Origin of the sequence: Bacillus sp. AM1(2019) (assembly GCF_009906915.1) — a bacterium.
GTDB lineage: Bacteria > Bacillota > Bacilli > Bacillales > Bacillaceae > Bacillus > Bacillus velezensis.
The window spans coordinates 167501-281900 of record NZ_CP047644.1 but is presented as its reverse complement, the minus strand read 5'-3'; the positions used below and the strand labels follow the sequence as shown (position 1 = coordinate 281900).

Annotated in this window: 128 protein-coding genes, 8 tRNA genes, 3 rRNA genes and 2 pseudogenes (2 of these 141 cut by a window edge); 29 read left to right on the top strand and 112 right to left on the bottom strand. The window is 43.8% G+C overall.

What is annotated here, in order from left to right; translation table 11 throughout:
- On the top strand, window positions 1-216 hold the 3' portion of the coding sequence (gene glpT / locus GNE05_RS01645) for a glycerol-3-phosphate transporter (RefSeq protein WP_003156725.1). Its footprint begins 1119 nt before the window's first position; the window shows 216 of its 1335 coding nt (coding positions 1120-1335); its start codon lies off the left edge, out of view; the stop codon is at window positions 214-216.
- 95 nt (window positions 217-311) lie between these two features.
- Window positions 312-1199, top strand: coding sequence for a glycerophosphodiester phosphodiesterase (locus GNE05_RS01640; RefSeq protein WP_007408993.1), 888 nt, complete (start codon window positions 312-314; stop codon window positions 1197-1199).
- A gap of 181 nt (window positions 1200-1380) precedes the next feature.
- On the opposite strand, the gene GNE05_RS01635 is transcribed toward GNE05_RS01640, so the two are convergent.
- Complete coding sequence (locus tag GNE05_RS01635; RefSeq protein ID WP_014720665.1) at window positions 1381-1629, bottom strand: DUF2651 family protein; 249 nt, start codon at window positions 1627-1629, stop codon at window positions 1381-1383.
- A 67-nt stretch (window positions 1630-1696) separates the two neighbouring features.
- The gene (locus GNE05_RS01630) at window positions 1697-2899 is read right to left on the bottom strand and encodes a hypothetical protein (protein WP_160182346.1); all 1203 of its coding nucleotides are present in this window, start codon (window positions 2897-2899) and stop codon (window positions 1697-1699) included.
- A 347-nt stretch (window positions 2900-3246) separates the two neighbouring features.
- Here GNE05_RS01630 and GNE05_RS21475 point away from each other — a divergent pair.
- Window positions 3247-3354, top strand: a pseudogene (locus GNE05_RS21475) (glycerophosphodiester phosphodiesterase); the annotation flags it as partial.
- Window positions 3352-3492 (top strand): annotated as a pseudogene (locus GNE05_RS01625) (glycerophosphodiester phosphodiesterase family protein); the annotation flags it as partial. The pseudogenes GNE05_RS21475 and GNE05_RS01625, both read left to right, overlap by 3 nt.
- Before the next feature lie 68 nt (window positions 3493-3560).
- Here GNE05_RS01625 and GNE05_RS01620 read toward each other — a convergent pair.
- Both GNE05_RS01620 and GNE05_RS01615 read right to left on the bottom strand, forming a co-directional pair.
- A complete protein-coding gene (locus GNE05_RS01620; RefSeq protein WP_029973956.1) occupies window positions 3561-5450 on the bottom strand; it encodes a glycosyltransferase family 2 protein in 1890 nt (629 codons plus the stop codon).
- Window positions 5451-5854: 404 nt separating this feature from the next.
- Window positions 5855-7474 (bottom strand): glutamate/serine transporter AimA, encoded by a 1620-nt coding sequence (locus GNE05_RS01615; RefSeq protein ID WP_015239073.1) that lies wholly within the window; start codon window positions 7472-7474, stop codon window positions 5855-5857.
- A gap of 185 nt (window positions 7475-7659) precedes the next feature.
- Here GNE05_RS01615 and GNE05_RS01610 point away from each other — a divergent pair, with 185 nt between their 5' ends.
- Window positions 7660-7920, top strand: coding sequence for a hypothetical protein (locus GNE05_RS01610; protein ID WP_025284161.1), 261 nt, complete (start codon window positions 7660-7662; stop codon window positions 7918-7920).
- 45 nt (window positions 7921-7965) lie between these two features.
- Here GNE05_RS01610 and GNE05_RS01605 read toward each other — a convergent pair whose 3' ends face one another.
- The 12 genes from GNE05_RS01605 to GNE05_RS01550 all read right to left on the bottom strand — a co-directional run bounded on the left by GNE05_RS01605 (window position 7966) and on the right by GNE05_RS01550 (window position 18126).
- The gene (locus tag GNE05_RS01605; protein ID WP_060563005.1) at window positions 7966-8664 is read right to left on the bottom strand and encodes a YqeB family protein; all 699 of its coding nucleotides are present in this window, start codon (window positions 8662-8664) and stop codon (window positions 7966-7968) included.
- Between the two features lie 109 nt (window positions 8665-8773).
- Window positions 8774-9022 carry a sigma-G-dependent sporulation-specific acid-soluble spore protein CsgA gene (locus GNE05_RS01600; protein WP_007408989.1) on the bottom strand — a complete coding sequence of 83 codons (249 nt, stop codon included), beginning with the start codon at window positions 9020-9022 and terminating at the stop codon, window positions 8774-8776.
- A gap of 80 nt (window positions 9023-9102) precedes the next feature.
- Complete coding sequence (locus GNE05_RS01595; protein WP_007408988.1) at window positions 9103-9579, bottom strand: DUF4879 domain-containing protein; 477 nt, start codon at window positions 9577-9579, stop codon at window positions 9103-9105.
- A gap of 103 nt (window positions 9580-9682) precedes the next feature.
- Window positions 9683-9862: a hypothetical protein gene (locus GNE05_RS01590; protein WP_032865246.1), complete on the bottom strand. Its 180-nt coding sequence runs from the start codon at window positions 9860-9862 to the stop codon at window positions 9683-9685.
- 13 nt (window positions 9863-9875) lie between these two features.
- Window positions 9876-11018 carry an ABC transporter permease gene (locus GNE05_RS01585; RefSeq protein ID WP_160182345.1) on the bottom strand — a complete coding sequence of 381 codons (1143 nt, stop codon included), beginning with the start codon at window positions 11016-11018 and terminating at the stop codon, window positions 9876-9878.
- Window positions 11015-12202 (bottom strand): ABC transporter permease, encoded by a 1188-nt coding sequence (locus GNE05_RS01580; RefSeq protein ID WP_160182344.1) that lies wholly within the window; start codon window positions 12200-12202, stop codon window positions 11015-11017. The genes GNE05_RS01585 and GNE05_RS01580 overlap by 4 nt, the downstream gene beginning before the upstream one ends.
- 8 nt (window positions 12203-12210) lie before the next feature.
- Window positions 12211-13146 carry an ABC transporter ATP-binding protein gene (locus GNE05_RS01575; protein ID WP_160182343.1) on the bottom strand — a complete coding sequence of 312 codons (936 nt, stop codon included), beginning with the start codon at window positions 13144-13146 and terminating at the stop codon, window positions 12211-12213.
- Between the two features lie 141 nt (window positions 13147-13287).
- Complete coding sequence (locus GNE05_RS01570) at window positions 13288-13932, bottom strand: response regulator (protein ID WP_022552514.1); 645 nt, start codon at window positions 13930-13932, stop codon at window positions 13288-13290.
- 4 nt (window positions 13933-13936) lie between these two features.
- Entirely contained in the window at window positions 13937-15067 is a 1131-nt protein-coding gene (locus tag GNE05_RS01565; RefSeq protein ID WP_160182342.1) for a sensor histidine kinase, read from the bottom strand.
- Between the two features lie 10 nt (window positions 15068-15077).
- On the bottom strand, window positions 15078-15791 hold the full coding sequence (locus GNE05_RS01560) for a YjjG family noncanonical pyrimidine nucleotidase (RefSeq protein WP_021495325.1): 714 nt from the start codon (window positions 15789-15791) through the stop codon (window positions 15078-15080).
- Window positions 15792-15883: 92 nt separating this feature from the next.
- Window positions 15884-17269 carry an amino acid permease gene (locus tag GNE05_RS01555; RefSeq protein WP_014416788.1) on the bottom strand — a complete coding sequence of 462 codons (1386 nt, stop codon included), beginning with the start codon at window positions 17267-17269 and terminating at the stop codon, window positions 15884-15886.
- Between the two features lie 425 nt (window positions 17270-17694).
- Window positions 17695-18126, bottom strand: coding sequence for a MarR family winged helix-turn-helix transcriptional regulator (locus GNE05_RS01550; RefSeq protein ID WP_160182341.1), 432 nt, complete (start codon window positions 18124-18126; stop codon window positions 17695-17697).
- 195 nt (window positions 18127-18321) lie between these two features.
- On the opposite strand from GNE05_RS01550, the gene GNE05_RS01545 reads away from it, so the two are divergent.
- The 3 genes from GNE05_RS01545 (at window position 18322) to GNE05_RS01535 (ending at window position 20344) form a co-directional block, all read left to right on the top strand.
- Window positions 18322-18726: a CidA/LrgA family holin-like protein gene (locus tag GNE05_RS01545; RefSeq protein ID WP_038461162.1), complete on the top strand. Its 405-nt coding sequence runs from the start codon at window positions 18322-18324 to the stop codon at window positions 18724-18726.
- Window positions 18696-19388, top strand: coding sequence for an LrgB family protein (locus GNE05_RS01540; RefSeq protein ID WP_160182340.1), 693 nt, complete (start codon window positions 18696-18698; stop codon window positions 19386-19388). The genes GNE05_RS01545 and GNE05_RS01540 overlap by 31 nt, the downstream gene beginning before the upstream one ends.
- 110 nt (window positions 19389-19498) lie before the next feature.
- The gene (locus GNE05_RS01535; RefSeq protein ID WP_014416784.1) at window positions 19499-20344 is read left to right on the top strand and encodes an aldo/keto reductase; all 846 of its coding nucleotides are present in this window, start codon (window positions 19499-19501) and stop codon (window positions 20342-20344) included.
- Between the two features lie 52 nt (window positions 20345-20396).
- On the opposite strand, the gene GNE05_RS01530 is transcribed toward GNE05_RS01535, so the two are convergent.
- Entirely contained in the window at window positions 20397-21563 is a 1167-nt protein-coding gene (locus GNE05_RS01530; RefSeq protein ID WP_053285461.1) for a DUF4885 family protein, read from the bottom strand.
- Window positions 21564-21697: 134 nt separating this feature from the next.
- Here GNE05_RS01530 and GNE05_RS01525 point away from each other — a divergent pair, with 134 nt between their 5' ends.
- Window positions 21698-22579 (top strand): hypothetical protein, encoded by an 882-nt coding sequence (locus GNE05_RS01525; RefSeq protein ID WP_104679039.1) that lies wholly within the window; start codon window positions 21698-21700, stop codon window positions 22577-22579.
- A 76-nt stretch (window positions 22580-22655) separates the two neighbouring features.
- Here GNE05_RS01525 and GNE05_RS01520 read toward each other — a convergent pair whose 3' ends face one another.
- The 15 genes from GNE05_RS01520 to GNE05_RS01450 form a co-directional block, all read right to left on the bottom strand.
- Window positions 22656-23318, bottom strand: a complete 663-nt coding sequence (locus GNE05_RS01520; RefSeq protein WP_014416781.1) for an ABC-2 transporter permease — start codon at window positions 23316-23318, stop codon at window positions 22656-22658.
- The gene (locus GNE05_RS01515) at window positions 23296-24168 is read right to left on the bottom strand and encodes an ABC transporter ATP-binding protein (RefSeq protein ID WP_021495330.1); all 873 of its coding nucleotides are present in this window, start codon (window positions 24166-24168) and stop codon (window positions 23296-23298) included. The genes GNE05_RS01520 and GNE05_RS01515 overlap by 23 nt, the downstream gene beginning before the upstream one ends.
- A gap of 474 nt (window positions 24169-24642) precedes the next feature.
- On the bottom strand, window positions 24643-27606 hold the full coding sequence (locus GNE05_RS01510; RefSeq protein WP_014416779.1) for an SIR2 family protein: 2964 nt from the start codon (window positions 27604-27606) through the stop codon (window positions 24643-24645).
- A gap of 169 nt (window positions 27607-27775) precedes the next feature.
- A complete protein-coding gene (locus GNE05_RS01505; RefSeq protein ID WP_014720653.1) occupies window positions 27776-27928 on the bottom strand; it encodes a hypothetical protein in 153 nt (50 codons plus the stop codon).
- Window positions 27929-28366: 438 nt separating this feature from the next.
- Complete coding sequence (glmS, locus tag GNE05_RS01500) at window positions 28367-30169, bottom strand: glutamine--fructose-6-phosphate transaminase (isomerizing) (protein ID WP_003156758.1); 1803 nt, start codon at window positions 30167-30169, stop codon at window positions 28367-28369.
- A gap of 431 nt (window positions 30170-30600) precedes the next feature.
- Complete coding sequence (gene glmM, locus GNE05_RS01495) at window positions 30601-31947, bottom strand: phosphoglucosamine mutase (protein WP_007408011.1); 1347 nt, start codon at window positions 31945-31947, stop codon at window positions 30601-30603.
- 17 nt (window positions 31948-31964) lie between these two features.
- Window positions 31965-33404 carry a CdaA regulatory protein CdaR gene (locus GNE05_RS01490; protein ID WP_021495334.1) on the bottom strand — a complete coding sequence of 480 codons (1440 nt, stop codon included), beginning with the start codon at window positions 33402-33404 and terminating at the stop codon, window positions 31965-31967.
- Window positions 33397-34218, bottom strand: a complete 822-nt coding sequence (gene cdaA / locus GNE05_RS01485; RefSeq protein ID WP_003156763.1) for a diadenylate cyclase CdaA — start codon at window positions 34216-34218, stop codon at window positions 33397-33399. The genes GNE05_RS01490 and cdaA overlap by 8 nt, the downstream gene beginning before the upstream one ends.
- 165 nt (window positions 34219-34383) lie before the next feature.
- The gene (rsiW, locus tag GNE05_RS01480) at window positions 34384-35010 is read right to left on the bottom strand and encodes an anti-sigma-W factor RsiW (RefSeq protein WP_003156765.1); all 627 of its coding nucleotides are present in this window, start codon (window positions 35008-35010) and stop codon (window positions 34384-34386) included.
- 13 nt (window positions 35011-35023) lie between these two features.
- Window positions 35024-35587, bottom strand: a complete 564-nt coding sequence (gene sigW, locus GNE05_RS01475; RefSeq protein ID WP_003156766.1) for an RNA polymerase sigma factor SigW — start codon at window positions 35585-35587, stop codon at window positions 35024-35026.
- A gap of 229 nt (window positions 35588-35816) precedes the next feature.
- Window positions 35817-35888: transfer RNA gene (locus GNE05_RS01470), tRNA-Gln, on the bottom strand.
- Window positions 35889-35892: 4 nt separating this feature from the next.
- A tRNA-Tyr gene (locus GNE05_RS01465) sits at window positions 35893-35977 on the bottom strand.
- A gap of 19 nt (window positions 35978-35996) precedes the next feature.
- Window positions 35997-36069, bottom strand: a tRNA-Thr gene (locus GNE05_RS01460).
- Between the two features lie 5 nt (window positions 36070-36074).
- A tRNA-Val gene (locus tag GNE05_RS01455) sits at window positions 36075-36150 on the bottom strand.
- A 3-nt stretch (window positions 36151-36153) separates the two neighbouring features.
- Window positions 36154-36225: transfer RNA gene (locus GNE05_RS01450), tRNA-Glu, on the bottom strand.
- A 180-nt stretch (window positions 36226-36405) separates the two neighbouring features.
- Here GNE05_RS01450 and GNE05_RS01445 point away from each other — a divergent pair.
- The 12 genes from GNE05_RS01445 (at window position 36406) to GNE05_RS01390 (ending at window position 49964) form a co-directional block, all read left to right on the top strand.
- Window positions 36406-36858 (top strand): 2-thiouracil desulfurase family protein, encoded by a 453-nt coding sequence (locus tag GNE05_RS01445; protein ID WP_014416775.1) that lies wholly within the window; start codon window positions 36406-36408, stop codon window positions 36856-36858.
- 18 nt (window positions 36859-36876) lie between these two features.
- Window positions 36877-37353, top strand: coding sequence for a GNAT family N-acetyltransferase (locus GNE05_RS01440; protein ID WP_007408015.1), 477 nt, complete (start codon window positions 36877-36879; stop codon window positions 37351-37353).
- Window positions 37354-37452: 99 nt separating this feature from the next.
- A complete protein-coding gene (gene murQ, locus GNE05_RS01435; RefSeq protein ID WP_061861787.1) occupies window positions 37453-38382 on the top strand; it encodes an N-acetylmuramic acid 6-phosphate etherase in 930 nt (309 codons plus the stop codon).
- Between the two features lie 127 nt (window positions 38383-38509).
- Complete coding sequence (locus GNE05_RS01430) at window positions 38510-39877, top strand: PTS transporter subunit EIIC (RefSeq protein ID WP_160182339.1); 1368 nt, start codon at window positions 38510-38512, stop codon at window positions 39875-39877.
- A gap of 18 nt (window positions 39878-39895) precedes the next feature.
- Window positions 39896-41179 (top strand): penicillin binding protein PBP4B, encoded by a 1284-nt coding sequence (gene pbp4b / locus GNE05_RS01425; RefSeq protein WP_160182338.1) that lies wholly within the window; start codon window positions 39896-39898, stop codon window positions 41177-41179.
- Window positions 41180-41225: 46 nt separating this feature from the next.
- Window positions 41226-43139, top strand: a complete 1914-nt coding sequence (locus tag GNE05_RS01420) for a glycoside hydrolase family 3 protein (RefSeq protein ID WP_061861785.1) — start codon at window positions 41226-41228, stop codon at window positions 43137-43139.
- Between the two features lie 15 nt (window positions 43140-43154).
- Window positions 43155-44399 carry an exo-beta-N-acetylmuramidase NamZ family protein gene (locus tag GNE05_RS01415; protein WP_017419292.1) on the top strand — a complete coding sequence of 415 codons (1245 nt, stop codon included), beginning with the start codon at window positions 43155-43157 and terminating at the stop codon, window positions 44397-44399.
- Window positions 44400-44536: 137 nt separating this feature from the next.
- Window positions 44537-46132 (top strand): bacillibactin transport transcriptional regulator Btr, encoded by a 1596-nt coding sequence (btr, locus tag GNE05_RS01410; protein WP_160182337.1) that lies wholly within the window; start codon window positions 44537-44539, stop codon window positions 46130-46132.
- Between the two features lie 87 nt (window positions 46133-46219).
- Window positions 46220-47176: an ABC transporter substrate-binding protein gene (locus GNE05_RS01405; RefSeq protein ID WP_003156778.1), complete on the top strand. Its 957-nt coding sequence runs from the start codon at window positions 46220-46222 to the stop codon at window positions 47174-47176.
- Between the two features lie 19 nt (window positions 47177-47195).
- The gene (locus tag GNE05_RS01400; RefSeq protein WP_160182336.1) at window positions 47196-48203 is read left to right on the top strand and encodes a FecCD family ABC transporter permease; all 1008 of its coding nucleotides are present in this window, start codon (window positions 47196-47198) and stop codon (window positions 48201-48203) included.
- Between the two features lies 1 nt (window position 48204).
- A complete protein-coding gene (feuC, locus tag GNE05_RS01395; RefSeq protein ID WP_032870282.1) occupies window positions 48205-49215 on the top strand; it encodes an iron ABC transporter permease FeuC in 1011 nt (336 codons plus the stop codon).
- Window positions 49212-49964 (top strand): alpha/beta hydrolase, encoded by a 753-nt coding sequence (locus tag GNE05_RS01390; protein WP_160182335.1) that lies wholly within the window; start codon window positions 49212-49214, stop codon window positions 49962-49964. The genes feuC and GNE05_RS01390 overlap by 4 nt, the downstream gene beginning before the upstream one ends.
- Here GNE05_RS01390 and GNE05_RS01385 read toward each other — a convergent pair.
- The 5 genes from GNE05_RS01385 to GNE05_RS01365 all read right to left on the bottom strand — a co-directional run bounded on the left by GNE05_RS01385 (window position 49953) and on the right by GNE05_RS01365 (window position 55946).
- Window positions 49953-50894 (bottom strand): bile acid:sodium symporter family protein, encoded by a 942-nt coding sequence (locus GNE05_RS01385; protein WP_094031904.1) that lies wholly within the window; start codon window positions 50892-50894, stop codon window positions 49953-49955. The genes GNE05_RS01390 and GNE05_RS01385 overlap by 12 nt on opposite strands.
- 150 nt (window positions 50895-51044) lie before the next feature.
- On the bottom strand, window positions 51045-52478 hold the full coding sequence (locus tag GNE05_RS01380; protein WP_061890401.1) for a SulP family inorganic anion transporter: 1434 nt from the start codon (window positions 52476-52478) through the stop codon (window positions 51045-51047).
- Between the two features lie 231 nt (window positions 52479-52709).
- Window positions 52710-53756 carry a zinc-dependent alcohol dehydrogenase gene (locus GNE05_RS01375; RefSeq protein ID WP_003156784.1) on the bottom strand — a complete coding sequence of 349 codons (1047 nt, stop codon included), beginning with the start codon at window positions 53754-53756 and terminating at the stop codon, window positions 52710-52712.
- The gene (locus GNE05_RS01370) at window positions 53731-54681 is read right to left on the bottom strand and encodes an inositol monophosphatase family protein (RefSeq protein ID WP_060562965.1); all 951 of its coding nucleotides are present in this window, start codon (window positions 54679-54681) and stop codon (window positions 53731-53733) included. The genes GNE05_RS01375 and GNE05_RS01370 overlap by 26 nt, the downstream gene beginning before the upstream one ends.
- Complete coding sequence (locus GNE05_RS01365) at window positions 54678-55946, bottom strand: aspartate aminotransferase family protein (RefSeq protein ID WP_015416683.1); 1269 nt, start codon at window positions 55944-55946, stop codon at window positions 54678-54680. Before GNE05_RS01365 ends, GNE05_RS01370 begins: the two co-directional genes overlap by 4 nt.
- A 229-nt stretch (window positions 55947-56175) precedes the next feature.
- On the opposite strand from GNE05_RS01365, the gene GNE05_RS01360 reads away from it, so the two are divergent.
- Complete coding sequence (locus GNE05_RS01360) at window positions 56176-57387, top strand: MFS transporter (RefSeq protein WP_201741794.1); 1212 nt, start codon at window positions 56176-56178, stop codon at window positions 57385-57387.
- Between the two features lie 95 nt (window positions 57388-57482).
- Here GNE05_RS01360 and rrf read toward each other — a convergent pair.
- The 7 genes from rrf to GNE05_RS01325 all read right to left on the bottom strand — a co-directional run bounded on the left by rrf (window position 57483) and on the right by GNE05_RS01325 (window position 63731).
- Window positions 57483-57598: ribosomal RNA gene (rrf, locus tag GNE05_RS01355) — 5S ribosomal RNA — on the bottom strand.
- Between the two features lie 50 nt (window positions 57599-57648).
- A 23S ribosomal RNA gene (locus GNE05_RS01350) occupies window positions 57649-60578 on the bottom strand.
- A 233-nt stretch (window positions 60579-60811) separates the two neighbouring features.
- Window positions 60812-62361 (bottom strand): 16S ribosomal RNA (locus GNE05_RS01345).
- Together the 16S, 23S and 5S rRNA genes with 3 tRNA genes alongside form the textbook arrangement of a ribosomal RNA operon.
- 301 nt (window positions 62362-62662) lie before the next feature.
- Window positions 62663-62739, bottom strand: a tRNA-Pro gene (locus GNE05_RS01340).
- 16 nt (window positions 62740-62755) lie between these two features.
- A tRNA-Arg gene (locus GNE05_RS01335) sits at window positions 62756-62832 on the bottom strand.
- Between the two features lie 32 nt (window positions 62833-62864).
- A tRNA-Gly gene (locus GNE05_RS01330) sits at window positions 62865-62939 on the bottom strand.
- A 582-nt stretch (window positions 62940-63521) separates the two neighbouring features.
- On the bottom strand, window positions 63522-63731 hold the full coding sequence (locus tag GNE05_RS01325; RefSeq protein WP_021494575.1) for a LexA family protein: 210 nt from the start codon (window positions 63729-63731) through the stop codon (window positions 63522-63524).
- A 327-nt stretch (window positions 63732-64058) separates the two neighbouring features.
- On the opposite strand from GNE05_RS01325, the gene GNE05_RS21110 reads away from it, so the two are divergent.
- Window positions 64059-64247: a hypothetical protein gene (locus GNE05_RS21110; protein ID WP_053285373.1), complete on the top strand. Its 189-nt coding sequence runs from the start codon at window positions 64059-64061 to the stop codon at window positions 64245-64247.
- A gap of 177 nt (window positions 64248-64424) precedes the next feature.
- Here GNE05_RS21110 and GNE05_RS01320 read toward each other — a convergent pair whose 3' ends face one another.
- From GNE05_RS01320 to GNE05_RS01235, 20 genes are all read right to left on the bottom strand, one after another.
- Window positions 64425-65552 carry a Rap family tetratricopeptide repeat protein gene (locus tag GNE05_RS01320; RefSeq protein WP_021494571.1) on the bottom strand — a complete coding sequence of 376 codons (1128 nt, stop codon included), beginning with the start codon at window positions 65550-65552 and terminating at the stop codon, window positions 64425-64427.
- A gap of 135 nt (window positions 65553-65687) precedes the next feature.
- The gene (locus tag GNE05_RS21105) at window positions 65688-65867 is read right to left on the bottom strand and encodes a hypothetical protein (RefSeq protein ID WP_007410112.1); all 180 of its coding nucleotides are present in this window, start codon (window positions 65865-65867) and stop codon (window positions 65688-65690) included.
- A gap of 24 nt (window positions 65868-65891) precedes the next feature.
- The gene (locus GNE05_RS01315) at window positions 65892-66425 is read right to left on the bottom strand and encodes a hypothetical protein (RefSeq protein ID WP_053285374.1); all 534 of its coding nucleotides are present in this window, start codon (window positions 66423-66425) and stop codon (window positions 65892-65894) included.
- A 283-nt stretch (window positions 66426-66708) separates the two neighbouring features.
- Window positions 66709-67863 (bottom strand): N-acetylmuramoyl-L-alanine amidase, encoded by a 1155-nt coding sequence (locus GNE05_RS01310; protein WP_053285375.1) that lies wholly within the window; start codon window positions 67861-67863, stop codon window positions 66709-66711.
- Window positions 67864-67917: 54 nt separating this feature from the next.
- On the bottom strand, window positions 67918-68181 hold the full coding sequence (locus GNE05_RS01305; RefSeq protein WP_053285376.1) for a phage holin: 264 nt from the start codon (window positions 68179-68181) through the stop codon (window positions 67918-67920).
- A gap of 12 nt (window positions 68182-68193) precedes the next feature.
- Window positions 68194-68472, bottom strand: a complete 279-nt coding sequence (locus GNE05_RS01300) for a hemolysin XhlA family protein (RefSeq protein WP_025284124.1) — start codon at window positions 68470-68472, stop codon at window positions 68194-68196.
- A gap of 70 nt (window positions 68473-68542) precedes the next feature.
- Complete coding sequence (xepA, locus tag GNE05_RS01295; RefSeq protein WP_053285377.1) at window positions 68543-69445, bottom strand: phage-like element PBSX protein XepA; 903 nt, start codon at window positions 69443-69445, stop codon at window positions 68543-68545.
- A gap of 95 nt (window positions 69446-69540) precedes the next feature.
- Window positions 69541-69705, bottom strand: coding sequence for an XkdX family protein (locus GNE05_RS01290; protein WP_053285378.1), 165 nt, complete (start codon window positions 69703-69705; stop codon window positions 69541-69543).
- Complete coding sequence (locus tag GNE05_RS01285) at window positions 69702-70040, bottom strand: XkdW family protein (protein WP_053285379.1); 339 nt, start codon at window positions 70038-70040, stop codon at window positions 69702-69704. The genes GNE05_RS01290 and GNE05_RS01285 overlap by 4 nt, the downstream gene beginning before the upstream one ends.
- A gap of 11 nt (window positions 70041-70051) precedes the next feature.
- Window positions 70052-71149, bottom strand: a complete 1098-nt coding sequence (locus GNE05_RS01280) for a hypothetical protein (RefSeq protein ID WP_053285380.1) — start codon at window positions 71147-71149, stop codon at window positions 70052-70054.
- A 2-nt stretch (window positions 71150-71151) separates the two neighbouring features.
- Window positions 71152-71424 (bottom strand): hypothetical protein, encoded by a 273-nt coding sequence (locus GNE05_RS01275; RefSeq protein WP_053285381.1) that lies wholly within the window; start codon window positions 71422-71424, stop codon window positions 71152-71154.
- Entirely contained in the window at window positions 71421-71999 is a 579-nt protein-coding gene (locus tag GNE05_RS01270; protein WP_073982316.1) for a YmfQ family protein, read from the bottom strand. The genes GNE05_RS01275 and GNE05_RS01270 overlap by 4 nt, the downstream gene beginning before the upstream one ends.
- Window positions 71983-73029: a baseplate J/gp47 family protein gene (locus GNE05_RS01265; RefSeq protein WP_053285383.1), complete on the bottom strand. Its 1047-nt coding sequence runs from the start codon at window positions 73027-73029 to the stop codon at window positions 71983-71985. The genes GNE05_RS01270 and GNE05_RS01265 overlap by 17 nt, the downstream gene beginning before the upstream one ends.
- Window positions 73022-73447: a DUF2634 domain-containing protein gene (locus GNE05_RS01260; protein WP_053285384.1), complete on the bottom strand. Its 426-nt coding sequence runs from the start codon at window positions 73445-73447 to the stop codon at window positions 73022-73024. The genes GNE05_RS01265 and GNE05_RS01260 overlap by 8 nt, the downstream gene beginning before the upstream one ends.
- A 12-nt stretch (window positions 73448-73459) precedes the next feature.
- Window positions 73460-73726, bottom strand: a complete 267-nt coding sequence (locus tag GNE05_RS01255; RefSeq protein WP_053285385.1) for a DUF2577 family protein — start codon at window positions 73724-73726, stop codon at window positions 73460-73462.
- Window positions 73723-74703 carry an XkdQ/YqbQ family protein gene (locus GNE05_RS01250; protein ID WP_053285386.1) on the bottom strand — a complete coding sequence of 327 codons (981 nt, stop codon included), beginning with the start codon at window positions 74701-74703 and terminating at the stop codon, window positions 73723-73725. The genes GNE05_RS01255 and GNE05_RS01250 overlap by 4 nt, the downstream gene beginning before the upstream one ends.
- A gap of 13 nt (window positions 74704-74716) precedes the next feature.
- On the bottom strand, window positions 74717-75376 hold the full coding sequence (locus tag GNE05_RS01245; RefSeq protein WP_025284113.1) for a LysM peptidoglycan-binding domain-containing protein: 660 nt from the start codon (window positions 75374-75376) through the stop codon (window positions 74717-74719).
- Complete coding sequence (locus GNE05_RS01240; protein ID WP_073982157.1) at window positions 75369-80675, bottom strand: phage tail tape measure protein; 5307 nt, start codon at window positions 80673-80675, stop codon at window positions 75369-75371. The genes GNE05_RS01245 and GNE05_RS01240 overlap by 8 nt, the downstream gene beginning before the upstream one ends.
- A 42-nt stretch (window positions 80676-80717) precedes the next feature.
- A complete protein-coding gene (locus tag GNE05_RS20925; RefSeq protein ID WP_223198305.1) occupies window positions 80718-80849 on the bottom strand; it encodes a hypothetical protein in 132 nt (43 codons plus the stop codon).
- 41 nt (window positions 80850-80890) lie between these two features.
- On the bottom strand, window positions 80891-81340 hold the full coding sequence (locus GNE05_RS01235) for a phage tail assembly chaperone (RefSeq protein WP_053285389.1): 450 nt from the start codon (window positions 81338-81340) through the stop codon (window positions 80891-80893).
- A gap of 151 nt (window positions 81341-81491) precedes the next feature.
- On the opposite strand from GNE05_RS01235, the gene GNE05_RS01230 reads away from it, so the two are divergent.
- The gene (locus tag GNE05_RS01230; protein ID WP_073982158.1) at window positions 81492-81581 is read left to right on the top strand and encodes a putative holin-like toxin; all 90 of its coding nucleotides are present in this window, start codon (window positions 81492-81494) and stop codon (window positions 81579-81581) included.
- Between the two features lie 288 nt (window positions 81582-81869).
- On the opposite strand, the gene GNE05_RS01225 is transcribed toward GNE05_RS01230, so the two are convergent.
- The 17 genes from GNE05_RS01225 to GNE05_RS01145 all read right to left on the bottom strand — a co-directional run bounded on the left by GNE05_RS01225 (window position 81870) and on the right by GNE05_RS01145 (window position 94476).
- On the bottom strand, window positions 81870-82313 hold the full coding sequence (locus tag GNE05_RS01225; protein ID WP_053285390.1) for a phage tail tube protein: 444 nt from the start codon (window positions 82311-82313) through the stop codon (window positions 81870-81872).
- Window position 82314: 1 nt separating this feature from the next.
- Window positions 82315-83715 carry a phage tail sheath family protein gene (locus GNE05_RS01220; RefSeq protein ID WP_053285391.1) on the bottom strand — a complete coding sequence of 467 codons (1401 nt, stop codon included), beginning with the start codon at window positions 83713-83715 and terminating at the stop codon, window positions 82315-82317.
- Entirely contained in the window at window positions 83716-83907 is a 192-nt protein-coding gene (locus GNE05_RS01215) for a YqzN/YkzM domain-containing protein (RefSeq protein WP_088461988.1), read from the bottom strand.
- Window positions 83904-84341: a phage tail terminator family protein gene (locus tag GNE05_RS01210; protein ID WP_053285393.1), complete on the bottom strand. Its 438-nt coding sequence runs from the start codon at window positions 84339-84341 to the stop codon at window positions 83904-83906. Before GNE05_RS01210 ends, GNE05_RS01215 begins: the two co-directional genes overlap by 4 nt.
- A 14-nt stretch (window positions 84342-84355) precedes the next feature.
- The gene (locus GNE05_RS01205; protein ID WP_053285394.1) at window positions 84356-84859 is read right to left on the bottom strand and encodes an HK97 gp10 family phage protein; all 504 of its coding nucleotides are present in this window, start codon (window positions 84857-84859) and stop codon (window positions 84356-84358) included.
- Window positions 84856-85218: a DUF3599 family protein gene (locus GNE05_RS01200; protein ID WP_053285395.1), complete on the bottom strand. Its 363-nt coding sequence runs from the start codon at window positions 85216-85218 to the stop codon at window positions 84856-84858. The genes GNE05_RS01205 and GNE05_RS01200 overlap by 4 nt, the downstream gene beginning before the upstream one ends.
- Window positions 85215-85607 (bottom strand): protein YqbG, encoded by a 393-nt coding sequence (gene yqbG / locus GNE05_RS01195; protein WP_053285437.1) that lies wholly within the window; start codon window positions 85605-85607, stop codon window positions 85215-85217. The genes GNE05_RS01200 and yqbG overlap by 4 nt, the downstream gene beginning before the upstream one ends.
- A gap of 5 nt (window positions 85608-85612) precedes the next feature.
- Window positions 85613-85963 carry a YqbF domain-containing protein gene (locus GNE05_RS01190; protein WP_053285396.1) on the bottom strand — a complete coding sequence of 117 codons (351 nt, stop codon included), beginning with the start codon at window positions 85961-85963 and terminating at the stop codon, window positions 85613-85615.
- Window positions 85964-85974: 11 nt separating this feature from the next.
- Window positions 85975-86910 carry a phage major capsid protein gene (locus tag GNE05_RS01185; RefSeq protein WP_053285397.1) on the bottom strand — a complete coding sequence of 312 codons (936 nt, stop codon included), beginning with the start codon at window positions 86908-86910 and terminating at the stop codon, window positions 85975-85977.
- A gap of 29 nt (window positions 86911-86939) precedes the next feature.
- Window positions 86940-88115 carry an XkdF-like putative serine protease domain-containing protein gene (locus GNE05_RS01180; protein ID WP_053285398.1) on the bottom strand — a complete coding sequence of 392 codons (1176 nt, stop codon included), beginning with the start codon at window positions 88113-88115 and terminating at the stop codon, window positions 86940-86942.
- A 23-nt stretch (window positions 88116-88138) separates the two neighbouring features.
- Window positions 88139-88783 (bottom strand): hypothetical protein, encoded by a 645-nt coding sequence (locus GNE05_RS01175; protein ID WP_053285399.1) that lies wholly within the window; start codon window positions 88781-88783, stop codon window positions 88139-88141.
- Between the two features lie 43 nt (window positions 88784-88826).
- Window positions 88827-89744, bottom strand: a complete 918-nt coding sequence (locus tag GNE05_RS01170; protein WP_053285400.1) for a phage head morphogenesis protein — start codon at window positions 89742-89744, stop codon at window positions 88827-88829.
- Window positions 89728-91275: a phage portal protein gene (locus GNE05_RS01165; protein ID WP_053285401.1), complete on the bottom strand. Its 1548-nt coding sequence runs from the start codon at window positions 91273-91275 to the stop codon at window positions 89728-89730. The genes GNE05_RS01170 and GNE05_RS01165 overlap by 17 nt, the downstream gene beginning before the upstream one ends.
- Window positions 91241-92587, bottom strand: coding sequence for a PBSX family phage terminase large subunit (locus GNE05_RS01160; RefSeq protein WP_053285402.1), 1347 nt, complete (start codon window positions 92585-92587; stop codon window positions 91241-91243). The genes GNE05_RS01165 and GNE05_RS01160 overlap by 35 nt, the downstream gene beginning before the upstream one ends.
- Window positions 92587-93468, bottom strand: coding sequence for a phage terminase small subunit (gene terS, locus GNE05_RS01155; protein ID WP_053285403.1), 882 nt, complete (start codon window positions 93466-93468; stop codon window positions 92587-92589). The genes GNE05_RS01160 and terS overlap by 1 nt, the downstream gene beginning before the upstream one ends.
- 83 nt (window positions 93469-93551) lie before the next feature.
- The gene (locus GNE05_RS01150) at window positions 93552-94082 is read right to left on the bottom strand and encodes a YfbU family protein (protein WP_053285404.1); all 531 of its coding nucleotides are present in this window, start codon (window positions 94080-94082) and stop codon (window positions 93552-93554) included.
- Between the two features lie 145 nt (window positions 94083-94227).
- Window positions 94228-94476 carry a hypothetical protein gene (locus GNE05_RS01145; RefSeq protein ID WP_053285405.1) on the bottom strand — a complete coding sequence of 83 codons (249 nt, stop codon included), beginning with the start codon at window positions 94474-94476 and terminating at the stop codon, window positions 94228-94230.
- Between the two features lie 203 nt (window positions 94477-94679).
- Between GNE05_RS01145 and GNE05_RS01140 the strand changes: the two genes are divergently transcribed.
- The gene (locus GNE05_RS01140; protein ID WP_053285406.1) at window positions 94680-94877 is read left to right on the top strand and encodes a hypothetical protein; all 198 of its coding nucleotides are present in this window, start codon (window positions 94680-94682) and stop codon (window positions 94875-94877) included.
- A gap of 23 nt (window positions 94878-94900) precedes the next feature.
- On the opposite strand, the gene GNE05_RS01135 is transcribed toward GNE05_RS01140, so the two are convergent.
- The 31 genes from GNE05_RS01135 to GNE05_RS00995 form a co-directional block, all read right to left on the bottom strand.
- Window positions 94901-96238 (bottom strand): ParB N-terminal domain-containing protein, encoded by a 1338-nt coding sequence (locus GNE05_RS01135; RefSeq protein ID WP_053285407.1) that lies wholly within the window; start codon window positions 96236-96238, stop codon window positions 94901-94903.
- A 128-nt stretch (window positions 96239-96366) separates the two neighbouring features.
- A complete protein-coding gene (locus GNE05_RS01130; RefSeq protein WP_053285438.1) occupies window positions 96367-96849 on the bottom strand; it encodes a hypothetical protein in 483 nt (160 codons plus the stop codon).
- 718 nt (window positions 96850-97567) lie between these two features.
- The gene (locus GNE05_RS20920) at window positions 97568-97738 is read right to left on the bottom strand and encodes a hypothetical protein (RefSeq protein WP_053285408.1); all 171 of its coding nucleotides are present in this window, start codon (window positions 97736-97738) and stop codon (window positions 97568-97570) included.
- A 531-nt stretch (window positions 97739-98269) separates the two neighbouring features.
- On the bottom strand, window positions 98270-98842 hold the full coding sequence (locus GNE05_RS01125) for a hypothetical protein (protein ID WP_053285409.1): 573 nt from the start codon (window positions 98840-98842) through the stop codon (window positions 98270-98272).
- 262 nt (window positions 98843-99104) lie between these two features.
- Complete coding sequence (locus GNE05_RS01120) at window positions 99105-99266, bottom strand: hypothetical protein (RefSeq protein WP_014304372.1); 162 nt, start codon at window positions 99264-99266, stop codon at window positions 99105-99107.
- A 176-nt stretch (window positions 99267-99442) separates the two neighbouring features.
- Entirely contained in the window at window positions 99443-99829 is a 387-nt protein-coding gene (locus tag GNE05_RS01115; protein ID WP_053285410.1) for an ArpU family phage packaging/lysis transcriptional regulator, read from the bottom strand.
- Between the two features lie 102 nt (window positions 99830-99931).
- A complete protein-coding gene (locus GNE05_RS01110; RefSeq protein ID WP_053285411.1) occupies window positions 99932-100366 on the bottom strand; it encodes a hypothetical protein in 435 nt (144 codons plus the stop codon).
- Complete coding sequence (locus GNE05_RS01105) at window positions 100363-100626, bottom strand: hypothetical protein (protein WP_053285412.1); 264 nt, start codon at window positions 100624-100626, stop codon at window positions 100363-100365. Before GNE05_RS01105 ends, GNE05_RS01110 begins: the two co-directional genes overlap by 4 nt.
- A gap of 21 nt (window positions 100627-100647) precedes the next feature.
- A complete protein-coding gene (locus GNE05_RS01100; RefSeq protein WP_053285413.1) occupies window positions 100648-100932 on the bottom strand; it encodes a hypothetical protein in 285 nt (94 codons plus the stop codon).
- A gap of 46 nt (window positions 100933-100978) precedes the next feature.
- Window positions 100979-101200 (bottom strand): hypothetical protein, encoded by a 222-nt coding sequence (locus tag GNE05_RS01095; protein WP_053285414.1) that lies wholly within the window; start codon window positions 101198-101200, stop codon window positions 100979-100981.
- A 39-nt stretch (window positions 101201-101239) separates the two neighbouring features.
- Complete coding sequence (locus tag GNE05_RS01090; RefSeq protein ID WP_053285415.1) at window positions 101240-101443, bottom strand: XtrA/YqaO family protein; 204 nt, start codon at window positions 101441-101443, stop codon at window positions 101240-101242.
- A gap of 71 nt (window positions 101444-101514) precedes the next feature.
- The gene (locus GNE05_RS01085) at window positions 101515-101790 is read right to left on the bottom strand and encodes a hypothetical protein (protein ID WP_053285416.1); all 276 of its coding nucleotides are present in this window, start codon (window positions 101788-101790) and stop codon (window positions 101515-101517) included.
- Entirely contained in the window at window positions 101783-102034 is a 252-nt protein-coding gene (locus GNE05_RS01080; RefSeq protein WP_053285417.1) for a DUF3850 domain-containing protein, read from the bottom strand. Before GNE05_RS01080 ends, GNE05_RS01085 begins: the two co-directional genes overlap by 8 nt.
- Entirely contained in the window at window positions 102031-102210 is a 180-nt protein-coding gene (locus GNE05_RS01075; RefSeq protein ID WP_053285418.1) for a hypothetical protein, read from the bottom strand. Before GNE05_RS01075 ends, GNE05_RS01080 begins: the two co-directional genes overlap by 4 nt.
- Window positions 102211-102344: 134 nt before the next feature.
- Window positions 102345-103037, bottom strand: a complete 693-nt coding sequence (locus GNE05_RS01070) for a hypothetical protein (protein ID WP_053285419.1) — start codon at window positions 103035-103037, stop codon at window positions 102345-102347.
- Entirely contained in the window at window positions 103007-103465 is a 459-nt protein-coding gene (locus GNE05_RS01065) for a RusA family crossover junction endodeoxyribonuclease (RefSeq protein ID WP_053285420.1), read from the bottom strand. The genes GNE05_RS01070 and GNE05_RS01065 overlap by 31 nt, the downstream gene beginning before the upstream one ends.
- A gap of 96 nt (window positions 103466-103561) precedes the next feature.
- Complete coding sequence (locus GNE05_RS01060) at window positions 103562-103744, bottom strand: hypothetical protein (RefSeq protein WP_053285421.1); 183 nt, start codon at window positions 103742-103744, stop codon at window positions 103562-103564.
- Between the two features lie 14 nt (window positions 103745-103758).
- Window positions 103759-105057, bottom strand: a complete 1299-nt coding sequence (gene dnaB, locus GNE05_RS01055) for a replicative DNA helicase (RefSeq protein ID WP_053285422.1) — start codon at window positions 105055-105057, stop codon at window positions 103759-103761.
- On the bottom strand, window positions 105032-105313 hold the full coding sequence (locus GNE05_RS01050; protein ID WP_053285423.1) for a replicative helicase loader/inhibitor: 282 nt from the start codon (window positions 105311-105313) through the stop codon (window positions 105032-105034). Before GNE05_RS01050 ends, dnaB begins: the two co-directional genes overlap by 26 nt.
- 5 nt (window positions 105314-105318) lie before the next feature.
- On the bottom strand, window positions 105319-106074 hold the full coding sequence (locus GNE05_RS01045; RefSeq protein WP_053285424.1) for a hypothetical protein: 756 nt from the start codon (window positions 106072-106074) through the stop codon (window positions 105319-105321).
- A gap of 200 nt (window positions 106075-106274) precedes the next feature.
- Window positions 106275-106976 (bottom strand): MBL fold metallo-hydrolase, encoded by a 702-nt coding sequence (locus tag GNE05_RS01040; protein ID WP_053285425.1) that lies wholly within the window; start codon window positions 106974-106976, stop codon window positions 106275-106277.
- A complete protein-coding gene (locus tag GNE05_RS01035) occupies window positions 106973-107902 on the bottom strand; it encodes a recombinase RecT (RefSeq protein WP_053285426.1) in 930 nt (309 codons plus the stop codon). The genes GNE05_RS01040 and GNE05_RS01035 overlap by 4 nt, the downstream gene beginning before the upstream one ends.
- Window positions 107895-108146, bottom strand: a complete 252-nt coding sequence (locus tag GNE05_RS01030; RefSeq protein ID WP_053285427.1) for a hypothetical protein — start codon at window positions 108144-108146, stop codon at window positions 107895-107897. Before GNE05_RS01030 ends, GNE05_RS01035 begins: the two co-directional genes overlap by 8 nt.
- The gene (locus GNE05_RS01025; protein ID WP_053285428.1) at window positions 108143-110131 is read right to left on the bottom strand and encodes an AAA family ATPase; all 1989 of its coding nucleotides are present in this window, start codon (window positions 110129-110131) and stop codon (window positions 108143-108145) included. Before GNE05_RS01025 ends, GNE05_RS01030 begins: the two co-directional genes overlap by 4 nt.
- Window positions 110128-110313: a hypothetical protein gene (locus tag GNE05_RS01020; RefSeq protein ID WP_053285429.1), complete on the bottom strand. Its 186-nt coding sequence runs from the start codon at window positions 110311-110313 to the stop codon at window positions 110128-110130. Before GNE05_RS01020 ends, GNE05_RS01025 begins: the two co-directional genes overlap by 4 nt.
- A 112-nt stretch (window positions 110314-110425) precedes the next feature.
- The gene (locus GNE05_RS01015; RefSeq protein ID WP_053285430.1) at window positions 110426-110620 is read right to left on the bottom strand and encodes a hypothetical protein; all 195 of its coding nucleotides are present in this window, start codon (window positions 110618-110620) and stop codon (window positions 110426-110428) included.
- 159 nt (window positions 110621-110779) lie between these two features.
- A complete protein-coding gene (locus GNE05_RS20915) occupies window positions 110780-110956 on the bottom strand; it encodes a hypothetical protein (RefSeq protein ID WP_162838276.1) in 177 nt (58 codons plus the stop codon).
- Between the two features lies 1 nt (window position 110957).
- A complete protein-coding gene (locus GNE05_RS01010; RefSeq protein ID WP_053285431.1) occupies window positions 110958-111236 on the bottom strand; it encodes a hypothetical protein in 279 nt (92 codons plus the stop codon).
- Between the two features lies 1 nt (window position 111237).
- Complete coding sequence (locus GNE05_RS01005; RefSeq protein ID WP_038455948.1) at window positions 111238-111504, bottom strand: helix-turn-helix domain-containing protein; 267 nt, start codon at window positions 111502-111504, stop codon at window positions 111238-111240.
- A gap of 85 nt (window positions 111505-111589) precedes the next feature.
- Complete coding sequence (locus GNE05_RS01000) at window positions 111590-111784, bottom strand: helix-turn-helix domain-containing protein (protein ID WP_053285432.1); 195 nt, start codon at window positions 111782-111784, stop codon at window positions 111590-111592.
- Between the two features lie 67 nt (window positions 111785-111851).
- Window positions 111852-112085 (bottom strand): helix-turn-helix domain-containing protein, encoded by a 234-nt coding sequence (locus GNE05_RS00995; protein WP_053285433.1) that lies wholly within the window; start codon window positions 112083-112085, stop codon window positions 111852-111854.
- Window positions 112086-112235: 150 nt separating this feature from the next.
- Between GNE05_RS00995 and GNE05_RS00990 the strand changes: the two genes are divergently transcribed.
- From GNE05_RS00990 to GNE05_RS00975, 4 genes are all read left to right on the top strand, one after another.
- The gene (locus GNE05_RS00990; protein ID WP_224994200.1) at window positions 112236-112571 is read left to right on the top strand and encodes a helix-turn-helix domain-containing protein; all 336 of its coding nucleotides are present in this window, start codon (window positions 112236-112238) and stop codon (window positions 112569-112571) included.
- A gap of 231 nt (window positions 112572-112802) precedes the next feature.
- Window positions 112803-113411: a hypothetical protein gene (locus GNE05_RS00985; protein ID WP_053285434.1), complete on the top strand. Its 609-nt coding sequence runs from the start codon at window positions 112803-112805 to the stop codon at window positions 113409-113411.
- A gap of 78 nt (window positions 113412-113489) precedes the next feature.
- Complete coding sequence (locus GNE05_RS00980; RefSeq protein ID WP_053285435.1) at window positions 113490-114020, top strand: ImmA/IrrE family metallo-endopeptidase; 531 nt, start codon at window positions 113490-113492, stop codon at window positions 114018-114020.
- Window positions 114007-114400, top strand: the beginning of a protein-coding gene (locus GNE05_RS00975; protein WP_053285436.1) for a tyrosine-type recombinase/integrase. 785 nt of this gene lie beyond the right edge of the window; the window shows 394 of its 1179 coding nt (coding positions 1-394); it begins with the start codon at window positions 114007-114009; the stop codon falls past the right edge of the window. The genes GNE05_RS00980 and GNE05_RS00975 overlap by 14 nt, the downstream gene beginning before the upstream one ends.

Genomic DNA, 114400 nt, shown 5'->3' with positions numbered 1-114400 from the left:
GACCTTGCGCCTAAAAAAGCGGCGGGAACGGCAGCCGGCTTAACCGGGTTTTTCGGCTACATCGGAGGCTCTGCTTTCGCCAACGCCATCATGGGTTATGTCGTAGACCGCTTTGACTGGAACGGCGGCTTTATCATGCTTATCTCCTCATGCGTGCTGTCCATCGTCTTCTTGGCTATGACGTGGAATACGGGCAAGCGGGCGGAGCATGTGTAAGAAAACAACATAAAAGATTAATATTTTTGCAGTACAGCATTTACAACGATTTTCTACACTAGAGACAGATATTGATTTTTAAGGGGGAAGAAAACATGCGGAAACATAAATTGTTTGCTTTGGTATTGCTTTCATTCGGTTTATTGTCATTCATCGTCACGCCTGTATCGGCGGCGGGAAAAGGAAACCTCTTGTCTCCTGACAGAATTTTGACCATTGCCCATCGCGGTGCTTCGGGGTATGTCCCGGAGCACACGATCCTTTCTTATGAAACTGCGCAAAAAATGAAGGCTGACTATATTGAGCTGGATTTACAAATGACAAAAGACGGCAAGCTGATCGTCATGCATGATGAAAAATTGGACCGCACCACAAACGGACAAGGCTGGGTGAAGGATCATACATTAGCCGAGATTCAAAAGCTCGACGCCGGCTCTTGGTTCAATAAGGCCTATCCGGAAAAAGCAAAACCGCAATACGCCGGACTTCGCGTTCCCACACTTGATGACGTGTTAAAACGGTTCGGCAGACATGCAAACTATTATATTGAAACAAAGGCGCCCGAAACATATCCGGGTATGGAAGAAAAACTGATCGCTTCACTGAAAAAATACAAATTGGCAGGTAAGCATGCGAAACTTGGACAAGTTATCATTCAGTCTTTCAGCAGGGACAGCCTTCTGAAAATCAAACAGCTCGATCCGAAACTTCCCGCCGTCCAATTGCTTGAAGCGGAACAGATGACGTCAATGACTGACGCAGATTTAACGGACATTAAAACATATGCCGTCGGAATCGGACCGGATTACAAAGCGCTGAACGCTCAAAATGTCCGAAACATTCGCAGCCACGGCCTTCTGCTTCATCCTTATACCGTGAACAGCGAGGCGGACATGCGCCGTCTGCTGAATTGGGGCGTAACCGGTGTGTTTACCAACTATGCGGATATATTCCAAAAGGTTAAAAAAGAATACAAATCATAAAGCCAGCATGGGTTCGGAGATGATGCCGAACCCGTGTTTTTTTGCCCGATAATGCAAACGCATCATGGGTTATGTAGCGGGCGGAGCATATTATTAAAAGGCTGAGACTCACCTTAATTGTAAAAAGGTATCACTGTAATGATGAATTACTTGTGATACCTTTTTAAACAAAAGGATATAATTATTTATTTCTATTATCTATTTTCTTTCTTATACTATTTGTAATAGACGATAATACAAGTGATACTAAACCATAGACAACCACCCATCCCCAGAAGGATAGATTAAAAACAGTGAACATTAATATGACTGAAACAACTATACTGACAAGCGGCATTATATACACTTTTTTGAAAATATAAGTGAATATAATCGATAAGACGATAATAGAAAGTGGTAAAATACCAAAAGCAAGATCTAGCTCATCCATTATTATTCTCCTTTGTGAATTTAATTTCCCCTTAAGTATACTCACTCAGCTGTCTAGCCATTTATATCTAATCACTCCATATTTCTTTGTTTTTCTTAATCATAAAAAAGTCATATTCAGAAACATGGGCATTGTTAATAATTTTTTCAAGTCCTCTGATAGGAGTAGATTTTAATTTTTTTCCGTTTTTATAAGAGTAAGAATTAATCACATATTTCCCGCCCTTGCTTATTTCTAACAAGAAAATTTTAGACTCGTCAAAATAAGTGAATTTTGCTTGGTTTTCAAATTTTGTCGACCTATTTAACGGGATTTTTTTTCCCGGCTTCATACTTTTCAGATCGAAAGTATAAAGTATTGAATTAGCTGCCAAATGATATAAAGTGTCATTTTTCACAAAAAAGTTATTAGTGGAAAGAGGAATTGCCAGTTGAGAAATTTCCTCAGGGATATTATAGCTGCCTAAAGGAAAAGCCCCTTTGTACTTATTATGCTTTAAATCAATTTCTGCTACTTTGAATTGTACTTTGTTTGATTTATCCGTTTGGTTATATAGTATAAAAAAGGCTGAGCTTTTTTTAACTATTATCTGTGAATAAACACTCCAATTTTCTTCATTTAATATAGGAATTGTTGTTCCTTTCCCTACTGTAACTTTATCTTTATCTATTTTAATACCCTGAAAAGTCGGTGTTTTGATTGAAGAATCTTCATTTATCACGTAAATATATTCACCGTCATTACCGGTACTTGTATAGAAACCCGGAATAATCTTTTCATGAAATCCACTGCCGTTACCCCATCTGATTAAACTATTATAATGGTTTTCACCGACTCCTTGATTATTCAAAAAATAAAAGATATTTTCTTTTATTAAATGGCCTGATGATTGCCCATAACTTGTATGTACTTGATGTTGCATCGGGAATTTTTTAAAGTTATCGCCTATCATATAAACTTCTTTTTTGTCCTGTCTAACTATGTTTTTTTCATCTTGTGCAATGGTTCCAACTTCAATAGCATCTCCTTTTACAGCTGTTGCTTTTCCTTTTTCATCAATATATACAGTATAACTCCCATCTTTAGGGTAATCTATTGTAGCTGAATAATATATAGCTGCAATTTTATCATTCAAGAAATTCTTTTCTTTTTCTGTTTCAGTTTGTTTAACATCAGAAACTGTATTAGTATATTTAAAAGTTCCGATACATATAAATATACCTATTAATACTATGACCGCAATTATAATTAACCACTTAATTTTGTTCAAATATAATCTCACTCCTTAAAATAATAATGACTCCCTAAATAAACTTAGGGAGTGACGATGCAGAATGTTACAAAAAATTTTCGCTTTTTCATACTTATTACCATCAACTATTTGTTTATTTTTCTATATTTTAATTTATTATACAATTATTGCAAACACAACTTGCGTACTGTATTTTCTCTGTGGTTAATTATTTGTTTTGTCTCTAAAACTTTGACTTGGAGTACAGGAAAACGGATGAAGTTACGGAGAAGAAAGAAACACATAAAAGATTAATAGTTGCCCAACATATCTTTTACATTCATTGTTTAATATGGAAGACAGTTATTGATAAGGCGGAAGAAAACATGCGGAAACATAAGTTGTTTGCTTTAGTATTGCTTTCATTCGGTTTATTGTCACTCATCGTCACGCCTGTATCGGCGGTGGGAAAAGGAAATCTTTTGTCTCCTGACAGCCACGGCCTTCTGCTTCATTCTTACACCGTAAACAGCGAAGCGGACATGCGCCGTCTGCTGAATTGGGGCGTAACCGGTGTGTTTACCAACTATTCGGATATATTTAATTTTGTTAAATCTAATAGGGATCAATAGGTTTACGAATCTAAAGATTTCAAAACAAAAACTGCACGTATATCGCGTGCAGTTTTATAATATTAATTTTAAATATTTCTCCCTTTAAATAACGGTCTTAGTATATTCTTAACTTTTGCTTTAATAGATTTGCCCTTATAAATAACAGGAACACTTTGTTGCAAATGACCAATAATCACTTCTGCATTCTTTTTTAGCTTAATTTGTTTTAACTCCTGCTTAGTTACTTCAAAACTAAAATCATATGACATTTTTTTTCGGGTAGAATCTTTAAGTACCACATCAGGTTTAAACACAAGAAACCTTCCAAAATTCACCTGGAAAGAATTTTGTTCTCCAAAACTTAAATCTGTTTCACAATCAAAATGTCCTTTAATCCTAGAACCGCTGCAGGTTAACACAAAGTTTTTAAAATGTAACATTTGATGTTTAACAACAAGAGAAAGATTACCCCATTTAGTTAGATACGAGTTTATAACGATAGGTTCTTTACATCCTTTTGCAATATAAGAAGCATTTTTTAAATAAACGCTTTCTTTCGATTTTAATCTCAATGATTTCGTATAATCTTCTATCTTACTAATTAATCTTAAATCTAATATACCATCTTCGCTATTTAAATGGAGTAAAGATTCTATAGAAATATATGCATAAAAATAAGTAACTTTTTCTTTTTTTATAATTTGCGTATCTATTTCAAAAGGATATTTTTTTTCAAAAAGGCTTCTATAAGCTGGAAATGAAATTGTTTTATCTTTTTGTTCTCTCAAAGAGACTTCGATAAATAAACGCTCATTTGAGGAGTCAACATGTGAATGATAACAAAAACCCTCTAACAAAACGGCATTCTCTAATTTCTCTATTTTTGTTATTTCTCCTTCAAATTTATTATTACGATGAAAGGAAATGGACTCATGCAAGGCCAAATTGTATGCTAATTCTGGTTTTGGATAGACCTTCCCATGTTGTACTACCATGTTACCAGGTTGTTTTTCAGCGTACCAGAAAGCAATTAAATCCTCCAATTGTCCTTTCTCAATTAAACGTAATAAGAGTTTATGGCGGGAAGAAAACTGCTGGTAGTAATCTAAGTATTGGTACTTGTCAAGCATTTTCTTTAATGTATTAAAAATATAGATTTTATCTTCAATTAGAAAAGACTTTGAAATCAGAGCGCTTAACTCCACTTCCATAATCCTTTCCCAGTAATGAAAGAAAATCAGCCGTTTTTTATCTGTTTCAAGGTTCAGTAATTCAATAGATGCCAATGTTTCTTCGATTCTGAACATAAAACTTTTACCTGATAATGGTTTCTTAGTAAGTTGAACCCTTCCTATTGTTTGATGATTGGTCAAATAATAACATGGGTAATCTTTAACAAGGGCTATGGAATTTGAATATGCATACGCTTGAATCATAAACGGTTGATCTTCTCCTAGAGAGAAGTGTTCCGGAAAACGAATATTATGTTTAATTAATAACTCCCGTTTAAATAGCTTTTGAGCACTCATAGTAAAAAGAGCATTGGAACCAGGGAAGGAAAAACAATCTGGATTCTTTTTAAATACAGCCACAGGAACACCTCTATTAATTCCTTCATAACGGCCGATAATTATATCACTTTGATACTGAACTATTTTTTCTTCCATCTTTTCTAAAGCTTCAGGTCCTAAATAATCATCTCCGTCTAGAAAATAAATATAATCACCTGTTGCTGCTTCTATAGCTTTGTTCCTCGGTCTGCCAGGTGCGCCGCTATTCTGCTGGTGAATTACTTTAATAAACTTGTACTTGCTCATGTATTCATCTAAAATATTACCGCTTTTATCAGTTGAACCATCATTTACACAGATAATTTCAAGTTTGTCCTCTCCAACTGTTTGGTTCACTACGCTATCGAGACAATCTCTAATTGTGTTTTGATCATTATAAACCGGAATAGCTACAGTAAATATCATCTTTTTTCTCCTTAATTATTGTTTCCTATATAAAAACAAGTCCAGAATTATTCGAATCCAATTTTAAAAGTTTACCATAATTTCTTTCTTTTATAAATATGGGTTAAAAATTTTAATGTGTTTTTAAACCTAGCCACCGTAATCTAGATAATAAGATGGAATATTTCCAGTAATTAAATCGAATTTTCCATAAGATCCCTAACAAATGCTTTGATTCATTTCTCTTTGAATTTGGAAAGCTCACTTCATTTAATCCTAAATACGATACTTTGCGGATTTTTAATTTTACCCATAAAAAAACACCTCTAAGTCGTTTTCAGGTATGATACCTGCTTTTCAACTTAAAGGTGCCTTTGTCCTGCGCTTACAGGCCCAGACTCTCAAAAACTTCAACTTTTTATAACTTATTCTTTTCCGGCAGCTGCTTCCGCCTGTCCGCCTTTTAATTGATCGTTGATTGCTTTGGCGTCTTTCAAATACTCAGTCTTGAATCCGCTCTTCAGCGCCCACGCATAGAAGGCAAGGGCAACGATTGCGATCAGCCCCATATCCCAGCCGTACGGAATGATGTTCAGACCGCCGAATTTTTCACTTCCGAGCCATGAAATGACCATCATGCTGAGCAGATAGACAACCATCCAGACGCCGCCTTTAAAGTTTCTGCGGAATCCTTTCCACTTCGCTTTCGCTTGGTAGTAGAAATAAATCGGAAGGCCGATCAAAATGATAAACAGCACCTGCCCTGTTAACGGCCAGCGCGCCCAATACAGCACGAGAGACGCGAACACGAAGCCGAGCGGTGCAACCACGCTGAGGCCTTTCAGACGGAGAGGCCGGTACAAATCCGCCGCCGTCCGCCGCAGCGTCATCACCGTCACGGGACCCGTGATATAAGAAATCAGCGTCGCAACGGAAATGATTTCAGCAAGCACGCCCCATCCTCTGAATAAAAACAGAAAGATAAACGATACGATCAGGTTGAAAATCATCGCTTGGCGCGGCACGCCGTACAGCGGATGAAGCTTTCCGAAAATGCTCGGCATATATTTATTTTTTTCCATGCCGTAAATCATGCGGGACGTCGTAGCGGTATAAGTAATACCCGTTCCTGACGGAGATACGAACGCATCCGCATAAAGAATAATGACAAGCCAGTTGATATTCAATGCGATCGCCAAATCGGCAAATGGAGAGTTGAAGTTCAGGTGACTCCAGCCGTGAACGATCATGGAAGGTTCAACCGCACCGATAAATGCGATTTGCAATAGGACGTAAATGACGGTTGCGACCAGCAGCGAACCGACAACCGCAATCGGAATCGATTTGCCGGGATTTTTTGCTTCTCCGGCCATGTTAATCGGGCTTTGAAACCCGTTAAACGCAAATACGATACCTGATGTGGCCACCGCCGTCAGCACGCTTGCCCAGCCGTTCGGTGCAATGCTTGAACCGGATGTGAAGTTTCCGCCGTGAAAACCGGTAAACAGCAGCGCTCCGATTGTCAGCCCCGGAATAATGATTTTAAAGATGGTAATCAATGAATTCGCTTTTGAAAATAAGTTAACTGTCCAATAATTCAGTAAAAAGTAAATAATCAGTAATACGGATGCGAAGCCGAGCCCCTCTCCCGTAAGAGTGCCGTTGTGAACGAGATTGCTTGTCCATTTTGCCCATTCCCACGGCCATGAGCTCATGTATTGAACAGACGCAACCGCTTCCACCGGAATAACGGAAACAATCGCAATCCAGTTTGCCCATCCTGCGATAAATCCAATAAATGATCCATGAGAATATTGAGTATATTTTACCATTCCCCCGGCTTCCGGGAACATTGAACCCAATTCACTGTAAGAAAGTGCGATAAACAAAATAACGATCATACCGATAATCCAGGAAATAATTGCGGCAGGTCCCGCAATCTGAGCCGCCCGCCACGCCCCGAATAACCAACCGGAGCCAATCATCGACCCAAGTCCGACCATCATGAGTGCAAACGTTCCCATTCTGCGATGTAATTGATTCATAAAGTTAACACCTTTCAATTAAAATATGACTCCAGAGCTATCATATATTTATAATATTATTCTGAAAATAGTTTTGTCAATCTTTATCGCATTAAAGCAGAAAGCCAAAATTACCCTTCCGATGTTTAAACAGCCGTTAAGCGGGAATAACTACTGCAAGCCAGAAATAGAAAGGAGTTTTTATCGTGAAACAAAAACTGCTCATTTCAGGACTTGCCGTGTCGACTGTCGGAGTGACTTCCTACCTGCTCAAAGATAAATCAAACCGCCAAAAGGTGATGAGCTTTATCCGCAATATGAAAACATCGCTCTCCGGGAAGCAGGATATTGAATCATTCCCCGTCAACAAAGCAGGCAACCCGCATCCCGAAGATATTGAAGATAACAAAATGGTATCCGAAGGCTCCATGTACCCGGTTCAATATTATGATGACAAGAAGAAATAATCTGTTCCCGGGCTGCCCGGCCGTATCAAACGGCGGCAGCTTTTTTTATGCAGACGGCGTTTGATAGATCCGCCAATATTGGCGCGACCCTTTCTCCCGCACGGTAATGCCCAGTTTGGATATTTCCGCTTTCAGCTCTTTCGCATCAGCCTTTTCCTCCTCTTTCAGCGCCTTTTCTCTCGCTTTTAAAAGAGCATTTGCCCCTGGCTCCAAATCCGGCGTGTCCGGCACCCACCGTTTGTATTCTTCTTTAAAAGGATCTTCCGTCCCCAGCCAGACATACCCATGCGCGCGAAACGCATCAGCCGCTTTTTCAACCGCGGGCTCAAGCTTCTCCCGAAAAAGCTCCTGCCCTTCAGTCCCCAATAAGACAAGATGCTTTTCATCCGTAAACACACCGGAAATGCTGTCTTTCGAAAACACGCTTTCTTCATTATATATGGTTAAGGACACCTCGCTGTCCGTCACGACTGCCACAAGAGTTTCTTTAAAAGCTGCCCGCGTCAGCCACACTCCCCCGATTAAGCCGATAACGGCGGTTGCAGCCGCAGCCTTCCATCCGTGAAAAGAAGCGATAATGTCCAGCGGCCCGTGAAAAGGCAGCCAATCCAATGTTACGGCCCACTTCGCAATGACCGGCAGAAACCATCCGATGACCAGCCCCAATAATGGCGGCACCAGAAAAACCAAAGCTTTTTCAACCGATGACAACTCAAGAACCGTCTGTTTTTTTATTTCGTTCATGTTTCTCCTCCGTCTGTGTTTTTCACAACTATCCATTATACAAAGGGTTGGATGATTCTGTAAACTGTTTCCGAAACAATAAAAAGCCTCCCGACCGCCGGGAGGCTTTTTAAAACAGGAGCTCATATACTTCATTCAATTCCATCGTGCGCTTCTCATCCTGCTCGTTCTCAGCATATTTGATTTCCTTTTCAAGCACCTGATTCAGCGCATCCATTTCCAAATCATTTAGATCTTTCACAAACTCGCCCTCATTTGCATAATGCTTCACCTGAAGCTTTTTATAAATCCCTCGGCACACATCATGCTCCAAGTGGTTCGAAAGCGACTCGCGCAAATATCCGAGTGTCCTGTCCATCATGTAAGCCCTCCCTTTTCTATAGGAATAGCTTCCCGGAAAGAGAGAAAAACTATACATGAAAGCACCGAACGGCTGTTTTAACTCTGTACCTGAATGGAGAAAAATCCGCTGCTTAACGGCGTGTACGGCCCGTTCAGCCCCGTTGCGGAGAAAGAGAACGTTCCTGAACTGACATAAGAAAGAGGAACACTGTAATATTTAATGTAGCCTGTAACGATATTGCCGTTTTTCGTATATTCATCTTCCAGCGCTTTTGACGTAAGATTTGTAATATTCGTTCCGTTGTTAAACGCCTGGATCGTGTTATTGTTCGGATACCCTTGGAAATATACGGCTAAATAACCCGTTGTACCCTTCATCGGTTTTGATGCGCTGATTTGGTTCGGCCCGATATTTTCCCATTGGTAACTCTGACCGTCAGACGTCACACCGATAATACGGATTTGTGTTAAAGCAGGAGCCGGCGCCGCAGACGCTGATGGAGCCCACAACCCGCTCACAAGCAACAAAACAGCGGCGGCCGCCGCGAATAGCATAACGAGTCTCTTTTTCATGTTTCTTCCCCCTCTTATTCTTTTCTTAGAATCCTATACTATTTTACACGATTTACAAGGAAAAAGATTACATTTTATAAAAGAGTCCGGAACACTTTGTGAACTAGATATGAAACGCTCTTGAAACGCCGTTGATCATGAGAAAGATGCCGCAGATTCTTAACACGACTCTCGAACTTCTGTCATCTTTACCGAAAAAGGTTTTTCCGAGCCGCCCGATCCATACGTTCATTGCAACTCCCGCGAGCAATTCTATGATTCCGATCATTTCTGCCATATACAAAGCAGCCACCCTTCTAACCGTTTTTTTTCATATGACGGCTTATCATATAAAGTGATAAGACCAATGACGCTGCACCGACAGCAAGAAACAGGCTCAGCGGCACGATCTGCATGCTGCCTCCGCCATTGTTTTGAAATGCGCCGATCGCCCATTTTTCAGGAGTAAACAACGACAGCATGCGCATGTACTCCGGAGCCGCGTCTAATGTGAAGAAAGCCCCTCCCAATAAACCCGTGACAGCTATAAAAACGGAAGCAAGCGACGTGAATTGCTTTTGGCTCTTCATGAACGGTATCACGGCCATCGTTACAGCAGTCAGCGCAAACGAGCAGGCCGCAAGCACCGCTCCCGCAGCAAAAACATGATCAGCAAAACGGATATGCAGCATGAATGTTCCGGCAGCGAGGATCACGATAATATGGAGAAGTCCGAAAAGATACGCCGCCGCAAACTTAGAGATTGCATATGCCGTATAGGAAACGGGCGTGCTCAGCAATCTGTCATATGTATGATTTTCTTGTTCATCTATAAATGATCGCAGGCTTTGGACTGCAACGAACCAGATAAACATCACTAAAAATCCGATAAGTCTGTCGGCTGCCTGTCCGCCTTCATAAACGTGATGGCGGTCAACATTGACGGCGGAATGACCCTGAATATCCTTCAAGAGATCAGTTGCCGCCTGCTTCCCGTCGGTGTGCAGCGTGCGGGATATCACTTTTGCATCGCGGACTATTTTTTTCAGCGCGCCCGCCTGCTGCGCAATCAGCTGCTCTGTCAAAACAGCATCACCCTTTTCTTCATTCTGAATAAATGAAACGTTCAATTCATCTCCGGAAAATAATGTCTCTTCAAAATCAGAGCCGATCAGCAATCCAAAGGGTATATCCTGATGATGAACCTTTGTTTTTAATACGTCCTCCGTGACCTTCGTGACTTTTATATGGCCGGCTTTCTGAATCATTTTCATAAATTGCGCTGAATAGGCGCTCTGATCCTCATCAGCTACATATACTTCCTTCTGCTGACTGCCATCCGCAGAAAAGGAAAAGAAATATGTGAGAAGGAGCGGGGCGGAAATCGTCGCAAAGATGGCAGCCCGATTTTGCAGCATCAGTTTCAGCTGATGTCTGATCATGAATAACAGCTGCGTCATGAAACAGCCTCCTTCCGTTTAAACACCCAGATGGTCAAACATAAAAACACGGCGCCGATGGCGGCAAGCTCTGCCAAATCCGTCGAAATACCGCTCAGACCGGCATGCTGCGTGACACTGACATAGCTGTTGATCGCTTTGCCGTTCGGTATCAGTTCCTGCACGATTTTCAAACTATCAGGCAAGCCGTCTTTTGCGATAAAGCTTCCGCCTAAAAAACTGAATCCGTATAAAATGGGAGCCGCCATGCTTGAGACGGTCTCGTGGTTTTTTGCAGTAAACCCCCAAAGAAGCACGATACTGCCGATCGCAAATGAATAAACAATCGTAACCAGTAATATTTCAAACAAATTGCCCCATTTTACCTGATACAAGATGCTGCTTGCGATGATGACGGCAGCCATTTGCATAAGGATGGCAAGCATGATTCCCAAAAGCTTACCCGCCACGTACTGGATACGTAAAACAGGCATTGATTTGATTCTGAATAACGTGCGCTGCTGTCTCTCTTCCACTATCCCGTGAATAAGCGCAAACGCGGTCATAATGGAGAACATGACGACCATTGCGATTGAATAATACTGCATCGCATCAATCGGAGCCGCGTGATTGCCGGCCGACTGTTTCGGAATGGTGACAGCCAGTTCACGTTCACCCGAAAGGCCGCTGATGATTTTGCGGGCATCTCCCTTTGACAGATGTCCCGACTGCTTCAGCACCGCTTTTTCTTCACTGATCTCCGCTTTTACTCTGGTGACAAACGAATCGGCCATCATTTCCACAATGTCTCCGTTTACAGTGCCTTGTTGGTCCGAGATGACTTTGATACTTGTTTTTTCATTGTGTTCTGCCGCTTTTGCAAAGCCTTTCGGCACGTATACAAAAACGGAGACTTTGCCGCTTTCGACAAGCTGTTTCCCTTCTTGGTAACTGCCTATGTCTTTTACACGGATGAGATCAGTTTGTTTCAGCACGTCATTCTTTAATACGTCGCCCAAAGAACTCTCCGCGTGATCCGCATTATAAAACGCGGTCTGAAATGGCTTCACTTTCGAATCGCCGTGAAAAACCGTTCCTAAAATAAAAATCATCAGTGCCGGAAACAGAATCAGTTTTATATAGAAAGACTTTGCTCCGGCCAATAACCGAAAATCTAATAAAATCAGCCTGAATAATATTTTCATGACGCCCCCTATGAATCCCGCAGCGTTTTTCCGGTGAGCCGGAGGAAAATGCTTTCCAGATTGGCTTCCTCGAAATGAATGCCCTTAATGGTGATACCGGTTTTCCTGATATCATCCGCAATATCAAGGATATTGCGATCTGCCGCAGAGACGAGCATCGTAATGGTCTGCTGGCTGACAGCAGCCTCGGCAACACCGGGAATGCGGCGGATTTTTTTAACGGCGTCATCATTCAGCCCCTCTGCATTCACGATCAGGGTATCAGAGGCTTTGGCTGACTGCTTCAATTCGTCTTTCGTCCCGCAGGCAATGATTGAGCCGTGATCCATGATCGCCGCTTTTTCACAGAGGTATTCGACCTCTTCCATGTAATGACTCGTGTAGATGACGGTCATCCCTTTTTCTTGATTTAACGTCTTCACGGTTTCAAGAATATGGTGTCTGGATTGCGGATCAATTCCGACGGTCGGTTCATCTAAAATGAATAGTTTCGGTTCATTCATTAGCGCGGCCCCGATATTCACCCGTCTTTTCATGCCGCCTGAAAATTCAGATATCCTTTGATGTCGCTGTTCCTTTAATTCGATGATGTCCAGCACTTCATCAACCCGTTTACAAAGTTCCTTACCGGAAAGTCCGTACAGACTCCCGAAAAAAGCCAAATTATCCTTTGCGCTTAACGCTTGATATAAAGCGATTTCCTGCGGGACGACTCCCATCACTTTTTTTATGGCCGCAGGCTGCTCCTGTAATAAGGTTCCGTCAATGCAGATTGTTCCGCCCGTCGGCGGGAGCACGGTGCTGATCATCGACACCGTTGTTGATTTACCGGCGCCGTTTGGTCCCAGCAGGCCGAATATCTCGCCTTTTTCGACGCACAGTGATATATGATTGACAGCGGTAAAATCGCCGTACTTCTTTGTCAAATCCGTTAATTCGAGCATTCGTGCAGCACTCCTTGTGTCATGTCTGCATTTATTCTACTCTCGGCAATCCTTGTTTTCTATTCACTTTCGTAATCGATATGGATATTACTTTCGTCATATGTTTAGTGATAAAAAGGGAGAGAGGAGGGTGAAGCGGGGTTATAGCAATTTTTGCAAATATAAAGTAAGCTCGGTTCTGTTTGACACTTCAAGTTTATCGAGGATTCTGGATACATAGTTTTTCACAGTGCCTTCAGTCAGAAATAAGTCTGCGGCAATGCGTTTATTGCTTTTGCCTTCCATAATGTGTTTCGCCACATCAAGCTCTCTCGGCGTGAGAATCTCCGTCAGCTTTGACTGCGGCTCTTCCTGCACCGCAGGGATCTCCATATTGTTCAGCGCTTTTACGACGGAAACCGTGATTTTGGGATTCAGCATCATCTTCCCTTCATAAACGGCTTGAAGGGAGGCGATAATTTCATCTGAATCAGCATCCTTCAAGAGATAGCCGTCGGCTCCGCTTTTCAGCCCGGCAAAAATATAGTGATCATCTTCAAACGTTGTCAGAATGATGACTTTTACGGACGGATATCGCGCTTTTACCGCTTTTGTCGTTTCGATTCCGTCCATACCGGGCATTCTGATATCCATCAAAATCACATCGGTTTCGGATTGAGAAAGCATCCGGAGAACCTCTTCGCCGCAAGAAGCCTCTCCCGATATTTGAATTCCTTCGTGAAGACTCAGAATCATTTTCAGCCCCTCTCTCACAATGGACTGGTCGTCTGCGATCATGACATTCACTTGATTATTCCTCCTTGCATGGAATCCTTATTTTCACGTCAAAACCCGTTTCCTTCCCAGACGAGAAAACAGCCTCTCCGCCAAGTGCGGCTGCTCTTTTCTCAATTCCTTTCAGACCATTTGATTTTATGATCGTTCCGCAGGCTGAGCCGTTATTATGAATATGCGCCAATATCATGTTTCGGTTTTTTTGAATCCGGACAGAAACATATGAAGCATGTCCATGCTTTATCGCATTCGTAATCGTTTCCTGAACGGATTGATAAAGACAATGCTGCACATCCGGCTGTTCCGCTTCTATGGCCGCATCCATCTCCAGCTCGAAGCGTATGCCTCCCGCCTCTTGAAAATGGCTGAAAATGTCACGAAGCTCTTGCTCAAATCCCCGCCCCGGCAAAGAGCCCTGCAGCAGCATAACGGCCTGGCGAAGCTTTAAAATGGATTCTTTCGTAAGATCATGCGCCTTATGAATGATCTGCTTCACTTTGTCCGGCTGATGCCCGGCTGTCTTCCCGGCAAATTCCAAATTCATTTTCAGAGCAGCCAGATAATGACCGAGAGAATCATGCAGCTCCTGCGCAATTCTTGTTCTTTCTTTCGTAACGGCCAGTTCCTCAATCCGGTCTGAATATTCCTTCAGTGTATCATTAGCGATCTTCAGCTCTCGGTTCAGCAATTCAACCTTCGACTTCTCCTGCAGGTTTTTCCTATATAAATAAATCACCGCAAACATGATGAAGTATGGCGGCACGATATCACTGACACCCGCTCCGCCGGCGTATAAAGCTGCGGCAAATGCGGCGGCATTCATCGTTAACAAAACAGCCGAAATCTGCTTATCAGTAATAAGCACCTCCGCCAATAAAAGCACCATTACGGCCTGTGTCCCCACACTATAGACATTGTACAAAAGAACTCCCGCGATAACGCTGCTCAGGAGAAAAGAGCCTTGATATATAGCCGGTCTTCTCTTCATATACAGCGGCCGCAGGCAGTCATTAGCCGTCAGCATCATCACGAGCACAGACAAAAAAACCTTCAGCTCCCCCCGGCCGGGAGGAAGCTGAAGAATCGCATGAAAGATTGATAGTAATGCAAAACCCCTGATCAGTAACTTCGTATGTGCAATCTTCATCGTATTCTCCTTACAAATGAGCGGCGGCTTTCCGCTCCACGTTCAGCACATCATACAGCTCATCAAGCGAATGAATCTCGTATGTCGGGATGATTCCGGACTCATTTGCTTTCTTTCCGGGATTAAACCAGCACGTATCAATTCCCGCCATCTGACCGCCTTTTATGTCCGCGCTCAGTGAATCGCCGATAATAAGTCCGCCCTCGGCAGAAAAACCGGGAATTCTCGCAAACACGTAATCAAAGTATTCCTTCATCGGCTTTTGAAAACCCGTGTCCTCAGATACAAACACATCTTTAAAGAACGGATACAGACCGGAGTCGCCCAGCCGCTTATATTGTGATCTTGAGACGCCGTTCGTCACGATGTATAAATCAAATAAAGGACTCAGCCGTTCAATCAGCTCATAAGCTCCGTCTATCATCTGGTGCCCTTCTTCTAAGTATTGGCGGTACGCCTGATTCAACAGCACGCCGTCGGCTTCGAGGCCGTATTCTTTAAACAAAAGGGCAAACCGTGTATTCACCACTTCATCGCGTGTCATTTCCCCCTCTTCAAACGCTTTCCACAGCCCCTGATTTAACGCTTTATAACGGGCTTCCACCTCTGCCGTCAGCTCCAGCTTTGAACCTTGAAACAATTTTTGAAGAGCATCGGTTTCTGAAGCGGTAAAATCCAGCAGCGTATTGTCTATATCAAATAATAACGTACGGTAATGACTCATCGATGTTTCCCCCGGTTCTGCTTTTTTTAACCAGTATACCACTCGCGGACAAGCCGAAAAAGACACCCCTGTAAGAGAGGTGTCTTTTTGAATTATACAGCGTCTTCTATTTTCGATTTTTCACCAGGCACGCGCTTGCCGATACCGAACGCATAATAGCTGACCGTCACAATCGCCAGGAAAATCACCCCGACAACCAAAGAAATCCGCGTATCTTTGTTAAACCACATGCCGATCAATACCATGAGTAAGAAAGCGATCGTCAAATAGTTTGTAAACGGCGCAAAAGGCATTTTAAACGGATGCTTATCAAGCTCAGCGCCCTTCGCTCTTCTGAAACCGAGATGGCTGATTAAAATGACGAACCACGGAATCATTCCCGGCAGCACACTCGCGCTGTACACATAGACAAAAACTTTCGGAGGCGCGATGTAGTTCAGCACGACACCGATCACAAGTCCGATTAATACCGCAAGCGTACCGAATATCGGCACACCGCTCGAAGAAACTTTCTTAAAGAATTTCGGGGCCTGTCCGTTCACGCCCAATGTATAAAGCATGCGTCCCGCACTGAATATCCCGCTGTTGCATCCGGACATCGCAGCGGTAATCACAACAAAGTTAATCAAACCGGCCGCCGCCGTAATCCCGACTTTCGCAAATGTCGAAACAAACGGACTGCCGAGTGAGTGAAGCTCATTCCACGGATATACGGTAACGATGACGAAAATCGCACCGATGTAGAAAATTAAAATCCGCCAAATAATACTCTGAATCGCGCTTCGCAGCGTTTTTTGCGGGTCCTTCGCTTCTCCTGCCGTAATCCCGATCAGCTCGACCCCTTGATAGGCCGCAACGACCAAAGACAAAGCAAAGAAAAATCCTGAAAAACCATTTGTAAAGAAACCGCCGTGCGACCATAAATTAGATAATCCGATCGCATGCCCTCCGTTACCGAAACCGAAGAAAATAATCCCGATTCCGGCCACAATCATCAGAATAATGGTGACGATTTTGATCATGGCAAACCAAAATTCAAACTCACCGAAAGATTTTACCGAAATTAAATTCGCCGCACCGAGAATGGCCATGGCGATAATGCCGGGAATCCATGCCGGCAGATCAGGAAACCAATATTTCATATACGAACCGACGGCGATAATTTCAGACATCCCGACGATCACCCATTGAAACCAGTTGCTCCACGCCGTCATATAGCCGGCTAACGGATGTATATACTTATGGCCGAATGTCGCAAACGACCCTGTACTCGGCTCTACATAGAGCATTTCGCCCATCGCACGCATGATAAAAAAGATAAAGATACCTGAGATCGCATAAGCCAGCAGGACAGACGGCCCGGTCCATCCGATCGTGCTGGATGACCCCATGAATAAACCGACACCGATCGTGCCGCCCAGCGCAATCATCTGTATATGACGCGCGCCTAAGCCTCTCTTTAATTCTTTGTTTGCCACTTCGCTTCCTCCTCTTAACAGCTCTGATATATGTGAAATAATGAAGCAGAAGGTGCACCTGTTGAACCTAACTCACTCTTCATTTCCCGCAATATTAGAAATATTCTAGCTTTCTATTGTTATATAATCTCCAATTTCCTTATTCCATCATAATAAATTTTCGTGGAAAATACAATTGTTTTTTTCAGGTAAACACCTTGCACCCTAAACCAACAGACTAAAAATAAAGCGCTTTCATTTTTATTGAATTATGAATATTGAGATAATAAATGCCGCAGCCTCCGAGAAACAGGATGTCCCTGGAGAAACATGTTCCGCCCCCTATTCAATATTATTTTTGCTAAGCAGAATGGCGTAAAGTCTTACTCTCTTCCATTCTCCCTTGTATACGCCATAATCCTGCTTAACCCGGCAAAAATCATGCATTAATCGATAAATGCCTCATTCAGCCGCAGCAAAAGCCGGCCGAACATTTCTTTTTCATCGCCTGACCAATCGTCAAGCATATGTCGGTATCGACCAAGACGCATCTTTTTATCAGCTTTTAACCTCTGTTTGCCAAGCTTCGTAATCGCAAACAGACTGACCCGCCCGTCAGAAGGATCGGAAAAACGCTGGATCAGCTCTTTCGACTCCAAGGCCGCGGCCTGGCGAGACAATGTGGAAATATCCAGCTTAAAAGATTCGGCTAATTCCTTTACACGCGCCGGTCCGAATTCATCCAGCTGCCGTAATAACAAATACGCAGCCCTTTCCAGATGTCCGATTTTACGGTCGGAGTTATCAAGATAAACAGCTCTCCTGATAAAAGTGGTGAGCTCATATTCAATTAATTCAATCGGATCTAGTTTTGACAACAGCCTCACTCCTTACAATTGACAACAGCAATATTAGTTGTATAATACAAACATATGCACATTTACTCAGAAAACATATAGAAAGATTTTGTATACATATATTTGTATAGTACAAATATATGCGCAAAAAGTAAAGAAACATATCGAAGCATCAAGAAAGGGGGAAGCTGCTCTTCTCCAAAGAACAGCATTGTCGTGAAAGTCATACGCATCATCTTGCAAATCATTATTTTATTCGCATTTTCCTTTATCGGGGGAGCCGTTCAGCAGTTCTTTCACCTGCCCATTCCCGGAAGTATCATCGGTTTGATCCTGCTGATCATGTGTTTATCGGTTAAGATTATTCCCGTCAAAATGATTGAAGACGGAGCCGGATTTTTGCTGTCTTTTCTTCCGCTGTTATTCATTCCGGCCATGACGGGCGTCATCAATTACCCGTCACTGTTTTCCGCCAGCGGGGCTGCTCTGTTTCTGATCATCGTGCTGAGCACCATCGTCACAATGATCGCCGCAGGGTACGCCAGCCAGCTGTTAGAGCACAAAGCCAATCAGAGAAAGGAGAAAAAGAAGTGCAGCAAGCATGTATCGCAATCCTTATAATTTTGTTCACGGCCGCCGCCTATCTGGCTATGGTGAAATTATATGTGCGCTTTCCATATCCCTTTCTCATACCGGTTTTGACGACTACGATTTTCATTATCGCCGTGCTGCTTGTTTTTCATATTTCGTATAAAGACTATATGATCGGCGGACAATGGATCAATTCACTGCTCGGCCCCGCCGTGGTGGCTTTGGCATACCCGCTTTATAAGCAGCGCCGGGTGTTAATCAAGTATATGTTTCCGATCATCGGCGGCGTGTTGGCCGGTTTATTCTCCGGAATGGTCAGCGGCTTGCTATTTGCAGAGCTGTTCGGCATCAGCCGGAGTTTGATTTTGTCAATTATCCCAAAATCAATTACGACGCCTGTCGCCATACAGATTGCGTCCGGTATCGGCGGTGTCCCTTCCATGACAGTCGTGTTCGTCATGATCGCAGGGTTTTCCGGCGTTATCTTAGGACCGCTGCTTCTCAAGTGGATCCGCATCCGCAGCTCACTCGGGAAAGGAATTGCATTCGGGAGCGCTTCCCATGCGCTCGGCACCTCAAAAGCAATGGAGTACGGAGAATTAACGGTCTCCATGAGTTCTGTTTCCATGACGCTCTGCGCCGTGTTAGGGTCGGTCTTCGGCCCCATCGTAGCATGGATGTTTCAAATTTAAAGCTGACGGTTCTCCGTCAGCTTTTTTCATGTGCGGATCATCTCATTTCCTTCCATTATTATGTTTCATTTGTAAGAATAATGGTAAAGTAGAAAACAAGGAGGGATTTAATGATGACTGGAGCAATTCCGCAAAAGAAACTGCTGGATGGGACAAGCATTCCCGCGATCGGCTTCGGTACATACGCTCTTAATGGAAACAATGGCGTTCATGCCATTACCAGCGCCATTGATATCGGCTACCGTCTGATTGACACCGCTTATAACTATGAAAATGAAGGGACGGTCGGAGAAGCCATCCGCAGAAGCTCTGTTCCGAGAGAACAGCTATACGTGACGTCCAAGCTGCCCGGACGCTACCATGACTATGACAAAGCTGTACAAACCATCCAAGAATCTTTATACCGCGCCGGTCTGGACTACTATGACCTGTATCTCGTCCATTGGCCGAATCCGAAACAAGACCGCTACACGGAAGCATGGCAGGCACTGATTGATGCGAAAAAATGGGGCCTGATCCGATCCATCGGCGTCTGCAATTTCCTGCCTGAGCATATCGAACGGCTCGAACGTGAAACCGGCGTAAAGCCAGGCATCAACCAAATTGAACTGCATCCCGCTTTTAATCAGCAGCAGCAGCGCCAATGGCACGAAGAACAGGGCATCGTGACAGAATCATGGAGTCCGTTATCCCGCGCCGGTGAAGTATTGAACGATCAAAAACTCGGACAGATTGCGGACAAATACGGCAAAACCATTTCTCAAGTCATTTTACGCTGGCATATCCAGCTGGGCGCCATCCCGATTCCAAAATCAGCATCGCCCGAGCGCCAGCTTGAAAACATCTCCGTTTTTGATTTCTCTCTTGATGAAAACGACATGAACATCATCGACTCGCTTACCCGCCCCGACGGACGCATAAACGGCCAAGACCCGGCGGAGTATGAGGAGTTTTAAGAAAAGACATAAAGAAAAGCTGACGGCATCATTTGTCAGCTTTTTTCTCAATTTATATACGCACACCCAGCTCCCGTTTCCATTCAGAAAGCCAACCTGTATCTCCAGATCCGTATTGCCTGCTTTGGCCGACATCACGCAGAGATCCGTTTTTATACTCAATGGACAGCACCAAATCAGGAATGGCATCATAACCCGTTCTCGCAAGCTTCGTGAGCGCCTGTCCGTAATGGGCGGCCGCTTCTGCCGCCGTATGTTTCAACAAAGGATCGAGCTGCAGCGCTTCCTTATAGACGTCTAAAAGGTCACGGCCGTCTTCTGTGACGTACTTTCCGTCCACGATCTGCAAGTCTTTCAGATGATAGCCGGTCACCTCATACATTTCCCGAATGACTTGATATTTCTCATATGCTTCCGGCGTAAACTGCGAGGAGTCATCACTCCGGCTGCGAATGATGTGCGCAAACAGCTCTTTGCTGTTTTCCCCGGAGTTTAAGACGGCTTCAATCTGCTGAGTGAGCTCTTTATCGTCAGTCCCGCTCACTTTTAACAGATAATCAATCGGTGATATCGTAAATGTAAGATTCGCACCCTCCGGCATCTGAATATGATTCCGATGAAAAAGCATATCTATCTGCTGATTCACCTGCGCCCGCTGAAACACCCTTTCATTTTCGACTTGAATCTCTCCGTTGAGCGTTTCACCCCGAAACGCCGCATCACGGAAATCATAGCTCTGGGCTTTCCCCTTAAACAGCCATTCCGTTTCGTTATGATAAGCGGCCTGACGCTCTGATTCTGATAAATCACTCCTGAAATAAGGTGAATCGGCACGCTGGTATTTGTCCTTAATATAACGCAAAGGATCTGATTTTCGTTTATTGATTTCATTGATACGGCTGTATTTCTCATCAAGAATCCTGCTCGCAATATCACTCTCAGACTCATACGGATTATCAGCGTCTATTACCGTCTCATTCCCATTATCCGTAATCGTTTTCTGATTTGCAGATTGATATAAACGGGACAGGCTGCTCCCTTTCTCAGTGACACCGCTCCTTGAATAATTCATCTGGCTCAGATCGCGGGTCCCGCTTGCCTGAATCAATAAGCTGTCCGGCCCTTTTGCCGCATCTTTCCCATTTGTTTTGGAAGAATACCGCTGAAGCACTTGCTGAGCCATTATTTGATTTTTTATATAACGAGCGTTTAGGCGCATGTTTTTAACCTCCGCTTGAGATGATGTTCTAGTGTTTGTATCGGCTGTTTTCCAGTTGATTTTAACCTAAAATAACAAATGTTTACATCATGAGGGTTTTTATGTATGATGTAGTCAAAAAGGGGGATTTTTCCATGAAAAAGTATGTATCTATGCTATTTGTCAGTGCAATCGTATTATCAGGCGTATTGATTGCACCTTCAGCCTCAGCCTCTGCGTCTCAAAAGAACTCATCACAAATAAGCGCTATTACAGGAAATCACTCATTTGAAACTGCCAATCCAGTAGGCTACTGGAAATATAAAAATATTGATACAGCCGTATTGCCGGAAGGGGAAAAAGAATCGTACTTCACTTTCACGGCAAATAAGGGAGAAAGACTCTATGTCAGGAGCTCAACAAGAAGTGAATACAAGGGAATGAGCATTGAAATTTATAATAAAAACAAAGTGCTGATCAGTAAAGGCACAGAAGTGATAAACCCTGATACGCCGCTTCCTTTTATCTATGCCATTACAGATGCGAAAGAAAACAACGAGACGTTCTACGTGAAAGTGTCCCGCGGCTCATACACTGACGATATATACTTTACACTCTCCATTTACGATCGAATCAAAACCGGAAGCGAGACCTTCTCATTCAGCGGCACGGCTGAAAATAAAGGAAATACAAGCCTCAGTTCGAATGGATCAGATTCAACTGTTCTCAGGCTCGACTTAACCAAACAAACAAGCATTCCAAAAGACGCCATAGTGAAAAGAATCAGTACCGCCGCGACTCAAACACCAAGCCAAGGAAACACAAGACACTGCATAATGTCTGAAGAAAATAAAGTGTGGCACCGCGCACTCGCAAACAGCTCCACTCAAGGAAATTACGATATCACACTGGATGATAACCTCTCAGTCTCAAGCATCTGGAATTTTAAATACAACACACTCGCAACAGCAAAATCGACTATGAAAAATGTAAAATTGAAGATTGATTATGAGTACGATGTGACAACGCAGTTTTAATTAGAAGAACAGCCGCCCATTATGCGGGCGGCTGTCTGCTTGAAGTTTAAGTGAATTTATGAGCCCGTTCCTTGCCTTATCCTGTTGTAAATTCTTTTTTATGATAGATAGCCGCAGCAATGAAAAATGAAATGATATATAAGATAACGCCGATCATGAGATATATAATCGGAACATATAAAGAAGGATTTATGTGCAAAAATGACAGCGGTACTTGTTCTGCTGCATACCCAACGACACTTTGCAATCCAAAGGTAGCAAAAAGTCCCCCCATTGCACCTCCAATCACGATAGCATCGGATTTTTCCGGGCCTATCATGTAGAGAAGAGGATAAACGATTGCACCGGCAAAGAGAACGATGAACGTTCCAAAAGAGACAATATTCAATATGCCGTCAATTGGTTCATCAGAACCCAGGCTGTATACAAGGAAAATACCATAAGATATTACAGCTCCGATCACAACAATCAAAAGATAAAAGACATAGTGACTTTGAACAATATTTGTTCTGCTGACCGGTAAAGTCAGGACATACCTGTCATAGCCAGACTTGCTCTCATACTTTATAACCTCAAGTGCGGGCATGACGACAAACAAAATAATCAGCATAGCAACAAAACGATGCATTGAAGCATCCCCAAAATAAAAAATGACTGCTGATACCAATATGGCCAACCCCGTGTATGCAAAGAAACTCCGATAAACCAAGTAATAGTTAGTCAGTAACAGACCTCTCAATGTTTTCACTCCTCGTTAAAAAGACGCTGATTTCTTCTATGGAAATGGTGTTGGCCGTTACGCCATTCGGCAATTTCTGTTGATCCGATACAAGCACACTCCAATAAGATCCATGATTCCTTTTTGCTAGAACGATATCTTCGTCAAGCTCAGCCAATTGGCCTTCATCAACGTCTATAACAGTATAGCTTTCAAGAACCTTGTCTTTCTCTTCATTTAATAAAATTTCGCCATCTTTCATCATAATGATATGGCTGGCTATCTTCTCGACATCAGTCATAATGTGCGATGAAAGTAAAATACCGCCGTTGCTTTTACTCACAAAGCTTTTTAATTCATTTAACAGAGCATCTCTTGAAGAGGGATCAAGCCCTCCCGTTGCTTCATCCAGGAGTAATAATTTTGCATTATGCGACAAAGCAACAGCTACTGATAACTTCATTGACATGCCGCGCGAGAATGTATTCACTTTTTTGTCCATAGGTAAAGAGAAAGAATGAACCAACCGATAAAAATTGTCTTGGTCCCAAGCACCGAATAGTTTTTTAAATACATGATTCAGCTGTTTTATCGTAAGATGCGCGGGCAGATTCATCGCATCAAATACGACCCCTATATCTTCTTTGAACTTTATATGTTTATCCAGATTCTCTTTACCAAAGATTTTCACTTTACCTCTATCCTGAGAGATTAACCCTAATATCGTTTTAAATGTTGTTGACTTGCCTGCGCCGTTATCACCGATAAAACCGACAATGGATCCGGCAGGCACATTGAATGTAACATCCTTTAAAACAACTTTATGACCAAAAGATTTGCTGATGTTTCTGATTTCTAAAAGGTTTGACATCATTCCACTCCTATCATTGTTGTCAGGACTTTTTTAAGAATTGAACCGGATTATTCAAAAAATGTTGTTATTTTCATATCTAGTCGAGGTATTCATAATGGATCAGGAGTCGGCAAATACAACAGGGATTTTAAGGTCTTTTTTAATCATAATTTGGATGTGTAATCGATTGATCACGGTTATATAATGGAATATTCATGATGAAAATTGCTGGAGGTGATTACTTTCCGATGAGGCATGCACAAAAACGATTTACCAATGATTACATTTATGGATATTAACTGGAATGCATCTCGTATTATAAGGCAGGTGTTAATCCTTTTCAATATATAAAAGGGGATTTCTTTACAAATATAAAAATCTTCCGGTCAATCGAAAAGGTGTGCACTTCTAACTTTCATAAAAAACCCCTCTGGTTTATCTCAGAGGGGCTAATTTTCCCACTTAAAATAAATTTGTTGTATTATAAATCATTTAAAACTTCTTTGCATAAAGCTTACCAAAGATATCTTCGTATTTTTCAAATGGCAGATACCTTAGTTTTTTTTCAAATAAGCTATAAATACATTCTTTCATTCCTTTATTATTCATTAAAGATTCTATCTCTTCTTCCTTTAGATATGAAAGTAAATCTATATCAGTTAATTTAAGATTCTTCGTATTAAAAACTAAATCAAAATACTCTGAGTAACCACCAAAAACATCCACAAACTCTTCCAATTCCTCTTTTTTAAGCTTATTTCTCCTATATAAATCTGTTAATATATTCAGGTTTCTTTCAATAGGATCCGGATGTACTTTAACAGCTTTATTTTCATTCTTTATTTTAACAACTGTATCTTCTATAATTTTTTTATTAATTTCTTTGTCCTCAGTAATAACATCGTTAATTGAAATTATATAATAAAAATTCAACTCATTAAATTGCAATAATCCTTCTTTGCTTTTAATTTTTTCTACTAAACTTTCAATTACTTTAATTATTATATTCTTGTATTCTTCAGATATAGCCTTTAGTATCGGAACTATTAAATTTTCAAAAACAGTATATAAAATATCATATTCTTTTTCTTCATAGGATTTCTTTATTAAAATTACATAACTAGAGGTTATATCCTTATTTATAGGATACTCATTGTAATTTACATATATATTAGTTAAATTTTTATACAGTCCATTGTTATCAAATTCAATTATCCTGCTATTTCGCATGTATATTTCTAAATACTTTTCTAAATAATCCAATACTGTACTTTGTGCTAAAATTTCTTTGTTTGCTACTGCCACTATAAATTTATTTATATATTTAAATTCATTTAAATTTATACTTTCGTTGAGGAGTAATAACAACTTACCTGCAATAAGATTCGCCTGTTCAAAGTCTAGATTTGTTTTTGAAGTTAATACTATTATATTGTAAAAATAATGCTCACTTTTTTTCTTATTGCGATTATTTAGAATATTATCAATCACTTTGTCCAAAACCTTCATAATATACTCAAAAGCTGAATTTTCAAGTTTTAATTCTCTAAGATTATACTCTACCAAAACATTTTCAAAGTCACTAGTTTTTAATTTTGTTATTATTATATATACTTCATATAGATCTAATTTTTCTATTTTATTTAAGGATACTTTGTTAAAAAAACTCTTCGAATTATTTGATTGGGTACTGTAGCTCGCAAAAATGCCTTCTACAAAACTTAAATACAGGCTTTGAATCTCTTTGTATTTATTTATACATAGATAATTCGCTTCTACGAAAAGCCAAATATTGCTAATCATATGAAAATTTTTATTGAGTGAGCTATTAAAAGAAAATCCTCCATTTTCCACAGTACGTTTTGTTTCCTTTAATGTGTCCACTTCTTTATTCAATTTATTTTGTACTTTATATATTAAATTAAAATCTTGAAGCTCTTTTAAAAATTCTATGCTCTTTCTTTCTCTATTGGGGAGATTTGCATAAATATTTTCAAGATCTAGTTCTTTAAGTTCCATTTCAATATTGTTATTCACATTATAATATCCATTTACTAAAAACTTCCCAACATGCTTCCTGTTAAATTCCGAAATATAATAAATCAAAAACTCCTTATCTTGAAAAGCTTTCAATGAAATCGTCTTATAATATTTATAGGCATCGTAAAACTTATCACATTCACAATAAGCAAATGCCTGTTTTAACATGAGAAAATAATCTTCTCCCTCTATAAGGCTTGTAAAACTATTTATATCTATAGGATCTATTAAACTATCTTGATCTATTATTCTAGCCCTTAGATTAGCTAGGTAATTATCTTGATTATCAATACTGAATATTATTTGTTTTTCCCTAGACACGCCCTGTATATTTGCTTTTTTAAATATCATTATGATTTTCTGAAAAATCCAATTATCTTTATATGTGTCATGGTTAGAAAATACCCTTGATAAACCATTCTCTCCATTTAGAATAGTTAAAGTTCTATCACCAAATAAATCATATCCTACAGATTTTAACCCTAAGTTCTTTACAATTTGCTCAGGCATTATAAAATTTAACTTTTCAAAACAACTAATTTTATTATAGATAATTTCTAAGTCACTCATTTTCGTCATTTTATCAAAAGAATTAAAATAACTTAATACATCAAATAATCTATTACCTCTCCAATTAGATATATCAAAAATATTATTATTCGGCATATTACTTATTTCATCATAATATAAAATGTTAATTCCGCGATTTTTATAGTACGCATGTTCCATCCGTGAGTACTTCTTACTACTCTCAATTAGATATGCTGGTTGAAAATGATTTCTTAAAATATTTTTAACCCATTGAAAAATCAAATTGAAATTTGAATCATTTATCGAATATCCTATAAATAAAACTGTATTTGTGGCAATCAAAGCTTTAATATAACTTTCAATCAACGTGAAATTAGAAGAATAATTCAAATAGTCATCTTCCTTTAGTACAATGTTTCTGTTTTCAAAATCGCCATGCATTTTAATAATAGTTTTATTAAAATTATCATATGGAAGATCTAAATCGTGTTTTACAGTATGAAAAAACTGTCCTTCTTCAATAGCTGCTTCTTCCAGCAAAGTATCATAGTTAGTTGTAATAATATGAGTTGGTTTAAGTTTAAAAATCTCCTTATGTATAGGATTTGGTTTATATTTCTTTTTTGAAAAAACTTCATTCATTTTTTCAAAATATTCTTTTTCTCCTCTTTCATTAAAATAATATTGAGGAATTTTCATATATAAATCTGGAGATCTGTCTACATCAAATTCTCCCAAATCTTGTGCAAATTCTTTAATTAATTCATTCCAAGTTGGAATTCCTGAATTTGCTGAAACCCCCGCACCTACGAATACCACTAGTTTATTGTTTTCGCTTGCCTCTTGGATTTTTGTTATACTCGTATCTAAAAAATAGTCACTCAATTTATCTTCCTCCTAAACTTAAAATTCGATTCTAATCTAACTTTCCTTTCATATGAATCTTGATCTACATATTTTAAGTTTTAAAATTAAATGTCTACATAACCGGAAAGTAATGACCTCGGTTCTTTCAAATTAATACGATTGATATGAATCTACTTTTTCAGTTAATTCAAGGCACTGACCATTCTTTCAGCAATTTTTCATATTTTCTTTCCTTATTGGCCCAAATAGGATTGTCCAGTACTGTGACTATTCCCCAAAGGTCAGGGTTCTTTAAATCTCCAAATCTTGAAACAGCAATCATTACCAGTTTTTTCGACATTACACAATTCTCGCATATTTATATGAACAAAACCATTCTTATAAGCAAGCTACTGTTACCTTATAACTCATCTCCAAATCATTAGCATTTTTAATAGTGAAAGGGAAGCTTTTACTATTAAAGTAAGCATAGTATATATTTCCCACTCTAAAAGTACTGTACTTAGATTAAGATTTGCTTTTAGGGTTAAACCTACAGTTATAGCTCCTTTATTAGCGCAAGCTTATTAGCACTAAAAATTTGAATAAACCTATATATAGGACTCACATCTATAATACGTAACTATTGGCATAATTGTTATATTCAATTCCCGATTATATTCTCATAAACAAAAACATCCGTTCGCTTATTCTAATTATAAGCGAACGGATGTAAATCATTCAAATATTTAAACAACTATATTATCCGCTAAAGCTGTTTACCGTGAATTATTTATCCCTACTCCACAGTCACACTCTTCGCAAGGTTGCGCGGTTTATCAACGTCACAGCCGCGGTGCAGTGCAGCGTAGTAAGCGATCAGCTGCAATGGCACAACAGATACCAGCGGAGCTAGCGCAGGGTTGACTTCCGGCAGGATGAATCTGTCGTCTGCGTCTTCTAAGCCTTTCAGCGAGATGATGCAAGTGTTGGCGCCGCGGGCTGCGACTTCCTTCACGTTTCCGCGGATGCTCAGGTTGACGTGTTCTTGTGTCGCAAGCGCAAAGACCGGTGTTCCTTCTTCAATCAGAGCGATTGTTCCATGCTTCAGCTCGCCGCCGGCGAAGCCTTCCGCCTGGATGTAAGAAATCTCTTTCAGCTTCAGGGCGCCTTCGACACATACGAAGTAGTCAAGGCCGCGGCCGATGAAGAAAGCGTTTCTTGAAACAGTCAGGTACTCACGCGCGATCATTTCCATTTCGTCCTTCTGGTCGCAGAGGGCTTCCATGGCGTTTGCCGCGATACCTAATTCTTTGACTAAATCAAAACCGATATCAACGCCGTTGCGTTCTGCTGCAACGGATGCAAGGATCGCGAGGACGGCAATCTGAGCCGTATACGCTTTTGTTGATGCAACCGCGATCTCAGGGCCTGCGTGCAGAAGCAATGTGTAATCCGCTTCACGGGAAAGCGTTGATCCCGGAACGTTTGTAATCGTCAGCGCTTTGTGACCCAGTGCTTTGACTTGAACAAGCACGGCGCGGCTGTCCGCTGTTTCTCCGCTTTGAGAAAGGAAGATAAAGAGCGGCTTCTTAGACAGAAGCGGCATGTTGTAAGAGAATTCACTCGCTACATGCACTTCAACCGGTACGTTTGCCCACATTTCAATATATTGTTTCCCGACAAGACCGGCATGGTAGCTCGTTCCGCAAGCCACGATATAAATGCGGTCCGCTTCCGCCACGGCGTCAGCGACATCGCCGGCCACGGCCAGTCTGCCGTTTTCGTCCTGATACGTTTGGATGATTTTGCGCATAACAAGCGGCTGCTCATCCGTTTCTTTTAACATGTAGTGAGGGTATGTGCCTTTTTCGATATCACTGGCGTCAAGCTCAGCGATATAAGATGCACGTGTCATGACTTCACCGTCAAGGTTTTTAATCACGGCTTCGTCTTTTGTCACGATCACCATTTCTTTGTCCAAAAGCTCAACGTATTCATTCGTTACTTGAAGCATAGCCATCGCGTCAGATGCCACGACGTTAAACGTATCTCCAAGGCCGATTAACAGAGGGCTTTTGTTTTTTGCAACGTAAATGGTGTCTGTGTTTTCACCGTCAAATAATGCAATTGCGTAAGAGCCTTTTAACAGAGTCAGTGTTTTGCGGAACGCTTCTTCTGTGCTGAGTCCTCCCGCCACAAATTGCTCGATCATTTGAACGACTACTTCAGTGTCCGTGTCGCTTTTCAGTTCAACGTTTTCAAGATATTCGCGCTTCAGCTGAACATAGTTCTCGATCACACCGTTGTGAACAAGTGTAAAGCGGCCGAGTGCGCTTTGATGCGGGTGAGCGTTCAGGAAGCTTGGTTCGCCGTGAGTCGCCCAGCGTGTATGGCCGATTCCCGCTTGAGATTCAACCGTGTGATCCACCACTTCACGAAGGTCGGCGATGCGGCCTTTTTCTTTGTACACATGCACGCCCTGCTCATTCGCCACAGCGATACCGGCAGAGTCATAGCCGCGGTACTCAAGCTTCTCTAATCCTTTTAACAAAATCTCTTTCGCATCAAGCTGACCGATATAACCTACAATTCCACACATATTTTCTTCCTCCTAAAGGTGCAAAAGGAGACGAAGAAAGTCAAATTACAAGGGGACTTTCAATCGTCCCCTCCCACATGTTTTTTTGGAAGATCATGTGATTTCCCTTTGTTCGGAGAGTCGCCCCTCCGGTTTGAAGAAATCCTTACGGCTGTGATCTAAATGAATCAGCCGGGAGGCATCCGCCGAAAATTCGATAACCTCCATCCTCGTCAACTAAGCCGTTTTTCGGGCGCTTAGTTCGGGCGCTGTAATTATAAAAGATGCAAACAATCCCGCCTTTCCTGCAAGTGAAAAACAAAGGCTGAACAAGCTTGATTTTACAGCATGTGCCAAGGACGGTCAATTATTTTTTGCCGCCCCGGCATCATGTTTACTATCATATTATGCTGATCGCACTTGTCTTGTTCGCTCTCTGCTTATAAACTTCGCTACTCCGCTCCCATTTCTGTCCGCACGACATCCACGATTTTTGTGACATATTCGTCACAAAGCTCTTTTGTTCTCGCTTCGGCCATCACGCGGACGAGCGGTTCGGTGCCTGACGGGCGCACTAAAATCCGGCCGTCTCCGTTCATTTCTTTTTCCACTTCAGAAATAACGGCCTTCACCTTAGCGTTTTCTTCTACCTTATATTTATCCGTCACTTTCACATTCACTAAGAGCTGCGGGAATTTTTTCATTTCATCCGCAAGTTCTGAAAGGGTTTTGCCGGACGCCTTCAGCGTATTTACAAGCATGATCGCGGACAAGAGACCGTCGCCGGTAGTGTTGTAATCAAGGAAAATAAGGTGCCCTGACTGCTCGCCGCCGACATTATAGCCGTCTTTTTTCATCGCTTCTACGACATAGCGGTCGCCGACTGCCGTTTGAACGCTTTTGATTTCTTCTTTTTCAAGCGCTTTGTAGAAACCGAGGTTGCTCATCACGGTCGATACGACGGTATCATCCTTCAGACGGCCTTCTGATTTCAAATACTTCGCGCATATGTACATGATTTGATCACCGTCGACGATGTTTCCTTTTTCATCAACGGCAATGAGGCGGTCGCCGTCTCCGTCAAACGCAAGGCCGATATCGGCGTTTTTTTCTTTGACGAAAGCACTCAGCGCTTCCGGGTGAGTAGAACCGACGCCATCATTAATGTTTAATCCGTTCGGAGACGTCCCCATTGTAGATACGTCAGCATCGAGATCGGCAAAAAGGTGCGTCGCAATGGAAGATGTCGCACCATGGGCGCAGTCAAGCGCTACATGAATGCCTGTGAAATCTTCGTCCGCCGTCTGCTTTAAAAATTGCAGATACTTTTGAACGCCTTCAAAATAATCGTTCACAAGCCCGAGGTCCGCGCCTGTCGGTCTCGGCAGCTTATCTTCCGGTTCATCCATGAGACGTTCAATCTCGGCCTCCTGCTCATCAGAAAGCTTAAAGCCGTCCCCTCCGAAAAATTTAATTCCGTTATCCTGTACGGGGTTGTGAGAAGCGGAGATCATGACGCCCGCCTCAGCATCCATGGCTTTCGTTAAATAGGATACCCCTGGCGTAGAAATAACGCCGAGGCGCATCACTTCAGCTCCGATCGATAAAAGTCCGGCGACAAGGGCTCCCTCCAGCATATGTCCGGAGATACGTGTATCACGGCCGATCAGCACTTTCGGGCGCTGCTTATCTTTGGTCAGGACATAACCGCCAAAACGCCCAACTTTAAAGGCCAGCTCTGGCGTAAGCTCGCTGTTGGCAACACCTCTTACACCATCTGTTCCAAAATACTTGCCCATTTTGTATCGCTCCTTTTTCATTCTGTTGAAGAAGAATCAGCACTTGATCCGTCTTCATCCTGGTCTTGATTTTGATCCTGGTTTTGACTTTTATTCTGATCGCTGTCAGTGTCGTCTTCCCGGTTCTTGTTCTTGTCTTTGTCTGCGTCTCCGCTTGTGCCGTTCTTATTGCCGGAATCAGCGGAACCGCCGTTATTTTTATTTGAACTTGTGTTTTTCTTAGAAGTCAGCTTGATCTTAACCGTGTCTTTTGACAGGGACCATGTGACGTTTTGCGGGCCGTTTACTTCAAGCTTTACAGAGTGCTCTCCGTCATCCAAGTCCGAGACATTGGCATACAGTTCAATGTCCGACTTTTTCAGCGCCTTAATGTTGGCGGGAGAGCCTTTGGCCGTAATATTTATCGCCTGCGATTCAGGATCGAGAAACTCAATCTGCTGTGAGCCTCCCAGTCCGACCGTCTTGATTCCGACATTGTCAAAATCTTTTTTGTCTTCACTGTCCACTTTAACATGAAGCGTGATTTTTTCCGGTGATACCTTAGTGACACCCTTAGGAAGCGGGATATCGGCATTGATATCGGTATCTTTATCAATTTTGCCTAAATCAAGAGATACGCCGTCAATAAATTCCAGTGAATCCAGCACATCCTGCGGGCCGTAAACCGTCACCTCACTCGGATTCGAGTCAATACTCGCAACGCTCACCCCGTCCGGAAGACTTCCCTTCCTTTCGATTTTGAAAGGAAGCTTTTTGCTCGGACTGGCTACGGGAACCGTCACTTTAATGACTGACGGTTCAACATCAACAGGAAGTGCGTTGCCGTCTTTGTCATAGACGGTCACCTTCACTTCCTTTTCAATGGTCTCATTTGCATTTTCAAGGTTCACGGATGCTTTGACAAGTGAAATGTTATCAATCACATTTTTCGAACCTGTAATCTGCACGTTTTTCGGGCTGATAATCGGCTGCTGAGGGGTGTATCCCTTTTTCATTTTGCTTTTATTGTAGTATTCAACTTCCACGGGAAAACTCTCAGCCGTTTTTTCCTGAATCGTAACCGTCGTGACTGACGGGTTAATGGAGATCGTCAGTCCGTCCGATACGTTTTTCGCCTTCAATTCGACCTTATGAGTCCCGGTCTTCAGCTTATTCATATCGGCGTATATCTCAAAATTCTTCGTCTGTCTCGCCTTTTTCACCGCGCTTGTCGAGCCTTTAATCGTGACATTTACGGTCTGGGGCACGCCGGTGACGACATAGTTCGCTTCATCATAGTATGCTTTTACAGGAATATCAGTAAGCGTAGCCTCGTCAGTCGTTGATGTCGGAAAAAAGGATTCCCCCGGCTTTTTCGGAGTCGGCGCCTGGTTGTTGTTAACCGCAACGTAAAGCAGCAGCGCAAAGAGCAATGCAATGATCTTTACAGCCCAGCGGTTGTTTAAGAATTTATCCATTTTTCTTGCCCCTCCAGTACCAGCGGTTAGAAGAAGTATCTCTGGCGTTCTTCTTAAACTCGGCTTCAAGCATTTCTTTCAGTGCTTCTTCCGTCAATTCTCTGTGAAGGTCTCCGTTTTTGGCCACACTGATGGCGCCCGTCTCTTCAGATACAATAATGGTTAAGCTGTCCGTCACTTCACTGATGCCGACAGCCGCTCTGTGACGCGTCCCCAGCTCCTTTGAAATAAACGGGCTTTCAGAAAGCGGCAGATAACAGGCAGCCGCCGCAATCTCGTTATTTTTCATAATGACCGCTCCATCATGCAGCGGTGTATTCGGGATGAAGATATTAATCAAAAGCTCCGAGCTGACCTGCGCATTAAGCGGGATGCCCGTCTCAATATAATCGCCCATTCCCGTATCGCGCTCAATCGCGATGAGTGCGCCGATGCGGCGTTTCGCCATGTAGCTGATCGATTTTGTAATCGCTTCAATTGTCTTATGCTGCGCTTCCTCCACGGGGGTTCCGCTCCTGGAAAAGAACCGGCCCCGTCCGAGCTGTTCAAGCGCCCGTCTCAGCTCAGGCTGGAATATAATGATGATCGCTAAAAATCCCCATGTTATCGCTTGGTCCATCAGCCACTGAAGCGTGCTGAGTCCCAAATATGAACTGGCCATCCGGACCAATACGATGACGACGATTCCTTTTAAAAGCTGAACCGCCTTCGTCCCGCGTATGACCATGATTAATTTATATATCACATACCAAACAAGGAGAATATCAACGGCATTGCCGAGGTATTGCAAAAATGGGATGTCCTCAAAAGCCATTTCCTCGTCCTCCAAGAATTCAGTCATTTCGTTTTTCTGTTATGAATTGTGCTGCATGAGCAATATGTACATCATATAGCGTGCTCATTATACCACATTTTGATTTCTCAAGTGAAATGAGCCAGCGCGGCGATGCACAAAAAAAGAGTAAAGCGATTATACGCTTTACTCATCTTCATTCGGGTCCAAAGCGCTCACGACGCCCTGGCCCGCCGATTTCAGTTCGTACCAGACCCAGTCAAACAATTGGTTAATCTCTTCAATCTGCCCGGTGACTTGTCCGGCTGAGGCCATGTATTTTTCTCCGTTGACGACGGTCACATTGCCGTCGACTTTTCCTTCAATGAACAGCTTGCCGTTTTTTACTGTGACATCGCCCTTTACGGTCTCGCCTTCAGGGACGGTGACCGTGTGATTCTGCACGACAAGGTTCGGCTGTTTGGACACACTGAAATTGTGGTCATTATGCCAGCTGTTGAAAAAACCGCCGCCCATTAAAATCACAAAAACCGCTGCGGCTGCAATCATCGGATGAGTTTTGATCCATCGTTTTACAGAAGCGCGTTTTTTCTCTTTTGGAAGATTCGCCATAACTTTGGCAGTAAAATCAGCAGGGGCCGTGACATGCGATGTGCTTCGGACGAGTGCTACGGATTTCTCCATTTCATGAAAATGCCGTTTGCAATTCCCGCATGACTGCAAATGTTGTTTTAATACGTTTTCATCTTCAGGAAGGATATCTCCATCAAGATGCTTATGCATAAGCTGCACGATCTGTTCAGGACAGCTCATTTCATCACCCCACTTAAAGATCCCTCAATTGTTTTCTAAGAGCCTCTCTGCCTCTGTGTATCCTTGTCTTGACGGTGCCGACAGGGATATTCAGAATCTCCCCGATTTCAATTAAAGAGAGTTCGTCAATATACTTTAATACAATTACCGTTCTGTACTTGTCAGGCAGCTTTAAAATCTTTTTCTGAATTGTGTCCGACAGCTCCAATGACAATACGGCGTCTTCAGGGAGAACCCCGTCCGCGGCGATCTGCGAATACATCGTCAGCCCTTCTGCTCCCGCTACTTCTGCGTCCAGATAGTAATCAGGCTTTTTCTTGCGGATGCGGTCAATGGTCAGGTTGGTCGCAATTCTGTAAAGCCACGTTGAAAACTTTCTGTTGATATCGAAACTGTCGATATTGACATACGCTCTGATAAAAGCTTCCTGCGCAATATCTTCCGCTTCGTGAACATTGCCGAGCATGCGGTAGCAAAGCTGGTAAATCTTATCTTTATAAAGGTCAACGATTTCTGCAAACGCATTTTGATCGCCTTTTTTGACTTGCTTGATTCTTTTTTTAATCAGGTTTTCCATGTTTTATCTTACCTCTGCCCTTCACCGGTCTGTATCTATACGTTGATTGTTTTAAAAGGTTTCATTTTTTTATTACATTTATTTTACCAAATTTCAGGCAGGGTGTAGATGGAAAATACAGAATATACTGCCTTAACAGCAGCTTAAAAATAGTATATCTGATGAACAATCAGAAATCGAAACAAAATGCTGATAAAAAAAGACACCTTTATGCAAAAGGTGTCTGATACTGGGCTAGCTGGATTCGAACCAACGCATGACGGAGTCAAAGTCCGTTGCCTTACCGCTTGGCTATAGCCCAAAAATGGTGGAGGGGGGCAGATTCGAACTGCCGAACCCTGAGGGAGCGGATTTACAGTCCGCCGCGTTTAGCCACTTCGCTACCCCTCCGTATTTTTTTAAAAAACAGTGCCGGCCAGAGGACTTGAACCCCCAACCTACTGATTACAAGTCAGTTGCTCTACCAATTGAGCTAGGCCGGCAAATATGGTGGAGGATGACGGGCTCGAACCGCCGACCCTCTGCTTGTAAGGCAGATGCTCTCCCAGCTGAGCTAATCCTCCATATGACCCGTACGGGATTCGAACCCGTGTTACCGCCGTGAAAGGGCGGTGTCTTAACCGCTTGACCAACGGGCCGTTGTGTCCGCGTCGAGCTGACAAAAGTTATTATATACAGGTTGTACCCCATTTGTAAAGAGAAAAATTATTTTTTTTATTTTCAAACTTTTTTACCCGTTTTTTAACTGAAAAACTCATCCCTCCTCTCTTATTTCATTTATGATGAAAGTATCAAAATATTGAAGGGAATGGACACAGATGATCTTAGTCAGCTCTTGTCTCGGCGGTATCGAATGCAGGTATAACGGCTCTCACGCCGCTTCGGAAAAAATCCGCAGACTCGTAGAAGAAAAGAAAGCTGTTATGGTCTGCCCCGAACTTTTGGGCGGCTTCACCACTCCCCGCGAACCGGCGGAAATCATCGGCGGCACGGGCGAAGACGTGCTGAACGGAACGGCAAAAATCGTAACGGCATCAGGCGAAGACGTTACGGCTTTATATATGGACGGCGCGGAAAAAACGTTAGCATACGCAAAAGAAATAGGCGCCGCAACGGTCATCCTTAAAGAAAACAGTCCGTCCTGCGGCAGCAGCTTTATCTATGACGGCACTTTCTCAGGAAAAAAAATACTCGGAGACGGCATCACTTCCGCTCTTTTAAAACGGGCAGGCTGCCGTGTTCTATCAGAAGATGAATTGGATCAATTATAAAAAAGGAGAGTAGATATCATGGATGTAGCCCTGTCCTTTTATAAACCGGAGCATGCAGACGGGCTTAACGGGTTTGTGCTGAGTGAAGAAGATAAAAAGTTCACAGCTCTGCCGATAGATGTCCTGCCGCAGGCTCTTGTCATCCGGGATCGCTACCCGACAGTCATTTTAAAAGAAGACCGCCCCGTCGGTTTTTTTATTTTACATACCTCAAAAGAAACCATTGCCCCGTATTCGAACAATGTGTCTGCCATTTTGCTGAGTGCGCTGTCCTTACATGCACCGCATCAGGGAAAAGGTTATGCCAAACAAGCGATGCTGCAGCTCCCCGCTTTTGTCGCAAATTACTTTCCTTGGTGTGATGAAATCGTGCTTGCAGTAAACCATCGCAATCATCGTGCAAAGAACCTGTACCGGTCTTCCGGTTTTATTGATAAAGGGCGGCGCAGGATCGGCCCGATCGGTGAACAGCACATTCTGCATCATTTTTTGTGAAAGCGCTTGATTATCCATCTCATCCCTGCCGATTTTTCTTGAAACATCTATTCAGAAGCCCATATACTTCAAGTATTAACGACTTGGGAGGGTACAATCATGACAGACCGGCTTAACATTCACAGATTGACCACAGAAACCAGAAATCCGCAGACCGCTTCAATCCATCAAGCAGACACGATGGAAATTCTCCGCATCATTAACGAAGAGGATTTCAAAGTGGCTGAAGCCGTTCAGCAGGTGCTGCCCGATATTCAGATTGCCGTTCAATTCGCCCATCAGTCCTTACGGCGAAACGGCAGGCTGATTTATGCGGGAGCGGGCACAAGCGGCAGGCTCGGTGTACTGGATGCGGTTGAATGCCCGCCTACATACAGCGTAAGTCCCGACACCGTCATCGGTCTGATGGCCGGAGGGGCAGACGCCTTTTTGCAAGCGGCTGAAGGTATAGAAGACAGCGAGGAAACCGGCGCTCTCGATCTCAAAACGATCGGACTTACCTCAGAAGACACCGTGATCGCCATCGCGGCAAGCGGGCGCACGCCGTATGCGGCCGGTGCGCTGAAATACGCAAAAACAATCGGCGCCAAAACTGTCGCGCTCACATGCAATAAACACTCATTGATCAGCACTTATGCCGATCACAGCATCGAAGTCGTCGTCGGCCCCGAAGTGATTACAGGGTCAACACGAATGAAAGCGGCGACGGCACATAAAATGATTCTGAACATGATTTCCACGGCCGTGATGATCAAAAGCGGCAAAGTGTACGAAAATTTAATGGTGGACGTTCATGTCAGCAACGAAAAATTGAAAGAACGCGCAATCGGCATTATCCAAAGCATCACGGGCGTTCCGTACGACAAGGCAAAAGAAACGCTTGAGGCCGCAGGCAGCCATGTCAAAACGGCAATCGTCATGCTGAAGACGAATTCGGACGAAACACACGCGAAGGCACTGCTCAAAGAATCAGACGGCTTCATTGACAAAGCCATTGAACAGCACGTTTCAAAAGAAAAAGAACGCTGATCGTTCTTTGGTGGAAATAATGTGCTTTTACGAGCCCGCGCCGTTTTCATAATCGGCGCAGGCGCTTTTAGGACGCGTTTCAGGCACAGCTCCCCGGGAAAAATCGCACGGACAAAGGAGGATCTCCATGAGCAAAGAGGCATTTTATCAGTCACTGGCCAAAGATATCCTGGACAATTGCGGCGGTTCATCGAATATTTCAGGCTTTACCCACTGTATGACACGCCTGAGGATTACACCTTTAGATCAGGACAAAACGGATATTGAAGCGCTGAAACAGCTTGACGGGGTAATAGGCGTCGTCGAAGCCGAAACACTGCAGATCATCCTTGGCACGGGTGTCGTCAATCATGTCGCCGACGCTTTCGCAAAACTTATGTCATCCGGAAAAAACATTGATTTAAAAGAAGCCGCCTCACGGAAAAAAGCCGATCTCAACAGAAAAAACACCACACCCATCACACGGTTTCTGAGAAAAATATCAAGCATCTTCATCCCCCTTATTCCCGCACTCATTGCATCAGGTTTAATCACCGGTATTACGAAAGCCGTCATTCAGGCCGGCTGGCTCCCGAAAGAATCCCAAATCGCACTTATTTTAACGGTTATCGGTTCAGGCTTGTTCACTTACCTCGGCGTCCTTGTCGGCATCAATGCGGCGAAGGAATTCGGCGGGACACCCGCGATGGGCGGCCTTGCGGGCATATTGATCCTTAACCCTGAGATCGCCAATATCAGTTTGTTCGGAGAGAATCTGCTCCCGGGCAGGGGAGGATTAATCGGCGTTCTTTTCGCTGCGGTTTTTGTCGCTTATACCGAACGGTTTATCAGAAAGTACGTCCATCAATCCATCGACATTATCGTCACGCCTACATTGTCTTTACTTATCACCGGGCTGGTGACATATGTCGTGTTTATCCCTGCAGGCGGTTTTATTTCTGATCTGATTACATCAGGTTTATTGTCACTGCTGAATGTCGGGGGAGTGCTCTCAGGGTTTGTACTGGGAGCCGCCTTCCTGCCGCTTGTCGTCACCGGCCTGCATCAAGGCTTGACCCCCGTACATTTGGAATTAATCCGATCAATCGGAGATGACCCGCTTCTTCCGATTCTCGCGATGGGAGGCGCGGGTCAAGTAGGGGCAGCCTTCGCCATCTTTATGAAAACAAAAAAAGCCTCATTGAAAAGAGCGATCGGCGGCGGACTTCCATCCGGTCTGCTCGGAATCGGAGAGCCGCTCATCTTCGGCGTCACGCTCCCGCTCGGCCGGCCGTTTTTGACGGCGTGTTTAGGGGCGGGAATCGGCGGCGCCTTTCAAGCCCATTTTCAGGTGGCTACTTTTTCAATCGGTGTCTCCGGCCTTCCGCTCTCCTTTCTCGTACAGCCGGCTCAAATCGTTTTGTATATCATCGGTCTCTTCATCTCTTACGCGGCGGGCTTTGTCTTCACTTATGCGTTTGGATTTAAGGATGACATGGCTGCTGAATTTGAATAAACCGGGAGGGATCAGAATATGAAAACACTGACAGCCGCCATACTCACAATGGTCATCAGCCTCTCTTTTCTGCCGCAGCACAAAGCCGAAGCCCAATCCAAATTATACGACGCAGCAAAGCTCAGAAAGGTTGATCAAATGATTGAAAAAGACATCGCAGCAGGATTCCCCGGAGCCGTCCTCGTCGTCGTAAAGGACGGACGGGTGATCAAAAAGAAAGCATACGGCTACAGCAAAAAATATGACGGGAACACCCTTTTATCCCGTCCGAAAAAAATGAAAACATCAACCATGTTTGATCTAGCTTCCAATACAAAAATGTACGCGGCCAATTTTGCATTACAGCGACTCGTCAGCCAGGGAAAGCTTGATGTGTATCAAAAAGTCTCGGCTTACCTTCCTGATTTCAAAGACAGAAAAAGCGATCCGATTCAAGAAAAAGACCGCATTCGCGTCATCGATGTGCTCCAGCACCAATCCGGTCTGCCGGCAAGCTTTTATTTCTATCAGCCGGACACCGCAGGCCCTTTGTATTCACAAGAACGGGATAAAACGATCCGTTTTCTCACCCAAATCCCGCTTGAATATAAACCGGGAACAAAACACGTATACAGCGATATCGGTTACATGCTTCTCGGCTGCATCATTGAAAACATAACCGGAAAAACCCTTGATGCCTATGCGGAACAAGAACTGTACAAACCGCTGAAACTGACGCACACACTGTTCAACCCGCTGCAAAAAGGCTTTAAAGAAAAAGCATTCGCAGCTACTGAACGTTTAGGCAACACACGTGACGGAGTCATCCATTTCCCTCACATCAGGACATATACGCTGCAGGGGGAAGTTCACGATGAAAAAGCATTTTACTCCATGGGAGGGGTGTCCGGTCACGCCGGGCTGTTTTCCAGAGCTGATGATATGGCCGTCCTTCTTCAAGTCATGCTGAACGGCGGCAGTTATAAACACGTTTCTCTCTTCAATAAAAGAACGGCCGATTTGTTCACAACGGCGGCATCCTCTGATCCGACTTTTGCTCTCGGCTGGCGGAAAAACGGCAGCCCGGATATGGAGTGGATGTTCGGCCCTTATGCAAGCAGGCAGGCATACGGCCATACGGGATGGACCGGCACCGTCACGATTATTGATCCCGCTTATAAGCTGGGGATCGCACTTTTGACCAATAAAAAGCATTCCCCCGTCGTCAGACCCGGTGAAAACCCGAATGTTTTTGAAGGGGATCATTTCCCGACCGGAAGCTACGGCAGCGTCATAAAAACGATTTATGAAGCCATTGAATGATAACTCATGTCTTTTGTCCAAACTATGACGGCAGGAGGGCACCATCATGAAACTTGTCATCTCAGCTGTATTACTGTTGTTCATTGTTTTCGGCACGCATCATGCATCGACAAAACCGGACATTCCGTCACAGGCGGAACAAGCGGTATCCCGTATGACATTAGATGAAAAATTAGGGCAGATGCTCATGCCTGATTTTCGCAATTGGCAAAAAAAGGGGCAGCCATCACCTGAGGCTCTTACCCAAATGAATGACGAAGTCGCAGGGCTTATTCAAAAGTACCGTTTCGGCGGCGTTATCTTATTTGCAGAAAATGTAAAAAACACTGAGCAAACGGTACGCCTGACAGATGCCTTTCAAAAGGCGAGCCCTGACATTCCGCTATTATTAAGCATTGATCAGGAGGGCGGCATCGTAACTAGACTTGGTGAAGGCACTCATTTCCCAGGCAATATGGCGCTCGGAGCCGCTAGAAAAACAGCCTACGCGTCCCAGACCGGCGCCATTATCGGGAAAGAACTGAAAGCACTGGGCATTAATACGAATTTCGCTCCCGTTCTCGATATCAATAATAATCCCGGAAACCCTGTCATCGGCGTCAGGTCGTTCAGTTCAGACCGAGATCTGACAGCTTCACTCGGCCTTGCCTCAATGAAGGCTCAGCAAAAGCAGGATGTCGCTGCCGCCGTCAAACATTTCCCGGGACACGGCGACACGGATGTCGACAGCCACTACGGCCTTCCGCTTGTCACCCACAATCAAGAAAGGCTGCGTCAAATTGAACTTTATCCGTTCCGGAAGGCCATTCAGGCCGGAGCTGATATGATCATGACAGCCCATGTGCAATTTCCCGCTTTTGACGATACAACCTATAAAAGCAAGCTGGACGGTTCAGACATCCTCGTACCCGCCACACTCTCGAAAAAAGTGATGACTCATCTTCTCCGTGAGGAAATGGGATTTAACGGCGTCATCGTTACGGATGCATTAAATATGAAAGCCATTGCCGATCATTTCGGCCAAGAAGAGGCGGTCGTCATGGCAGTAAAAGCAGGAGTCGATATTGCCCTGATGCCGGCCCAAGTGACTTCGCTGCAAACGGAAAACCGCTTTGCCCGGGTTCATTCCGCTTTAAAAAAGGCGGTACAAAAAGGGGAAATTCCGCTTCAGCAAATTAACAAATCGGTGAAACGCATCATTTCCCTGAAAATAAAAAGAGGGATATATCCCGCACCGAAAGAGACAAATCTGAAAAAGAAGATTGCAAAAGCAAAGAAAACCGTCGGCAGCAAAAATCACCTGAAAGCTGAAAAACAAATCGCGGAAAGGTCCGTCACCGTCTTACAAAACAAAAACCGCACGCTCCCATTCAAACCGAAAAAGAACAGCCGCGTTCTCATTGCCGCTCCTTATGAAGATCAAACAGCGTCAATGGAACAAACCCTTCGGCAGCTCATCAAGAAGAAAAAAATCCGGCCGGTAACCATCAGTAAAATGAACTTCGCCGAGCGCACTTTTCATGATGAGCACAAAAAGCTGGTATCCGACGCGGATTACGTGATTACAGGCTCCTATGTCGTGAAAAATGACCCTGTCGTAAACGACGGCGTGATTGATGATTCCGTCACAGATCCCGGCAAGTGGACGACTGCATTTCCGCGGGCCGTCATGAAAGCCGCACAATCAAACCAAAAACCCTTTGTGCTGATGAGCCTGCGTAATCCATATGACGCTGCGAACTTTGAAGAAGCTGAAGCCCTTATCGCAGTCTACGGCTTTAAAGGATATACAGATGGACAATTTCTCCAGCCAAACATTCCGGCAGGCATTGAAGCGATATTCGGACAGACAAAACCGCAAGGCAGGCTGCCCGCTGACATTCCTTCCGTCACTCATCCGGGAACGACACTCTATCCTTATGGTTTCGGTATCAATCTGAAGACCGGAAAACCGCTTTAAACAGGAGGACTGATCATGAAAAAACAAACGGCTGCGCTTCTTGCCGGATTAGTCGTCATCAGTGCCATGACGGCAGTCTCGGCGGCTTCTGACAGAAACCTTCATACCGCCAAGAAACCAAGCATCCAAACAGGCATCGACCGCCTGCTGAAAGATTATAAACAGGAACTGAAGGGAAAAAGGGTCGGGCTGATCACCAACCCGACCGGTGTGAACAATTCATTGAAAAGCAGCGTTGACGTGCTGTATGAGGCACCAGACATCCAATTGACGGCATTATTCGGACCGGAGCACGGTGTCCGCGGCGATGCTCAGGCCGGAGACAAAGTCACATCCTATATAGACGAAAAAACAGGGCTTCCCGTCTACAGCCTGTACGGGGAAACGAGGAAACCGACGCCTGACATGCTGAAAGATACAGATGTGCTGATTTTCGATATTCAGGATGTCGGAACGCGATACTACACCTACATTTATACAATGGCCTATGCCATGGAAGCGGCCAAAGAAAAAGGCATTCCTTTTTATGTCTTGGACCGGCCGAATCCGCAAGGCGGACGAAATCCGGACGGCCCGGTTCTTGAACCGGATTACGCTTCATTTGTCGGACTGTATCCGATCCCGCTGAAGCACGGCATGACGATCGGTGAGCTTGCTCTTTTATTCAATAAAGAGTTTCATATTGGCGCCGACCTCACCGTCGTAAAAATGAAGCGCTGGAAGCGGACGATGACGATTGAAGATACCGGCCTGCCGTTCGTCCTCCCTTCGCCTAATATCCCGACCCCGGACAGCATATTCGCATATTCGGCGACAGGACTAATCGAAGGCACAAACGTATCCGAAGGAAGGGGCACGACAAAGCCGTTTGAACTGATCGGCGCGCCTTATATGAAAAGCACCGAGCTCGAAGAACGCCTGAACAGTCTCAAGCTTCCGGGCGTCACCTTCAGAGCCGCATCATTTATCCCCAGCTTCTCCAAGCACCAGGGCAAGCTGTGCCACGGCGTACAAGTCTACGTAACAAACAGAAACACATTTGAAGCGGCAAAAACAGGGCTCTCCATTCTGAAAACCATGCATGACTTATATCCGAATGACTTTTCGTTCTTGCCGACAGGCTCTTTTGACAAGCTGATCGGTAACGGCTGGGTACGCAAAAAAATAGAAAAAGGCGCTTCCATTGAAGACATCACCGGCACATATCAACGCCGGCTGGACCAATTCAAAACTCTAAGAAAACAATACCTCATATACTGACAAAATTCGTGTTACACGTGTAACATTTTGACGCATTTCACATTTCCGCTTTTTATAGGAAAACATTCATTTATTTGGTACAATTTCATTGATAACAGTTATCATTTAAATGAATGTTTCCTAAAAGGTGGTTTCTCATGAAAAACACATTATTCTTTCAGCCCATTGATATCATCTCCGTAAAAAAAACAGCCGACCTTCTGTCAGAGCATCAGCTCACTGATTCTCCCGTATTGATCTTTCATGTGAAAGGCGAGGGACAAATTGATATCGGAACAGACAGCTTTCCGCTGCAGAAGGAAACGCTCTACATCTGTCCTTGTGATGAGACATTCAATATTGCCCCTATATCGTCAGGCGGCATCCATTTGTATATCGTCAGACTCCGTGTTTTCTCCTACTCATCAGATGATGAAGCGATGCTTCCGAATAACGGGGAAGACATCTTCCACGGACTTCAGCAAATGAATTTACAAACGGTTGATCATTTGACAAGCCGGCTTCAGTCACTTTCTGAAAATGCGCGATCGGCGGATGCATTGCAGAAAATGAAATATACAGCCGACTTTCAGCAGCTGATGTACGACCTTTATGCCGCAAAAGTATGCCATCAAAATAATACGAAAGCGGCGATCGAACAGACAAAACAATTCATTCATGCTCAGTCCGACACAAAAATCACGCTCACCCAGCTCGCTCATATGGCGGGAATCAGTCCCAAGCATTACAGTGAAACCTTTAAAAAACTATACGGGCAGAGCGTAACTGAATATATCACAGACATCCGCATAACCAATGCGAAAAAACTGATGGCCAAGGCAAACTGCAAACTGCGGGAAATCGCTCATCAAATCGGCTACCAGGACGAATTTTATTTCAGCCGTATTTTTAAAAAACATACCGGCAGCTCACCTACAAGCTATATGAAAAAAAGGCGCACAAAAATGGCCGCGTACGGAAAAGAAACGATGGGGCATCTGATTCCTCTGCATCACGTGCCTTATGCTGCGGCGCTGCACCCGAAATGGACGGCCTATTATTACAAACAATTCTCTTCCGATATTCCGGTTCACCTGAGTGCTTACCGCTATAATGCAAATTGGGAAGAGAACCTGCACACGCTGTCCCAAGCTGCCCCGGACATCATTTTCAGTCTTGATTCTGTCAGTGAAGAAGAAAAACAGCGCCTGAATGACATCACTGACGTTTTTTACCTTCCGGCTCAAGAAAATTGGAGAGACCAGTTTCTTCGCACCGCCGCATATTTGAATGAAGAGCAGGAAGCGCGGCACTGGCTTAAAGCTTATCAAAGTCTCGCCCATTCAGCGAAAGATGCTCTGAAACACGTGCGGCATCAGCGGTTCTTATTTGTCCGTGTATATAAAGAAAATATGTACATCGCCCATAACAACAGTATTGAGGATGTCTTCTTCGGTGATTTAGGCTTTGCCTCCGCAAAACCGGAATCTTTTGCTCCTGACGAAAAGATTTCCTTGGACATGCTGGCGGATTGCCAGGCTGACTGCATCATGCTTTTCACTTGTAAAGAGCCGGAAACGCTTCGTTATTTTCAGCGCATTCAGCAGACCGGGATATGGCAGAACCTTAGAGCCGTCAGCAATAAACGCGTGTTTCCCATATCATCTGACCCGTGGATTGAATATTCTCCAAGCGGACATCAGCGGATGATCGAGCAAAGCATTTCCATTTTATCCGAAGATCGTCCATGGTAATGCCGGAAATTATCCATGGTCTTATCCCTGTTCATTCTCTATAATTCCAATTGATAATAGTTATCAATTGAACAGGAGGAACAATAGATGAAGAAATTGGCATTCGCTTTCATGATTTTGCTTTTGGCTTTCACGGCCGCGGCTTGCGGAAGCTCAGAAACATCTGATACAGCAAGTAAAGGAAAGGACGCTTCTTCAGATAAAAAGAAAATCGAATATCTCGGAAAAACATATGAAGTCAAAGCGCCGACTGACAAAATCGCCATTACAGGCAGCGTAGAATCAATGGAAGACGCCAAATTGCTTGACGTTCATCCCGCAGGAGCAATTTCTTTCTCGGGCAAATTCCCGGAACTGTTTAAAGATATTACAGATAAATCCGTATCAACGGGGGAAAAAATGCAGCCGAATATGGAAAAAATTCTTGAGCTGCAGCCGGACGTCATTCTGGCATCAACCAAATTCCCGGAAAAAACGTTGAAAAAATTGAGCGGCACCGCTGAAACGATCCCTGTCTCTCATATCTCATCAAACTGGAAAGAAAACATGATGCTGCTCGCCCAGCTTACAGATAAAGAGAAAAAAGCGAAAAAAATCATCGCAGATTACGAACAGGACCTGAAAAAGACAAAAACAAAGATCAACAGCAAAGCGAAACAGTCAAACGCGCTGGTCATCAGAATCAGACAAGGCAATATTTATATTTATCCTGAACAAGTATATTTCAACTCCACGCTTTACGGTGATTTAGGCCTGAAGGCGCCGGACGAAGTCAAAGCGGCGAAAGCGCAGGAACTGATTTCTCTTGAAAAATTAAGCGAAATGAACCCTGACCATATCTTCGTACAATTCTCTGATGACGAAAACGCAGATAAGCCGGACGCTTTGAAAGACTTAGAGAAAAATCCGATCTGGAAGAGCCTGAAGGCAGTCAAAAAAGACCATGTATACGTCAATACGATTGATCCATTAGCCCAAGGCGGAACCGCGTGGAGTAAAATCAGCTTCTTACAGGTTGCGGCTGACAAATTGACTCAAGACTAATAAAGAGTAGGTTTTTCACATGTATGCAAAACGGCGGACACACATGATTATCATTGCTTCACCGATTGCCATTGTTCTGTCACTGCTGCTTTCCGTTTTATACGGCGCAAAGCAGCTTGACATCCATACCGTGTTCTCCGCATTGCTGCACTTTAATCCGGAGAATACCGACCACCAGATCATATGGCATTCAAGAATCCCGAGGGCTGCCGGCGCTATGTTTATCGGCGCAGCCCTTGCTGTTTCCGGAGCGCTCATGCAGGGAATCACACGGAACTATCTGGCCTCGCCTTCAATCATGGGTGTGTCGGACGGCTCCGCTTTTATCATCACCCTTTGCATGGTATTGCTCCCTCAATCGACATCCATTGAAATGATCATATACTCGTTTGTCGGTTCCGCATTCGGCGCCGCTCTTGTTTTCGGGCTGGCCTCAATTCTTCCCGGCGGTTTTACCCCGGTGCAGCTTGCCATCATCGGAACGGTGACCAGTATGCTTCTCAGCAGTCTGTCGGCTGCGCTTTCGATTTATTTTCAAATTTCGCAGGATCTCAGTTTTTGGTACAGTGCGAGACTGCATCAAATGAACCCTGATTTTTTGAAACTGGCCGTCCCGTTTTTTGCGATCGGAATCATCACGGCCATGATTCTCAGCAAAAAGGTCACTGCCGTATCATTAGGAGACGACATTTCAAAAAGTCTGGGACAGCAGAAAAGAACCATCAAACTCATGGCGATGGCGGCCGTTGTCATATTGACCGGAAGCTCGGTGGCACTCGCCGGAAAAATTGCATTTGTCGGTTTGGTCGTTCCGCACATTACACGTTTTCTCGTCGGATCGGACTACAGCAGGCTGATCCCATGCGCGTGCATCATCGGCGGCGTCTTCCTGACCCTTTGCGACCTTGCCAGCCGATTCATCAATTATCCGTTTGAGACGCCTATTGAAGTTGTCACTTCTATCATCGGTGTTCCTTTCTTTCTTTATTTGATTAAAAGAAAAGGAGGGGATCAGCGTGGTACGTAAAATGGCCGGAATTTATATCATTCTGATTGCTCTCATATTGCTCGTAAGCTATTTCAGCATGACAAGCGGTTCTTTTTCCGCAAAGCCGGGTGAACTGCTCAGTACCCTTTTCCGCATCCATCCGAATCCGCAATATGACATTTTGCTGTTTCAGCTGAGGCTGCCGCGCATTGTCATGGCTGCTGCCATCGGGCTCGGATTGGGGATAGCCGGAGCCGTTATTCAGGCCATTACCAAAAACGGTCTTGCCGATCCCGGTATTTTGGGCATTAATGCAGGAGCCGGAGCCGGAATCGTCACGTTTATGCTTCTGTTTCAGGGACAATCTGAAGCGACGGCACTTGCCTCTGCGATGGGTATGCCTGTCTTCGGCCTCATCGGAGGATTGATGGCGGCCGTGCTGATCTATATTTTCGCCTGGCACCGGGGGCATCTGGAATCGGGCAGAATTATTCTCGTCGGGATCGCCATGAATTCCGGATTCAGCGCGCTGTCTTTATTTCTTTCATTAAAAATGGACCCGCAGGATTATGAGATGGCGATGGTTTGGAAAAACGGCAGCATCTGGTCGGCAAACTGGATGACCATTACGGCGATCCTTCCGTGGCTGATCGTGTTCATTCCTCTGCTTATGGCGAAAACGTCATTGCTGGATACCATTCGTTTCGATGAGGACACGGTGAAAAGCCTCGGTGTTTCAACCAATAAAGAAAAAACGATTTTACTCATTGCCTGCATCGCTTTGATCAGCGCATGTGTAACCGCAGCGGGCAGCATGGCATTTGTCGGACTGATCGCGCCCCATATTTCCCGCAGGCTCGCCGGGATTGAGCACAGATACTCATTACCGGTCAGCGGATTGGTCGGTATGCTCCTCGTCATATCCGCCGACTTTGCGGGCAAATTGTTCTTTCAGCCTTCAGAAGTGCCGGCGGGAATTATTCTTGCGATTCTCGGCGTTCCTTATTTCTTTTTTCTTCTGTTTAAGCAAAAGAAGGGGCTGGATGCATGAGAGGCACCCTTACAGAACACCGGATAAACGGAAAGGAATGCACTGTGTATCTTCCTCCCCCCTATTCGGTTCAAACAGGGGCTTTACCCTGTGTGTACGTACTGGACGGGGGTTTTTTGTTTTTAGAACAGATGGATAAGCTTGAATCCCAATTTGCGAACGGAACACTTCCCGAATTGATTTTCATCGGCATCAAACCGGCTGACAGGCTCGATGAGTACACGCCGTGGCCCGCGCCCTCCCTGAGCCCTGCGTTTCATGATTTCGGCGGCAAAGGGAGGCTCTTTCTCGAGGAGCTGACAAATGTCATCATTCCCACTGTTGAAGATATGCATCACATTTCTGCACATCCGGAAACGAGAGGACTGGTCGGCGCGTCATTAGGCGGACTGTTTTCGATATACGCGATGCTCCAAAAGCCTGAAACATTCGGCAGAATCGGTTGTATTTCCGGTTCCTTCTGGTATGAAAAATCAGCAGATTATGTCCGCTCCGCATCTTTGCGTCCGGCACGGCGGCGTATCTTTATGTCTGTCGGCAGCCGCGAAGCTGAGCATAAAAACAACATCCAAAACAACATGATCCGACTAAATAAAGACGTGTACGAAAGCCTCAAGCAAAAAGGCTTTTCTCAATCTCAGCTCTCTTTCACGATCGAAGAGGGCGCCGTGCACCATCAAGAAGCATTCAAACGACAATTCAATGCAGCACTAAGCTGGCTGTACGGAAAAAACCGCTCACGTAGCTGAGCGGTTTTTTTCATACTTCATCACGACCGGCTTAAGTTCAAAGCGTCTCAGCAAATAGCCGAACAAAGCGGCAAGGATTTGCTGAAAAAGCATCCCGATGACGACCGGAACCGCCACTTGAGACGGAAAAAAAGAAACGGCGAGAACGGCTCCGGCGCTGATATTGCGCATGCCCCCCGTATAAATCAGAGACACAATTTCATCCTGGCTCCGCTTCATCAGCCTTCCGATCAGCCATGCCACGGCATAACCCGTCATGGCAATAAAAAATACCATGCCAGCGATGCCCGCAAATTTGATATCCACGTGCGTGACATACGGCGCGATTTCCGAACTGTTAATGGCAATGACAATCATCAGACAGATTTTTGAAAAAGGAGACAGCGACCGGCTTATTGCCTGAGTCCTTACCGGCGGGGAAAACTGGTTGACTATCATCCCTGCGATGGATGGAATCACCACCATCTCCGCCAGCCCTTTCATCATTCCCCACACATCCATCTGAACATTCGCCCCGGCCAGGACAGACAGGCTTAACGGTACGATAAAAGGAGAAAGCACGGTATCAACCAGGATAATAGACAGCGTCAATCCGACATTCCCCTTATACATCGCAGCCCAAATCAAACTCGTAATTCCGGTCGGAATCACCACACCCATAATCAGCCCCGTCACAGTTAAAGGGTCACCGCTGAAAATCAGATGGCCGCTTCCCCATGCAAAAACAGGCATGAAAATATGCAGAACAAACAATGCCATGATCATCGGGAGCGGCTTCTCGATACTGCGCTTCAGCGAATGAAAATTGGCACTCAGACTGCCCGTAAATGTAATAAATGCAAATATCCACGGCACAGCGCCGGCCATCCAGCTGATATGCTGAGATAACAGCACACCCGCCGCCACACTTGACGGAGTCAAAAGCGGCATGATTCTCCCCAACACTTGGTTCAACTTCTGAAGCCACATCATATGCAAGTCTCCTATATACGGTTTTCAAGTCTCATTCATTATAACAATGCCCCCCGGCAAATTTAACCGAAAAAAAGCCCGGATATATTCATCCGGACTTCACAAATTCTATGCCATTTGTTTCATTAAATCTCGGCTTTTCTGATTTAATCCCTTTAATTCAGCCTCAATTCCGTATTCTTTACATTTGGCGACAATTTTCTCAAGAGCCGCCGCTCCCGAATCATCCCACACGTGGGCATCGGTCAAATCAATGACAATCCGCTTCACGTCTTCATCATAAACGATGGCATTTATGAGCTCAGACACGGAAGCAAAAAAGATCTGTCCCGTTACCTTATAAGTTCTGACATCTTTCTGTTCGGAATGTGACACAATCTTCAGCTTAGAAATTTTAGCCGTAAAAAAGATCGCGCTTAGCAGCACACCCGCGAAGACACCCTTTGATAAATCATTTGTCAGGACGACCGTCATGACGGTAATAACCATAACGATCGAATCAGTAAGGGGCGCTTTCCGCAAACCTTTAATCGATGACCAGTCGAACGTGCCGATAGACACCATAACCATCACGGCCACCAGCGCAGCCATCGGAATTTTCACGACGATACCGCTTAATACGGCAATTAAAAACATTAAAAACGCGCCGGCGGTAAAAGCCGATAACCGGCCGCGTCCGCCGGCTTTCGTATTAATGACAGACTGGCCGATCATGGCGCATCCGGCCATGCCTCCGAAAAATCCGTTCACAATATTGGCGATGCCTTGTCCGCGGCTTTCTTTGTTCTTATCACTATCCGTATCCGTCATTTCATCAATGATCTGGGCTGTCAGCAATGACTCGAGTAATCCGACGAAAGCAAGCGCCAGAGAATACGGGAAAATAATCCGCAATGTCTCAAACGTCCACGGAACATCCGGTATCAAGAAATGCGGAAGTGAACTTGTGATCCCGCCCATATCACCGACCGTGCGGACATCCGCATGGAAGACCACCGCAATGATCGTCATGACAATAATCGCCACCAGCGGAGACGGCACAGCCGTCGTAACCTTCGGCAATAGATATATGATAGCCAGTGATCCGGCAAGCATGGCATACATGACCCATGAAGCTCCTTTGAACTGCGGCAGCTGCGCAGAAAAAATCAAGATCGCCAAAGCATTCACAAATCCGATCATGACCGAACGCGGAATAAATTTCATCAATTTCGCTATCTTACTGACACCAAGAATAAATTGAATAATACCTGTCAAAATGGTTGCCGCAAACAAATACTGCAGCCCGTAATCAGCCACCAATGTCACCATGACAACCGCCATTGAACCCGTAGCGGCTGAAATCATTCCCGGTCTGCCACCGAAGATAGAAATAATAATCGCGATACAAAATGATGCATAAAGGCCGACCATCGGATCGACACCTGCAATAATTGAAAATCCGATCGCCTCAGGGATCAGAGCGAGAGCAACCAGAATACCGGCCAGAATGTCTTTACGGACATTCCCGAACCATTGCTGCTGTAACGTATAATCTTTCAAATGATAACGACTCCTTTTCACTATAAAAATCCGCACCCTATCAGTTGGAAACATTGATTTTCATCTGGGGAATATGAGGCAAGCTTACGGGGAAAAAGAGGACACGCTTCAGAGTATAATGTCGTTGAGGAAAGGAATTGTTAACAAAGAGTATCATATTAAACTTTAAAGAAATGTGCAAGCCGTATAAATAAGAAAAGAAAACGGCCCTCACTGGAGCCGTTTCCGCTTTTATAAAAGTTCCGGATCAGACACAAGAATCGTTTTTATTGCGCTGATATCCTTTCTTTCTTTTGTCACCGGGTCGATGCCCATGAGATGATCAATGGCTTCTTCATAATTCTTCAGTTCCGTCTTTTCCGTAATAAAATCATAGAGCTGCGGAAGGTCGGATGCGCATGCTAACGCGGCTTCCATGATCTGGCGGGCTTCACCTGTGCCCACAATCGTTACGCCGTTTGACAGCAGCTGGTACGGCCTGACCGTCATCTCATACGTATCATCAAAGCCCATCGGCACGATTCTGCCTCCCTTTTCAATAAAAGGATAAGCCCAATCAAGCTGGTTGCCGATCGCGTCAAAAATCACATCAAATTTTCTTCCTTGATTAATCCGTTTCACTTCATCCACGGTTAATGCTTCAGGGTGGTAGACATAATCAGATATCCGGCTCGCCGCCTCGCTTCGGAAACTGCCTATTTCAGTCGCAACCGTCAATCGCGCCAGTTTTTTCACCATCATTTGCACAAGCAGTCCGATCGGTCCGGATCCCAAAACCAAGACCGAGTCCTCCGGCTGAATCGAAGCCTTGTCCACAACATTCAGCACACAGGAGAGAGGCTCAACCAATGTGGCCCGCTCCCATTCCATTGAATCCGGAATTCTGTACATGAACCTGTCTTCCCCCACGTAATATTCCGCAAACGTTCCGTGCGCCCCGATTCCGAGCTGCCAATCCTCGAAGGTTTCGCAATAACACGTCAGCCCTCTCCGGCAATAATGACATTTCCCGCAAAACTGTGTAGGATCTATCACGACCCGGTCTCCGACTTTTACATTTGTCACGTCCGGTCCGATTTCCACGACCGCTCCCACCGATTCATGCCCCATAATCATATGATGGGTTGCATTCATTTTTCCTTTCAGCACATTTAAGTCCGTTCCGCAGATACCGGTGCCGAAAATTTTCACTTTCACATCATTGGATTTCCGAATTTGAGGCTCGTCCACCTCTTGATATTCAAGCTTATCATTAGGAGTCCAGACCAACGCCTTCATATTTCTCTTCCTTTCTGCCCCAGCGGATTTGGTCTAACAATGTTTGATGAAGCTCCTTCGTTGATGCCGCAATACATGATTGCTGATTCTGATAACTTAAATCTGTCAGAAGCGTTTCGTCCAAAGACCGGCCGTACGCATCCGTAATGACCACTCCCGCCTTCTTCGCCAAAAAGACGCTTGCGGCAATATCATAAGGAAACAAATGCAGCACCTGTCCGTTCCCGACCTGCTGAAAATCTGAAAGCAGCTTCGGATCATCTTTCAGCAGACGATTGCCGATATCCACATAAGCATCCATCTGCCCCGTGATAATTCGTGAAATCGAATAAGAAGCGCTGTTGAAAACAAAAACCCCGCCATTATTGGCCGACTGGTCAATCAGATGGCCGTATGCGTCCGTCATCAGCTGCGCCGGATGCCCGTTAAATTCAAGGCTCCAAAACATATTTTTAATATCCCGCACTTCGCTCAAATTCGGCAATTCTCCATGATACCCTTCAAAATGAATGGCATCGCTGTATATATCACCGTACATATAAGCGCCTGATTTCAATTCAAGCAAAAAAGCAAATTCGATATCCTTAATCTTTGCGTTTGGCTTATACGAAGCAAGCGCAATCGAAATACACGACATTTCAAGTCCCGCGGCGGCCGGGCGCGTTCCGTCTATCGGATCTACAATTAAAATATATTGCGGATCTTCTCCAATCAGCTTCAGGCCGCCATCCTCCGTGTAAAAAGCAACCGGATGGCCCTTTTCTTGAATATAATCCAGCACCGCCTCCTCAGCAGCGGCGTCTATGTTAAATTGGGCGTCGCCTCCCGGAGAATAGCCGTTTACGAGCCGGTTTTTCAGCGTGCCTTTTTGATTTTTCACCTTTTGATAAACAAATTGTCCAAGCTCAATGATATAGTCTCTCACTTGATTTCCTCCAATAGCTTGCGAAGTCTGTAGCAGAGCACTTCGGCTTCACTAAGTGTTATGGTTAAAGGCGGACGGATTTTAAATACATTTCCGAATCCGTAACGGGATGTCCGGAGAATCAGCCCGTAATCCATTGCCCGTTTAGCAATATAATTGGTCAGGTCCACATCCGGTTCATTGTTCTCTTTCACAATCTCCACACCGATCATAAGACCGACGCCTCTTACCTCAGAAATAAAAGCGAAATCCTCTTTCATCGTTTCTAAGCGATCCATAATATAATGACCGACCGTCGTTACATTTTCCAAAAATCCCGGACGCTGCATGATATCTATGGTTTTACAAGCGGCAGCGGCGGCCATCACATTTGAGCCGTACGTGAAGGAGTGCGTATACCCCGGAAGCCCGGTATACTTGTCCTCCGTCAGAGTGGCGGCGACTTGGAAGCCTGTGCCCCCGAGCCCTTTTGCTACCGTCATCATATTAGGTTTCACATCGAAGTGGTCCGCGGCAAACATTTTGCCCGTCCGTCCGAACCCGGTCTGAATTTCATCAAAAATCAGGGCGATATCATGTTCATCACAAAGCTTTCTCAGCTGTTTAAAATACTCTTTAGGCGGAACGACGTTTCCACCGTTTCCGGATATCGGTTCAATAATCATGGCGGCAATTTTTCCATTGCTCGCATACTCAATAAAATCATTAATTCTTTCTACGCACAGCATACCGCATGAATCAGGTTTCTGATTATAAAAACAGCGGCTGCAATACGGATCGGGAACTTGCAGGCCAAAAGAAATTTGCGGCGGGAAAGGTTCTTTTCTGAATGAGTTGCCGGACAAAGCGGAAGTCATATACGTTTGTCCGAGGTGGCTTCGAAATAAGGAGATGACATCGGTTTTTCCGGAGTAATACTGAGCCATTTTAATAGCTCCTTCATTTGCACCGGAACCGCTGCTGACTTTAGGGTGTACTTTTGTGAGATTATCGGGGGCGATTTCTACTAGTTTTTCTGCCAGTTTATTTACGGCGTCTGTTTGAAAAGATGATGTCACATGGATCAGCTTATCGGCTTGTTCTTTAACCGTATCAATGACTTCTTTGTTACCGTATCCTAAATTCAAGTTAAATGTGGCAGAAGCGCAATCAATGTACTCATTTCCCTCTTGATCGTACAGGTAAATCCCTTCTCCGCGCTCCATTACTACATCGTCAACACTGTAATACAAGCTGTCTGGATTCGTGATTTCCTTCGTTCCCACAAATACCACCCCTATGAAATTATTAGAATTTCGCTTTTTATCGTATAAATTATTGAAAATAATGTCAACGATCTTTCTTGTAAAAAATGTTAACAATTTGTTAACGTTACCATAAGGGATGTACGAGAAAATGTTATGTGATATAGTAACAATACTTGGATTTTTTGTAAAAACATCATGGTCATACGAGTAGAGAGAACTATTATTTTACCAATAAGGAGATAAAATGATGAAAACTCGTCTGCTGTGGATAAGCTGTTTTTCTTATGGATCGATTGCTTTTACACTTGTTATTCTGGGAGCCGTACTGCCTGAGTTACTCACACATTATTCACAAAGCTACAGTAATGGCGGAGTATTGGTATTCTCTCAGTTCATGGGCTTTCTCATCGGTGTCATCGGAATGCCATACATGGTGAAAAAGCTTGGGCGCAAAAACGTCGTTATCTTTGGCCTGGCACTCATCAGCTGTGAAATGTTCATCACCTTCCTGCCGCCCTGGCCGCTGCTCTTTTTTCTCGTCAGCATCGCAGGGCTTGGCGCCGGACTGGTGGAATCCTGCGTAGGCACGATCATCCTCACCGCTATTAAAGAAAGACAGGCTATGGCCATGAGCAAGATGGAAGTGGCCTACGGATTAGGTGCGCTGTTCATGCCTCTGCTCTCAGGCTTTCTTATCAACAACCACATGTGGACAATTGCTTTTTTAGTATTAGGGTTATCCAGTTTTGCACTTTTAATCGCATGGAAGCAGATGAGTTTCGGCAGTATTGATCAGCTTCTCATCCGCAAAGAGGTCTCTTCTGCTGACACTCAAAAAGAAAGCACCGGTTATCGGTCACAAGGATTGCTGTTTATTGCCTTGGCGGGTGCTTACTTCTTCTTTTACGGCGGCAGTGAAGTTTCCATTGTACATTTTATCCCCTCCATCTTCGCTGAGAAATGGGATATCCCCAACTCTTTGGCAACAATAACAGTTACAGTGTATTGGACGGGTATGATCATCGGAAGGTTATTAACAGGCCCGGTATCAGAAAAGCTGACATATCACCGTTATCTTCGTCTCATAAGCATTGGCGGTCTGGCAGCACTTACCGTATTAGCATTAAGTAAAAACGTATGGTTCGGTTTTGCCCTTTGCTTCTTTTTAGGATTGTTCATGGCAGGCATGTTTGCAATAGCCCTAATCATCACGAATCATTTTTATCCCGGAAAGACAGAAACAACTACCAGTATTCTGCTCGCTTCAAACGGATTAGGAGGTTCACTCCTTCCGATCGCCGTCGGCTGGAGCTTAGATGAATATCCCGCACAAACTGCATTCTGGCTGTTTACTGCACTGATGCTCCTTATGCTGCTGATTGTGTTCAGTTTAAGAATGCTCGAGACAATAAAATCAAACAATCTTCAAAATCATAACAGCAAAGCAAAATCAATGTAAACAAAAAAGCTAATGCCTTTCAAAGGCATTAGCTTTATATATCTATGTGATCTTCCATATAAAAAACCCAGTTCATCATAAACTGGGTTAAGATAGCTTGGCGGCGTCCTACTCTCACAGGGGGAAACCCCCGACTACCATCGGCGCTAAAGAGCTTAACTTCCGTGTTCGGCATGGGAACGGGTGTGACCTCTTCGCTATCGCCACCAAACCATTGAGAGTGTTCTCTCAAAACTAGATAACAGTAAGCATACATTCAAATTGGTTAAGTCCTCGATCGATTAGTATCTGTCAGCTCCATGTGTCGCCACACTTCCACCTCAGACCTATCAACCTGATCATCTTTCAGGGATCTTACTTCCTTGCGGAATGGGAAATCTCATCTTGAGGGGGGCTTCATGCTTAGATGCTTTCAGCACTTATCCCGTCCGCACATAGCTACCCAGCGATGCCCTTGGCAGAACAACTGGTACACCAGCGGTGCGTCCATCCCGGTCCTCTCGTACTAAGGACAGCTCCTCTCAAATTTCCTGCGCCCGCGACGGATAGGGACCGAACTGTCTCACGACGTTCTGAACCCAGCTCGCGTACCGCTTTAATGGGCGAACAGCCCAACCCTTGGGACCGACTACAGCCCCAGGATGCGATGAGCCGACATCGAGGTGCCAAACCTCCCCGTCGATGTGGACTCTTGGGGGAGATAAGCCTGTTATCCCCGGGGTAGCTTTTATCCGTTGAGCGATGGCCCTTCCATGCGGAACCACCGGATCACTAAGCCCGACTTTCGTCCCTGCTCGACTTGTAGGTCTCGCAGTCAAGCTCCCTTGTGCCTTTACACTCTGCGAATGATTTCCAACCATTCTGAGGGAACCTTTGGGCGCCTCCGTTACCTTTTAGGAGGCGACCGCCCCAGTCAAACTGCCCACCTGACACTGTCTCCCCGCCCGATAAGGGCGGCGGGTTAGAAGGTCAATACAGCCAGGGTAGTATCCCACCGATGCCTCCACCGAAGCTGGCGCTCCGGTTTCCAAGGCTCCTACCTATCCTGTACAAGCTGTACCAACATTCAATATCAGGCTGCAGTAAAGCTCCACGGGGTCTTTCCGTCCTGTCGCGGGTAACCTGCATCTTCACAGGTACTATAATTTCACCGAGTCTCTCGTTGAGACAGTGCCCAGATCGTTGCGCCTTTCGTGCGGGTCGGAACTTACCCGACAAGGAATTTCGCTACCTTAGGACCGTTATAGTTACGGCCGCCGTTTACTGGGGCTTCAATTCGCACCTTCGCTTACGCTAAGCGCTCCTCTTAACCTTCCAGCACCGGGCAGGCGTCAGCCCCTATACTTCGCCTTACGGCTTCGCAGAGACCTGTGTTTTTGCTAAACAGTCGCCTGGGCCTATTCACTGCGGCTCTCTCGGGCTTGCACCCTAACAGAGCACCCCTTCTCCCGAAGTTACGGGGTCATTTTGCCGAGTTCCTTAACGAGAGTTCTCTCGATCACCTTAGGATTCTCTCCTCGCCTACCTGTGTCGGTTTGCGGTACGGGCACCTCTCACCTCGCTAGAGGCTTTTCTTGGCAGTGTGGAATCAGGAACTTCGCTACTATAATTCGCTCGCCATCACAGCTCAGCCTTCACGGGAAACGGATTTGCCTATTTCCCAGCCTAACTGCTTGGACGCGGATATCCAATACCGCGCTTACCCTATCCTCCTGCGTCCCCCCATTGCTCAAATGGTGAGGAGGTGGTACAGGAATATCAACCTGTTATCCATCGCCTACGCCTTTCGGCCTCGGCTTAGGTCCCGACTAACCCTGAGCGGACGAGCCTTCCTCAGGAAACCTTAGGCATTCGGTGGAGGGGATTCTCACCCCTCTTTCGCTACTCATACCGGCATTCTCACTTCTAAGCGCTCCACAAGTCCTTCCGGTCTTGCTTCACAGCCCTTAGAACGCTCTCCTACCACTGTTCGAAGAACAGTCCGCAGCTTCGGTGATACGTTTAGCCCCGGTACATTTTCGGCGCAGAGTCACTCGACCAGTGAGCTATTACGCACTCTTTAAATGGTGGCTGCTTCTAAGCCAACATCCTGGTTGTCTAAGCAACTCCACATCCTTTTCCACTTAACGTATACTTTGGGACCTTAGCTGGCGGTCTGGGCTGTTTCCCTTTCGACTACGGATCTTATCACTCGCAGTCTGACTCCCAAGGATAAGTCATCGGCATTCGGAGTTTGACTGAATTCGGTAACCCGGTAGGGGCCCCTAGTCCAATCAGTGCTCTACCTCCGAGACTCTTACCTTGAGGCTAGCCCTAAAGCTATTTCGGAGAGAACCAGCTATCTCCAGGTTCGATTGGCATTTCACCCCTACCCACACCTCATCCCCGCACTTTTCAACGTGCGTGGGTTCGGGCCTCCATTCAGTGTTACCTGAACTTCACCCTGGACATGGGTAGATCACCTGGTTTCGGGTCTACGACCACGTACTCAATTCGCCCTATTCAGACTCGCTTTCGCTGCGGCTCCGCATCTTCTGCTTAACCTTGCACGGGATCGTAACTCGCCGGTTCATTCTACAAAAGGCACGCCATCACCCGTTAACGGGCTCTGACTACTTGTAGGCACACGGTTTCAGGATCTCTTTCACTCCCCTTCCGGGGTGCTTTTCACCTTTCCCTCACGGTACTGGTTCACTATCGGTCACTAGGGAGTATTTAGCCTTGGGAGATGGTCCTCCCGGATTCCGACGGAATTTCACGTGTTCCGCCGTACTCAGGATCCACTCAGGAGAGAACGAAGTTTTGACTACAGGGCTGTTACCTCCTATGGCGGGCCTTTCCAGACCTCTTCATCTACCTCGTTCCTTTGTAACTCCGTACAGAGTGTCCTACAACCCCAAGAGGCAAGCCTCTTGGTTTGGGCTGGTCCCGTTTCGCTCGCCGCTACTCAGGGAATCGCATTTGCTTTCTCTTCCTCCGGGTACTTAGATGTTTCAGTTCCCCGGGTCTGCCTTCTCATATCCTATGTATTCAGATATGGATACCACTCCATTACGAGTGGTGGGTTTCCCCATTCGGAAATCTCCGGATCAAAGCTTGCTTACAGCTCCCCGAAGCATATCGGTGTTCGTCCCGTCCTTCATCGGCTCCTAGTGCCAAGGCATCCACCGTGCGCCCTTTCTAACTTAACCGTTAAAAAGAATCACTACGTGATATCTTGCATTACTAATTGAATGTGAATTACTTCTGTTATCTAGTTTTCAAAGAACAACGCATAGGACATGCTAACACATGCGTTGCCACAGGAAGTGGCGCATTTAGCAGGTGTTCCTATGTTTTGAAGGAATGATCCTTCAAAACTAAACAAGACAGGGAACGTTCTGTTTATAAGACCCAAGGTCTTATATTCCGTTAAAATCCTTAGAAAGGAGGTGATCCAGCCGCACCTTCCGATACGGCTACCTTGTTACGACTTCACCCCAATCATCTGTCCCACCTTCGGCGGCTGGCTCCTAAAAGGTTACCTCACCGACTTCGGGTGTTACAAACTCTCGTGGTGTGACGGGCGGTGTGTACAAGGCCCGGGAACGTATTCACCGCGGCATGCTGATCCGCGATTACTAGCGATTCCAGCTTCACGCAGTCGAGTTGCAGACTGCGATCCGAACTGAGAACAGATTTGTGGGATTGGCTTAACCTCGCGGTTTCGCTGCCCTTTGTTCTGTCCATTGTAGCACGTGTGTAGCCCAGGTCATAAGGGGCATGATGATTTGACGTCATCCCCACCTTCCTCCGGTTTGTCACCGGCAGTCACCTTAGAGTGCCCAACTGAATGCTGGCAACTAAGATCAAGGGTTGCGCTCGTTGCGGGACTTAACCCAACATCTCACGACACGAGCTGACGACAACCATGCACCACCTGTCACTCTGCCCCCGAAGGGGACGTCCTATCTCTAGGATTGTCAGAGGATGTCAAGACCTGGTAAGGTTCTTCGCGTTGCTTCGAATTAAACCACATGCTCCACCGCTTGTGCGGGCCCCCGTCAATTCCTTTGAGTTTCAGTCTTGCGACCGTACTCCCCAGGCGGAGTGCTTAATGCGTTAGCTGCAGCACTAAGGGGCGGAAACCCCCTAACACTTAGCACTCATCGTTTACGGCGTGGACTACCAGGGTATCTAATCCTGTTCGCTCCCCACGCTTTCGCTCCTCAGCGTCAGTTACAGACCAGAGAGTCGCCTTCGCCACTGGTGTTCCTCCACATCTCTACGCATTTCACCGCTACACGTGGAATTCCACTCTCCTCTTCTGCACTCAAGTTCCCCAGTTTCCAATGACCCTCCCCGGTTGAGCCGGGGGCTTTCACATCAGACTTAAGAAACCGCCTGCGAGCCCTTTACGCCCAATAATTCCGGACAACGCTTGCCACCTACGTATTACCGCGGCTGCTGGCACGTAGTTAGCCGTGGCTTTCTGGTTAGGTACCGTCAAGGTGCCGCCCTATTTGAACGGCACTTGTTCTTCCCTAACAACAGAGCTTTACGATCCGAAAACCTTCATCACTCACGCGGCGTTGCTCCGTCAGACTTTCGTCCATTGCGGAAGATTCCCTACTGCTGCCTCCCGTAGGAGTCTGGGCCGTGTCTCAGTCCCAGTGTGGCCGATCACCCTCTCAGGTCGGCTACGCATCGTCGCCTTGGTGAGCCGTTACCTCACCAACTAGCTAATGCGCCGCGGGTCCATCTGTAAGTGGTAGCCGAAGCCACCTTTTATGTCTGAACCATGCGGTTCAAACAACCATCCGGTATTAGCCCCGGTTTCCCGGAGTTATCCCAGTCTTACAGGCAGGTTACCCACGTGTTACTCACCCGTCCGCCGCTAACATCAGGGAGCAAGCTCCCATCTGTCCGCTCGACTTGCATGTATTAGGCACGCCGCCAGCGTTCGTCCTGAGCCAGGATCAAACTCTCCGATAAAGTGTTTGACTGACTACGCACATCGCTGTGCGATTTATTTAAAACTTTGAATTAACAGGTACGTTTTGTCTTGTTTAGTTTTCAAAGATCATTACCGCTTGTTGAAGCAGCTTTATTATCTTACCACTCAGCTTCTTTTATGTCAACAACTTTTTTTAAGTTGTTTCCGAAGCTTTTTGTTGTTGTCTGCTGTTCATCAGCGACGTTTAATAATATACCACGGTTCCTCTCTATAAATCAAGCATTTTTTAAAAAAAAGAGAAAAAAAGAAAACCAGTATATTATCTTTATAGTTTGAGAATGGTCGGGAAGACAGGATTCGAACCTGCGACCCCATGGTCCCAAACCATGTGCTCTACCAAGCTGAGCTACTTCCCGATTTTTAAATATATTATGGCGCGCCCGAGAGGAGTCGAACCCCTAACCTTTTGATCCGTAGTCAAACGCTCTATCCAATTGAGCTACGGGCGCAATCAATTTCACAATATCCCGTTGGGATAAAATGGAGCGGAAGACGGGATTCGAACCCGCGACCCCCACCTTGGCAAGGTGATGTTCTACCACTGAACTACTTCCGCAAGTAAAAATGTAATGTACAGCCAGAATACAGCATCAGATAACCAAAAACTGTATTGTTATTTATTCAGTAAAACTCCAAACGGTATAACCCGCAGACTAATCTAAAGCATACTGTTCATTATGACAAAAGTAATTATATCAAGGTTTTGATAAAAGTCAATACCGTTTAACAATTAATTATGTTAATCTCTTTTGCATCCTTGAAGAAAGGCTTCATCAGAAGACGCGCTAAATACCTATACCTTAACTGGTACAATCAGCAACAGATATTTACTGAACTAAACAAAAAATAACAGTTCCATAACGCGCGGAAACTGCTTCAGATCAACGTATTTAGATAAGCTTCCAAGCGGGCTCGAACCGCTGACCTCTTCCTTACCATGGAAGTGTTCAGTTAAAGTCTTAGAAATGTTTAGTCGGATAATCACTGTTATAACAAGGTTTTGATAAACGTTAAAATGATTTAGACCAATTTAAAAAGAAGGCGACTAATCGTATTTGCCACCTCTTTGCCACCCTAGCCACCTACATCCAGGTTTCGCCGCAATAAAAAAGAGCCCTTACTTATCCAGGGCTCTTCCTTATAATAATTTAATTGTCCGCGGTAATCCTTCTTGCCATGTTACGTAATTCTTTTCTCTTAACCTATCCAGCAGCCCCTTTACCGAACTGGTGGACCGCAAACCAAGTTCCTCCATTAACTCCCGATGTGTTGGGGCCACTCCATACTGATTTAAGAAATTCGATATCGCGTTTAAAGCATCTTCTTGCCTTTTTGTAAGATTACGCATGATTGCTGATTCCCCTTCTATAATTAGAGGGGGCCACAGCGAGAATATTATCCATCCTGAAAGTTTTTGTCTGTCTACTTTTAAAACAGAACGCACGAATGTATTGATTCTTGATTTGATGTACTATGATTGCTCTCTTCGATATTGTCCCATCATTCTTTATGTAGATCATGTCCAGCGTTGATTTTTCATTTAATGAGCGGTTTAACAATGAATGCAAGCTGCGCCCCCTCCTTCTTTACTATTATTTTATACGAACCTTTGTTCTACATCAAGTTGAAAAGGGAATGTTTGTTCTGGTATTATTTACTCGAGGAGGTATTTCGAATGAATGATTTCGAGCGGAAAGTGTACCGGATAATCTTTAACATGACCCAATTCGGGAAAGATCCCTCCTTGGATGAGTTGAAGAGGAAAACCGGTAAAGATGAACAGACTATACGTGAAGCGGTCAAGAACCTTATGCGGCAGCGGATGTTGAAATGGAATAAGAAAAAAAACAGATGGATGTTTTGAATACATTATAATGAGGAAACTAAAAAAGCCTTTTCCGAAGAAAAGGCGTAAGCTATTCAAGTTTGAAGGCGATCTGAAGCTACTTTGATTGTATCTTGTGCTTGTTTTTCTACTGAGTTCATACCCAATCCACATACTAAAGTCAATGACAGACCTAGGACGATGAAGATACTCTTTTTAAAATTCATACAGGCACTCTCCCCTTTGAATTTGTGTTTGCGTATCAACCATTTTTTTATGATAAAAATAAGAATTCTCAAACTCCCTTGAATCTGCGTAAACAGATGCAGTTTCGCAGGCAATATCTTCAACATATGAGTAATTCTTATTCTTCTCCAGATACTCAATTGTTTCATTAACTCCCTGTTGATCCACTGCATCCACATAAAGTGCCTTCAGATACCCCTGAAGATTTTCAAAAAGCTTATCGCCTTGATATACCGCGGCCGACAAACCTTTTTTGCTTGCTTGGATACCCTCAGCCATTTTCCCCTGTTTAAAAAGGAATTTTGCATAAGAAAATAAAGAGTGCGGCAAGTTGCTCAGTTTTGCTTTTTCGGTTATCTCAACTGCTTGCCTTAAAAATATCTCAGCCTTTTCATAGTCGCCCCTATCTCCGAAATTTGTACCCAAATTATAAAGGGCAGAACTAATCAATCTCTTGTTATCTAACTCTTTTGATAATTCAAGAGCCTTTTCAAGATGCGGCTGACTCTTCTCATAACGCTTAAAATCAATATAATTCCCTGATATGACAAATAGACATTGAATTTTCCGGACCTTATACAACTCATACTGATCGTAAATATCGAGCGCTTGCTTTACGTGATGCATAGAGACGTGGCTTTGTTTCATACCGTAATATGCTTCAGCCAGTTTAAAATGAAACTCCGCTCTCTCAATTTCATCATGCACATGAACGAGTTGTTTTTCAGCCTCTCTATAAAAGCCGATCGCCTTTACATACTGCTTTTGATCAAATTCATACATGCCGCGGAAAAATAAAGAATAATAGCACAGCAGGCCGGAAATTCCTTTATTTGACGCTTCGATTTTTTCCAGCAGCTCGTCAATTGTCGGTCTCACACGGGTAGTCACCGGTTCTAAATAATCCAGCATGAGCTGATGGCGGAATTTCATGAGGGTGTAGTAAATCAGTAGATACTCGTCTTCTTCCATCTCATTGATTTCTTGTTCCACTTCCGCTTTCAAAATCTCCGCATCCGGAACACTGAACTGACGTATCATTTTGTACCATTCATTAATCTTAACGCCTACCTCTGATGATGGTAAAACAGAACTCACAAGGCCACTCCTCCTTTTATATAATATTCTAACATTTCCAAATTATGTTTAAACGAAAAAAAACCGCAAAATTCCATTCGGCTTGATCATAAATCTTAGTTTTGAGTTTTAAGTCTACAACAAAAAAAGCAGGCCTTATGCAGCCTGCTTTTTTTTGAGAAATTTATCTAAGATGAACATAAATAATGTGAATAACAGAGACATAATCAACATGTCTAGTATAGTTACATTAGAATTTTCTTTTACTAAGAAGAACCAGAGAAGTTGTAAAACGAAAGAAATCACAAAATACAATATGTACCTAATACTATTCATGTCAATCCATCCCTTCAATTATCCTTATTGTCCTATACAGCGTACACTGAACCACGCGAGACTCGCGGCTAAACCAACAACTCCACCTCTAACTGCATTTTTCCCTACAATTTTTATGATTTGAATAGCCGCTTCTTTCCACATTTTTTTTTCAAGTAATTTTTGCAGGCCTCCGGAAATAAAGCCAATCCCAGTGAAGTCGATGATTTTTTGTTTTAAGCAACCCATATAAGATGCTGTTGAGAAGTCACCGTCTGGGTTCGGAACACCTTTTAAATCTTCTTCAGTAAGTTTATCCCCATTAACCATTTTAACAAAGGCAACAATAGACGCAACGTTCTCAGGACCGAATTTTTCAGAGACTAATTGCTCATTCACGATGTACTTCCCATCTTTAAGAAGGGATGCTTCATCAAAAATGAACTGCATATCTTGTGCTAATTGATCCTCTTCAGATAAAGTTTTAGCATTTGCAAAAGGCGTAAATACCGCTAGAGATACAGCTAAAGCACAAAGCAAAGCAACAACAGACTTCCAATTTTTCTTTAAAGTACCCAAGTTTAACAACTCCTCCTTTGGAAATGATTTGAATTACCTATTATTGTTATATCATTTCCAACCACAACAAACAACCATATTTTACAAATTTTCATTGTCGAACTCTCTATTTCTCTTTTAACCTTTGGATTTCCTTAGCGATATTTTTCTAAATTGATACGATTCTCTTATCCTAATATCTTGAGGGTGTTTGTACTGGGGATTTCCAATATAAAATGAGGCATCTAACGTATTGTAATAAAGAAGATCAAAAATGGGACCCTTCCAATTGGAAGGGCATTTTTTATTTAAGAAGGGACTCAAGCTTCGTTTTCGTATTCGGTCCGTAAATACCATCCGCAGTCAATCCATACATGGACTGGAACCGTTTGACTGCATTTGCTGTCTTCGGTCCGTATGCACCATCTATTCCGTTATTCTTCGCCCCTTTGTCCGGATAGTAATAGAGAGCCGCCAGTGCTGTCTGAATCTGTTTCACGGCGGGTCCCTTTGTTAAGGGGCTTGTCACTTTAAAAATGCCAGCAGGTAGGCTGAATTTTGATTTTTGTTTTTTTGGCTTTGAGGCTGTTACTTTCTTCTTGCCGCCGCTTTTCAGCTCATTATCGCTTTTGATATAGGAGACATTCACATATCCGTGGAATGTCTGGCCTTTTGAATTGGTGTATTCAACATATCCCCATCCGTTGACAGTTGATCCAAGCTGATATTTTACAACCGTGCCATTCGGCAGGTTAAGCACCATGGAAGAAGAGGCGCTCCGTTGTGTACGTAAAACAAGGCCATCGCTTGAAACCACCGTGTTTTTGATGAATCTTCCTGTGTCTGTATGGGTGACATCCGGATTTGATACAGGCGCCGTTACAACCACACCATCCATTCGCTTTTCAACACGGGTCTTAAAATCGGCAAACCCTTTAGAGTTGCTTACCCACGGCTCCGGGCAGATTTTATGTGTAATGTCGTAATGTCGAACAATGTCACTGATTGGATCAAGTTTATACATTTTGCACAGCTCGGCACAAACTTGTTCTGCACGAGCAATGGTATCCGGATGGAAAGTGCCGTTCTTTTCAATGCAAAGCTCCACGCCGATAGATAAGAAATTCGCATTCGGCTTCAGCGCCGCGACACCTCGGTAAGGCTGCCCGTTGACGAATTGCTGAACGTCATTCGCATGATAGGCCACCTCATTCAACGGAATGATACAAATAGCCTCTGTACGATCGACAAAGATATGTGCAGATGCAAACGTCTGTTTCTTCTCAGACAGATTTCTGTTCTGTGCGGGGAGCGTTTGACCAAAGTATCTATAATGATTGGCAGCGGGCGCGCCGGGGTTTGCCGTGTAATGCACCACCAGTTTCTTCACGCCGTTATTTTTGATTCCCGGCCGCGTCCATTTATTAATATCAATATATTGGTTTCTGTATGCTGACATAAAAATCTCTCCTATTCTGTTTTGAAATATAAAAAGGCCGCCGAACGGTAGCCCTTACTTGGTCAAATCGTGCTGTTTTAAAACGGCTCTTTGCTTTTGGCCTTTTTCAGTCACATAGTTGTTTTTGAACCATGCTACAAGCGTAGTGCTGATAGTAAATATTACAGAGCCGGCAGTGTACAGCGCATCAGCAAGCTGATTCACTTGTGCGTCTGTGATATCCAAAGGTGATTTGCCAAACATCAACATTGTTTGGTTAATAAGCGCAATTAAAAGAAGCACCGTCCGGACGACCGTGCCTTTTTCAAATTTTTTCATGTATTTTCCTCCTTATTTCTGCAAAACAGTATAAAAAATAGCGATTGCGCCGCCAATAATGCCAGTGCATACCGCTGTAATGATAGCGCCAGTGATTGTGCGCTTGATCCAAGTTGTGTTCTCTTCGATCTTGTTGAGTTTTTCGTTTAATGTCATGATCTGCTGGTCTTGCCTATCGGAAACGCGTTCAAGAACATTTACGCGCTGTTCGATTGCTTTCTGACCTGTCTTCATTTCCATTATCTCTTTTTGTAATACATGCACATCTGGTACCTCCGTCACTTCTGACATTAGTACGCCCCCCTTTTATTACATCGTTTTCACCTCCTGTATGAGGCAATTAAAAAGGACAGCCGCTATTTTATGAGACGGCTGTCCCTTTTACGGAAAAGTTCCCATTATTTAAAGCGGTAATCTCCATCACGATCTCTTTGAATCCTGTAATATCAAAAGTCCAAGCTTCTGACTTCCCGACTGTGCTTATAGCCAGAGTGCCGTCGTCAACTTTTTGGCCGCGCAGCGGGCGTTTTGTTCCTGAAAGAGATTTCCCCCAGAACTTCAATTCACTTGTATCAGCCGTGCCATAGACTTCAATCAATAATGTTTTAAAGGAACCGACTTTCAAAATATTCCCCTCACCTGGGGTCTCCACTTTGTCATGAAAAACGATATCGGCTGTTTTAGCCTGTACACTTTCAAAATCAGCCGGATTAATCGCGATTCCTTGGGTTTCTACCTTTAAGCGGCCGTCTTTGGTTACATTGCTTGATGTAAATTCAAGCGGGAGCGGTTTATCAGATTCAATTGAGACTGAATCCCGAATCTTCACATCTCCCTGGCCTGCCCCGAGCGACTGATACAGTAAAAATTCTGATTGTTGCAGGTTACCATTCGCATATCTGAAGCGGTAGTATCTCTGTGATAAATCGACCCAATCAGTCTCTGATAGAGTATTGGCTTTCACTTCTAATGATGTGATGGTGGACCATGAAACATTATCGTTACTTTGCTCGATAAATAAAGTCCCTTCACGATCTGAATATGCAGCGCCTTTGATTTTAGAAATTAAGATCGGTCCCAATCTATCCTGGCCGTATTGGCTATAAGAATCTGTGGCCTTTAACGTTGCATTAGTCAGAAGTTCTGCTGTTCCTGAAATATCTGCAACTGGCTCAACAAAGTCGCTTTTCCCTTCTCTAAATGGTTTTACTGCGCCCGGCTTTCCCGCGGCATCCGTTGGAAAGGTAAATCCTAAAGATGACATAATTGTCCTCCTTCATAAAAGTTTTTATTTATTTGAGCAGATTTTTTTCAAACTTATGACAACGTCTCACCCCCTTCAAGGCAAAATAAAAAAGCCTATAAGGCTTTACCAGTGATCTCTATATACTGTTCCGGGGTAACGAGCTTCTTTTCAACGCCCTGCTGTAAATCGGCTGCAGAACAATCGTCGTAATACATTGCCTTTTTCACCATCTCCGGAGTGGCCCATTTATAATATAGTGCCAATACCCAATAATTCATTTTGATTCATCCCTCTCTATCCATGACATAATGGCGAGCTTTAGTTCCGATAGCTGCCGTCCAAGTGTTTGATTTAATTCTTCAAGCTGTTTACGGGCCAGTTTTTCTTCCGAAAGCTTCTGTGCCAGTAATTGAATTTGATCAGGCAGTTCAAATGGCGGATTTTGTTTTAATTCGTCCCACCAAGCTTGTAAATCCGCTTCTGTAGGGATAGGAGCCCGGATATTCCATCGTGCAATGTAAGAGGGGGTACCATCGCCATTATTCTGAATGATAAAATCTTTAGTCGGATCGGCATCGGGATATTTATAAAGGATTGCTTCACCTATATTCATTTTTTACCTCCTCACACATTGGCATAATTTAATCCTCCAACTTCTTGAATATCAAAGAAGTTGTAAACATCATTCTTATCAGTAATGCCTCTCTTGACGGTTTCATCTCCGCCATAATTACAGTAGCAGAAGATTTCCACATAATCGCCCTTGTTCATTGGAATAGTGGCTGTTCCGTTTAACCCTAAATTCATTTCTTTGCCGTTATCAAAATATCCTCTATAGTGGTCAAGGGTTTTATACTCTTTTCCGTTCAGATACACCTTCAAATGAAAGTTGATATACATAGCGTAATTGATCATATAAAGCCCAACATTCACCAAGTACATTCCATCATTCGGCGCGACAAATCTATTATTTTTAATATCAAAAGCATCATGACTGTCTTTTATTTTTCGATTAAAAGCTATCTTGGTGTGATCAATCTGCTTTAAATATTGAACATCGGATACTCCCACACTTGCGTGAGCAAAACCTGATATCTTTTCCCATTTTGTCCAGCCTGTACTATCCCACCAATGGCGGATCCATGTCCCGATATTCTTCCTCTTTGTTCCATCGCCATTACCATAGAAATACTGAGCAAAGCGCCATTTGTTTAAATTTTCATTTTTAATTAAGCCATAGCCAAGAGGGTAGCCTGTGTCATTGCCCTCATAGATACCCATAAAAGTTATTCCTTCAGGGTAATCAGTGCCTGGTGTTCTTGCATCGACGATCGCTCTTTCATCTCCATCACGAATGCAAATTAGGTTCTCGTTTTTGAAATTGGAATCCACATAATTGATAGCATCAGTCAATGCCTGCTTAGCTTTTTCTTTTGCTCCTTCAGGGGTTTCTTTGTTGTTCCAGTTTTCCCGCTCTTCTTTATTGATATGAAGTTCAGCATCATTCACATGAATATCAAAGTCTCGTTTCGGAGCCTGCTGCACGTTGTCCACGTTCCCGAGGCCGACTTGTCCCTTTGTCGTTTTATGCGGGTTATTCATGTCGTTTTTATGAGATGCAAGGTCCGTATGGGCGTCTTTTATTCCTTTTTCCCAGCGGTTAACATCACCTTCGTTAATCGGGTCGTCTGGAAGCCAATTTGTTTTTGCTTCGTAAGCCATTCTTATACCACCTCAAAAGTAAACCTAAAATCTAACGTTCTGTTATCACTGACATTTAAATCAGTCTTTCGTTCAGTAATCACATTTCCCAAGTCATCAATGATCTGCACTGATTCAATGTGCTTAATATCCTCTTCACGATGTGTGAGCACCGTAACCACCGCGCCACTGATCGAAAGCTCCACGATTTCAGTCTCTTTTCCATTCAGCAGCACTTTGCTGATTCGATCTTTTAAATCTGCAGCAGTTCGCTCTCTATATGCTTCTGAAATCATGTCAAGATCACCTCATTGTTATTAAGAGTTACGGAATAACCTACGCGAAGCTCACTCACTTTACGGTATCTCCTGTGATTCAATATCACTGTATCCTTTATTTGCAGACTCTCATTAAAGGCCGGCCTGAGTGTGTAAGCCAAATGTGCCGGCTTCATGTTCTCTAACGTCTCAATAAGCTCAGTCATGTGCTGCAGATCATCTATATCAATATCAACGTTAAAGTGATACTCTCCAGGAATCAGACGGACGCAGGCAGACGGATTTTTCAAGAACCTGTTAAGCGCCCGCTCGATGGCCAAATATGTTGCCGGAGGAATATTGGACATTTTGGAAATCAGGCGCAGCCTGCGAATCTCATACGTATCACCCGACTCGCGCGGCACATTTAATATTTTTTCCCAGCGTTCAAGCCCCCAGGTAGCTGTTGTGACAAACAGCTGATCTGTCAGATCAAAGATGCCCTCATTTTGCTTTTCAAATTCCGGTGCTTCTGTCTGAAGGATTTGAGTCATTTCTTTCAACTTTGTTAAGAACGGTGGCAGGTAAGCCGTCATTTCATCGAGTTTGCTCAACGATCGTCACCTGCCTGAGCTTAGGGATTTCAATATCATCCAGAACCAAATTTTCAGCCAATCCGTTAATTTTAATATCAGAGTAATCGCTCACGGATGGCGAATTATACACGATGTTGTTAATTTGAGAGAGCCGGATCACATTATCTTCAAAGGCCATCTTCTTGAAAAGATTCAGGACCCCCGCTTCTATTTCATCTTTAACTTGGTCAATCGAACTATTGATTTCAGGCAGCACAGAGGCGGAAATCTCAATCTCTTTCCATTCTGCACTTTCTACAGTCACAAACGCACCGATTGGCGCCTGGCCTTCTCCTTGTCCGGGCTCCGGATCAATATAGTCACTGACCTTTGTTATCAGAATATCCGAAGCCGGTTCCAGCTTAGCATCCGTCACCACAATCTTGACAGTGCCGTCTCCCTTCCAAAGCGGGAAGACCTTCGCTTTACCCACTCCGTCCACTTCTTCCGCCCACTGCTTATAATGCTCTTTATTAGCACTTACGGCTTCTCGGCGCACGCGGGTAAAATAGCGTTCTCTCAAATTATTGTCGTCTTCCTCTTCGCGGCCAGGAATCAGGATCTCTTTCACTATCGCCTTTTGAAGTCCTGGTATCGTATCGAGCGACAAAAGATTTTGTCCGGAGATATTTGCATTACCAGCTTCACCGGCCGTTTCACATTCTAATGTTCCATCCGCTGTATATTGAAAATAGAGATTATCAACAAAGAAGCGGGAACCCGCAGGAATTTTCACCCCTGATGTGAATTCGCCCGCCCTTACAGCTTTTGTGGCCGCCGTTCTTTCAATCCCCGCTTCAGCAGCCCGCCTGTCCAGAAATTCGCCCTGAGCCGTATCGGAAAACACGAGCTCCAGCACGGTATCAAGCCAAATATAAGACTTTGCGAGCTCAGCGGCCGCAGGCGCGAGCGCATTGTAAATGACGCTGCCTTCTCTTGTATCAATATCCGCAGAGATACGGGACAGCATACGATCCATAATCTCCTCAAACGTTTGATCTTCAAACATCCTCGCCAAGCACCTCCTCGATCTCCAGCGTGCCCTCGTCTGTCTCTACGATAAAAGAAACTATGAACCTATCACCTGATTTATCAATCTCAAAATCAGTGACAGAAGAAATTCGATCATCATAAATTAAAGCTTCTTCGATCAGCCTCGGGATCTCCATTTTTTTATATGCATCTGTTGTCTCGTTATCAGAAAGAACCTCTTGAAGCTCATTACCAATGTCATGACTGAAAACAGAATAGGAATACCGCTCTGTATGCAGGGCCATATAAACAAATTGTTTAATTGCCTCAAGTCCTGCGATCAGCTCATTAGTAATTCGCCCATTTTCAAAGTCAATTCTATATGTGCGCGATGTCTCTATTGCTTCGCTGTCATCTTCAAAATCATCAAATACTATTTCTGGTGAAAGGGCCAACCCACGCACCCCCTATATTTTGTCGAGAATAAAAAATGATTGTCCGCCTTTTAAGGAGACAACCATTACATTCTCACCGTTTTTAAGCTCATCTTCTCCCCCGGCGCGCAGGCGTTTAGGGATAATAATTAAGTCAGAAGGAATGATCAATTTTTCGTTTTCATTGAGCTTAATTTCAACAGGGGAAACAGAAACGACTTCAGCCGGCAGCATATCCACCGGCGACTCAGAACCAACAGCACCGATAGCCAGATGTTTAATTGCTTCACTTAACCTCATGATGAAGCCCCGTCCGGGATTGTGTTTTTCTCAACCACATCAATTGTCATCGTGTGGGAGCTGCCTTTAAATTCGTGCTTGTCAGAATCAATCCAATATGTTTTCTTGACCCCCACTTCCGGAATAGAAATATACACCGGAAGCCCGCTCTGCAAGTCAGGAATACCAATAGCTTGAATACTCTTTAATTCCTTTTTCACACCTTTTTTCTGTGATTGGAGTACGTTCGCTCGCTGCTGAAGCTGCGCCTGATTAATATTATCCGAGACAGTTTCCACATACTGCAGAACCCCGTATTTATTAATTCCTGAATTATCTTTTGCAGTGGCAGTATACGTCTTATTGTCTTTCTGGCGCCGGAGTTTGACCTTCGTAGCTGTCTCATTAATTGAGGTGCTATACTGGTATCCTGTGATGTTTACGCCTGTCTCTAACACCCAAACTTCCGACGGGTCAGGCCAAGCCCTGAGACAAAGCTTACCCTTTGAGGCATATAACTGATAATTATGACCGGTCTGTTTTTTTGTTTGCTTCAATGCCTTTAATATCATGTCATAAAGGCTTGTATCATCTTTAAAGACCAATGATTTAATAGTATAGGCTGTTTTTGTGATAGACCCGGCGGGAATCTGAAAATCTCGAGCCAGCCGCTTTACTATTTGATCAGCACGCTGATTTGAGAAGACGTAAACATCTTTGTTCTTTACCAGATATTGAAGCATGTCATAAGCCGTAAAAGTCAATTTATGATCATCCGGATTACGGGAAAACACAATGCCGCGGAATAACTCTTTACCTTTCCACTTGAATAGAACGGTATCGCCTTCAGTTACGCTGTAATAAGAGTGATTTCCTTGCTTTGTTATGATCGTGGCCGTGATTGAACGCGGCGCTTGATATCGCTGTCCTTCAAGAGAGACTGTCTCTGTTACCAGCTCAAGCCATTCTGTTTCTTTAATGACAAAAAGCTCAATCATGTGTCATCACCTGCTATTGCGGAATCTTTAATTTTTGTCCGGGGAATATCCAGTGGCCCGGCTGCCTGATGTTTCTTCTGCTGCGTTTAATCATTGCCGTTTTATTGGCATTCCATATTTTCCGCCATTGCATGCTGTTCCCATAGAATTTGCCCGCCAGATCCCAAAGAGTATCCCCTTTTTTCACGGTATATGTTTTGGGAGCAGATTTTGACGGCCGTTTTTTCTTTGTTTTCTTCTTTTGTTTTATCTTCCGGGGTGAAGCGGTCCTGTATTCCTTCAGCTTGATTTCAAAATCTCGATCCCCTATGTCCTTTTGTCCCTCACTGTGCGAAAAAGCCTCAATGCTGCAGGTTAAGTTTATTTTTGTTCCGGTAATCAAAAACTGAACAGGCTTTTTCGATTTCAACCATTTGTCTATTCTTGCAATTGCGTTTTCTGGGGAAGGAAACCCTTTATATTCGGAGAGCGGACTATGCTTCTTTGGAAAAAAGGAAGAGAACGAAATTTCTTTCGCTCCAGGATTATCTATAAAGGTAATCTCACCGAAGCGGGCAACCTTTACAGAGTCATTTTGAATCGTATCAGATATGTCGATCTGTTCCGGAAGGACGGGCAGCCGCAGCCTGTCCTTACCCTGTGATATCCAAAACTCATAAACAGACTTAGTCAAAAGCTACGACTCCTTTCGTTCCGGTATTGATATCCTTCTCTAATTCATCTATCAGAGCTTGTTTGATTTTGGCCACGAGGCTATCGGCGTCTTGATTGTTATAAAAATGTTGATCGCCGTTAAGTTGAATTACAATTTCTTTGCTGCCGGAAGCGGCAACCGCTGTCTGCGTGCCGCCCGAGGTGGCCGCAGATACTTTCCCGGAAGAGAGTTCAGTTGTTCCCGTCTGCGCAGGATCAGTTACCTCCATTCCAAGCGCTTGAGCGGCACGACCAAGCAAATAACGGCCGCGGATGCCCCGCTCTTCAGGAATGATCCACTCCCGTTTATTCCCTTCACCAACACGGGCGATCTGCTCCTTAGTGATCAAACCACCATTGGCATAACCGACGTATGGGCCGCCGCGCGCCAGGCTCTTAATCCCGGGCACATTGTTTATCGATCCGTATCTGCTTTTAATATAGCCGATAGCGGCAGCAGCGTTGTGAATTGGGTTGCTGATATCATTCATTCCCGGCGCCTTATGAGATTCAAAGGTGCTTGGGATCGTCTGCATTAACCCTTGTGACGGGTGGCCGGCTTTGGCATTGCTGTCCCATAAGTTAATGGAATTAGGGTTGCCGCCTGATTCATTCTGTGCAATTGTCATCAAGCCCGGAAGCCAGCTGAATGGAGTTTTAGTTGCGATCATTGCAGACATTAGCCATTCCTTCACGTTGCCGCTGACTGCCCCCATTCCGGAATAGGCAGCCGCAAGTGAACCCGCTTGTTTTTCGGCAAACTTTTTCACATCGACTGAGCCGAGACCTTTAACAACCCCTACTGATGCAAAGCGGCCAAGACTCATCATGACACGGGAAGGCGAATGGATATCAAGCTCCTCACGGAATGCTTTTTCTACTTTTTTAGCAAGTTCCTTCGCGGCTTCAGATACTTCGCTGCCCTTGGATGCCATCCCAGTAATAAAGTTGCCGATCATTCCGCTCCCCCATCCGTTGGAGGACTCTTTAGAACGGAGAAAAGGCTTTTCTATACGAGAGCTGACATACTGGGCAGTGCCGGGATCCGTACTGTTCTGGCCGGAAGCGAATCCCTTCACCGTCCCGCTTCCCCATGACCCTGATTTGTTAACAGTATTTTGGAAAGGGGTTTTGACTTTGGTTTGCAGAAATCCATCCGTACCTGTCGCAGTGCTGTTCTGGCCACTGGCAAACCCATTGATAACCTGTTTCCCATAATTCGGCGAGTAGGAAATTAAGCTGTTCATAGGCTGACCAACGTTTTTCTGTTTCCAAGCATCCATAGACACAACATTGTCGCTTATACCTTGATCAAAGCCTTGTGAGAACTGTTGACCAAATGTAGCTGCCTGGTCATTCAGGCTGGACGTGTCTACTGTTGGAGAGACAGAAGCGGAAACTGCCGCACCACTGGATAATGGAGAAACAGAAGATTCACCACCGCCGCTTGAAGCTGCAGCCATATCGTCCACAACACTCATGCCGAGCTTAGAAGCCGCCTGTGAAAGAAGCATCTTACCGCGACCACGATTATTATCGACGGGGATAACAAACTCCTTACCGGCTTCACCGATCCATGAAATAGTAGGCTTTGTGATGAAGCCGCCTGTGGCATTCTTTTGCAGTACGCTTTTTTGTTTTGGCGGAAAAACACTATTTGCAGGCTGTTGTTGCGTACGAGCTAAGCCAATTCCTGTTCCTGCCGAATTGTTGTTTGTTGAAGTTTTCCCCTTTTGGTGCAGTCCAGTGACTTGTTCACCACGATGTATAATGGAACCGATAAACTCCCCACCGGCGTCGGCTAACTCTTTAAGTTTAATGACCCACCAAAACGTTTTCTCAAACTTCTTTTTAATTCCGTCGGCCACTTTCCCCAGGGGATCACCGACATTTGTTTTGAACCAAGCCTCAATTCCTCCCCAAGCGCCGGTAACTGCGTTTTTGGCATCCTCAAACTTTTTCGTGATTGATTTTTTAGCATTTTCCACTTTTGTGACAATGGGGTTCCATACATTTTCAGTGAACCAAGTGGAAACCGTATTCCATGTATCGGAGATCCAATTCCACGCATCGTTAAGCTTCGTCCAGATCCACTTTGCTGCCGTTGTCACCGCATCACTTACTGGATTCCAGACATTGTCCATGAACCAAGTTGACACAGTTGACCATAAGTCCGAAATAAAAGTCCACGCATCATTAAGCTTCGTCCAAATCCAGTTTGCTACATCACTAACTGCTGTACTGATTGGATTCCAGACGTTGTCATAGAACCATGTCGCCACTTGAAGCCACTTTAATTGGATCCAGATTCGAGCATAATCAATATGTGCTTGTATCCAGCCGGCCACAGTCGCAACAGCGTCACTTATTGGATTCCAAACGTTATCCATAAACCAAGTTGAGACTGTAGACCATGTATCGGAGATCCAATTCCACGCATCAGTGATCTTTGTCCAGATCCATTTTGCCACGCTGGTTACCGCCTTACTCATTGGATTCCAAACATTATCCATGAACCAAGTTGAGGCGATAGACCATATCTTTTTGATGCCATCCCAAGCAAAAGCAAAAATGCCGACTACGAAATTGATAATCGGGACAGCTGTATTGTAGATGGGCGTCCACACATTCTTATCAAACCAATTTGATACTGTATTCCAGGTATCAGTAACCCACTTTTTTCCGTCTTCAAATTTCTTTTTTATGTCGTCAAGGGTATCACCGACCCAATCACCAATTGGGTCCCAGACGTTGTCCGTAAACCAAGATGATAGATCGTCCCAGGTGTCGGTGATCCAGTCTAAGGCGTCCTGCCCTTTTTCGGATACCCAGGCAAAGGCATCTCCGCCGCCAGTCTTGATGCTATCCCATGTCTTTGACATGCCGCCCTTATCAAACCACTGCCCCACTGACGAACCTACATCTGATCCCGCAATGCCGCCAACAGCACTGCCGACTAATCCACCGACAGCTGTTCCCACAACTGGAACGACAGAGCCTATTGCCGCGCCGGTTGCCCCGCCTGCAGCCGCCCCTGCCATGTTGCCCCCGAAAGAGCCGAGCTTTTCACCGGCATTATCTTTATTCATACCGATAAGCCCCGTTGCCGCCAACGCTGTACCAAGTACCGGGATTCCTTTCGCAAACTTTCCAACTCCGGAAAGCGGTTTAAGGATTTTCCCCATTTTGGACGAAGCCTGGCCGGCAGACCGGAGTTCTGTTCTTGTGGTTGAAATTCCATCCCTACCGGCAGCGGAGCCCGCCCCTGTACGCCCCCGTTCTCTTCCTAAGCGATCAGCAGGCACGCTGATTGTCCCACGAGCGGGATTCCTGCGGGCAGCGCCTCCTTGTCGGCCAGATGATCTGCCTTTTCCCCGGCCTTCCCCGCCGAAACCGCCAGCACAACAGCAGCCTGTCAGACTGCCGCTCCTTGCTATACTCGTTGGGCTTGCTCTGCCGGCCCTTCCGTTTCTTCTACCGTTTCTCGTATTGGGATCTGCGGATGCTGAACCCGCTCGTGAAGGAATCAGTTTTTTTATGACGCGGGCAGCATCGCCGCCGGCTGTGCCTATTCCTTTCAGGATCGGACGGAGAATCTTCAGATAAGCTATTAAACCGATCAGAGGCGGGACCACAACCTTAAACCCTGTTTTCAGTTCATCCCAGTGATTAACTGTAAATTCGATAGCCTTATTCAGCTTGTCACCGACAGCTTCTCCAAGATCGGTTATGTCGTTCTTAATCTCTTTCAGCTTTTCTTTGCCTTCTTTACTGTTCAGGAAGTCACTAATCTTATCAAAAGCAGGGCCAAGACCGGTTAACAATGAGGTTCCCATATCCTTTGATATACTCTCAAAATCCCTAATAGCATCATTTACAGGCGTCATCGGATTGTTATTCCGAAGCTGAGTAAAGCTGCGGTTTAGCTCGCCGGTTGTTTTCGCACTTGTGCCGATTCCCTCAGCCATATCAAGGATTGGCTGCTTTAAGTCCTCGTACTGCGTCCCGATAAGCTCAGTTGCAATGGCAGCACGCTTGGTCTTGTCTTTGACCTTGGATAGCGCATCAGCCACTTTAAAGAGGCTTTCCTGTCCACTGATAGAACCGTCTTTGAAGCCTTTGAACATTTTTTGCGTTTCTTTGCCGCCAAATAATTGTTCAAACGCGGCGACTTGGTTATCTGACATCTCCGTGCGACGGATGTTAAATTCACGCATACTGTCGGCAAGGTTGTCGAAGTTCCGGGCGCCGCCCTTGGTCCCTTTTATCATGGCGTTTGCGATTTGACCGCCCGTAAGCTTCATGTCTTTGAAAGTGGAACTGTATTCATTCATTGTGTCCAGCAAATCGTCAGCCTGGTCACCAGCATTCCGGTAAATGTAAGCGATGGTGTCCCCGCTCTCTTTACCAGTCATTTTCAAGTTGTTATACATAGCACTGAACGCCCGGTCTACTTCAGCTTGGTCAGCATTCATCAATTGAGCGATTTTGCTTGAAGACTCGGTGAGTTCCGCCAGCGCCCGGCCGGATGCCCCCGTCAGTTGCGAGAGTCCCCTTAATGCTGAGCTTACTTCCTCCCGGGATCCACCGACTTTGTTTTTGTAGAAAATGTCGTCAGTCATCCGTCCTGCATCTTTTTTGCTCACGTTTGAGGTTGCTGAGACATAGGCGTCCTGAGCCATTGCATTTTTTCCGGAGTTCATAATTGCGCCGCCTGATAATCCACCCGCTGCCGCTAATGTAATCGTGACAGTCTTTAAGCTGTCCAACCTCTTCTCGATAGCATCGAGAGCAGCGGAAGCTTTGTCTTTAATAGACACAGTCGGCGTTGCCTCAGATCCATCTAAATCTGAAACGCGATGTCGGAGAGAATTTAAATCCCCAGATGCGCGGTCTCTGACGGAGACAGTCGGCGTTGCGTCTGATCGTTGTAAATCAGACAGACTTCCCCTGATTAAACGCAGACGCGGGGTCGCCCGGTCATCCACCGATACCCTGACCTCATGTTCCCCTTCTGTGATGTCCTCAGTCTGCCGCCTGATGCGAGTTAACCCTCCTGAAGCTTGATCATCGAGACGGACATCGAGAGAGCGGGGGCGCCGCGTCAATTGGGTAGCTGAGCGGTCTATCCTCCGTATGGTCCGTTGTGTCCGGTCATCAGCTTCAAAAACAAGAGGGCCATTAGCGGCCCTCTGAAGTCTTTCAGCATTTCCTTGTATTTTGCGGAGCTTTTTGGTCATCTTATCGTGTAGATCAAATGTGGCTGTTAGTTTCGCCATGGTTATTTTCCTCCTTTCTCTGCTTCTTTTTCTAACAGCTACCTATGATTTTTTCGCTTCTTTTTCAAGCAAATCAAGTTTATAAGCAATTGCGCCGTACAGCAGCGCCTTGTATTCACGCGGAGCTTCATAGAGCTCTCTCAATTCAGACGGGGAATATTTCAGCTCGTGCATTGCGAAATAGAAATACACAGCCTCCTTATCCCCGCCCCGTATTAGTTTTTTGCTTCTTCTTCAAGGTCTTCCAGATCATCTTCAAAACCGTTGATCTCGATTGCCTTGTTCAGCCAGTTAGCGTATTCCCCGCCGACAGAAAGGATGCGCTTTGCCACTTCCACCGGATCTTCTGTCTTGTAAGCTTCACGCAGCTCTTTTGATTTAAAGTTCGGGTAAACAGTCGTTTCAACAGCAATTCGTGCATAGAAGCGCTGGCTGTCCAGTTCTTTCACACGGCCGCGGCCTTTGACATTTTTGTATGTTGTGTTTTCTTTCTCTAACTCATCGATGCGCTCAGTCGTAATTGCTTTGAAAACGAACGGAACCACGTTCCCCGCCTTGTCTTTAAACCGCTTTGAAATCGGCACTTTTACCTCTTCCGCTTCGATTGTTTGTCCTGGCATAAAGAATGAAAGATCATATACTTTTTCGTTTTGTTTTTCGCTCATGTTAATTAGCTCCTTTTGTTTTGTTTGTCTTCAGACAATAAAAAACACTCTCGGCTTTTGAGAGTGTTATGGTACAATATGGTTTAGTATAAATGAATTGGCTTTCAACACCTCAAGGGCGGTCTGGCTCACTCCCTCATGAAGGGGGGTGATGCTCATGTCAACGTTTCAAGCATTAATGCTTATGCTTGCTTTCGGCTCTTTTATAATTGCCCTGTTGACTTATATAAAAAAGAAATAGACCCACCCTTGAGCTCGTGGAAAAGTTAAAGGGTGAAGTCTATCCGTAAATCTTTCATGAAGTTGTTAAGCCAGCCCTCTTGATGGGCCAACATTTATACCGACCCGGTTGCAGCCGGGTCATTTTTATTTTATGCAAAAAACCAAGACGTTAACCTTTTAAAAACGTCTATTTGACATTTTTATATACATTTAGTATAGCAAAGTTAATAATAAATTAGCAATTGCAAACAAAAAATTATTACAAAAAGTAACTAAAATGGCGTTTCTGAATGTGGCACCATTTTAATTAAAACGAATCCTTCAGCTTTTCAGGAAGATCAAAGTCCTCAAAGGTAAACGGCACTTCCTCTTCCAATGCTTCGGAATCCACATCCAGCCCCGCGATCTTCGCAGAATCAAAGTTCACATCATAGAGAGTAACCCGCTCAGTCCCCCGGCCAGATGATTTATCATCAAGCACCGCTTGCAGAGTGAAATACGGATCTTCACCTTTTTTCACATAGTTCAGCATCAGCTGCACAAAGCGGGATGTGACTTTATAAAATGTCGCTGTTCCCGTTCCATTCGCACCAGTTGTTTTGTGGCCGGTCATACGGCGGCCCATGACATTGACTTCTGATTTGTTTTTCTCCACGTTTGCTTCAAACGTTTTGATAAAAGCCAATTCCTCACCATCCAAGAAGAGGCGCCCCTCTTTACCAGATATCGTATTCTGCGCTTTAAAAGCCACCTTACTTCACCTCCACGTTAAAGTAGAATTTCTCTGCTGCATCAACAGGTTGCACGGCCAAGTCAATGATGAATCCATCCCGATCCTCATTTAGAACAATCGCGATATCAGACTCAGAGTCAAACCCCGTAATGCCGCCCCCATCTTGAAGGATTCCCATGTATTGAGTGATCAGGGTTTTCACGAACTGTAGGCCGTCATCCGAAGCCGGGACATCGCTACCGCTCGCTTTTCTGGACTTAATTAATGCTTTCAGCTGAGATGTCAGATCGTTATTAATTGCATCAAGGACCCTAACAATTTTGTTCTTCTGGAACACCTTGTTTTTCTCAGCCGTTAAGCTGGTCAGGGAGTTAATATCCTTTTCAACAGCCACCGCCTTATCGCGGGGATCGAAAGTGAACAAAAATTCACCTTTAGCGAGTCGTTCAACAATTTCATCATTATCAATGCGGTTTAAAACGTCCACAGCCCCTTCATATTCAACAAACGTAAGGGATTGGTTAAAGGTAGCCCCCGCGCTGGCCCCGGCCACCCAGGCAGTAGCTTTTTCAGGCGTAATCTCAGTACCGTCTTCCAGCAGGACCCCGCCTGTCACATTGATAATGCCTTCATGATCCCCTTTATAATTCGAGAGGACGCCTTGAATCTTCTGACCTTGGTTATCTCTTAGCCGCTTCACAAATGCCACGAACGTGGCTTTCAGCTGGTCATTGTCTTCTACTGGCAGAGCAATGGTGTCGAAGTATTCCGTTTCAGCTGCATCTAAGAAATCCATATAGTCGGCGTTCGTTGGGATCTTATCTGTGCCGCCGGAAAGACGGGTGCCGGCGGATGCCGGTAGGTCTCCGCTTGCATCGGCAGGTGATGTACCGGTAAGCGGGATGGATACGGTCAAATCTCCTTTTCCAGTAAAGGATACATAGCTGTTTGCCTTCAATTCCTCCGCGGCCGCTACGGTCTGCTTATCAACTTCTGACTCATCGAGATACGTAATGACATCAACCTTTTTTGAATCAATGACATTCTCAGTGATACGGATAATGATGTCATTCCCTTTGGTCCCGCCATAAAGAGCGGTTGCCTTAACGCCTTCACTGATTTCTGCAGATGCGCGAAGACCCTCAGTCAACCGATAAAGCAATACTGTTTTTGCCTTCTTCATTGCTTCACGCAGCAGAAGGAGCGAAGGATTATCAATGTTTAATCCGATCTTCTTATTCAAATCCTCAATGGAAGAGATAGAAATGAATTTTTTCAGCTCTCCCCAACTGGATGCGATCGGGAGCGCCACGGTTCCCCTTTCACCGACAGACACACGATCCTCGGCGGTCGTTTTAAAATTAAAGTAGATACCCGCACGCTCTTTTTCCTTGCCTGGTGTAAATGTTCCGCCGTTCATCTATTTAACCTCCTTTTGAAGAAACTGAGTTATGAGCTTCTTCGCTTCTGTTTTTGTAATTCTTTCTTTGTCTACATGAAAAAGAGCACCGTCAAATACTTCGGGCTTTACCCCAAAGAGCTCACGACTGTGCCCCCTCAAATCCTTGATATAGAAAGCAGTTTCTGCTTTTTCTGACTTAGTGGCCATCATTTCACCCCGCTTGTAAAATCAAAATCATTCAGAGCTGGCTTTTCTTCTCGCTCGTACCAATAGCGGCCTGTCCAATTCAGGACAATACTTGCATAATCATCCGTTACTCGGGTTTCAATCCGTGACAGACGAATAAAATCACCCGTACCTTCACCAGATTCCTTCAGGAGTGGGATTAATCCTCTCTTACTTCTAAGGACATCCGCTATCCTTTCCGCTTCTGTATGAGCCTTCTGTGCATTTTTATGAAAAAGCTTCACGTTTAGCACATAGACTTTCTGAAATGTTGAAACTGTGTCTGGACCGTCGGCGGTAGAAGCCGGCGGGAAGTAAAGAGATGGGACCGCGAAGTCTTGCGGTATCTCTTCCTCATATACCTGGACAGGATACAAATTGTATAGATAGCCCATGATTGAGCCAACTTCACTATTCATGCTGCTGCCACCGCCTAAAATTTATTTTCAATCCATTGCTGGAGCTTCCGCTCAAGACTGCGCTCAAACATCATTTCAAAGATGGCCATTGCATTATCCCAATACCCTGAACCGTCAACCCATTTGAACTTCAGCAGCATTCCGGAGTTTTTTTCAGCAGGATCATATTCAAAGCGATCACCTTTCCACCGGCCCGGCACCCAGCGACGGTCCTGATTCTTGGACGGATCAATGGTAAAATGCCCGTCATTGACGTAAGAGGCATAATCCAGATTCGTTCCAACATCCAGCTTTAATTTACCGGCTGTCATAGAAAAGATGTTCTCCTGATCGCCCTTATGAAATGAGTTAAGCAGGCGGCGCGTGTCTACCGTCTGAGTCTGGATCACTTCATCCTGGACAATATCAAGGAATTGATACCCCATTCCTTCAAGCCAAATCTCATATTCTTGCCGCAGTCCTCCGTGGGTTGCCTGGTGCAGCGCTTGAACGAATTGATCGAGCCCCTTAATTCTCATAGGTAATTAACCTCCCTGACCGCCGTCACTTCCCAATGGTGATTTTTAATCAAACGCGGCTGCTGCAGTTTGTAGGCAGTGCCTTCCCATTTCACTCTGTCATTGATTCGAATATCTGCAGAAGCAGGGAAATGAATCATAAATGACTGATAGATGGCCGCGTTCGGCTCCTGCTGAACAATTGATTGGCTCTTCTCAGTAAAATAGCAGGGCTGACTCTTTATATCAGGCTCATCGGGATAAGAGTAAGCAGGCGGTGCATCGGGAACAGGCACGCCGTATCTCATTTTTTGATCTTCGTGTTTCTCCTGCAGATGATAAACATCGCACCGGTGAGTCAATAAGGAGCGGTAACTCATATAGACCTCATCCTCATTTTTACTTCTGTGCCTTCAAGATCTGAATCAGCCGGCACCACGTAATCCTTAATCAGTGAATAGATATTGGGTTTTTGAATGGTGCTTCCATTCCCGAGAGTGTACGAATAATCGCCTATCTTCTCGGACGTGTATCCTTTTGTGATTGACTCATCCGAATTGATCAGTGCATAAAACTGCGCCATCTTTAAAACGGCAAGCCTGACCCTTTCAGGAAGAGGATCATATTCCTCCCCTGAAAAATCATGGCCAACTTCTAACGAAATTTCAGCAACGGCTTCTATGATGTCCTGGGTAAGCAGCACGTCCGGCCGATCTTTGACTGAATCAAAAACCGAGTAAGCCTTTAAGTCAGCGGGGGTAATTAACATGCCGCTCACTCTTCTTTTCCTTGTTGTTCAAGGATGAAGGCAATTCTTTCATCTGCATTCTTGAAGTCAGACGGATTGCCGCCAAGATCAGTAACAATGGCTTCTTGTTCAGTTTTATTCATGCCCTTCAAATCTGTTTCTGTGTACTTCTTCTTTGTTGCCGTGTCATCATCGCTTTTAGGTTTTTCCGTTTCCTTCGGCTCTTCTTTAATTAAATGACACTCAAACTGCTCATTATTCTTCAAATAAGAATAGACGGGCTTCTCCACTTCACGCTTTTGATTAAGCAGGAAGACATACCCCATAACATCGTATGTCTGACCTGCTATCAACTTCGCTGTATATGTGTCGGCCATATTTTATTCACCTACTCTTTCACTTTGATGATTTTAGCCACAGCGTCTTCTTCTTCGAATTTACTGTCCAGCTTAGCCGTCAGGACGATCACGAACATACGGCGGCGGATATCCTTATCTACTTCAATACGAATGTTGCGCGAAAAACCGAGAATGATATTTTTCGGGTGAGTCAGGATAATATCTGACACATCTGACGCGCTATCCCCTTCACCTGTGGTGTACGGCTGCAAGTTGGCAATGCCTTTGACCGGAACACCAAACGCTGAAGAAAGTCCGCCCTGTACCGCAGTGTCTCCTAAAGAAGTCTGACGGTCAGCCACTCGGTCTTTCCATTCAACTTCCATGCCAGGAGAGGTATAAAAACGGTACTCCTGCGGAATCCGGAGATATTTTGAAGGAACTGCTTTATATCCACGCTTGAAGACCTGGCGAGTCAGCTCTTCGCCCGCTACATCCACAATATGAGATGTGGCTTGCTTTCGAATTCCGTCTATTTGCGCAAGATATGAGTCTGAAGATGCTGTATCACCGTTTACTAACAGCTCTTCAATATCAACGGCCGCACGTTCAGCGAGCATCTGCATAATTGTATTTTGCAATCCCTCTTTTTCAATGTTGTTTTCAAGTGTGTCATAGGTGATATTTACTTCTGCAATGACTTCTTTTGTGCTCAAGCTGACAGTGCTTGTTGACGGAACAACCTTTTGATCTTTTGTCAGCGAAACACCTTCCTGGGCAGCTCTGAGAATCCGCTGCCCAAACCCGATCTTCTCAATTTTTTGCGTATCGTGATCCATAGGAATGACACGCGCCTCATTTAAGATAGTCGGCGCATCTTGAACCATTCGAATAAAAGCATTTGCCTGTGTTGGGTTCATCATGCCGCCGCTCTTTAAGCTGGCAAGCGTCATCTCTGCCTTTTCAATTACCTCGTGATTTCTCATGTGATCCTCCTTGTGTTTGCCGCTTCTACTTAAAGAAGCCCGGCCCAGATTGATTTTTTAACATCTGCGGTTTCCTGCGTGGTCTCTTCTTGTTTAGAAAAGCCGCGGCTTTTTTCAATGGCATCAATACGATCAGCGAGCGGTTGAACAGCGTCTGTGATGGCTTTTTTCAACTTCTCAGCCTCTTCTTCCTCAGATGCTTTTTCCTCGTCTTTCTTCTTTTTAGGTTCTTCCTCTTTTTCCAATTCCGCGAGCCGCTTCTGAATTGGCTCTAACGCTGCTTCGATGGATTTTGCTACATCCTCTGAGTTCATTTCTTCTTCCTCTCCTTCCGTCTCCACCTGACTCAGCAAGTTGCCGAGAGCGGTATGAGCGCTTTTAATTTCTTGTAAGCTTGAAGCCGAGAATTTCCGGCCGGCCTTTTGCAGCTCTTCCGGCTTCGGCCCGATCGCTTTTAGAATGTCATCGGAAATCAATACATCCTGAGCGATATCCACGAAGTCTTGCAGAGCTTCTTTGATTTTTGCAGGGTCATTTTCCATCTCTCCGGGATAGTCCCATTTGAATAAAGCTGAGTTTAACGCATCTTGTGCGGCCCAAAACTCACGGCGTTGGCGCCCCTCGTCATATTTGTCCCGAACCGCGCCCTTGGCCACACTGGCATTAAAAAAGTTTTTGACCAAATTAAAAAGCCCTTTCTCGTGGTTGTCCTCTGGAGAAACAGGCTTTTCTTTTTGTTTTGCGATATCCGCGATGCCGGCCATTGAATAACCGGTAATCTCGCCCTTTTTGATTTCATCCCAAACTGCCTCGGAAGCCTTTGTCACAAGCACCCAGGATCCTTTTTTGATGGTTTCACCGTTCATTTCAAAATCAGCAGGGGCGACATAAGATTCAACAACTTCACCGACACCGCCTTGAAAGTCATGCTGCTTATCAATTTCACGGGCATCTTTCAGGAAGCCGTGAGCGGCCTTCTCAATTTCTGCAGCTGTCATGAAATCCCCGTGAGCATCCACTGTGTCCGGTTCATAAACGATACCGTAAACAAGTTTTTGCTCGTCCGCTTCTTTTGCAAGGACCTTGACTTCCTTTTGAAAGTCCGGCTGTTTTTCTGATTTCATAAAAAAGAACTGCTTTTGATTAGCAGCCTTGTCTACATAAGAAACATGTGTGATTTTTGCGTTCACCAATTCTCTTGGCATTTTGTTCACCTCCTTTCAAGAAACTAATTTGCAACATTAGACTTTTCCATGTATTTATTTAATTCGTCAATTGCGCTTAGACACCGAGAACGAAAAATAGTCGCATCGACACTTTTTAGCTCGTAGTTTTCATTTAATAAGAAGTTTCGTAGCTCTAAAAGAGACTTAAGTGCTTTCCCTAACTGTGGGTATTCTTTAGTTAAATAAATCATGCTATTTTTAGGGTGCTTGAAACGAAAATCGTTACCTCCACTTTCGATCACTAAACTTCTAATTTTACGTTCAACTTCCCTCCAGGATTCTTTCACTAATAGCCTTGGCTTTGTTGCTACAATGTAAGAATAATCATTCGACTCTTTTACGATTGAAGGCGGGGTCTCTGGTAGCTTGTATTCAAATTTTTCTGTTTTAGTATTCTCAGCTTCTTTCATTGTCTCAGAATCTACCTTTTCTTCTTCAGATCGTTGACTCGCCTCTTGTAAACTTTGATCCACTTTTTCCAAGAGTCTATCGAAAATAATCTCTACGTTCCCTACTTTAAAGCTAAATAGCCTATTTTCTATAACCGTCTTTAGACTTTTACGAATAGCAAATACTATTACTACTGCAGCCAACGGCCATGAAGTTAAGATTGTTTTTAGAAGATCAAAAACCTTGCTCCATTCCATAGCTAATTCTCCATTCCTAGTTTGATATGGAGATTATACTATTTTATTCCATGTTTGCTAAGGCTTCTCTGCGAATCTCTTCTTTTTCGTCAGCTGACAAACCTAAAATCTTGTTATCTACTACAGGAGATAATACACAATGACAATGAACCCGCTCAGCAGCGGAAAGCTTTGTGTCTCGCGGATACATACAGGTTTCGCTGCTTCCTGGTATCTTGAATTCTTCATCAACACCAACAATGGTGCCGTCGAGGTCTATATGATTCTCACGCGGGTTGTTTTTCTTTCCTCCGCTGTGCCGCCATTTCTTTTTAGATACCGCCGGGGACTGCGTATAAGATTCATGCTGAGCGGCAGAGGAAGCGGCAAGCACCTCGGTTATGGCCGTTGTCCGGGCTCTCGGTCTATCGAAATGCGGCATATCCTTCAGAGTCAGTTCAATCTCCTGGATAGACGAGCCTGAGTCAATAGCTTCCGTCAGCACCGTTTCCACCGCCTCATGTGTGTTGAGCTGCATAATCTCGGCCAGTCTCTTTGACCACCCCTTAATCCAGTCGATCGAGCGAGCGGAAAGAACTTTGAACGGAACTTCAGGATCGATTGAATCCATTATGACAGCGGCCAGCTCTTCAAGCGTCTGCTGCAGAAAATCCTCGGTCAGTTCCTGGAACTCTTCCTGAAAATCATCCTCTGCAAAAAGGTTCTGCGTAAAAAACACCAGAAGCTCCTGTAGCGTCTCTGAATCAGCTTTGCTTACAAAGCCGTTCAATCCTTTTAAAAACCTCTTACGCTGGCTCCTGAACAATCTGGCGATGCCTTTTTCATAATCTTCCACGTAACGAGGTATCCTAGAGCGGCCGGGGAAGTCAGGAATCGTCTCCACAAGCTTCTGACCTTCGCTTTCCTCGGCTTTTTGAATGAATGAGTTAAGACTGACCAGCAGCTTATCGGTTTTGTTCATTTTTCAAATCCTCCAACACATCCCGCATATCTTTCAACAGCCCGATCACATCAGGAGTGCCGCTCTCGGATTTAAACAGAGCCGTAAATGGATCCGCTGCAGGCGTTGATTCGTTCTTACCAATTGGCCGATTGTATTCTTCCTCCGGCCATTCCTCAAGCGTTTTGCCGAGTACGCGCCCGGCCAGATCCCTCAGATCGTTAGGTGATACAGCACCAGCCGTAATGAAAGGAGTCAGCACTTTTGCAATTTCAAGCGGATCCTGAAAGTCCGGGCCTTTCAACTGCAGCTCTACTTTATGAATTTCAAGATCATTTAAAAATAACGCGTTCAGTCTGCCGGTAAGTACATTTCGTTCCGGCTGAAAGACTTGCTCTTCAGTAATCTTTCTGGCTGTGTCAGCTGTCGCCCTGTTGTAATCCTGCGCTTCCCCGGTATAAATCGGCGGTAACCGGAAAGCAGAGCGGATTTTATCCCGGCTCTTTTGGTCATATTCCAGGAACAAAGCATCTTCCTGAAGAATCTCGGCCAGTGACTTGATGTCCACTTTGACCGGTACGATTTCTTCATCACCATGAATATTCTTCCCTTTGGCTATCCCTTCAGCTTCGAGCAAAAGAAATTTATGTGAGTTTTCCACGCCTTCAAGGCCGTTCATATAGTCCTGCAGCTGTTTATACGAATCCTCCGAGAGCATTCCGTTCTCGATCGTAATAGCAGCGGGAATATGCCGGCCTTGTTTAAAGTACATGAAATTCAGCTCTTCTGCTTTGCGGGCGCCGTATAGATTGACAATATGACCGATCCACCGCGGCTTCCCATAAGCGCCGCTTCCTATCTTAAAATGCACAACCTCGTTGGCCTGCTTTTCTATAGGAGTGTTTTCTTCATACTGCCCTGTCTCAAGGTTAAGGGTGCGCGGGTCGCCGTACTCCTTAAAATAAATGACTCGCCCATCAATCATCTGAGCATATTTCCGAAACCGCTTCTGCCTTTTCATAGTCTTTAGTTGACCTGATTCAAAGTATTTGAAAGGAACTTCTATAGGATCAGATAGCTTGCACACCCGGACATATTCCGCAGCCATGTATTCAATGCCGGCAGGCTGATTTTTACCGTTACGGATAACCTCTATATATCCGTTTCCTGTCTTTTCCCGATCTTCTAAACAGAAGCCGAGCAGTGTTTCTGCTGATTCATCAAAATGAAGATGCTTTATGAACTCCTCGAGCTGTTGCCATTCTTTATCCGCATCCGCTTTTTCTGCAGGATCTACTTCATGTGAATTGATATCCTTTGTGTATCGCATGTCAAAGCCAAAACCAAGAATATTTGTCCTATAGGCATCCACACATTGCTGGAGCATTGTTGAATACTCAGCTATCATTTTTAATTCCTTCAGGTTGTATGGCGGCTCCATGATCATGTTTTCCGTGTAATGGCCTGCAAATTCATCAGCATATATTTGTTTTGTCGTTTCGGCAGGCGGAGCGGCTTTAATCACTCGTGCTTTGACTGATTGCTTCGTCATCTGATAACCCCCTTTCTTCCCTAACCGGTCTGGCCCGCTGCGGGCGTCCTTTTGGTTTTTCTTTAAGATCGGAAACCTCGTAATCATCCAGCGCGTACCATATCGCTGAAAAAGTATGTGGGTCAATCGTGAACTTGTCTTCAATGATGTGACCCAGCTTATCGGTAGCATAGGTGAGCGGCTTCAGCTCATACACCGTATTTTCACAACGGTCAGAGCAAATGATCTTTTTAAACCGCTTGATCTTCTTAATGTATTGAAGACGTGAACCCTGGAACTTCCGAGCCCCCACCATATTGAACCCTTGCTGCTGATAATAACGGATTGTTTTCGGCTCGGCGGCATCCGCTTTGATCAATTCCTTTGTCTCCGCAAATTCCTTTATCTCTTCGGCCGTCCTATCGTCCGTCATTTGATTTTTGTAATACTCCCAATAGATATAGAGGTACTTCTTCTCCGTGTCCACAGCGAGCCGGACAATAGCGTTATACGATCCCTCAAAACCAAAGTCCATGCCGACTCGTTTAAGTGGGCGGTGAATGTTTTCGATAGCCTCCATGACTTCTTCGTGCGGACGCTCTTCAAATTGAGGAAGAACCCGCACACCATTAACGCCAAAGCGCCCCTTCCGCGCAATACGGTAAAGGTCTGGATCATAATCTTTCAGTTCATCGAGCTGCTTCACATAGCTTTCGGGCAGAAACAGATTATCTTCCGCAGTTGAATGATGATAATAGGTGTCATTCACAACGATCGTCCGCTTTTCATAAAGCTCTTTATCATCAAGCACAAACCGTTTTTGGCGGTCATCTTTGAAGAAATGCCGGAATGTCCAGTTATCCTCTCCGACCGGGTTTGTAGAAAGAATCATGTGGAGCGGCAATGTCGGGTGACGTAGGCGCCCAAGCAATTCCTTAAAGCCTTCATACTTCACCTCAGAACATTCCTCAATCCATATGATCGAAATGTTATTAATTGATTTCAGCTTGGCCGGCTTATCCAGCCCTTTAAAAATAATTCGGCTGCCATTCGGAAACCGTATTTGCATCGGTGACGAAACACACCTAACAACGTGATCAATCTCTAATTCGTTGACAATCTCTTCGAAGAGAGAAAAGGTTGAGTCTCTGTGTGTGTCATAAACTTCCCGGATAACAAGCGCTGTCCGCTTCTCTGTGAGTAATTTCAGAATGATCTTCAGCGCAGCATGATAGCTTTTCGATGACCCATAGCCGCCAACCAAAAACTGAAACTTTTGGTTCCAGTCAAAAAGGAAATCCTCGAAATGTGGGTTTACTTTTTTAACAGTCATCAGCTGTCATCCTTATCCTTGCGCTTACGCTCTATTATGATATTCACAGAGTTATCCACAGGTCTTGCGGTCAAGCGTTCAAGCTCAGCTTGTTTTGTCTCGTTTGTCAGATACATGGCGCGTAGCTTCAGATCGTGTTCATCCATAGAGCGGGTGATATCATGCTTTTGACGAATAGCCTTCAGCCGCCTGTCGGTAACACGGGTCATTGCTTCTTCAATATTTAAGATATCGTCAATGGACCGCATCGCTGTTTCTTCCACTTCCGTGACAACCAGCCGCTCGTTCATAAGCGGCACATGCTTTACAAGTCCTGTTTTCTTGTCATTAGTTGGGATGATGTCTTTTACCTTGCGCATTTGTTGAAGAACACGGCGCTGCTTCTCATTTAATCCATTTTCAATTCTCATAATGCGTTGCATCATACGCCGCTCTTTTAAATAAAGCTCCCGGATCGTTAACTCAATTTGATAGAGCGGGTCAGTTTCAATCTGATCAAACAGCTCTTTTTCTGTATCATCCATGAAATCAAACAAGATTGATTCATACTCACCTGTACGCACAGAGTTTTTATTTCCTTTGGGAGCGGCACCGCCTCTGTTCCCTTTGGCGTTTTTGTTGCCAGGCGGCGCCTTGCCTCCTTTATTACCCCGGGCATTTTTGTTACCTTTTGGAGCGCCCGGACGAAAAGGAGCGCTCCCTTTCGATTTAGGAGCGCTCCCATTGATTTTTTCTTCCCATTTATCATTCGCTTTCCATTTGCGGACAGTGCTGCTGGTGACGCCCAATTCATCGGCAATGTCTTTTAATTTCTTGGTTCCGCCGCTCTCTTTCCACAAATGAAAAGCCTCGTCTCTGCGTGGATCTCTTTTTCTTGGCATTACATCATCACCCACCCCCGAGCCATCTAATTGAGTTTGAGTTTGTTTTTAGAAAATCAAAAAGGCCTTACGAGGCCTTTTGATCATTTACCTAATACATTTTTTATTTGTTGAAGTGTTAGATGTTCTCCGCCAGCATCTTCTCTGACTTTTGTCCAACGTGAGAGCAACTCATTATAATAACGAACTCTGTTTCTATGAGAATTCATTTCTATCTTTCCTTCTTTGATCAGGTCTTCCATTTCAGAATAAAGTCCCGCTTCTTTCACAACATGGTTTGCAAAACAGTAATGATCCGGTTCTTCATTCCCATCAAACCCTTGGAATAAAACATCTTCTTCAGAAATTTCCTCTTGTTCTTCACTTGTCAGATTCTTGAAGCCAAAATATAGAGCTCTATACATAGTTAAAACATCAAAAACCTTACGGGTAATTTCAGGAGAAAACTCATCTTCAATGTGCCCAAAAATCTCTTCATAAAAGTGAGAATAGCCATTATAAAGCACTTCTATGTTTCTTTCATATTCAGCCTCGCTTTGAGGGTCTAATCTTTTTAGGATTTCCATTTGGTTGATTAATATAGCTCGCTGCTCTTTTGTAAAATTTAATGTCATTAAATTCGCTCCTTATATTTTTTATATTCTCTAAGGACTTATGACAAGTTACTAAGAACTATTATAATGAATGACTTCCATGTTTTACCTCCCCTTTATGAATATTATACTAAGAGGAGAGAAAAACACAAAAATGTGAGATAACTTATATTTCTTCATCCTTCTGAAGCTGTATATCAAGCTCTATGAGCTTTTTTAAGTCGTCCACAGTGTTTACCTCTATTCGACCGTTTTGAAAGTCTCTGATCCACTGTGCAATGCCTGCACTAACGATTTTCCGATACTTCTCTTTTGATTCACTGATATTTTCAAGAACATCGGCTTTATGTAAAAGCAGAAGCTTTTCCTTCTCTTCATCAGAATAGGAACATACGTTTGTTTTTTCTCTTGTCATGCTCCCCGTCCTCCATTACAATATGAATCAGAGCGTGATTTCCCACAAACGCGGCCGCGTCATGATCACGCTCTCGACAGGGAGCTATCTCTGTTGTGATTGGAGGGTGTTAGCAGCACCCTCTTTTTTTGATTTTTTCCCAAAAACCTCTCGAGTTCTGTGTAGGACTCATATATGCTGTCAGAGCAAAGGAGAGGATAGATATGAATAAAGATATTTTAGATCTTAAAACTACGGCAGAAGCGGCTCGTGCAGCCTACAAAATGGGGCACTTAAGCCGAGAGGAAGCGATAATTAAAATAGAACCTTACTTGATTAGAGTAAATGAAAAAGCAGTGGCTATCGCAAAGAAATATAACCAACGCCCTCGTAAAGTTTCATTAACTTCTTTTTTAAGATGACGCCTGATGGGGCGTCTTTTTATTTATGCTTCCTCAATAAATTCTTCCAAGTGGGAAACATCAATTTCTTTAAAATTATCCTTTATGTTCTTTGGATCTCCTTTATAAAAAACCAACACATTTTGATGAACCTTTACTACTTTTCTATTAACAAAGGTATTCGCTGCTCTTACACCAGCTGTTCCAAATGCATTAATAAGAACTATCTCGTTATAAAAGTGAAGGCCCGATTCCAGGAATGCCTTTTTGGTATCGTCAACAAAATTTCTGTATATGCCTTTTTTATCTCTTATATCACCGACCACAAAAACTGCAAACCTATCATTTTTCAGCCTGGAGGCACCCCTCTTTATTATTTCCGAATAAGCGGCAACAAAATCATCATACTCCATAGTGCTAATATCATTTGGATTATCGGAATAAACTTCAAGATCACCATAAGGCGGGCAGCTAAACATCAAATCTATTTCATTTTCAGTAATGTGACTGTTAACATTTAAACTGTCATCACAAATCCAGTTAGGCATTTTTAGCCCTTCAATAGTAGCTGCGTTCATTTTATTTGCTTTAACCTGCTCCTCCCTTATATCGATTCCGTAATATTCATAATTTAAGAAAGAAGCCACAATCCCTCTTACACTTCCACCCGCGAACGGATCATAAATTTTTCCGCCATCAATATTGAACCATTTATAAATTATTTCACATAAGACAGGATCAAAAATTGACGTTCCTTTCATTTTTTTTGCGTACTTCGAAAAATCCGGGTATAAAAGATTCTCTTCTCTTCCTTCATCTGAACTAATTCCTATAGCGTGCCATGCCCGTTTTCTTTCCTGCCAATACCCCTGGCGAGCATCGAAAATTGAAAACGGAGGGATGATAAACCTATCAACTAAACTCTCATTAGTATTTGTTTCCCCAGACTCGTTAAAATCAAAATCAACATCTTCAGATACATCTAAATCGAGTATGCCTTCTAATTCCTCTGTACTAAATCCAGTGGGATCAATGTCTATATTAAGATCGTTTAATTCTCTTAGTATTTGTTCGAGCTTATCCTCGTCCCAGTCGCCGCCGGTTTTGTTGAGTGCAAGATTGAGTATTTTCTCATCGGTTTCACTCAGGTTTACAACTGATACTTCTAACTCTGCCGGCTGGCGCTCCATAAGTATTTTAAATCGTTGATGGCCACCAACTAAATTCCCTGTTCTCTCGTTCCACACAAGAGGTTCTACAGTACCAAATTTATTTATTGAAGACTTTAATTTTTCATAATCGGGATTACCTGGCTGAAGATCAATCCGAGGATTGTATGTAGCGGGGTTAATCTTTTCTACTGGTATAGTTCTAATATTCATGATGTATCGCCTCCTGGTACAAATAAAAAAGCACCCCGAAGGATGCTTAAGTTATATTCCGTTTGCTTTCTACAAAACATCAAAAAGGTGTGTCACTTCACTTTTCAACCGCATACCTTTTTGATGTTTTACGGTCTATAAAATTTTACGTATTTGCCATCTCTGTCAAACCAGCCTCTGAACGCCCAGTTATCCCAGCCGCCATCTCCTTGGTTTGTGAATTCCCCATCTTCAAACACCCAGATCCCGTATACCACTCCATTTAGAACGGCAGATCCATAGAATTTGACGCCTCTGAAGTGATCGTCGTAATTCTGGGCCAAATTAAATACCATGACATTATATTTCTGCCCCGCAGAGTAAAAAGTAGATTCCATCATATTTTTGACAAAACCCGGTCGATTTGCGTTTTGCACAACAGCATCTCGGATTGAATTTGCTATGCCGAGGACGTCAAGATTTACATTGAAATTAACACCAGGGATACCAGTTCCGGCTTTAGGCTGATTAAGGTTCATTGTTTGTTTAACGGCTGGTGCTGAGGAAACAGTGGGTTCAGCCTCTTTTTCTTTAGCGTGGGCAAAAGCAGGCAGACTGGAAGTAGCGAGCATCAGAGCGGTGACGGATGTGATTATCTTTTTATTCAATTCAATTCCTCCTTTAGATTTTAAAGATATCCATAGGCTAACAACAGACAACTTAATACTCGTTTCCTGCTTTATGCCCCCCTCCTTTCTATGAAACCAGTATATAAAGTTTCTCGTTTAGAAAAATGATGAAAATTTAGTATTTTCCGATAAGTAATAAATCATATAAATGGGCAGAAAAGAAATTAGACCACGGGACAAATCGATCGGTCATGTCAATCAATTGAGTCTTATTTAATAAAAATTTTAGTAAATTTTTAACCTTTTCAAGAAAATTTGTAAGAAAATATCACAATTGTTTTCAACGTGGTCAAAAAGATTCATTTTCAACGCTTTAAAGGAGAACGGTATAACAAAGCGTGGGTCATAGCGGTTTTGAATGCCTGCTGCCTCCACATTCAAGCCGTTAACCGCCAATTGTCTATTCTGAGACTTACTAGAAGCAGTTTACAGAGAACATAAAAAACGCCCTCCCACTTAAGAAAGCGCCTAAATCATCTGAATAAAACCATATTTTGCAGGGAATAATTATTTTGCAAGCAAATATTATGCTGCTGTTAGAACCGCCCGAATTCACTGAGAAAGCCTCCCTCTTTGTTGATCCTCGCTTAACAATGGGAGGCTTAACTCACTATAAAATATGGTTTATTAACGGTAATTGACATGGACGAAAAACATATTACTATTGTTTACGGCGAATACGGCCGCCTGTCCGTTTATAGGTGTCTTTTCTGACTCCCATGATTTCTTCCCAATCCCTTCTCGTCAAAGGATCAGCTTCCTTTGTTGAGGGGCTTTTCTCTTTTTCAAGTTGCTGTTTCGTTTCTGCAGATAAAATGTCTCTCATCTTCATCTTTCATTTCTCCTTGCCGAATAAGCACCGCCTTACGCTATTCGCTTTTATTTATTTGTGGCCCGCCGATTTTCCCCAGGAGGTAAGCAAAGAAAATGGAGAGCCGGTTTAAAAGACTTTCCTTGCAATCGGGATCTCACCGTTTGCGTTCCCCGTGACTATCGCGCGCAATACTGCATAGACTCCAGCCGCTCCTCCTGTGAAGCTAACGGCCTTCATTGTCATTCGATACATCCGAGTGCACACTTGATACGGGAAAGGTGCGTCTCCCAATCTGCCATAAAAAAAGCGGCCACTAATCAGATGCACAAATAGACTCATGCAAAAGATCAGCGTCCGCAGGTTTCTCCTTTTGGGACAGATATTCACGTTCGTTTTCTTCTTGTCTCTATCGTATGACAAACCGCAGCTAAAAAAAGTACCCATTTTATCCCCCGTTTTGTCGGCTTTTTGTCGGCATTTTCTCGGCTTTTTATCGGTGTTTTTTTGGACATACAAAAAGAGCAAACCACTCAGGCTTGCTCTTTTACATCAATCCCACCATTTTGTAGAGACACTTGTTGCAGGGTTTGTTAGTTTCTCCAGGTGTAATTCTGCTTTTTTATTATCTCCATCAACAAAACTACGTACATTGAATACTACTTCGTATGTTCCTTTTTGGTTAGCTAAATTAAAGCGAGAGACTGTATCATTGATAACTGGATCTTCTTCTACAAGCTTATACTGCCATGCGAATCCAGGGCCAATATATGGCTGAGAAATCTGAATTCCAAGGTCTCCTCCACCAGAATAGAATGTTTTTGAACGAGTTTTAAATGTTGAAGAACCTAAGTAATCCCACTCTCCGGCTCCTAGAAGAGAAAATAAGCTTATGTCATCTGATATTTTTCTGATCTTAGGCTGCACGCTAGATTCATCGTTAACCCCATCTTCTGGACCATCTTTTGCTACAACTGGATCAATCACATCAGATCGTCCATCTTCCGAACCAATTTCATCTCCAATAGGATCAATTTTATACTCTTCCGCTTTAACCGTGTTAACACCGATCCCAGACATAAAAAACCCTGCAACAATAGCACTTACAAAGAATATTTTTTTCACTTTCCCTTATCCCCCACACAAGTTATTTTATTTTTTCAATCGATTTAACAGGTACTTCTGACGGATTAAAATACAGGTCAATCCTTTGAACAGTCACAAACACGACAGAAAAAATCACTGAACAAACCAACGTTAGTAAGAGTATTTTCCACACTTTTAAGTCTTTCATCATCTCTCCCTCTTTTCTTATTGGTAATATTCTACCTATTCCAATAATAAACTTAATAGGTAATAAGTACAAGTGGGGATAAGGGATTTTTTGTTAAAAACTTTTGAACATGAAATTCAAAAAAATAAACAGCACGATTATCGTCACAACAATAAAGGCTTCTCTTGTGAAGTTTTTATCATCTTCTTTTTGCTGTTTCTTTCTCTTAATCTCTTCTCTATATTTTCTTTGAACCTCTTTCTTTTTATCATCCATTATCTAAACTCCTCTGAGTCCTTTTTCTTTTTATCACTTGCACCCCTCCTTTCAGTTATTGCAATTTTATCGTGCAACCAATAAGTGCACCAGTGAAAAAAGCCTTGACTATAAAGCCTTCTCGCTTGGCTGAGACTCTAAAGATGAATTTAATTTAACGGACAAAAAGACAGCCCTCAGATTATTCCGAGCGCTGTCGCGATATTGTAGATGGCCTGTCTTTTCACCTGATAAAACTTATCTCTTTTGAGGCCGAGCTCAGTCATAATTTCTAAATCCTTTATTTTTCTTGGAGACAAATATTTCTTTTCAAGAATACTGCGCTCATCTTGGTCAAGGCAGTTCTCTAGCGCCCTATCCATCTGCTTGACCTTCAGCTCATTATAATCAGTGTTTTTTCGTAACTGCGGAAACAGCCCGATGATTCCCTTTTCCTTTTGCTCTTGTCTATTTTCCGCTTGGGTTTTTAATGATCTATACGTTTTGAGCTCTTTAATGACGATGTTACGTACTTCTTTTTCATTTACTTCTGGAATGAATGACAATTGTTTGACTGCTTGCACTCTGTTCCCTCCTTAAAGTAATAGAGCGGGCGTCAAACACCCAGCCTTATGCCGAATGTCTGATGTCCGCAATTGCTCATTTTATTTGGTAACGAAATTGAATCACTTGACGTAAAATTTCGCTGATTCAAATGTTCCGATATAGTTCCGTTTGCCGGAATCAGAATAGCAGTCCAGCTGAATGACATAGGTTCCTTTCCCGGTCTTATTCCGGATCGATTTCACATTGAATGATTTCAGAGGCGTTGCCGTTTTGAAGCTGCCCCGCTGAACCAAATTTGTATCAGTCAGCCCGCCGCCGCTACGCTTCTTGTACACGCCAGCCGTGTAATAAAGTGCCCTTGAGCCTTTCTTCTCGGCTTTCCAGTCCACCGTTGAGGCGCCGGCCGTGTAAGTCGTGGCATCCGTAAACACCCGGCCGCTGTACCCGGATTCATTTTGCCAACCGGACCATGCGGCGGAAGCAGACGGCGCAACGGCCGCGGCTCCCGTAAGTAATACTGCTGATAGCATGATTGATTTGAATCGTTTTTTCATGATTGTGCATCCTCCTTCATCATCTCTTCAATCTTTTTTAAATCTCGGTAAGAGATACTCGAACCGCCTTCCCAGATGATTTTTCGTTCTTGCAAGTCGAATATCTCCAAAGTGTCGTATAAAAATCTTTCAGGTGTGTTTCGTGTTTGTTCTGTCAGTTCGTCGATTGAATCAAAGTCAAATATGCTATCAGACAGGGCGCCGCTCGGGTAAAACAAATCATAGCCGAATACGATAAACCGCTTATATCTTCCGTCCATGTCTTCTCACTCCCAATTCATTCATTTTGCTTCCCCCTCCAATTCATTTTGGGCAACCGTTATAGTGAATTGCATATTCTTAATAGTTTGCTGTAAAGCCTTCTTGTATCTGCTCCTTTCCCCGCTTAGATGCTGAATGTCCTTTTGAGCCTGCCGAAATTGATTGACCGCAATGTCCTGCTGGCGCTGGTGTTCCTCAATGATAGCCCGCTGTTTGTCAGCCAGTTCAGCTTGTTCAAGAAGCCATCCTATTTCCTTTTGTGGGATGTAAGTAAGCTGTTTTAACCGTTCAACTCTCTCACTCATTTCCGTTTCCTCCCCGCAGGGAATGTCCCTGCTATTTGATTTGGAATCAAAACAAACTCATTTGATGCCATTCATTCGGTTCAGGCACTTCACTCTGACTGGCATCAGTTATCCGGAATAGTTTCTTTTGATAGGCTCCGCAATGGGCGTTTACATTGTTAAATTTTGATACGTAGAAATGACTTTCTCCTAAAGGAAAGAGGAAATACTCTTTTCCTTTTTCAAGCGGTGTAATGTCTGCGCTGAGACATTCTCCCTTCATGGCCATAAACATTCCTCCAAAAAAAGAGGGGAGTTCCCCTCCGCGTTACGGCAAGAAGCCATAATCGTAATTCAGCTTTGTGTGCTTGCTATTGGCTGTCTGTACAATGGTCTTTCCATATTCCGGTGTATCTACAAGATAGGCTGACCCGCTTGAGCCATCCAAGATGATCAGCTTCGTTTTTTGATCTTCCATTAAGTCCTTAACGGAAAGTTGATGTAAATTTTCAATTTTTTCAGGTCTGTTCATATTGCAGCACTCCCCGTGTTATAATTAATTGTCGAGATTAACTAAAACCGGGGCCTTGTGCTGCGGTTTTTTTATGTTATACGGGCACCGCGTTTGTATTTCAGTTCAGACAATTCCCGAAACCATTCTTCATCCCCCATAAATAAGGAAAAATCAATCATTGTATCAAGGTCTTCGGCATGCAGCGTGTCATCCATCTTCTTCACTACCCGGCTTGAAGCATTTATTATTTCTCCATCTACAAGGCGGATAACAACTGAGTTCCTTCTGATTTCCTCTACATATCCCGTTACGACGATCCCGTTCCCCTTTGCTCTTACCCAATCACCTTCAAATATCTCAATCATCGCCTTCTCCTACTTTCTTTTTAATGCCGAGAACGACATTGCCTGACTTCTGTTCAAAATCTGTAACGTATGTCACTTCTACTTCAATTGAGCGGCCAGTGTATCCGTCCTGCCATTCATTTAGAGAGAGGGTATCCCCTTCCTTAAATCCTCTATCATCGTGCCTTATTTCAAAAGTTTTTCGGCCATCCTTCAGCGCTTTAAAATATTCCGGTAAGATTTTCAGATGATGTCTTACGCTCATATATCATCACCGTCCTCATTATCTGCTTCTTCCCAAGCCGTCTTGAAAGCAGTTTCTAAAAACCATAGTTGTTTTTCTAATTGCTCATCTGTCATCGCGGAAAGATCAGGACCATGGCCAGGAACCATGCGGAAATCACTCAATTTTTCTAAGAGCTTTTTTCTCTTCTCTGTCATCTTCTTACCCTCCATCCATTCCGGATCCGGCTCACCAGCTCGTATTTCTTTAAAGGTTCATAGAGGTGGACAGCTTGTCCATCCTCTATGCGAAACAGCAGATACCAACGCGGCTGCTTTTTCCTTCTCCCCATTTATGCCGCTCCGTGTTCGTCCTCGTCCTTATTCTCATCCTCTTTTTCATCCTCGGTTGACGGCTCGGGTTTATCAGCTTCATCAAGAGGAACACGCGGCGCCTGCTTTTCCATCGGCTCTGCCTCCGCTTCCTGATCCTGCTTCCAGTCCCACCAAGCTTGAGCATACGGAGCAACTTCTTTTCTGTACTCGTTGATAAGGTCTATAAGGCCCTCTGCAGACATTACATAATCATTCGCAATCTTCCGGTATGATTCACCCTCTATGCGCCGCTTAGCCATTTCAGTAATGTATACAGGGAATCCATCAAGGATCGGGGCCATATCTTCAGTAATGAAGGAGTCAACAACCTTTCTCTCGATTTCCTCTGTTACTTCTTCGATTTTTGGCTTCTCTTTAGGAAGCCCGAGGTTTGCCTCAAGTTGTTCTGGTTCCGGATCTGCTACCTTTACAATTCCATCAGAGCCAACTGTGTAATTAATAATCGGGCGATCGGTGAGCGCGTTGACTTGTACATTAAACTGTACAACCTCGCTCTCCAGTTGCGCCTGAACGTCCTTATCAATCATCTCGGCTAAATTTTGAATGCCGCTTCCTACCTCTTTAGTTGGGACCTCCAGAACGACCTCGGTAATTCCTTTGGGTTTGTGGTTCACCTTTTTTACGATTCCTTTGAAGTCAACGAAAGACATAATTGTTCCTCCTCTTGTGATAGTGGTTTTACTAGAATTTCGATTCTTGGGTTTTGGCTGTAATACTTACTGACATGGAGGTCTACAATTTGACTGTCATCATGCCAGAGGACTTTATTTAAGCCGTCTTTAATGCCCTTTATATAATTGTCCACATCAGGCTTTTTGCTGGGTCTTAGTAATCCTTGTTCAGCTTCAGCCGCTTTTTTCTTACTGAAACTCTTCAAGGTAGATTTATAGACCTTGACTCTTAACTCAAGCGGGCCCGTCAGCAAGGAACTTGGCCGATGATCTGAGGCGGCAAGTTTAACGTATTGCTTAAAATCCCTTGATTTCTTTGGATCATATAACCTGGTCATGCCGTTTCTTGTGGCTGCCCTGGGGCGCCCCTGTGCAACTGGCTCCCCATAAATAGTAAATTGGATCATGCTGTTACCTCCCGTCATCCTGAATCCACTGCTGTATGATCATTTCCTGCTGTTCGCCTTCCTTTACCACGTAAATGAGTGCCAGGACGGTGTACATCAGCAGGATTCCTCCTCTTCGGATAGCTTGCGGCCAAACTGGCATTTTACTTGAATTGTGAGGTTCTCCAGATCGAATAGCGTCAAATGGCTCAAGTCCGCTCCTTTTTCAATGGAATAGCCATACCGAATCAATTCATTGATTAGAAATTCTCTCCGCTTCTCCACTTCATTATTTGGCATAAAACCGCTCCTTTTTAACCCACAAGGGCTTCCATTTGTCTATCAAGGTTTAAGAATCGTCCGTACTCTTTAATAAAGGCAGCCATGACAGTGCCGACGGATCCGTTTCTTTGTTTTGCAAAAATGATTTCCACTACGTTTTTCAGATCGCTTTGTTTATCGTAATAGTCATCCCTGTAGAGAAAACTAACGATATCGGCATCCTGCTCAATGCTGCCTGAATCTCGAAGGTCAGACATCATCGGCCGCTTATCTTGCCGCTGCTCAACGCCGCGAGAAAGTTGAGAAAGAAGAATGATTGGCACATTGAAGGTCCGGGCTATGTTCTTCAATTCGCCCGTTATGCTTGCGACCTCTAAGTTTTTCGTTTCAAATTTGCCGATAGGTCGGATTAATTGAAGATAATCAATCACAACCAAATGTTTTTTGTCCGGGTGGTCCTTTTTGGTCTTCCGAATGGCAGAACGAATATCAGCCACTGACTGTGACGGTTTATCATGAATATAGATGTCTAATTTTTCATATTCACCAATGGCCCGATTTGCATTTTCATAGTCTTTTTCACTGAAATACTTGTGCGGGTTTCTCCATTTTGTACCCTCGATTGAACCTAAATTGCTGAGCATCCGGTTAACGAGTTGACGGTCGGACATCTCCAAAGAAAAAACATCGACAACCCCACCTTTTAGCGCTGCATTCTGCGCCAAACTTAGAGCGAAAGCAGTCTTTCCCATAGAAGGCCGGGCAGCTACGATAATTAAATCACTGTCCTGCCAGCCGCCAGTCATAGCATCTAAATCGGCCAAACCGGATTCCACACCTGTTATTTCTCCTTTTTCTTGATACATGTCTTCGTAAATCTCGGTTAAAACATCCATCTTAGTTCGTTTATTTGTAACACCGATCTCCTGCAGCTCCACGGTCTTCTGATAAACCTGCAAAATTCCCTCATCGCTTGGATTATTTGCAAAATCAAGAGCGGCCTTTTGCATATCACGCAGTTTAAAAGCTTCGTAGATTAATGTCTGATAGGTCTCGAAGTTAATAACAGATGGAACAGCACTGGCTAAATCGACAAGATAGCCGGTGCCGCCGATCGCTTCGACAGTTTCTCCTAACTCTGTAACCACCGTCACGATTTCAACAGGCTGGCCAGAGGAATCTACATCTCGCATAGCCTTAAAAATCCGTTTATGCCGCTCATCTGCGAAGTGTTTCGGCTCCAAGGTGGTTTCCTTAATCAATTCATTTTCAACAAGGATACAGCCCAACAGGCTCTCTTCTGCTTCAAGGTTTTTTAGCATGTTTTGCATTCCGTTCCCACTCTTTCTGTTGCTCTAAAAACTCATTTTTCTCTGGTTGTTTGACTTTAATTTCTGAGATAGTCGGAGGAAATGGTTTATTAGAAATATGCTCATTGACTTTGTCATAAACAGGTTTGAACGGCATTTCAGTCAGATGCTCCATCCATAATCCAATCCGCTCCATACCCACATCCCCTGTTAAATCAAAGCGGGTATACGCGGCGGAGAGCCGCCTTAGAATTTTCATTGCTTCTTCTTTTTTCAATATGATCACCCCATCGAAATGCCGTTTTCTTTGGCATATGCTTCAAGTGCGGCAAAACTCTCCTCTTGTTTTGATCCGCGCGGCCGGAACTCCGAAACGTTTGTTTTTGGAGGTGGATTCTGTTTAGCGTGCCACCTGTCTAAAATACCTTGCTCACAGTAAGTAAAGGATTTGATACCATCCGCTCGATGCTTAGGAACGTAACGATCAAATATTTCATCTATCCAAGTCAGGACGTCCCCAATTGGAATTTGTTGATCAAGGATTCTGTTTATGGCAGCCACATCATATGGGGTTGTAAACATGCCGCCCTTTCGGGACAGGTACTTTTCCTCGATTTTTTGGAAAGGAGACAGTTTCTCATCAATTGGTTGGGATATTTGCCGCCTTTCTGAAAAGCTCTCTTCATTTACGATTCTTTCAGAGCCTTGAAATTTCGAATAGTTCACAATGGTCCAGAGCATTCCGTATTCCGTTTCCTCTGCAGCAATCATGCCTTTTGCTTGAAGCCTTTCAGCTGCAGCCTTAATTGCCGCTCTCGTAAATCTGGTTAACCCTCGTCCCTTTTTTACTGCTAAATCATCACATAGTTTTGAATACGAGCGGATATATTGTCCTTTCTTCAATTCATAATCATTTATTTTCATACCGTCCTGATAAGCTGCTTTAGCCATTAAGAAGGTAAATAGCCTAAAGCCCACATTATCTGTAAAGATCTCATGATCGACGACTGACTTGTATAATTTCACCCAGCCTGACAAGAGCCTTCCTCCTCTCCAAAGAGTTTATTTTCTTCGACAAAGAGCGTAAGTGCCTTTAATAGCCACATATTCAAGGCTCGGCTCATACTTGCTCATGAATGTCTTAATATAATTCTCAAGCACAGCTTTTCTCATATGCGGAGCAGAAGTCTGTGCCAAAAACACATAGCAATAAGGATACGTAGTTTTAATCAGTTCACTCACGGGATATAGACAACCTTTCCTGTCAATTTCATGATGTCTTCTTTAAAGATCTTTTCGTCGCTGTTTGATTCTGAAAGATGAAGCAGCCATATCTCCTGTACTTTGCTTAAATCATTGGCCATTAAAAATTTCTTGACGTTTTCTAAACTAAAATGAGATTGTAAAAGGCGCTTTTTCATGGCGGGAGCGGTAATGCCGCTCTCAATATTTTCATTCAATATCTCCTCTGAGTAATTGCATTCCACCATGATATGAGTGAGACCAGGGAACCTATAGCGTATGTAATAGGTATCAGTGGCGAAAAGCAGTTTATCCCCGGCGTCATTCGCCAATAGGAAGCCATACGGCTCCGCTACATCGTGCTGCACGTCAAAGGGCATAATAGACCAGGAACCAACCTTAAACGGCTGTTTTACGGGCACAGGCTTAATTCTGTTATGAGTGAGGCCAATTGCTCCGGCCGTCCCAGGAGACATATAACAATCAATGCCGGCGTTCAGAACATCCTTAATAGCTTTGCAGTGGTCCCCATGTTCATGAGAGACAAGGCAGCCAGCGAATTGAGACATTCTAAACTGAAAGCCTTTTTGCATCTGTTTAAAGCTGATGCCGCATTCCAAAAGAAGCGGGGTCTTACCATCGGTAACCCGATAGCAATTCCCCTTACTGCTTGATGACAGGGCTGTAATTTCAATCAAAAGTCTGGTCCGTTCTCAAAAGCAGAGGGTTTGTTCTCTGGAGCTTCAGTCTTTGCTTCTACCGCCGGTTCTTCCCTAAGCTCGTCCCCGGATTGAGTCTCTGAAACTTCTTCATATTGCATGTCCAAAACCTCAGAATTTGCGTTCTCCTCAATCTCGGCCTTTGTGGCTTCCTCAATTGCTGTATCATCTGATTTTTGAATAGTATTCATCAGAAGGCTTTCATCGTCTGAGCTATTTAAAAACCGTTTGCAGGCCCGATTTATTACGGTCTTCTTTGCCATCTCCTGCTTATAGTCATCATGTGTCGATCCTTTCTTCTCTGCGGTTTGATCTTTTCCCCAAAATTGCGCTTTACTCCATGCTTTTCTGATTTCATCAATTGTCATGAGTTCTATATAGTCAGTATCATTTTCAAATTCAAGTACACAATAAGCACCCATGATCTTATCTTTATTGATATTTCCAAATTTGGTTTTATGTTTGAAATTTGTAATTTTCGCTTTTTCGATCTCATACTCAACGTCATCACCTTCATAGATGACTTGAGCATTTATCTCTTTAACCTTAGCCACTCTTTTTGTTACAGCCATTGTTCCCATATACGAACGTTGAAAAGTCAGTGTATTCCCATAAGCGATAAAGTATCCTTGCTTCTTCATCGGGTTAAGACCCTGCACAACCATGTCTAGCAGTGCATTAGCAACGCTCTCCTTTGTACAAACATCGAGTACAGGTCGGTTCCCATCTTGTTTACCGGTTTTCGTGTTCTGTAGCATGAGATATGCCGATTTCAAGGCGTTATCCGGTGAATATGAAGGGGGGAAATGAATCTCCCCATTTTCCTGAAACGTCTGAACTTTTGCAGCTACTTGATCGACCACAGTGCTCTTCTTCGTTGTATTTGCTACTTGTTGATTACTCATTTGAATCCTCCTCATCCTCGTACACAAATTTCACCTGTTTTCCCTTATGCTCAATTAGAAAATTTTTAAGCAGTTCAGCAAAGTCGGAGGGTCCGACTAAATCTCTTTCTAAAATCGCATCTTCTGGACATTCAGAAAGCGGACCCACATGCATAATCTCTTCCGAATTTATACGCAAGGTTTCACGGCGTTGATCTTCCCAACCTTTCCCCGTAACTACTGTTACTGTGACAATTTCACTCATGCACTTACCTCACAATCCACTGGAATGAGCGTACTATCTTCTAATTCAATCCGCAGCTGCTTGTCTTTTTCAGAGACAATCAGACTGAGAATCTGTGAATTTGTATCGATCAATTTAGTCACCGCTTCAGAGTTATCTACGAAGATTGGAGCAGAAATGCCGTAATGCTCATTAAGGGTATTAATGATGTCCAGTCCAACATTTATTCGGGCGGCGTTGTTCAAGCCGGAAGAGTACGGAATGCCTTCATATAGCGTTTCGCACGTCTCTTCAAGACCTCCATTGATCTGACTCTTAAAGAGCTTAAAGCGGGCAAATTTGAATTTGTTGTTTATTTTTTCTTCCAGGAGATCTACCTTTGTACGAACAAATTCCTCAGTCAAATAGAGTTGATGCTGAAGCCCTTCATACTCCTCGGCTAAGCCCTTCTGTTCCTCTTCAAGCTGCATGATCCGCTTGTTCACTTTTTTAGAATGCGAAATTTTCGCCAAATCTTTTTGAAGCAGCAGCATCTCCTGTTTTTTGCCGTTAATATCATCTTTGATCAATTGAATTGCTTCGTTCTTTGATGACTCCAATTGCTCAATCTGTTTACGGATGCTATCAATTTCTGATTGTTTGTTTTTGTAAGCATCATCCGTGGTGATATCTGACATGTTGCTCTCGGCCGCCTTGATTTCAGTATCAAGTTGTGACCATTCCTCACTTTTGCTCTCATAATCCTTCTGCAGTTTTTGAGCGGATGACTCTATTTCTGCAATTATGTCTTCTGATCTCTTCAGCTCTTCGCTACGCGATTTACCCCGCTCATTAATTTTTTCTAATTCACTGCTTTTGTGAGAATTGAAATTCTCTTTCGCTTGTTCAACCTGTTCCGGCGGTAATGCCTGGCCGCATGTAGGGCATTCAGTTTGATGCTGATCAAACGTTTCCTCATTCTTATCGAGCCAATTCTGGCGCAGCGACTGGATTTCCGCAGTTAATCTTTCCTGGTTGTCTTTTTCAAGCGACAGCTGACGGGTATTCGATTTAATCTCCAGAGAAATTTCCTCCAGCTTATTTTTTACTGAGAACAGTTTTTCTTTCAGTGCCCTGATATTGCTGTATTCTTTCTCCTGATGAGCATTTTTCATTTCCTGAAGCTCGTTCTCTATATGCAGGATGGCATTTCTTTTTTCCGATACCGCCTCTCCATTTCGAGCGGATTGCAGCTGATCATCCAACAAATCGATATCATTTTGGAGACAATTGATTTCGTCGTTTAATTCCTGTTCATTTAGGTCAGATATATCCTCGACCGACCGGAGCGCTTCATCAATCCTGACAGGAATCGCCTTCAACTCTTTATTTATCTTCGCTTGTTTGGCCGAGATTACTTTTCTGTGATCCTCAATTGATCGTTTGTTTAAGATGCTCTCTAAAGCCTTTACGGATGGATTCGCTTTAAAAACTTCTTCTTGCGTAATGTCACCGCAAATTTCAAGGAGAATCTTTCGTCTGTCCTGCCATTTCATTTGTTCATTGAAAAATGATGGAGAAGTGACAAGGCGGAAAATATCTTCCGAAATGATCCCATTTACACGATCATTGAACTCTTTTTTCTTTGCCGGCACACCATCAATAAAATAATCTGTGGTATGGCCAGAAAATACAGCCTGACTGCTGCCGCGCTTTCTCGTCCATTTCTCGGAATAAACTTTTTTAAGAGTGAGATGACTACCGTCAACAACGAAAACTCCTGTTACCTCATGATTCAATCCGGATACCGGTTCATTTTCTTTTGTCAGTGTCTTAATTTGAAAATCCTTTTTGTTTTGACTGTCTTTGTCAAACAGCAGCCAGATGAAGGCATCAAATAGGGTTGTTTTACCAGTGGCATTATCTCCGTACACCTTGGCATTCTCACCTTGAGTATCAAGGGTGAATTGCTTAACACCCTTGAAATTCAGCAGTTCCAACTTCAATAGCTTCATTTCCTTTTTCATTTGTTGCCGCCTCCTTCAGCTCTTTGTTTAAGAGCGCGATATTCCTCACGAGCGGCGGCAGTAGGAAAACGAAAAGCCGCATTCCCTTGAATATCAAAAGAGATAGATCCCCCGGCAGATGCCAGATTGACCTGATCGCGATAATTCTCGCTAAATGGCTCAGTGTAAAAAACTTCGTTCATTTGTCAAAGACCTCCAATATTTGATTTTTGGAAGGTGATAAAGTAAACTTGGTAGTACCAAAGATTGCAACACCTTCCGAAGCTCACTCTGCACAGTGAGCTTTTTTAATGCTTAAAATTTGTGTTTTGCCAGTGATGCTGAAATGTCATCAGATATTTTGTTCAATGTATTCTGCAGAACGTTAATATCTTTACTCTCTGCCAATAAGGATGCCATTGTCTTCACAATCGACATATCTGCACGGAGCTCGCCGATAATTTTTGTTGCCGCGACTAAGTCCTCCACAGCGTCAAACGTATTACCCAATTTACTCACACTCCTTTCTGATGCTTGCACGCATCGTCAGACCAGAGAAAGAGACAAAGTCAAGGGGGTTGTGGGATAGCGCCTCTCCCCCTGGCCTGACGACAAGAACAAACTTGCCGTGCTCTCAAAAGAGCGGTATAATAGATACGAACATTTGTTTTATGCAGTGAGCGTGCCGGCTTGCTGCTTTTTTATTTGTTCCATTCTGATTTGACATTCTTTTCTCGCTTCAGCGTCTGCTAAGTATAATTTCGCAGGATTTTCACGTGACTCCTCAATCTTTTCTCTAACTTGGCGCCCCTTCATGACTTTGCTGACAGACAAGACAAATTTCATTTCAAACCATTCCTCTCAATTTTTTTAATGATTCCGGATACTGGACAGATACTATTTTTGATGATGCCTTCAACTTTTCCACTCGTTCGGCAGTCTGATATCGTTTGATCTGGATCAACGAACGCAACACATCTTTATGAGCCTCAAACGCTTTAGCTGTGTCTCCCGTTTTTAACGCTTCCATGATTCTTGTGTGCAATGTTTCAATACAGATCATTTCCAGTGTTATTCCACTATGATGAATGCCCGTATAGACTGGCTTTTCCATTTCGTTTTTCATTTCAACCTCCAAATAGAGTCATGATGTTTTGGATGCTTTGAGCGACTGCACTCGGATCAATGCCGCATAACGTTGCAATCATAGCCTCCTTTGCATTTGTCGCTTCCATCCATCGTACGTATGTAGGAACATCTAAAGATTTTTTGTCGTTTTCAAATTTTGATATACAGCTGCGGGATCGGTGTAGTAATTCAGCTAGATGTTCTTGAGAAAGACCCGCCCGCTCCCGTGTGCTTCGAAGTAGTGCCCCTAATTTCAACTTGTTCACCCCCCCTCAATGTTCCAAAATGGAACATGTTCTGAAACAGAACAGATTTGTGTCGGAGCATGTTGTACTCTTAGGTGGAAGAAATCTACATTTCAATAGTAAGCACGCTGTTTTCTTCCTGTTCTTTTATCCATGCATTGAGTGAATCAACCCTAAAGAAAATCTTCCTCCCCACCCTAAAATGAGGGATTTGGTTGTTTCTTACCATGCTATAAATGGTTTCTTTATGAACCCCCAAAAAAGCAGCTGTTTCTTGAGGGCTTAATGCTGTTCGTTGCAAAATTTCACACCTCACCATTAATCATTATTTTTAGGGATTAACGGTTTATTTCTCATTACGAAATCCCTTAAGCACTACTTGTTTCTAAATCAGAAACGTTTTCTGCAAAAAAATCTGTTATTTTGCATTGTAAATGGTGTGCTAAGATCGGCAATTGTTCAGCTTTAAAAGCGTATAGGCCTTGCTCATATTTCAAATAACTTGAGCCAGTTTTGAAACCTAATTTTGTCGCCATATATTGCAGAGAGATTTTTAATTCTTTACGTCTATTCTTGATGAAAATTAAATTAAGCTGCTGCATTTCTTCACTCCTTTCGTTTCTGTTTCAGAAACACTGTAATCACATAATACATTTCTAAAACAGAAATGTCAACGATTTTTGTTTACAATTTAGAAACTTTTTTTGTTTCCATATCGGAAACGTGATATCATTTGTCTTACTTGGAAAGTGGTGAAAACATTGAATATAGGTGATCGGATCGTTTTATTAAGAGAAAGAAAAGGCTGGTCCCAAAGGGAGTTGGCTCGCCGTGTAAACCTAAATTATGCTGTTATGAACCGTATAGAAAAAGGTACTCGCCCTATTACTGATTCAGAAATTATTAGTTTATCTAAAGTATTGGATGTCTCTACAGACTACCTTCTAAAAGGTGACTCCCATGACTCAAAAATAGATGAACTCTTAAATGACCCTGAAACTTTAATTGCTGGCCGTGACGGAAAAATCACCAAGGAACAAGCGAAAGAGCTTTTAGAGTATCTTCTCAAAAAAGGGTTCGATGAATAGCAGACAATCATTCTCCACTTCTTAATTCTTAACTTCTTAATTCTTCTTTTGGTAAAACATTTGTTTAGCATTTGTTTAACAAAAAGAAAATTAACTGTTAAATTAAAAATTTTCAGCCCCATGAAAACATATAATTACCAAGGCTTTGCGGTAAGCGTGTACTGTAAAATAAACTGTTCACGAATAAGTAAATTGATTGAGATATAAAGAAAATCAAAAGGGGGACAAAAATTGTTTAAGAGGTTGGGGACTTTGCTATTGATTGCTTCGCTCGTGTTACTCACAGCCTGCAAAAATAGTGAAGAGTCTTCTTCTTCATCTTCCGGGAACAAAAGCAGTGTTCCTGATAATAGCTCGTCGGAGAGTCAGGATATTTCCGAAAACGGGCCCAATGAAGTTGGAGATGTATATGAAATTGATGGTGGAACAGCAAAAGTAACGGCCATAAGCAATAAAGAAACCACAGCTAAATCCGGCCCTATGCAACTTACTGTGAAAAGAGTAATTGCAGCGGTGGCTAATGAGAAAACGCCTTTTATTGAACTTGAACTGGAAGCGAAGAATACATCTGATGGAGTAGTGAATTTCACTCCAGATAGTATAAAACTTGCTACAAGCACCGGAGTACAAGTTGAGGAACCTTCTCTTGATGAAAGCGACGACCTTCTAGGAGAGTATATTGGGAAAGTGAAAGACAGTGGATCTGTTTTTTATATCTTTCAAAATGAAGATGATATAGAAAATTTAGATTCAATTCGTCTAAGGGTTGCATCCCCAAGCGATGAGAATGCTACAGCACTAGGGGATAAAATAGATATAAAGATTAACTTAGATCATTAAAATGAGCCTGCTTTTTCAGGCTTTTCTTTTAAACAAAAAACCGAACATAGGTTTGTAGTTACTGCAGGAGGATTTATTTTGTTTCAACTATCATTACTTGAAGAAAGAATTAGATCTATTTATTCCGGTATAGGAATTACTGAGCCAGGAACTGGAGACTTAGAAAAAATCGCAGAACGATTAAAGATATTAATTTACTACAAAAATGAAAAGAGTGTAGCTGTGAAATTACTGGGGATGGCTTGTATTATCCTTGATTCACGTATGTCTAAAAAGAAGCAATGGGAAGATTTTTGCCATGAACTCTGCCATCACATTAATCATGTCGGTGTTCAATACAAGATCCCATCCCTATTTAGGGAGCTGCAGGAGAATCAGGCAAATGCTTTTATGTATCACTTCGCTGTTCCCACTTTTATGTTGAGGAATCTCGTTTTACCGGCTTCCAAACGAGAGGCAATAGCCTACATATCCAACTTATTTCAAGTTACGTATCCATTCGCAGAGATACGCCTAGATATGTATCTCCGCAAGCTATTTAGTTTTAAATATCATGCTTTCCTAACTCAAAAATATACGGAGGAGGAGATCTTATATGCCAACTATTGAAAAAAGAAATGATAAATCTTTCCGTTTAGTCGTTGATATTGGCACTAAGAGCAAACGTAAACGGAAAGTAAAAACTATAAAAATAGATGATCCAGCCTTATTGAAAACTAAAAAGAAGCTTCGCCAATATCTTGAGAGCGAATGGTATAAATTCAAAACAGAAATTGAAGCCGGCGCATATATAACACCTGGAAAAAGAACTTTTAGGATGTTTATAAAAGACTGGGAGAAAAAATATGCCCTTCAACATTTAGATGATCAGACGATTGAAACTTATGAATATATTATGGGAAAAGAAATTTTGCCATACTTTGGTGATATGTACTTAGATGAGATTAAACCAATTCATATTCTAAATTTCTTAGATGAATACCAAGAAG

Bases quoted from the DNA above. Each gene is read 5' to 3' on its own strand.
- GNE05_RS01640 (WP_007408993.1), top strand. From the start codon at position 312: ATGCGGAAACATAAATTGTTTGCTTTGGTATTGCTTTCATTCGGTTTA.
- GNE05_RS01635 (WP_014720665.1), bottom strand. From the start codon at position 1,629: ATGGATGAGCTAGATCTTGCTTTTGGTATTTTACCACTTTCTATTATC.
- GNE05_RS01620 (WP_029973956.1), bottom strand. From the start codon at position 5,450: ATGATATTTACTGTAGCTATTCCGGTTTATAATGATCAAAACACAATT.
- GNE05_RS01615 (WP_015239073.1), bottom strand. From the start codon at position 7,474: ATGAATCAATTACATCGCAGAATGGGAACGTTTGCACTCATGATGGTC.
- GNE05_RS01605 (WP_060563005.1), bottom strand. From the start codon at position 8,664: ATGAACGAAATAAAAAAACAGACGGTTCTTGAGTTGTCATCGGTTGAA.
- GNE05_RS01600 (WP_007408989.1), bottom strand. From the start codon at position 9,022: ATGGACAGGACACTCGGATATTTGCGCGAGTCGCTTTCGAACCACTTG.
- GNE05_RS01595 (WP_007408988.1), bottom strand. From the start codon at position 9,579: ATGAAAAAGAGACTCGTTATGCTATTCGCGGCGGCCGCCGCTGTTTTG.
- GNE05_RS01585 (WP_160182345.1), bottom strand. From the start codon at position 11,018: ATGACGCAGCTGTTATTCATGATCAGACATCAGCTGAAACTGATGCTG.
- GNE05_RS01580 (WP_160182344.1), bottom strand. From the start codon at position 12,202: ATGAAAATATTATTCAGGCTGATTTTATTAGATTTTCGGTTATTGGCC.
- GNE05_RS01575 (WP_160182343.1), bottom strand. From the start codon at position 13,146: ATGCTCGAATTAACGGATTTGACAAAGAAGTACGGCGATTTTACCGCT.
- GNE05_RS01565 (WP_160182342.1), bottom strand. From the start codon at position 15,067: ATGAAGATTGCACATACGAAGTTACTGATCAGGGGTTTTGCATTACTA.
- GNE05_RS01560 (WP_021495325.1), bottom strand. From the start codon at position 15,791: ATGAGTCATTACCGTACGTTATTATTTGATATAGACAATACGCTGCTG.
- GNE05_RS01535 (WP_014416784.1), top strand. From the start codon at position 19,499: ATGATGACTGGAGCAATTCCGCAAAAGAAACTGCTGGATGGGACAAGC.
- GNE05_RS01530 (WP_053285461.1), bottom strand. From the start codon at position 21,563: ATGCGCCTAAACGCTCGTTATATAAAAAATCAAATAATGGCTCAGCAA.
- GNE05_RS01525 (WP_104679039.1), top strand. From the start codon at position 21,698: ATGAAAAAGTATGTATCTATGCTATTTGTCAGTGCAATCGTATTATCA.
- GNE05_RS01515 (WP_021495330.1), bottom strand. From the start codon at position 24,168: ATGTCAAACCTTTTAGAAATCAGAAACATCAGCAAATCTTTTGGTCAT.
- GNE05_RS01505 (WP_014720653.1), bottom strand. From the start codon at position 27,928: ATGTCGAAAAAACTGGTAATGATTGCTGTTTCAAGATTTGGAGATTTA.
- glmS (WP_003156758.1), bottom strand. From the start codon at position 30,169: ATGTGTGGAATTGTAGGTTATATCGGTCAGCTTGATGCGAAAGAGATT.
- glmM (WP_007408011.1), bottom strand. From the start codon at position 31,947: ATGGGCAAGTATTTTGGAACAGATGGTGTAAGAGGTGTTGCCAACAGC.
- GNE05_RS01490 (WP_021495334.1), bottom strand. From the start codon at position 33,404: ATGGATAAATTCTTAAACAACCGCTGGGCTGTAAAGATCATTGCATTG.
- cdaA (WP_003156763.1), bottom strand. From the start codon at position 34,218: ATGGCTTTTGAGGACATCCCATTTTTGCAATACCTCGGCAATGCCGTT.
- rsiW (WP_003156765.1), bottom strand. From the start codon at position 35,010: ATGAGCTGTCCTGAACAGATCGTGCAGCTTATGCATAAGCATCTTGAT.
- sigW (WP_003156766.1), bottom strand. From the start codon at position 35,587: ATGGAAAACCTGATTAAAAAAAGAATCAAGCAAGTCAAAAAAGGCGAT.
- GNE05_RS01445 (WP_014416775.1), top strand. From the start codon at position 36,406: ATGATCTTAGTCAGCTCTTGTCTCGGCGGTATCGAATGCAGGTATAAC.
- GNE05_RS01440 (WP_007408015.1), top strand. From the start codon at position 36,877: ATGGATGTAGCCCTGTCCTTTTATAAACCGGAGCATGCAGACGGGCTT.
- murQ (WP_061861787.1), top strand. From the start codon at position 37,453: ATGACAGACCGGCTTAACATTCACAGATTGACCACAGAAACCAGAAAT.
- GNE05_RS01430 (WP_160182339.1), top strand. From the start codon at position 38,510: ATGAGCAAAGAGGCATTTTATCAGTCACTGGCCAAAGATATCCTGGAC.
- pbp4b (WP_160182338.1), top strand. From the start codon at position 39,896: ATGAAAACACTGACAGCCGCCATACTCACAATGGTCATCAGCCTCTCT.
- GNE05_RS01420 (WP_061861785.1), top strand. From the start codon at position 41,226: ATGAAACTTGTCATCTCAGCTGTATTACTGTTGTTCATTGTTTTCGGC.
- GNE05_RS01415 (WP_017419292.1), top strand. From the start codon at position 43,155: ATGAAAAAACAAACGGCTGCGCTTCTTGCCGGATTAGTCGTCATCAGT.
- btr (WP_160182337.1), top strand. From the start codon at position 44,537: ATGAAAAACACATTATTCTTTCAGCCCATTGATATCATCTCCGTAAAA.
- GNE05_RS01405 (WP_003156778.1), top strand. From the start codon at position 46,220: ATGAAGAAATTGGCATTCGCTTTCATGATTTTGCTTTTGGCTTTCACG.
- GNE05_RS01400 (WP_160182336.1), top strand. From the start codon at position 47,196: ATGTATGCAAAACGGCGGACACACATGATTATCATTGCTTCACCGATT.
- feuC (WP_032870282.1), top strand. From the start codon at position 48,205: ATGGCCGGAATTTATATCATTCTGATTGCTCTCATATTGCTCGTAAGC.
- GNE05_RS01390 (WP_160182335.1), top strand. From the start codon at position 49,212: ATGAGAGGCACCCTTACAGAACACCGGATAAACGGAAAGGAATGCACT.
- GNE05_RS01385 (WP_094031904.1), bottom strand. From the start codon at position 50,894: ATGCCGCTTTTGACTCCGTCAAGTGTGGCGGCGGGTGTGCTGTTATCT.
- GNE05_RS01375 (WP_003156784.1), bottom strand. From the start codon at position 53,756: ATGAAGGCGTTGGTCTGGACTCCTAATGATAAGCTTGAATATCAAGAG.
- GNE05_RS01360 (WP_201741794.1), top strand. From the start codon at position 56,176: ATGAAAACTCGTCTGCTGTGGATAAGCTGTTTTTCTTATGGATCGATT.
- GNE05_RS01325 (WP_021494575.1), bottom strand. From the start codon at position 63,731: ATGCGTAATCTTACAAAAAGGCAAGAAGATGCTTTAAACGCGATATCG.
- GNE05_RS21110 (WP_053285373.1), top strand. From the start codon at position 64,059: ATGAATGATTTCGAGCGGAAAGTGTACCGGATAATCTTTAACATGACC.
- GNE05_RS21105 (WP_007410112.1), bottom strand. From the start codon at position 65,867: ATGAATAGTATTAGGTACATATTGTATTTTGTGATTTCTTTCGTTTTA.
- GNE05_RS01310 (WP_053285375.1), bottom strand. From the start codon at position 67,863: ATGTCAGCATACAGAAACCAATATATTGATATTAATAAATGGACGCGG.
- GNE05_RS01305 (WP_053285376.1), bottom strand. From the start codon at position 68,181: ATGAAAAAATTTGAAAAAGGCACGGTCGTCCGGACGGTGCTTCTTTTA.
- GNE05_RS01300 (WP_025284124.1), bottom strand. From the start codon at position 68,472: ATGTCAGAAGTGACGGAGGTACCAGATGTGCATGTATTACAAAAAGAG.
- xepA (WP_053285377.1), bottom strand. From the start codon at position 69,445: ATGTCATCTTTAGGATTTACCTTTCCAACGGATGCCGCGGGAAAGCCG.
- GNE05_RS01290 (WP_053285378.1), bottom strand. From the start codon at position 69,705: ATGAATTATTGGGTATTGGCACTATATTATAAATGGGCCACTCCGGAG.
- GNE05_RS01285 (WP_053285379.1), bottom strand. From the start codon at position 70,040: ATGAATATAGGTGAAGCAATCCTTTATAAATATCCCGATGCCGATCCG.
- GNE05_RS01280 (WP_053285380.1), bottom strand. From the start codon at position 71,149: ATGGCTTACGAAGCAAAAACAAATTGGCTTCCAGACGACCCGATTAAC.
- GNE05_RS01275 (WP_053285381.1), bottom strand. From the start codon at position 71,424: ATGATTTCAGAAGCATATAGAGAGCGAACTGCTGCAGATTTAAAAGAT.
- GNE05_RS01265 (WP_053285383.1), bottom strand. From the start codon at position 73,029: ATGTTTGAAGATCAAACGTTTGAGGAGATTATGGATCGTATGCTGTCC.
- GNE05_RS01255 (WP_053285385.1), bottom strand. From the start codon at position 73,726: ATGAGGTTAAGTGAAGCAATTAAACATCTGGCTATCGGTGCTGTTGGT.
- GNE05_RS01250 (WP_053285386.1), bottom strand. From the start codon at position 74,703: ATGATTGAGCTTTTTGTCATTAAAGAAACAGAATGGCTTGAGCTGGTA.
- GNE05_RS01240 (WP_073982157.1), bottom strand. From the start codon at position 80,675: ATGGCGAAACTAACAGCCACATTTGATCTACACGATAAGATGACCAAA.
- GNE05_RS20925 (WP_223198305.1), bottom strand. From the start codon at position 80,849: ATGCACGAGCTGAAATATTCCCCGTCTGAATTGAGAGAGCTCTATGAA.
- GNE05_RS01235 (WP_053285389.1), bottom strand. From the start codon at position 81,340: ATGAGCGAAAAACAAAACGAAAAAGTATATGATCTTTCATTCTTTATG.
- GNE05_RS01230 (WP_073982158.1), top strand. From the start codon at position 81,492: ATGCTCATGTCAACGTTTCAAGCATTAATGCTTATGCTTGCTTTCGGC.
- GNE05_RS01220 (WP_053285391.1), bottom strand. From the start codon at position 83,715: ATGAACGGCGGAACATTTACACCAGGCAAGGAAAAAGAGCGTGCGGGT.
- GNE05_RS01215 (WP_088461988.1), bottom strand. From the start codon at position 83,907: ATGATGGCCACTAAGTCAGAAAAAGCAGAAACTGCTTTCTATATCAAG.
- GNE05_RS01210 (WP_053285393.1), bottom strand. From the start codon at position 84,341: ATGAATAGTGAAGTTGGCTCAATCATGGGCTATCTATACAATTTGTAT.
- GNE05_RS01205 (WP_053285394.1), bottom strand. From the start codon at position 84,859: ATGAGAATTAAGGGGCTCGATCAATTCGTTCAAGCGCTGCACCAGGCA.
- GNE05_RS01200 (WP_053285395.1), bottom strand. From the start codon at position 85,218: ATGAGTTACCGCTCCTTATTGACTCACCGGTGCGATGTTTATCATCTG.
- yqbG (WP_053285437.1), bottom strand. From the start codon at position 85,607: ATGTTAATTACCCCCGCTGACTTAAAGGCTTACTCGGTTTTTGATTCA.
- GNE05_RS01190 (WP_053285396.1), bottom strand. From the start codon at position 85,963: ATGGCCGACACATATACAGCGAAGTTGATAGCAGGTCAGACATACGAT.
- GNE05_RS01185 (WP_053285397.1), bottom strand. From the start codon at position 86,910: ATGAGAAATCACGAGGTAATTGAAAAGGCAGAGATGACGCTTGCCAGC.
- GNE05_RS01180 (WP_053285398.1), bottom strand. From the start codon at position 88,115: ATGCCAAGAGAATTGGTGAACGCAAAAATCACACATGTTTCTTATGTA.
- GNE05_RS01175 (WP_053285399.1), bottom strand. From the start codon at position 88,783: ATGGAATGGAGCAAGGTTTTTGATCTTCTAAAAACAATCTTAACTTCA.
- GNE05_RS01170 (WP_053285400.1), bottom strand. From the start codon at position 89,744: ATGAACAAAACCGATAAGCTGCTGGTCAGTCTTAACTCATTCATTCAA.
- GNE05_RS01165 (WP_053285401.1), bottom strand. From the start codon at position 91,275: ATGACGAAGCAATCAGTCAAAGCACGAGTGATTAAAGCCGCTCCGCCT.
- GNE05_RS01160 (WP_053285402.1), bottom strand. From the start codon at position 92,587: ATGACTGTTAAAAAAGTAAACCCACATTTCGAGGATTTCCTTTTTGAC.
- terS (WP_053285403.1), bottom strand. From the start codon at position 93,468: ATGCCAAGAAAAAGAGATCCACGCAGAGACGAGGCTTTTCATTTGTGG.
- GNE05_RS01150 (WP_053285404.1), bottom strand. From the start codon at position 94,082: ATGACATTAAATTTTACAAAAGAGCAGCGAGCTATATTAATCAACCAA.
- GNE05_RS01145 (WP_053285405.1), bottom strand. From the start codon at position 94,476: ATGACAAGAGAAAAAACAAACGTATGTTCCTATTCTGATGAAGAGAAG.
- GNE05_RS01140 (WP_053285406.1), top strand. From the start codon at position 94,680: ATGAATAAAGATATTTTAGATCTTAAAACTACGGCAGAAGCGGCTCGT.
- GNE05_RS01135 (WP_053285407.1), bottom strand. From the start codon at position 96,238: ATGAATATTAGAACTATACCAGTAGAAAAGATTAACCCCGCTACATAC.
- GNE05_RS01130 (WP_053285438.1), bottom strand. From the start codon at position 96,849: ATGCTCGCTACTTCCAGTCTGCCTGCTTTTGCCCACGCTAAAGAAAAA.
- GNE05_RS20920 (WP_053285408.1), bottom strand. From the start codon at position 97,738: ATGAAGATGAGAGACATTTTATCTGCAGAAACGAAACAGCAACTTGAA.
- GNE05_RS01120 (WP_014304372.1), bottom strand. From the start codon at position 99,266: ATGGATGATAAAAAGAAAGAGGTTCAAAGAAAATATAGAGAAGAGATT.
- GNE05_RS01110 (WP_053285411.1), bottom strand. From the start codon at position 100,366: ATGAAAAAACGATTCAAATCAATCATGCTATCAGCAGTATTACTTACG.
- GNE05_RS01105 (WP_053285412.1), bottom strand. From the start codon at position 100,626: ATGGACGGAAGATATAAGCGGTTTATCGTATTCGGCTATGATTTGTTT.
- GNE05_RS01100 (WP_053285413.1), bottom strand. From the start codon at position 100,932: ATGAGTGAGAGAGTTGAACGGTTAAAACAGCTTACTTACATCCCACAA.
- GNE05_RS01095 (WP_053285414.1), bottom strand. From the start codon at position 101,200: ATGGCCATGAAGGGAGAATGTCTCAGCGCAGACATTACACCGCTTGAA.
- GNE05_RS01090 (WP_053285415.1), bottom strand. From the start codon at position 101,443: ATGAACAGACCTGAAAAAATTGAAAATTTACATCAACTTTCCGTTAAG.
- GNE05_RS01085 (WP_053285416.1), bottom strand. From the start codon at position 101,790: ATGATTGAGATATTTGAAGGTGATTGGGTAAGAGCAAAGGGGAACGGG.
- GNE05_RS01080 (WP_053285417.1), bottom strand. From the start codon at position 102,034: ATGAGCGTAAGACATCATCTGAAAATCTTACCGGAATATTTTAAAGCG.
- GNE05_RS01075 (WP_053285418.1), bottom strand. From the start codon at position 102,210: ATGACAGAGAAGAGAAAAAAGCTCTTAGAAAAATTGAGTGATTTCCGC.
- GNE05_RS01070 (WP_053285419.1), bottom strand. From the start codon at position 103,037: ATGTCTTTCGTTGACTTCAAAGGAATCGTAAAAAAGGTGAACCACAAA.
- GNE05_RS01065 (WP_053285420.1), bottom strand. From the start codon at position 103,465: ATGATCCAATTTACTATTTATGGGGAGCCAGTTGCACAGGGGCGCCCC.
- GNE05_RS01060 (WP_053285421.1), bottom strand. From the start codon at position 103,744: ATGCCAAATAATGAAGTGGAGAAGCGGAGAGAATTTCTAATCAATGAA.
- dnaB (WP_053285422.1), bottom strand. From the start codon at position 105,057: ATGCAAAACATGCTAAAAAACCTTGAAGCAGAAGAGAGCCTGTTGGGC.
- GNE05_RS01035 (WP_053285426.1), bottom strand. From the start codon at position 107,902: ATGAGTAATCAACAAGTAGCAAATACAACGAAGAAGAGCACTGTGGTC.
- GNE05_RS01030 (WP_053285427.1), bottom strand. From the start codon at position 108,146: ATGAGTGAAATTGTCACAGTAACAGTAGTTACGGGGAAAGGTTGGGAA.
- GNE05_RS01025 (WP_053285428.1), bottom strand. From the start codon at position 110,131: ATGAAAAAGGAAATGAAGCTATTGAAGTTGGAACTGCTGAATTTCAAG.
- GNE05_RS01020 (WP_053285429.1), bottom strand. From the start codon at position 110,313: ATGAACGAAGTTTTTTACACTGAGCCATTTAGCGAGAATTATCGCGAT.
- GNE05_RS20915 (WP_162838276.1), bottom strand. From the start codon at position 110,956: ATGAAATTTGTCTTGTCTGTCAGCAAAGTCATGAAGGGGCGCCAAGTT.
- GNE05_RS01010 (WP_053285431.1), bottom strand. From the start codon at position 111,236: ATGAAAAACGAAATGGAAAAGCCAGTCTATACGGGCATTCATCATAGT.
- GNE05_RS00995 (WP_053285433.1), bottom strand. From the start codon at position 112,085: ATGCAGCAGCTTAATTTAATTTTCATCAAGAATAGACGTAAAGAATTA.